102 protein-coding genes (2 of these 102 cut by a window edge) are annotated in these 113,999 nt (G+C 73.6%); 48 read left to right on the top strand and 54 right to left on the bottom strand.

Annotated elements, in window-relative coordinates; translation table 11 throughout:
- A protein-coding gene (locus tag D7147_RS16260; protein ID WP_120678448.1) for a hypothetical protein crosses the window boundary here: on the top strand, positions 1 to 169 show its 3' portion. Its footprint begins 38 nt before the window's first position; the window shows 169 of its 207 coding nt (coding positions 39-207); its start codon lies beyond the left edge, outside the window; its stop codon occupies positions 167 to 169.
- Positions 170 to 176: 7 nt separating this feature from the next.
- Here D7147_RS16260 and D7147_RS16255 read toward each other — a convergent pair whose 3' ends face one another.
- A complete protein-coding gene (locus D7147_RS16255) occupies positions 177 to 746 on the bottom strand; it encodes a TetR/AcrR family transcriptional regulator (RefSeq protein ID WP_120678446.1) in 570 nt (189 codons plus the stop codon).
- Positions 747 to 806: 60 nt separating this feature from the next.
- Between D7147_RS16255 and D7147_RS16250 the strand changes: the two genes are divergently transcribed.
- Positions 807 to 1,292: an FBP domain-containing protein gene (locus tag D7147_RS16250; protein WP_120678444.1), complete on the top strand. Its 486-nt coding sequence runs from the start codon at positions 807 to 809 to the stop codon at positions 1,290 to 1,292.
- Between the two features lie 109 nt (positions 1,293 to 1,401).
- On the opposite strand, the gene D7147_RS16245 is transcribed toward D7147_RS16250, so the two are convergent.
- Complete coding sequence (locus tag D7147_RS16245) at positions 1,402 to 1,893, bottom strand: NUDIX hydrolase (RefSeq protein WP_120678442.1); 492 nt, start codon at positions 1,891 to 1,893, stop codon at positions 1,402 to 1,404.
- A 196-nt stretch (positions 1,894 to 2,089) separates the two neighbouring features.
- On the opposite strand from D7147_RS16245, the gene D7147_RS16240 reads away from it, so the two are divergent.
- The 4 genes from D7147_RS16240 (at position 2,090) to npdG (ending at position 5,618) form a co-directional block, all read left to right on the top strand.
- Entirely contained in the window at positions 2,090 to 2,293 is a 204-nt protein-coding gene (locus tag D7147_RS16240) for a hypothetical protein (protein WP_120678932.1), read from the top strand.
- Positions 2,294 to 2,375: 82 nt separating this feature from the next.
- Entirely contained in the window at positions 2,376 to 3,125 is a 750-nt protein-coding gene (locus tag D7147_RS16235) for a histone (protein ID WP_199734188.1), read from the top strand.
- 269 nt (positions 3,126 to 3,394) lie between these two features.
- A complete protein-coding gene (locus D7147_RS16230) occupies positions 3,395 to 4,825 on the top strand; it encodes an RNB domain-containing ribonuclease (protein WP_120678440.1) in 1,431 nt (476 codons plus the stop codon).
- A 94-nt stretch (positions 4,826 to 4,919) separates the two neighbouring features.
- Positions 4,920 to 5,618 carry an NADPH-dependent F420 reductase gene (gene npdG, locus D7147_RS16225; protein WP_120678438.1) on the top strand — a complete coding sequence of 233 codons (699 nt, stop codon included), beginning with the start codon at positions 4,920 to 4,922 and terminating at the stop codon, positions 5,616 to 5,618.
- Between the two features lie 304 nt (positions 5,619 to 5,922).
- Here the strand turns inward: npdG and panB are convergent, their stop codons facing one another.
- Positions 5,923 to 6,768: a 3-methyl-2-oxobutanoate hydroxymethyltransferase gene (gene panB / locus D7147_RS16220; protein ID WP_120678436.1), complete on the bottom strand. Its 846-nt coding sequence runs from the start codon at positions 6,766 to 6,768 to the stop codon at positions 5,923 to 5,925.
- Positions 6,769 to 6,890: 122 nt separating this feature from the next.
- Positions 6,891 to 8,651 (bottom strand): NAD+ synthase, encoded by a 1,761-nt coding sequence (locus D7147_RS16215; protein ID WP_120678434.1) that lies wholly within the window; start codon positions 8,649 to 8,651, stop codon positions 6,891 to 6,893.
- 234 nt (positions 8,652 to 8,885) lie between these two features.
- On the opposite strand from D7147_RS16215, the gene glnA (D7147_RS16210) reads away from it, so the two are divergent.
- The 3 genes from glnA (D7147_RS16210) (at position 8,886) to D7147_RS16200 (ending at position 11,543) form a co-directional block, all read left to right on the top strand.
- Entirely contained in the window at positions 8,886 to 10,235 is a 1,350-nt protein-coding gene (gene glnA / locus D7147_RS16210; protein WP_120678432.1) for a type I glutamate--ammonia ligase, read from the top strand.
- Between the two features lie 66 nt (positions 10,236 to 10,301).
- The gene (locus D7147_RS16205; RefSeq protein ID WP_120678430.1) at positions 10,302 to 10,994 is read left to right on the top strand and encodes a helix-turn-helix transcriptional regulator; all 693 of its coding nucleotides are present in this window, start codon (positions 10,302 to 10,304) and stop codon (positions 10,992 to 10,994) included.
- A gap of 168 nt (positions 10,995 to 11,162) precedes the next feature.
- Positions 11,163 to 11,543 carry a VOC family protein gene (locus D7147_RS16200; RefSeq protein WP_120678429.1) on the top strand — a complete coding sequence of 127 codons (381 nt, stop codon included), beginning with the start codon at positions 11,163 to 11,165 and terminating at the stop codon, positions 11,541 to 11,543.
- 207 nt (positions 11,544 to 11,750) lie between these two features.
- Here the strand turns inward: D7147_RS16200 and D7147_RS16195 are convergent, their stop codons facing one another.
- Positions 11,751 to 12,248 (bottom strand): hypothetical protein, encoded by a 498-nt coding sequence (locus D7147_RS16195; protein WP_120678427.1) that lies wholly within the window; start codon positions 12,246 to 12,248, stop codon positions 11,751 to 11,753.
- A gap of 208 nt (positions 12,249 to 12,456) precedes the next feature.
- Here D7147_RS16195 and D7147_RS16190 point away from each other — a divergent pair, with 208 nt between their 5' ends.
- Positions 12,457 to 13,347, top strand: coding sequence for a Vgb family protein (locus D7147_RS16190; RefSeq protein WP_120678930.1), 891 nt, complete (start codon positions 12,457 to 12,459; stop codon positions 13,345 to 13,347).
- A gap of 69 nt (positions 13,348 to 13,416) precedes the next feature.
- Here D7147_RS16190 and D7147_RS16185 read toward each other — a convergent pair whose 3' ends face one another.
- Positions 13,417 to 14,292 carry a S66 peptidase family protein gene (locus D7147_RS16185; RefSeq protein WP_120678928.1) on the bottom strand — a complete coding sequence of 292 codons (876 nt, stop codon included), beginning with the start codon at positions 14,290 to 14,292 and terminating at the stop codon, positions 13,417 to 13,419.
- A 207-nt stretch (positions 14,293 to 14,499) separates the two neighbouring features.
- Here D7147_RS16185 and D7147_RS16180 point away from each other — a divergent pair, with 207 nt between their 5' ends.
- From D7147_RS16180 to mptB (D7147_RS16160), 5 genes are read left to right on the top strand one after another with little or no spacing between them, the layout of a single operon-like run.
- Positions 14,500 to 15,270 carry a type 1 glutamine amidotransferase gene (locus D7147_RS16180; protein ID WP_120678425.1) on the top strand — a complete coding sequence of 257 codons (771 nt, stop codon included), beginning with the start codon at positions 14,500 to 14,502 and terminating at the stop codon, positions 15,268 to 15,270.
- Positions 15,270 to 18,449 (top strand): bifunctional [glutamine synthetase] adenylyltransferase/[glutamine synthetase]-adenylyl-L-tyrosine phosphorylase, encoded by a 3,180-nt coding sequence (locus tag D7147_RS16175; RefSeq protein ID WP_120678423.1) that lies wholly within the window; start codon positions 15,270 to 15,272, stop codon positions 18,447 to 18,449. The genes D7147_RS16180 and D7147_RS16175 overlap by 1 nt, the downstream gene beginning before the upstream one ends.
- Positions 18,450 to 18,480: 31 nt before the next feature.
- Complete coding sequence (locus D7147_RS16170; RefSeq protein WP_120678421.1) at positions 18,481 to 20,010, top strand: hypothetical protein; 1,530 nt, start codon at positions 18,481 to 18,483, stop codon at positions 20,008 to 20,010.
- A 52-nt stretch (positions 20,011 to 20,062) separates the two neighbouring features.
- A complete protein-coding gene (mptB, locus tag D7147_RS16165) occupies positions 20,063 to 21,478 on the top strand; it encodes a polyprenol phosphomannose-dependent alpha 1,6 mannosyltransferase MptB (RefSeq protein ID WP_120678419.1) in 1,416 nt (471 codons plus the stop codon).
- A 13-nt stretch (positions 21,479 to 21,491) separates the two neighbouring features.
- On the top strand, positions 21,492 to 23,003 hold the full coding sequence (gene mptB / locus D7147_RS16160) for a polyprenol phosphomannose-dependent alpha 1,6 mannosyltransferase MptB (RefSeq protein ID WP_407663352.1): 1,512 nt from the start codon (positions 21,492 to 21,494) through the stop codon (positions 23,001 to 23,003).
- Between the two features lie 99 nt (positions 23,004 to 23,102).
- Here mptB (D7147_RS16160) and D7147_RS16155 read toward each other — a convergent pair whose 3' ends face one another.
- The 3 genes from D7147_RS16155 to glnA (D7147_RS16145) all read right to left on the bottom strand — a co-directional run bounded on the left by D7147_RS16155 (position 23,103) and on the right by glnA (D7147_RS16145) (position 25,954).
- Entirely contained in the window at positions 23,103 to 24,068 is a 966-nt protein-coding gene (locus tag D7147_RS16155; protein WP_120678417.1) for a serine/threonine-protein kinase, read from the bottom strand.
- Entirely contained in the window at positions 24,065 to 24,430 is a 366-nt protein-coding gene (locus tag D7147_RS16150) for a PadR family transcriptional regulator (RefSeq protein WP_120678414.1), read from the bottom strand. The genes D7147_RS16155 and D7147_RS16150 overlap by 4 nt, the downstream gene beginning before the upstream one ends.
- A 99-nt stretch (positions 24,431 to 24,529) precedes the next feature.
- Positions 24,530 to 25,954, bottom strand: coding sequence for a type I glutamate--ammonia ligase (gene glnA, locus D7147_RS16145; RefSeq protein WP_120678412.1), 1,425 nt, complete (start codon positions 25,952 to 25,954; stop codon positions 24,530 to 24,532).
- 254 nt (positions 25,955 to 26,208) lie between these two features.
- Here glnA (D7147_RS16145) and D7147_RS16140 point away from each other — a divergent pair, with 254 nt between their 5' ends.
- Positions 26,209 to 26,613, top strand: coding sequence for an RDD family protein (locus tag D7147_RS16140; protein ID WP_407663351.1), 405 nt, complete (start codon positions 26,209 to 26,211; stop codon positions 26,611 to 26,613).
- A 102-nt stretch (positions 26,614 to 26,715) separates the two neighbouring features.
- Here the strand turns inward: D7147_RS16140 and D7147_RS16135 are convergent, their stop codons facing one another.
- The 3 genes from D7147_RS16135 to lipA all read right to left on the bottom strand — a co-directional run bounded on the left by D7147_RS16135 (position 26,716) and on the right by lipA (position 30,242).
- On the bottom strand, positions 26,716 to 27,405 hold the full coding sequence (locus D7147_RS16135) for a DUF4191 domain-containing protein (RefSeq protein ID WP_120678408.1): 690 nt from the start codon (positions 27,403 to 27,405) through the stop codon (positions 26,716 to 26,718).
- Between the two features lie 65 nt (positions 27,406 to 27,470).
- Positions 27,471 to 29,141 (bottom strand): hypothetical protein, encoded by a 1,671-nt coding sequence (locus D7147_RS16130; RefSeq protein WP_120678406.1) that lies wholly within the window; start codon positions 29,139 to 29,141, stop codon positions 27,471 to 27,473.
- Positions 29,142 to 29,189: 48 nt separating this feature from the next.
- A complete protein-coding gene (gene lipA / locus D7147_RS16125; protein WP_120678404.1) occupies positions 29,190 to 30,242 on the bottom strand; it encodes a lipoyl synthase in 1,053 nt (350 codons plus the stop codon).
- A gap of 364 nt (positions 30,243 to 30,606) precedes the next feature.
- Here lipA and aspS point away from each other — a divergent pair, with 364 nt between their 5' ends.
- The 3 genes from aspS (at position 30,607) to D7147_RS16110 (ending at position 33,360) form a co-directional block, all read left to right on the top strand.
- The gene (gene aspS, locus D7147_RS16120; protein ID WP_120678402.1) at positions 30,607 to 31,893 is read left to right on the top strand and encodes an aspartate--tRNA(Asn) ligase; all 1,287 of its coding nucleotides are present in this window, start codon (positions 30,607 to 30,609) and stop codon (positions 31,891 to 31,893) included.
- Positions 31,894 to 31,975: 82 nt separating this feature from the next.
- Complete coding sequence (locus tag D7147_RS16115; RefSeq protein WP_120678400.1) at positions 31,976 to 32,491, top strand: SigE family RNA polymerase sigma factor; 516 nt, start codon at positions 31,976 to 31,978, stop codon at positions 32,489 to 32,491.
- On the top strand, positions 32,488 to 33,360 hold the full coding sequence (locus D7147_RS16110) for an RAD23 family protein (protein WP_120678398.1): 873 nt from the start codon (positions 32,488 to 32,490) through the stop codon (positions 33,358 to 33,360). Before D7147_RS16115 ends, D7147_RS16110 begins: the two co-directional genes overlap by 4 nt.
- A gap of 87 nt (positions 33,361 to 33,447) precedes the next feature.
- On the opposite strand, the gene nadE is transcribed toward D7147_RS16110, so the two are convergent.
- The 4 genes from nadE to D7147_RS16090 all read right to left on the bottom strand — a co-directional run bounded on the left by nadE (position 33,448) and on the right by D7147_RS16090 (position 37,359).
- Positions 33,448 to 34,332, bottom strand: a complete 885-nt coding sequence (gene nadE / locus D7147_RS16105; protein ID WP_407663362.1) for an ammonia-dependent NAD(+) synthetase — start codon at positions 34,330 to 34,332, stop codon at positions 33,448 to 33,450.
- A gap of 25 nt (positions 34,333 to 34,357) precedes the next feature.
- A complete protein-coding gene (locus tag D7147_RS16100) occupies positions 34,358 to 34,750 on the bottom strand; it encodes a VOC family protein (protein WP_120678394.1) in 393 nt (130 codons plus the stop codon).
- 5 nt (positions 34,751 to 34,755) lie between these two features.
- Entirely contained in the window at positions 34,756 to 35,394 is a 639-nt protein-coding gene (gene lipB / locus D7147_RS16095) for a lipoyl(octanoyl) transferase LipB (RefSeq protein ID WP_370461786.1), read from the bottom strand.
- 141 nt (positions 35,395 to 35,535) lie between these two features.
- Positions 35,536 to 37,359, bottom strand: a complete 1,824-nt coding sequence (locus D7147_RS16090; protein ID WP_120678390.1) for a DUF2079 domain-containing protein — start codon at positions 37,357 to 37,359, stop codon at positions 35,536 to 35,538.
- A gap of 241 nt (positions 37,360 to 37,600) precedes the next feature.
- Between D7147_RS16090 and D7147_RS16085 the strand changes: the two genes are divergently transcribed.
- Positions 37,601 to 38,806: an extracellular catalytic domain type 1 short-chain-length polyhydroxyalkanoate depolymerase gene (locus D7147_RS16085; protein WP_120678388.1), complete on the top strand. Its 1,206-nt coding sequence runs from the start codon at positions 37,601 to 37,603 to the stop codon at positions 38,804 to 38,806.
- Between the two features lie 96 nt (positions 38,807 to 38,902).
- Here D7147_RS16085 and D7147_RS16080 read toward each other — a convergent pair whose 3' ends face one another.
- The 4 genes from D7147_RS16080 to D7147_RS16065 form a co-directional block, all read right to left on the bottom strand.
- Entirely contained in the window at positions 38,903 to 39,802 is a 900-nt protein-coding gene (locus D7147_RS16080) for a TIGR01777 family oxidoreductase (RefSeq protein ID WP_120678386.1), read from the bottom strand.
- A gap of 57 nt (positions 39,803 to 39,859) precedes the next feature.
- Positions 39,860 to 40,858, bottom strand: coding sequence for an aldo/keto reductase (locus D7147_RS16075; protein ID WP_120678384.1), 999 nt, complete (start codon positions 40,856 to 40,858; stop codon positions 39,860 to 39,862).
- A gap of 187 nt (positions 40,859 to 41,045) precedes the next feature.
- Complete coding sequence (locus D7147_RS16070; RefSeq protein WP_120678382.1) at positions 41,046 to 42,530, bottom strand: hypothetical protein; 1,485 nt, start codon at positions 42,528 to 42,530, stop codon at positions 41,046 to 41,048.
- 20 nt (positions 42,531 to 42,550) lie between these two features.
- A complete protein-coding gene (locus D7147_RS16065) occupies positions 42,551 to 42,910 on the bottom strand; it encodes a hypothetical protein (RefSeq protein ID WP_120678380.1) in 360 nt (119 codons plus the stop codon).
- A gap of 36 nt (positions 42,911 to 42,946) precedes the next feature.
- On the opposite strand from D7147_RS16065, the gene D7147_RS32440 reads away from it, so the two are divergent.
- Positions 42,947 to 43,090, top strand: a complete 144-nt coding sequence (locus D7147_RS32440) for a hypothetical protein (protein WP_158609360.1) — start codon at positions 42,947 to 42,949, stop codon at positions 43,088 to 43,090.
- A gap of 14 nt (positions 43,091 to 43,104) precedes the next feature.
- On the opposite strand, the gene D7147_RS16060 is transcribed toward D7147_RS32440, so the two are convergent.
- The 4 genes from D7147_RS16060 to lpdA all read right to left on the bottom strand — a co-directional run bounded on the left by D7147_RS16060 (position 43,105) and on the right by lpdA (position 48,863).
- On the bottom strand, positions 43,105 to 44,028 hold the full coding sequence (locus D7147_RS16060; RefSeq protein WP_120678378.1) for a TIGR03621 family F420-dependent LLM class oxidoreductase: 924 nt from the start codon (positions 44,026 to 44,028) through the stop codon (positions 43,105 to 43,107).
- Positions 44,029 to 44,084: 56 nt separating this feature from the next.
- On the bottom strand, positions 44,085 to 45,455 hold the full coding sequence (locus tag D7147_RS16055) for a low temperature requirement protein A (RefSeq protein ID WP_120678376.1): 1,371 nt from the start codon (positions 45,453 to 45,455) through the stop codon (positions 44,085 to 44,087).
- A 133-nt stretch (positions 45,456 to 45,588) separates the two neighbouring features.
- A complete protein-coding gene (sucB, locus tag D7147_RS16050; protein ID WP_120678374.1) occupies positions 45,589 to 47,400 on the bottom strand; it encodes a 2-oxoglutarate dehydrogenase, E2 component, dihydrolipoamide succinyltransferase in 1,812 nt (603 codons plus the stop codon).
- A 71-nt stretch (positions 47,401 to 47,471) separates the two neighbouring features.
- Positions 47,472 to 48,863, bottom strand: coding sequence for a dihydrolipoyl dehydrogenase (gene lpdA / locus D7147_RS16045; RefSeq protein ID WP_120678372.1), 1,392 nt, complete (start codon positions 48,861 to 48,863; stop codon positions 47,472 to 47,474).
- Positions 48,864 to 49,042: 179 nt separating this feature from the next.
- Between lpdA and D7147_RS16040 the strand changes: the two genes are divergently transcribed.
- Positions 49,043 to 49,372 (top strand): hypothetical protein, encoded by a 330-nt coding sequence (locus D7147_RS16040; RefSeq protein WP_120678370.1) that lies wholly within the window; start codon positions 49,043 to 49,045, stop codon positions 49,370 to 49,372.
- Between the two features lie 115 nt (positions 49,373 to 49,487).
- On the opposite strand, the gene D7147_RS16035 is transcribed toward D7147_RS16040, so the two are convergent.
- Complete coding sequence (locus D7147_RS16035) at positions 49,488 to 51,059, bottom strand: leucyl aminopeptidase (RefSeq protein ID WP_120678368.1); 1,572 nt, start codon at positions 51,057 to 51,059, stop codon at positions 49,488 to 49,490.
- Between the two features lie 163 nt (positions 51,060 to 51,222).
- On the opposite strand from D7147_RS16035, the gene gcvT reads away from it, so the two are divergent.
- Entirely contained in the window at positions 51,223 to 52,362 is a 1,140-nt protein-coding gene (gcvT, locus tag D7147_RS16030; protein ID WP_120678366.1) for a glycine cleavage system aminomethyltransferase GcvT, read from the top strand.
- Positions 52,363 to 52,509: 147 nt separating this feature from the next.
- Here the strand turns inward: gcvT and D7147_RS16025 are convergent, their stop codons facing one another.
- From D7147_RS16025 to D7147_RS33690, 4 genes are all read right to left on the bottom strand, one after another.
- Entirely contained in the window at positions 52,510 to 53,799 is a 1,290-nt protein-coding gene (locus D7147_RS16025) for a DUF2314 domain-containing protein (RefSeq protein WP_120678364.1), read from the bottom strand.
- 65 nt (positions 53,800 to 53,864) lie between these two features.
- The gene (cobS, locus tag D7147_RS16020) at positions 53,865 to 54,638 is read right to left on the bottom strand and encodes an adenosylcobinamide-GDP ribazoletransferase (RefSeq protein ID WP_120678362.1); all 774 of its coding nucleotides are present in this window, start codon (positions 54,636 to 54,638) and stop codon (positions 53,865 to 53,867) included.
- Complete coding sequence (locus D7147_RS16015; protein ID WP_120678360.1) at positions 54,628 to 56,493, bottom strand: bifunctional adenosylcobinamide kinase/adenosylcobinamide-phosphate guanylyltransferase; 1,866 nt, start codon at positions 56,491 to 56,493, stop codon at positions 54,628 to 54,630. Before D7147_RS16015 ends, cobS begins: the two co-directional genes overlap by 11 nt.
- A 48-nt stretch (positions 56,494 to 56,541) precedes the next feature.
- Positions 56,542 to 58,791, bottom strand: coding sequence for a serine/threonine-protein kinase (locus tag D7147_RS33690; protein WP_407663350.1), 2,250 nt, complete (start codon positions 58,789 to 58,791; stop codon positions 56,542 to 56,544).
- A 147-nt stretch (positions 58,792 to 58,938) separates the two neighbouring features.
- Between D7147_RS33690 and D7147_RS16005 the strand changes: the two genes are divergently transcribed.
- Both D7147_RS16005 and D7147_RS16000 read left to right on the top strand, forming a co-directional pair.
- Positions 58,939 to 59,139, top strand: a complete 201-nt coding sequence (locus D7147_RS16005) for a hypothetical protein (protein WP_120678357.1) — start codon at positions 58,939 to 58,941, stop codon at positions 59,137 to 59,139.
- Positions 59,139 to 59,933, top strand: coding sequence for a site-2 protease family protein (locus D7147_RS16000; protein ID WP_120678355.1), 795 nt, complete (start codon positions 59,139 to 59,141; stop codon positions 59,931 to 59,933). Before D7147_RS16005 ends, D7147_RS16000 begins: the two co-directional genes overlap by 1 nt.
- Positions 59,934 to 60,032: 99 nt before the next feature.
- On the opposite strand, the gene D7147_RS15995 is transcribed toward D7147_RS16000, so the two are convergent.
- Both D7147_RS15995 and D7147_RS15990 read right to left on the bottom strand, forming a co-directional pair.
- Entirely contained in the window at positions 60,033 to 61,031 is a 999-nt protein-coding gene (locus D7147_RS15995; protein WP_120678353.1) for an aldo/keto reductase family protein, read from the bottom strand.
- Between the two features lie 69 nt (positions 61,032 to 61,100).
- Entirely contained in the window at positions 61,101 to 62,684 is a 1,584-nt protein-coding gene (locus D7147_RS15990; RefSeq protein ID WP_233563165.1) for a WG repeat-containing protein, read from the bottom strand.
- Positions 62,685 to 67,020: 4,336 nt separating this feature from the next.
- Between D7147_RS15990 and D7147_RS15975 the strand changes: the two genes are divergently transcribed.
- The 3 genes from D7147_RS15975 to D7147_RS15965 are packed head-to-tail and all read left to right on the top strand — an operon-like array spanning position 67,021 to position 69,730.
- Positions 67,021 to 67,872: an ABC transporter permease gene (locus D7147_RS15975; RefSeq protein WP_120678347.1), complete on the top strand. Its 852-nt coding sequence runs from the start codon at positions 67,021 to 67,023 to the stop codon at positions 67,870 to 67,872.
- Positions 67,865 to 68,680: an ABC transporter permease gene (locus D7147_RS15970; protein WP_120678345.1), complete on the top strand. Its 816-nt coding sequence runs from the start codon at positions 67,865 to 67,867 to the stop codon at positions 68,678 to 68,680. The genes D7147_RS15975 and D7147_RS15970 overlap by 8 nt, the downstream gene beginning before the upstream one ends.
- Positions 68,681 to 68,716: 36 nt before the next feature.
- A complete protein-coding gene (locus D7147_RS15965; protein WP_233563164.1) occupies positions 68,717 to 69,730 on the top strand; it encodes an ABC transporter ATP-binding protein in 1,014 nt (337 codons plus the stop codon).
- Positions 69,731 to 69,738: 8 nt separating this feature from the next.
- Here D7147_RS15965 and D7147_RS15960 read toward each other — a convergent pair whose 3' ends face one another.
- The 4 genes from D7147_RS15960 to nadA form a co-directional block, all read right to left on the bottom strand.
- The gene (locus D7147_RS15960) at positions 69,739 to 70,290 is read right to left on the bottom strand and encodes a helix-turn-helix domain-containing protein (protein WP_120678343.1); all 552 of its coding nucleotides are present in this window, start codon (positions 70,288 to 70,290) and stop codon (positions 69,739 to 69,741) included.
- A 124-nt stretch (positions 70,291 to 70,414) separates the two neighbouring features.
- Positions 70,415 to 71,017, bottom strand: coding sequence for a DUF3043 domain-containing protein (locus tag D7147_RS15955; protein WP_120678342.1), 603 nt, complete (start codon positions 71,015 to 71,017; stop codon positions 70,415 to 70,417).
- A 75-nt stretch (positions 71,018 to 71,092) separates the two neighbouring features.
- Positions 71,093 to 72,448, bottom strand: a complete 1,356-nt coding sequence (gene murA, locus D7147_RS15950) for a UDP-N-acetylglucosamine 1-carboxyvinyltransferase (protein WP_120678340.1) — start codon at positions 72,446 to 72,448, stop codon at positions 71,093 to 71,095.
- Positions 72,449 to 72,657: 209 nt separating this feature from the next.
- Positions 72,658 to 73,857 carry a quinolinate synthase NadA gene (gene nadA / locus D7147_RS15945; protein WP_120678919.1) on the bottom strand — a complete coding sequence of 400 codons (1,200 nt, stop codon included), beginning with the start codon at positions 73,855 to 73,857 and terminating at the stop codon, positions 72,658 to 72,660.
- Between the two features lie 68 nt (positions 73,858 to 73,925).
- Between nadA and D7147_RS15940 the strand changes: the two genes are divergently transcribed.
- The 3 genes from D7147_RS15940 to D7147_RS15930 all read left to right on the top strand — a co-directional run bounded on the left by D7147_RS15940 (position 73,926) and on the right by D7147_RS15930 (position 76,729).
- A complete protein-coding gene (locus D7147_RS15940; RefSeq protein WP_120678339.1) occupies positions 73,926 to 75,071 on the top strand; it encodes a glycerate kinase family protein in 1,146 nt (381 codons plus the stop codon).
- A 155-nt stretch (positions 75,072 to 75,226) separates the two neighbouring features.
- Positions 75,227 to 75,595 carry an iron-sulfur cluster insertion protein ErpA gene (gene erpA / locus D7147_RS15935; protein WP_120678917.1) on the top strand — a complete coding sequence of 123 codons (369 nt, stop codon included), beginning with the start codon at positions 75,227 to 75,229 and terminating at the stop codon, positions 75,593 to 75,595.
- Between the two features lie 156 nt (positions 75,596 to 75,751).
- Entirely contained in the window at positions 75,752 to 76,729 is a 978-nt protein-coding gene (locus D7147_RS15930) for a carbohydrate kinase family protein (RefSeq protein ID WP_120678337.1), read from the top strand.
- A 36-nt stretch (positions 76,730 to 76,765) separates the two neighbouring features.
- Here D7147_RS15930 and D7147_RS15925 read toward each other — a convergent pair whose 3' ends face one another.
- Together D7147_RS15925 and D7147_RS15920 are read right to left on the bottom strand one after the other, a co-directional pair.
- Positions 76,766 to 76,999: a sulfurtransferase TusA family protein gene (locus D7147_RS15925; RefSeq protein WP_120678335.1), complete on the bottom strand. Its 234-nt coding sequence runs from the start codon at positions 76,997 to 76,999 to the stop codon at positions 76,766 to 76,768.
- The gene (locus D7147_RS15920; RefSeq protein ID WP_120678333.1) at positions 76,996 to 78,147 is read right to left on the bottom strand and encodes a cysteine desulfurase family protein; all 1,152 of its coding nucleotides are present in this window, start codon (positions 78,145 to 78,147) and stop codon (positions 76,996 to 76,998) included. Before D7147_RS15920 ends, D7147_RS15925 begins: the two co-directional genes overlap by 4 nt.
- Before the next feature lie 198 nt (positions 78,148 to 78,345).
- On the opposite strand from D7147_RS15920, the gene ctaC reads away from it, so the two are divergent.
- On the top strand, positions 78,346 to 79,311 hold the full coding sequence (gene ctaC / locus D7147_RS15915) for an aa3-type cytochrome oxidase subunit II (protein WP_120678331.1): 966 nt from the start codon (positions 78,346 to 78,348) through the stop codon (positions 79,309 to 79,311).
- Positions 79,312 to 79,321: 10 nt separating this feature from the next.
- A complete protein-coding gene (locus tag D7147_RS15910) occupies positions 79,322 to 79,750 on the top strand; it encodes a cytochrome c oxidase subunit 4 (RefSeq protein WP_120678329.1) in 429 nt (142 codons plus the stop codon).
- 108 nt (positions 79,751 to 79,858) lie between these two features.
- Here the strand turns inward: D7147_RS15910 and D7147_RS15905 are convergent, their stop codons facing one another.
- The 4 genes from D7147_RS15905 to D7147_RS15885 all read right to left on the bottom strand — a co-directional run bounded on the left by D7147_RS15905 (position 79,859) and on the right by D7147_RS15885 (position 83,084).
- The gene (locus tag D7147_RS15905) at positions 79,859 to 80,065 is read right to left on the bottom strand and encodes a hypothetical protein (RefSeq protein WP_120678327.1); all 207 of its coding nucleotides are present in this window, start codon (positions 80,063 to 80,065) and stop codon (positions 79,859 to 79,861) included.
- 393 nt (positions 80,066 to 80,458) lie between these two features.
- The gene (gene trpD, locus D7147_RS15895; RefSeq protein ID WP_120678326.1) at positions 80,459 to 81,505 is read right to left on the bottom strand and encodes an anthranilate phosphoribosyltransferase; all 1,047 of its coding nucleotides are present in this window, start codon (positions 81,503 to 81,505) and stop codon (positions 80,459 to 80,461) included.
- 84 nt (positions 81,506 to 81,589) lie between these two features.
- Positions 81,590 to 81,985 carry a response regulator gene (locus D7147_RS15890; protein WP_120678324.1) on the bottom strand — a complete coding sequence of 132 codons (396 nt, stop codon included), beginning with the start codon at positions 81,983 to 81,985 and terminating at the stop codon, positions 81,590 to 81,592.
- 115 nt (positions 81,986 to 82,100) lie between these two features.
- Positions 82,101 to 83,084, bottom strand: a complete 984-nt coding sequence (locus D7147_RS15885; protein WP_120678322.1) for a cytochrome c oxidase assembly protein — start codon at positions 83,082 to 83,084, stop codon at positions 82,101 to 82,103.
- A gap of 108 nt (positions 83,085 to 83,192) precedes the next feature.
- Here D7147_RS15885 and ctaE point away from each other — a divergent pair, with 108 nt between their 5' ends.
- From ctaE to D7147_RS15860, 5 genes are all read left to right on the top strand, one after another.
- Positions 83,193 to 83,792, top strand: a complete 600-nt coding sequence (gene ctaE, locus D7147_RS15880; RefSeq protein ID WP_120678320.1) for an aa3-type cytochrome oxidase subunit III — start codon at positions 83,193 to 83,195, stop codon at positions 83,790 to 83,792.
- Between the two features lie 70 nt (positions 83,793 to 83,862).
- Positions 83,863 to 84,699: a cytochrome bc1 complex diheme cytochrome c subunit gene (gene qcrC / locus D7147_RS15875; protein WP_120678318.1), complete on the top strand. Its 837-nt coding sequence runs from the start codon at positions 83,863 to 83,865 to the stop codon at positions 84,697 to 84,699.
- 67 nt (positions 84,700 to 84,766) lie between these two features.
- Entirely contained in the window at positions 84,767 to 85,855 is a 1,089-nt protein-coding gene (qcrA, locus tag D7147_RS15870; protein ID WP_120678317.1) for a cytochrome bc1 complex Rieske iron-sulfur subunit, read from the top strand.
- Positions 85,852 to 87,480 carry a cytochrome bc1 complex cytochrome b subunit gene (qcrB, locus tag D7147_RS15865; RefSeq protein WP_120678315.1) on the top strand — a complete coding sequence of 543 codons (1,629 nt, stop codon included), beginning with the start codon at positions 85,852 to 85,854 and terminating at the stop codon, positions 87,478 to 87,480. Before qcrA ends, qcrB begins: the two co-directional genes overlap by 4 nt.
- 214 nt (positions 87,481 to 87,694) lie before the next feature.
- Positions 87,695 to 88,384: a DUF4142 domain-containing protein gene (locus D7147_RS15860; protein WP_120678313.1), complete on the top strand. Its 690-nt coding sequence runs from the start codon at positions 87,695 to 87,697 to the stop codon at positions 88,382 to 88,384.
- 115 nt (positions 88,385 to 88,499) lie between these two features.
- Here D7147_RS15860 and D7147_RS15855 read toward each other — a convergent pair whose 3' ends face one another.
- From D7147_RS15855 to D7147_RS15835, 5 genes are all read right to left on the bottom strand, one after another.
- A complete protein-coding gene (locus D7147_RS15855; protein WP_120678915.1) occupies positions 88,500 to 88,787 on the bottom strand; it encodes an Lrp/AsnC family transcriptional regulator in 288 nt (95 codons plus the stop codon).
- A gap of 99 nt (positions 88,788 to 88,886) precedes the next feature.
- On the bottom strand, positions 88,887 to 89,759 hold the full coding sequence (locus tag D7147_RS15850) for a nucleotidyltransferase family protein (RefSeq protein ID WP_120678311.1): 873 nt from the start codon (positions 89,757 to 89,759) through the stop codon (positions 88,887 to 88,889).
- 2 nt (positions 89,760 to 89,761) lie between these two features.
- The gene (locus D7147_RS15845) at positions 89,762 to 90,304 is read right to left on the bottom strand and encodes an NUDIX hydrolase (RefSeq protein ID WP_120678309.1); all 543 of its coding nucleotides are present in this window, start codon (positions 90,302 to 90,304) and stop codon (positions 89,762 to 89,764) included.
- A 52-nt stretch (positions 90,305 to 90,356) separates the two neighbouring features.
- Positions 90,357 to 92,144 carry a RelA/SpoT family protein gene (locus D7147_RS15840; RefSeq protein ID WP_120678307.1) on the bottom strand — a complete coding sequence of 596 codons (1,788 nt, stop codon included), beginning with the start codon at positions 92,142 to 92,144 and terminating at the stop codon, positions 90,357 to 90,359.
- Between the two features lie 130 nt (positions 92,145 to 92,274).
- Positions 92,275 to 94,026 (bottom strand): DEDD exonuclease domain-containing protein, encoded by a 1,752-nt coding sequence (locus D7147_RS15835; protein ID WP_120678305.1) that lies wholly within the window; start codon positions 94,024 to 94,026, stop codon positions 92,275 to 92,277.
- 127 nt (positions 94,027 to 94,153) lie between these two features.
- Between D7147_RS15835 and D7147_RS15830 the strand changes: the two genes are divergently transcribed.
- The 4 genes from D7147_RS15830 to D7147_RS15815 all read left to right on the top strand — a co-directional run bounded on the left by D7147_RS15830 (position 94,154) and on the right by D7147_RS15815 (position 99,479).
- Positions 94,154 to 95,746 (top strand): NYN domain-containing protein, encoded by a 1,593-nt coding sequence (locus D7147_RS15830; RefSeq protein WP_120678303.1) that lies wholly within the window; start codon positions 94,154 to 94,156, stop codon positions 95,744 to 95,746.
- A 282-nt stretch (positions 95,747 to 96,028) separates the two neighbouring features.
- Positions 96,029 to 96,250 carry a hypothetical protein gene (locus D7147_RS15825; protein WP_120678301.1) on the top strand — a complete coding sequence of 74 codons (222 nt, stop codon included), beginning with the start codon at positions 96,029 to 96,031 and terminating at the stop codon, positions 96,248 to 96,250.
- Between the two features lie 848 nt (positions 96,251 to 97,098).
- Positions 97,099 to 98,358, top strand: a complete 1,260-nt coding sequence (locus D7147_RS15820; protein WP_120678299.1) for a M48 family metallopeptidase — start codon at positions 97,099 to 97,101, stop codon at positions 98,356 to 98,358.
- Positions 98,355 to 99,479, top strand: a complete 1,125-nt coding sequence (locus D7147_RS15815; protein ID WP_120678297.1) for a glycosyltransferase family 4 protein — start codon at positions 98,355 to 98,357, stop codon at positions 99,477 to 99,479. Before D7147_RS15820 ends, D7147_RS15815 begins: the two co-directional genes overlap by 4 nt.
- Before the next feature lie 265 nt (positions 99,480 to 99,744).
- Here the strand turns inward: D7147_RS15815 and D7147_RS15810 are convergent, their stop codons facing one another.
- The 7 genes from D7147_RS15810 to D7147_RS15780 form a co-directional block, all read right to left on the bottom strand.
- Positions 99,745 to 100,416 (bottom strand): lysophospholipid acyltransferase family protein, encoded by a 672-nt coding sequence (locus tag D7147_RS15810; protein ID WP_120678295.1) that lies wholly within the window; start codon positions 100,414 to 100,416, stop codon positions 99,745 to 99,747.
- A gap of 11 nt (positions 100,417 to 100,427) precedes the next feature.
- Positions 100,428 to 101,027 carry a TetR/AcrR family transcriptional regulator gene (locus tag D7147_RS15805; protein WP_120678293.1) on the bottom strand — a complete coding sequence of 200 codons (600 nt, stop codon included), beginning with the start codon at positions 101,025 to 101,027 and terminating at the stop codon, positions 100,428 to 100,430.
- Between the two features lie 43 nt (positions 101,028 to 101,070).
- The gene (locus tag D7147_RS15800) at positions 101,071 to 102,831 is read right to left on the bottom strand and encodes a putative bifunctional diguanylate cyclase/phosphodiesterase (protein WP_120678291.1); all 1,761 of its coding nucleotides are present in this window, start codon (positions 102,829 to 102,831) and stop codon (positions 101,071 to 101,073) included.
- A complete protein-coding gene (locus D7147_RS15795; RefSeq protein WP_120678288.1) occupies positions 102,824 to 103,633 on the bottom strand; it encodes an SAM-dependent methyltransferase in 810 nt (269 codons plus the stop codon). The genes D7147_RS15800 and D7147_RS15795 overlap by 8 nt, the downstream gene beginning before the upstream one ends.
- A 217-nt stretch (positions 103,634 to 103,850) precedes the next feature.
- A complete protein-coding gene (locus D7147_RS15790) occupies positions 103,851 to 104,519 on the bottom strand; it encodes a response regulator transcription factor (RefSeq protein WP_007072219.1) in 669 nt (222 codons plus the stop codon).
- Positions 104,520 to 104,526: 7 nt separating this feature from the next.
- Positions 104,527 to 106,212, bottom strand: coding sequence for a GAF domain-containing sensor histidine kinase (locus D7147_RS15785; RefSeq protein WP_120678286.1), 1,686 nt, complete (start codon positions 106,210 to 106,212; stop codon positions 104,527 to 104,529).
- Between the two features lie 14 nt (positions 106,213 to 106,226).
- Positions 106,227 to 108,035 carry an AMP-dependent synthetase/ligase gene (locus D7147_RS15780; protein ID WP_120678284.1) on the bottom strand — a complete coding sequence of 603 codons (1,809 nt, stop codon included), beginning with the start codon at positions 108,033 to 108,035 and terminating at the stop codon, positions 106,227 to 106,229.
- A gap of 169 nt (positions 108,036 to 108,204) precedes the next feature.
- Here D7147_RS15780 and D7147_RS15775 point away from each other — a divergent pair, with 169 nt between their 5' ends.
- The 6 genes from D7147_RS15775 (at position 108,205) to D7147_RS15750 (ending at position 113,565) form a co-directional block, all read left to right on the top strand.
- Positions 108,205 to 108,660: an SRPBCC family protein gene (locus D7147_RS15775; RefSeq protein WP_120678282.1), complete on the top strand. Its 456-nt coding sequence runs from the start codon at positions 108,205 to 108,207 to the stop codon at positions 108,658 to 108,660.
- A gap of 40 nt (positions 108,661 to 108,700) precedes the next feature.
- Complete coding sequence (locus D7147_RS15770; RefSeq protein WP_120678913.1) at positions 108,701 to 109,348, top strand: hypothetical protein; 648 nt, start codon at positions 108,701 to 108,703, stop codon at positions 109,346 to 109,348.
- 70 nt (positions 109,349 to 109,418) lie between these two features.
- A complete protein-coding gene (locus D7147_RS15765; RefSeq protein WP_120678281.1) occupies positions 109,419 to 110,366 on the top strand; it encodes an ROK family glucokinase in 948 nt (315 codons plus the stop codon).
- A 14-nt stretch (positions 110,367 to 110,380) separates the two neighbouring features.
- Positions 110,381 to 111,088 carry an endonuclease/exonuclease/phosphatase family protein gene (locus D7147_RS15760; RefSeq protein ID WP_120678279.1) on the top strand — a complete coding sequence of 236 codons (708 nt, stop codon included), beginning with the start codon at positions 110,381 to 110,383 and terminating at the stop codon, positions 111,086 to 111,088.
- A 145-nt stretch (positions 111,089 to 111,233) separates the two neighbouring features.
- Positions 111,234 to 112,634 carry a flavin-containing monooxygenase gene (locus D7147_RS15755; protein ID WP_120678277.1) on the top strand — a complete coding sequence of 467 codons (1,401 nt, stop codon included), beginning with the start codon at positions 111,234 to 111,236 and terminating at the stop codon, positions 112,632 to 112,634.
- A 118-nt stretch (positions 112,635 to 112,752) separates the two neighbouring features.
- Entirely contained in the window at positions 112,753 to 113,565 is an 813-nt protein-coding gene (locus tag D7147_RS15750) for an alpha/beta hydrolase (protein ID WP_120678275.1), read from the top strand.
- A 4-nt stretch (positions 113,566 to 113,569) separates the two neighbouring features.
- Here D7147_RS15750 and D7147_RS15745 read toward each other — a convergent pair whose 3' ends face one another.
- On the bottom strand, positions 113,570 to 113,999 hold the final stretch of the coding sequence (locus tag D7147_RS15745; RefSeq protein ID WP_120678912.1) for an alpha,alpha-trehalose-phosphate synthase (UDP-forming). It continues 1,061 nt past the right edge of the window; 430 of the gene's 1,491 nt are visible here — the last part of the coding sequence; its start codon lies beyond the right edge, outside the window; the stop codon is at positions 113,570 to 113,572.

Genomic DNA, 113,999 nt, shown 5'->3' with positions numbered 1-113,999 from the left:
GTTGGTCGCGGCGTTCGTCTTCGTCGGCTGGCGGGACCGTAAGCGACTCTCCGGGGCCGAGGACACGGCCGCCGCCCGTGATGCCGCGTCGATCCAGGAGCAGCATGCCGCCGAACGGCACGGTGTGCAGGGTGAGGTGTGGCGGCGCGGTCAGGCCGGCAACGGCTGACCGTCGGTCACTGCGGGGGCCAGTTCCTGAGGACGGAGTCGAGGGCGTCCAGCGACCTGGCCCACGACGCGTCCACCTCACGCGGGGTGTGGCGGAAGCCGCCGGAGCGTTCCAGGCTCACGTACCCGTGGAAGGTGCTGTGCATCATCCGTACGGCGTCGGTCTGGTCGGGTTCGGAGAGCTGGTAGCCGCGCAGGATCGCCCGCGTCATCTCGGCATGCCGGGGGCCGGCGCTCGCCGCCGCCGTCTGCGGATCCAGGTCGATCTGCATCGCGGCGTACCGGCCCGGATGTTCCTTCGCGTACGCCCGGTAGGCGTTGGCGAAGGCCACCAGCGCGTCCTTGCCGGCGCGGCCGGCGAGCGCGGCGGCGACCCGGTCGGCCAGCTCCGACAGGGCCAGCAGCGCCACCCGGACCCGGAGGTCCTGCGCGTTCCTGATGTGCGAGTAGAGGCTCGCGTCCTTGACGCCGAACCGGCGCGCGACCGCCGAGACCGTCACGTTCTCGTAGCCGATCTCGTCGGCCAGCTCCGCCGCCGCCACGGTCAGGCGCTCGGCTGTCAGTCCCGCACGCGTCATGGGCAGCACTCTACACCTAGAGATCTTAATGGTTTGCCTAATGGTGTTAGGCTAGTTCCTATGACACCCCTCACCGAGCCTGCCATCCGCGCCGCCTTCGTGAACTGCACGAAGGGCGAGGTCACGCGCCTGGCGGTGCCGAACGACCTGGCCGAGCGCCAGTGGTCCGACCTCGACTTCCTCGGCTGGCGAGATCCCGGGGCCCCGGAGCGGGCCTACCTGGTCGCCGAGTCCGCAGGCGAACTCGTCGGCGTGGCGCTGCGGGTGGCTTCCCAGACCGGGCGGGTGCGGCGCAGCATGTGCTCGCTCTGCCTGACCACGCACACCGGCGACGGCGTATCGCTGATGACCGCGCGCAAGGCCGGACGGGAGGGGCGGCAGGGCAACTCCGTCGGGGCGTACATCTGCACCGACCTGGCCTGCTCGCTCTACCTACGCGGCAAGCGGAACGCCGGACGGCGGATCGACGAGTCCATCACGTTGACCGAGAAGGTCGAGCGCACCACGAGCCACCTCGCCGCCTTCCTGGCCAAGGTTGTCGGCTGACCCGTCGGCTGCACCGGTGATCGACTCGGTTTCTTGTATGTCGGGGTGTCCTGTCATGGGGATGCCCCGACTTCATTGAGGTCGGGTCGGCGCTACACCGATCGTCGGACTAGTTGTCGTCCCAGTCGGTGCCGGCGGGCAGGTAGAAGGTCTGCTCCGCGCCGGCCAACGCCTGCGCGACGACCAGCCGGGCGTGCGCGTCGAGCTTCGGCAGCCGGTCGGGCGCGAACCACTCCACGGCCTCGGACTCGTCGTCGTTGACTCGGGCCGTGCCGCCGAGCAGCCGGCACTCGAAGCCGAGGTTCAGGTACTCGCAGCGGTCACCGTTCGGATAGGTGTGCGGGTGGGAGACCACGCTGGTGAGCCGGATCGGCTCGACGGCCAGGCCGGTCTCCTCGCGTACCTCCCGGACGACTGCGGAGGCCGGTTGTTCCCCCGGCTCGACGATGCCGCTCACCACCGACCACCGGCCGTCATCGGCGCGCTTGCCCAGCAGCAGTTCGTCGGCGTCGTTGCGGACCACCGCACTGACGCTCGGCAGCCAGAGCAGGTCGTGGCCGATGCGCTTACGCATCCGCAGGATGTAGTCCGGTACGCCCACCCGGCGACCCTACCCCCGCCGATCGCGCCGGCCCGCCCCGGCGACGAGTGCCCGGGATCGCCGGGGGACCACACCGCGAGTAGTCTTTTTGTCGGATTCCGTCCCGAATCGGCTGATCCGTCTCTACTGTGGATACGGTCGGTGACTTGTGGTGTTCCGGTGGCGGCCGGGTGGTTCGCGGTGCACAGTGAGCCTCATGAGCGACAGCGGACTTGGTACGCACTACTACTGGTGCGTCCGACACCACCGGGTCGAGACCGATGCCGACGTGTGTCCGGCGAGGCACGTTCTCGGCCCGTACACCTCGGCCACCGAGGCGGAGAACGCGCTGCAGCGGGTGCAGGAGCGTAACGAAGCGTGGGAGGCCGAGGACGCCCGCTGGGCCGGGGAGGACAGGTAGACGGCGCGGGACGGCCCGCGTCGAGGTACTCCGTGCTCCGCGAGGAGACACGCGAGAGCACGTCCCCAAGGAGGGAACCGAGATGGCCGTAACACCGAAGGCCACCCGACCGGCCGCGAAACGTACCACCGCGAAGAAGACCGCCGCGGCGGAGCGGAACACGACCGCCAGCCGCACCACCCCCGCACGCCGGACCACCGCGACGGCCGCCAAGGCGCCGGCCAAGAAGGCGGCCGGCGGGGCGGGCCGCGCTCCGGCGAAGAAGACCACCGCCGCCAAGGCCCCCGCCAAGAAGGCCGCGGCGAAGGCCTCCACGACCACCCGGAAGGCCACCGGCACGGCGAAGAAGGCACCCGCCAAGGCCTCGACGGCCGCCAAGAAGACCGCCGGCGCGGCGAAGAAGACCACGGGCGCGGCCAAGCGCACCACCACGGCAGCGGCGAAGAAGACGACGGCGGCCGCCCGCAAGTCCACGACCGCGGCCCGCAAGAGCGCCACGAGCACCGCCCGGAAGACCACGAGCACCGCGAAGAGGACCACGGGCGCGGCGAAGAAGACCGCCGCGAAGAAGGCCCCCGCCAAGAAGGCTCCCGCGAAGAAGGCCCCGGCCAAGCGGACTACCGCCACCACCCGCCCCACGGCCGCGCGCAGCACCGCCGCGAAGAAGGCTCCGGCCCGCAAGGCGACCGTCAGCACCGCGGGCGTCGCGCGGAAGGCCGCGGCCAAGAAGGCTCCGGCCCGGACGGCGGCGCCCCGCAAGGCCACCCCGACCACCACCCGCGCCACCACCGCGCGCGGTACCACCGTCGCGGCCCGCAAGTCCGCCCGCTGACCTGCCGCGCCGCCGGTAAGACCGGGGTAGCTCACCCGGATCCCGCCGTCGGCACCCGTACACCGGGGTAGCGGGCCGGCCGGCTCCCGGCCGGCCGGCCCGCCCCGCAGCTCGGCCGGCACGGACCTCGGCCGGCCCGTTGGTCCCGCCGATGCCGATGCCGATGCCGATGCCGATGCCGACGCCGACACCGACACCGCGCCGGTCCACGGTGCGTGCCCGGCTGCCCGGGGCGGGCGCAACGCCGCCCGCACTGTCAGGATGGGCGCGTGGTCATCCGACGCGTCCTCGCGCCCCGCATCGACTTCGCCGCGCTGCGCCGCGAGCTGGGACTCCCCGAGGAGTTCCCGGCGGCGGCCCGGCAGGAGGCGGACGCCGCAGCCGCCGACCCGCCCCGACCCGGCGTCGACCGGACCGATGTTCCGTTCCTGACGGTGGATCCGGCCGGCTCCCGTGATCTCGACCAGGCGATGCACCTCAGCCGCCGCCCCGGCGGCGGCTACCGGGTGCGGTACGCGATCGCCGACGTGGCAGCGCGCGTCCGTCCCGGCGGTGCGTTGGACGAGGAGACCTGGCGTCGAGGTCAGACCGTCTACCTGCCGGACGGCACCGTGCCGCTGCACCCGAAGTCCCTCAGCGAGGGCGCCGCGAGCCTGCTCCCCGACGTCGACCGCCCCGCCGTCGTCTGGACCATCGACCTGGACGCCGACGGCGCGACGGTCGCGGTCGAACTGGAACGCGCCCTCGTTCGCAGCCGCGCCCAGCTGAACTACGCCGGGGTGCAGGCCGGGGCCGACGAAGGCCGGCTGCCCGAACCCATCGCCCTGCTTCCGGAGCTCGGCGTACGGCTGACCGAGCGCGGACTGCGCCGCGGGGCGATCAACCTGCCGCTGCCCGAGCAGGAGGTCGAGGCCGACGGTGACGGCTGGCGGCTGGTGCTGCGCGGGCCGGTGCCGATGGAGGAGCACAACGCCCAGATCTCCCTGCTCACCGGGATGGCGGCGGCCGACATCATGCTCGCCGGGCGGATCGGGCTGCTGCGTACGATGCCGGCGCCGAAGCCGGAGGCGGTGGAGCGGTTGCGTACCGCCGCCGCGCCGCTGGGCGTGCACTGGCCCGAGGGGGCCAGCCCCGGCGAGGTCATCGCCGGCCTCGACCCCGCGCAGCCCCGGGCGGCGGCCTTCATCGACCAGGCGGCCGAGCTGATGCGCGGGGCCGCGTACACCGCCTTCGACGGCGAACTGCCGCAACAGCCGGAGCACGGCGGGGTCGCGGCCGCGTACGCCCACGTCACGGCCCCGCTGCGACGGCTCGCCGACCGGTACGCCACCGAGGTCTGCCTGGCCCTGCACGAGGACCGCCCGGTGCCGGACTGGGCGCGCGCGGCGCTGCCCCGGCTGCCGGAGGTGATGGCGACGACGGATCGGGCGGCCTCCGCCGCCGCCCGCGGCGCGGTGGAGCTCACCGAGGCGGTGCTGCTGGCGGAGCGGGTGGGGGAGGTCTTCGACGCGGCGGTCCTCGACGTCGACGCGCCGCCGAACGGCCGTTCCCGCCCCCGGCCGCCCGGTGGGACGGTGGCCCTGGACGATCCGCCGGTACGCTCCCGCTGCCTCGGTGACCTGCCCCTCGGCGAACGGATCCGGGCCCGCCTCGTCAGCGCCGACCCGGCCGGCCGGACCGTGCTCTTCGAACGCGCCTGACCGGCGTCCGCCGTCGCGCCCGGCGCGGGAGCGGCCCGCCCGTGCCGGGTGCCTGCCTCTCGGCGGGTGGCCGGGGGTTTGCGAGGATGAGCCCATGGGATACGACGCGAGCACGCTGCCCGACGTGACCGGGCTGACCGTCGGCATCATCGGCGGCACCGGTGACCAGGGGCGAGGCCTCGCCTACCGGTTCGCCCGGGCCGGGCAGACGGTGCTGATCGGATCGCGCTCCGCCGAGCGGGCCGCCGCCTCGGCGCAGGAGATCGCGGCGTTGCCGGGCGTGCCGGCCGGGGCGAGCATCGCGGGCGCGGACAACGAGGAGGTGGCCCGGGACAGCGACGTGGTCATCATCGCGGTCCCGTGGGACGGGCACGCGGCCGTCGTCGCCGCCCTCGCCGAGCCGCTCGCCGGCAAGATCGTCGTTGACTGCGTCAACCCGCTCGGCTTCGACAAGCAGGGTCCGTACCCGCTGAAGGTGGAGGAGGGCAGCGCGGTGCAGCAGGCCGCTGCACTGCTGCCCGACTCCCGGGTCTGCGCGGCGTTCAACCACGTCAGCGCGCCGCTGCTGGCCGACCCGGAGGTCGACCGGATCGAGCTGGACGTGCTGATCTGCACCGAGGACCGGGACGTCGTGGGCGTCGTCGCCGCCCTCGCCGCGCGGATCCCCGGCATGCGCGGGATCTACGCCGGCCGGCTGCGCAACGCCCACCAGATCGAGGCTTTCACCGCCAACCTGATCGCCATCAACAAGCGCTACAAGGCGCACTCCGGCATCCGCGTCACCGATCTCTGACGGTCACCCCGCCGGCGTTCGGCGGCGGGCGGCGAGGTGCCCGGCAGGACCGTGACCCGGCCGACGCCGGTCGACCTCGCCCCACGGGGCCGGGGGGCCGGACGCCGGCGCGCTGCCCGGCGTCCGGCCAGACTCGCCGCGAGGGTCTGTTTCATAAGACCGTGCCCGGCTGCGCCGGCCCCAGGCGACGACCGGCCGCGTTGGAGGTTCGTCCGGATACCACACCGGTATCCGCACGAACCTCCGCCTTGCCGGACCGCCGCCTGGGCCTCGGCTCGCTCGGGCGAGCCTTATGAAACAGACCCTAGAAGGTGTGCTCGGCGGTGGGGAACTGGCCGCCGCGTACCTCGTCGGCGAAGCGCTGGGTGGCGTCGGCGAGGGCGCCGGCCAGGTCGGCGTACCGCTTGACGAAGCGGGGCGCCCGGCCGGTGCGCAGCCCGGCCATGTCCTGCCAGACCAGCACCTGGGCGTCGGTGTCCGGACCGGCGCCGATGCCCACGGTCGGGATGCTCAGCTCGGTGGTGATCCGCTTCGCGACGTCGCCCGGCACCATCTCCAGGACGACGGCGAACGCGCCCGCCTCGGCCACCGCCCGGGCGTCGGCGAGCACCTCCTCGGCGGCGTCGCCGCGACCCTGCACCCGGTAGCCACCGATGGCGTGCTCGCTCTGCGGGGTGAAGCCGATGTGCGCCATCACCGGAATGCCGGCGCCGGTGATCGCGGCGATCTGCTCGGCGCAGCGCCGGCCACCCTCCAGCTTCACCGCGTGGCAGCCGCCCTCCTTCATGAACCGGACGGCGGTGCGCAGCGCCTGCGCCGGACCCTCCTCGTACGAGCCGAACGGCAGGTCGCCGACGATCAGCGCCTGGCGGGTGGCCCGGACCACCGCGCGTACCAGCGGCAGCAGCTCCTCGGCGGTGACCGGGATCGTCGTCTCGTAGCCGAAGACGTTGTTCGCCGCCGAGTCGCCGACCAGCAGCACCGGAATGCCGGCCTGGTCGAAGATCGACGCGGTGTACTGGTCGTACGACGTGAGCATCGGCCACCGTTCGCCGCGCTCCTTGGCGGCGATCAGGTCACGGGTGCGTACCCGCCGGGTCGCCGGCCCGCCGTAGAGGGCGGTCACCTCGGTCGGGGTGGACTCCACCATGGCTCTCTCCTTCCTCGAGGCCGCGTGCGCGGTCCCCGGGTTCCGCCGCGATCGTCGCACCGGACGACCCGGCGGCGGCAGGGCGCAGTGGAGGATTTCACTCCGACACCGACCGGGGTACGTCAGCCGTCCTCCCGCCAGCGGTTGGTGATCGGGAGCCGCCGGTCCCGACCGAAGGCCTTCATCGAGATCTTCGGGCCGGGCGCTGCCTGCCGGCGCTTGTACTCGGCGGTATCCACCATCCGCAGCACCTTGTCGACCACCGCCGGGTCGTGCCCCGCCCCGACCAGCCCGTCGCGACCGAGATCGCCGTCGACGTAGCCGATCAGGATCGGGTCGAGTACGTCGTAGTCGGGCAGCGTGTCGCTGTCGAGCTGGCCCGGGCTCAGCTCCGCGCTCGGCGGCTTGCCGATGGAGCTCTCCGGGATCGGCGGGGTCTCGCCGCGTCGTACGGCGTCGGCGTTGCGCCACTTGGCCAGCCGCCAGACGAGCGTCTTCCAGACGTCCTTCACCGGGTTGAAGCCGCCCACCGAGTCGCCGTAGAGCGTCGAGTAGCCGACCGCCAGTTCGCTCTTGTTGCCGGTGGTCAGGACCAGGTGGCCCTCCTGGTTCGACAGTGCCATCAGGATCACCCCGCGTACCCGGGCCTGGAGGTTCTCCACCGTCACGCCGGAGAGCGACAGGTTGGCGAGGAAGGCGTCCACCATCGGCTGGATCGGCTCGATCCGGTAGTCCAGCCCGGTGCGCTTGGCGAGGTCCGCCGCGTCCTCCCGGGAGTGCTCGGAGGAGTGCTGGCTGGGCAGGGAGACCGCGACCACCCGCTGCGGGCCGAGCGCGTCGACGGCCAGCGTGGCCACCACGGCCGAGTCGATGCCGCCGGAGAGGCCCAGCACCACCGACGGGAAACGGTTCTTGTTGACGTAGTCGCGCAGGCCGAGCACCAACGCGTGCCAGACCTCGGCCTCGTCGGCGACCGGCTCGATCGTCCCGCCGACCGCGGGTGGACCCACGGGGGCCGGCAGCTCCTCGCTGACGGTCGTCCGGAGCACCCGTAGCCCGTCGGCGAGCCGTTCGCCCGTATCGACCGGCTCCCCGGCGGCGGGCAGCTCCAGGTCGTGCACGAGCAGGTGCTCCACGAACTGGGGGGCGCGGGTGAGCAGCTCACCGTCGGCCGAGACGATCATCGAGTCCCCCTCGAAGACCAACTCGTCCTGCCCGCCGACCATGTTGACGTACGCGATGGCGGCGTCGGCCTCCGCGGCCCGGCGGCGGACCAGCGGCAGCCGGATGTCGTCCTTGTTCAGCTCGTACGGCGAGCCGTTGATGTTGACCACCAGGCCCACCCCGGCCTGGCGGGCCGCGGCGAACGGGCCGCCCGCCTGCCACAGGTCCTCGCAGACGGTCACCGCCACGTCCACCCCGCCGATCCGCACGACGGTGAGCATGTCGCCGGGCAGGAAGTACCGGTCCTCGTCGAAGACCCCGTAGTTCGGCAGGTGGTGCTTGAAGTAGGTGGTCGCCACCACGCCGCGGTGCAGCACGGCGGCGGCGTTGCGCGCGCCCCGGCCCGGCTCGGCGTCGCCGGAGACCTGCGGCGGCCCGTCGGCGTCCAGGTAGCCGACGACCACCGGCAGCTCGCCCAGCCCGTCCGCGGCGAGGTCGGCGGCGAGCCGGTCCAGCGCCGCCTTCGACGCCGCCACGAACGACCGCCGGAAGACCAGGTCCTCCACCGGGTACCCGGTCAGCATCATCTCGGGGAACGCGACGAGTTGGGCTCCCGCGTCGGCGGCCCGGCGCACCCAGACGCGGACCAGGCGCGCGTTGCCGGCGAGGTCGCCAACGGTCGGGTTGACCTGGGACAAGGCGATACGCAGGGTGGGCATGGCCCCATCTTTCCCCAGAGCGTCGGGCCGACACCACGGGCGTGGGAGACGCCGGAGTGCCCCGACACGGGGGCCAACCGGCCGGCGGCGCGGCCCGCCGGCCTGCCTGCCGACGCACGACGGGACGGGTGCCGGCCCGTCGCGTAACGTCGGCGTAACCAGGCCCGTGGAGACTGGTCGGTCAGGCCGCGCCGGCCCAGTCGGCGGTAACGAAGAGCGTCACGAGGGGTGGAAGTGGACCGTCAGCAGGAGTTCGTCCTCCGTACGCTGGAAGAGCGGGACATCCGGTTCGTCCGGCTGTGGTTCACCGACGTGCTCGGCACGCTCAAGAGCGTCTCGGTCGCCCCCGCCGAGCTGGAGGCCGCGTTCGAGGAGGGCATCGGCTTCGACGGCTCCTCCATCGAGGGCTTCGCCCGGGTCTTCGAATCGGACATGGTGGCCATGCCCGACCCGACCACCTTCCAGGTCTTCCCGTTCGAGGGTGGCGTCAGCGGCGAGAGCGCCCGGATGTTCTGCGACATCCTGCTTCCCGACGGCAGCCCGTCCTGGGCCGACCCGCGGCACGTGCTGCGCCGGGCGCTCTCCCGGGCCGCCGACAAGGGCTTCACCTTCTACATCCATCCGGAGATCGAGTTCTTCCTGCTCGAGGACGGCCCGCAGGACGGCTCGCTGCCCACCCCCGTCGACACCGGCGGCTACTTCGAGCACACCACCCACGCCGTGGCGCGGGACTTCCGCCGCCAGGCGGTGCTCTCCCTGGAGCGGATCGGCATCTCGGTGGAGTTCAGCCACCACGAGGTGGCGCCCGGGCAGCAGGAGATCGACCTGCGGTACGCCGACGCGCTCACCACCGCCGACAACATCATGACCTTCCGGCACGTCGTCAAGGAGGTGGCGCTCTCCACCGGCGTGCAGGCGAGCTTCATGCCGAAGCCCTTCACCGACCAGCCGGGCAGCGGCATGCACCTCCATCTGTCGCTCTTCGAGGGGGAGCGCAACGCGTTCCACGACGGCGGCGACCCGATGAAGCTCTCCAAGGTCGCGAAGTCCTTCATCGCCGGCCAGCTGGTGCACGCCCGCGAGTACACGGCGGTCACCAACCAGTGGGTCAACTCGTACAAGCGGCTCTTCCCGCAGCACCTGCCGGACCGGATCACGGAGAGCCCCGCGTACGTCTGCTGGGGTCACCTCAACCGCTCGGCGCTGGTGCGGGTGCCCGCGTACGGGAAGCCGAACTCGGCCCGGGTCGAGGTGCGCTCGCCAGACTCGGCGGCGAACCCGTACCTCGCCTTCGCGGTGCTGCTCGGCGCCGGCCTGAAGGGGATCGAGGAGGGCTACGAGCTGCCGCCGGGCGCCGAGGACGACGTCTGGTCGCTGACCAGCGCGGAGCGGCGCGCGATGGGGTACGAGGCGCTGCCGGAGAACCTCGCCGAGGCGATCGACGTGATGGCCGGGTCGGAACTCGTCGCCGAGGTGCTCGGTGAGCACGTCTTCGACTTCTTCCTGCGGAACAAGCGCACCGAGTGGGAGCAGTACCGCCGCGAGGTCACCCCGTACGAGCGGCAGCGTTACCTGTCGCTCTGACCGGTTCCACCGCCGGCGGCGTACGGGTCGCGCGGGTTCGTCGTACCCCCGGCCTAGCCTGACGCGGTGAACCGCACCGACCGCCTCTACGCCCTGGTCGAGGAGCTGCGGGCGGTGTCACCGCGGCCGCGCAGCGCCCGCTGGCTGGCCGCGCGCTTCGAGGTGAGCAGCCGCACCATCGAACGTGACATCGGCGCGCTCCAGCAGTCCGGGGTGCCGATCTGGGCCGAGCCGGGCCGCACCGGCGGCTACGTGCTGGACCGTGCCCGCACCCTGCCGCCGGTCAACCTGACCGCGGCTGAGGCCGTGGCGATGGCGATGGCGCTGCACCGGCTGCGCGGCACGCCCTTCGTCGCGGCCGCCGCCACCGCGCTGCGCAAGCTCGTCGCCGTGATGCCGGCGGCGGACGTCGCCGAGGCGCACCGGCTCGCGGGCCGGGTGCACCTGATCGGCGACGGGCCGGTGACGCCCGTCCCGGCCGCGGTCGCCGACGCGGTCCTCGCACGGCGGGTGCTTCGCATCCGGTACGCCGACCGCAGCGGCGCCGACTCGCTGCGCGCGGTGGAGCCGTTGGGTTACCTGGGCAACCCGCGGCACTGGTATCTGCTCGCCTGGTGCCGGCTGCGCGCCGGAGTCCGCGCCTTCCGCACCGACCGGATCGTGTCCGTGCAGCCGCTCTCCGAGGTGGTCACCCGGGAACTGAGCCTCGATGACCTCGACATCCCCCACGAGCGGGTGCGCCCGCTCAGTCTGGTCTGAGCGCGGCCGGCCACACCCTCGCCGCCGCGGTGGGAGCCGGCGCGGCGCCGGTGCGGAAGTTCGTGGACCTGCCCGGGAAACACCGACAGCACGGTGTCGCGAGCGAGGCCGAGGCTGGTTTCTGACAGCGCCGGCCGGGTGGCCGGCGCGTGGAACGGGAGGCCACAGATGACCATCGACAACGCCGTCACCTGGTTCGAGATCGGCACCGAACGGCCCGACGAGGCGCAGCGGTTCTACGGCGACCTCTTCGGCTGGAGCTTCACCGAGCAGGGGAGCGGGGAGGCGTCGTACCGGACGACCGAGGGCGGCGAGGGCGGGATCGGCGGCGCGATCCGTGGCACCGCCGGGACCGGGCCGAACTACGCGATCTTCTACGTGCAGGTGACCGACGTGGCGGAGACCTGTCGGCGGGCCGAGGCGGCGGGCGGCAAGGTGCTGGTGCCGACGAAGCGGAACGACAACGGGCTCACCTTCGCCCACATCCTCGATCCGGCCGGCAACCACGTCGGCGTCTTCACGCCGCCGCCGGGGCCGGCCGGCGCCTGACCGGTCGGCGGCGCGGACGATGCTCCGCTGCCGCACCCCGGGTCGGCGGCGTGGCGGTGTCCCGTTCGACACCCCACGCCGCCGAACCCCGGGTCGGTCCGCGCGGCCCTGTTCGCCGCTCGCCGCTCGCCGTCCGCCGGGCCCGTGCGGGTCCCGGGTTCGGCGGCCGGCCGCATCCCGTACGTCGGCGGGCGAGGCCGTGGGCCGTCAGCTGCCGGTCGTGCCCTCGGGCGTGCCGCTGTCGCCGCGGTGACCGCCCCAACCACCCCAACCGCCGTGGCGGCCGTGACCGCCCGGGCCGCCGGGGAAGACGCCGGCCTCGACGGCCTTGACGATCGCGTCGGCCTGCTCCTGGGTGAGCTTGCCGTCCTTTACCGCCCGGTCCAGGCGCTCCTTCAGCCGCGCCTGCCGATCCTCGGCGGACGGGCGCTGCGGCCGGTCGGCCTTGTGCTCGTCACGCAGCTTCTTCAGGGCGTCGGTCACCTTCTCCGCGGGCACGCCCAGCTCCTTGGCGAGCTCCTCGGCGAACTTCCCCTGGTGGTCGGCCGCCTTCTGCTGGTCGCCGTCGGTGGTGGTGCTGGCGCTCGGCGTCGGGGTGCCGCCGTCGGCGGCGAACGCCATGGTCGGCGCGGCGATGCCCACCCCGAGTACGCCCGCCGTGGCCAGACCGGCCAGCAGGTGCTTCTTCCTGATGCCGCGGGACATGGGTCCTCCAATTTCCTCGTCCTGATGCCCTGACTTCACCGACAGTGACCAGGGCGGCTTGGCGGCAGCCGTGGTGAGGCTGTCAGTCGGCTGGGAGTCTCGCCGGGGACCCGGACAAACGGGTTGCGTCGGTGCCGGAGCGTCGGCAGGGTTGGCCGGCGGACCGGGTGGCACCGTCGAGGCCCGGCCGGAGCCCGAGGAGCACAGCGTGACCGACACCCCCATCCGGGAGTTCCCGGTGAGCGAGGCGGAAGCCGGCCCGTACGGCATCACCACCGGCCCGGACGGCGCGCTCTGGCTGACGCTGGTCCACGCCGCGGGTGTCGCCCGGGTGGGCGCGGACGGCGACGTCCGGACCTGGTCGTTGGGCGCGCCGGAGAGCCGACCGCTGATCATCGCGCCCGGCCCGGACGGCGCCCTCTGGTTCACCCGCTCCGGCGACGACCGGATCGGCCGGATCACCACGGCGGGCGAGCTCAGCGCGGTCACCCTGCCGCCCGGCACCGGCCCGTGCGGCATCGTCACCGGCCCGGACGGCGCGCTCTGGTACGCCGGAATGAACTCCGACACCGTCGGCCGGGTGACCACCGACGGCACGGTGACCACGGTCCCGCTGCCGCTGACCGGGGCGTTCGCGTCGATGGTCGCCGCCGGGCCGGACGAGGCGGTCTGGTGCACGCTCAACCAGGCGAACGCGCTCGCCCGCGTCGACCTGGACGGCGGTGTCACCGTTCATCCGCTGCCGACGCCGAACGCGGGGCCGGTCGGGATCAGCGGGGACACCGACGGGCTCTGGTTCGTGGAGATCGCCGCCGGCCAGCTCGGTCGGGTCGAGCCGGACGGCCGGATCCGGGAGTACGCGCTGCCGGACCGCTCCGCCCGGCCGCACGCGATCGTCGGGGACGGCGCCGGTGGGGCGTGGTACACCGAGTGGGGCGGCAACCGGATCGGTCACGTCGACGTGGCCGGCCGGATCGAGAGCTACCCGCTGCCCACCCCGAACTCGGAGCCGCACGGCCTCACGATCGCCTCCGACGCCACCGTCTGGGCCGCCCTCGAAACCGGCCACCTGGCCCACCTCACCCCACGCTCGGCGTGATCAGGAGGTTGGCGGGGCCGAACCGGTCGACTCACCCCGCCAACCTCATGATCAACGGGGTGCGGTCGCTCAGCGGACGGCCGGGGTGACCGTGAGCGTGCCGGTGGTGGTGTCCAGGGTGGCCTCGGTGCCGACCGGCACGGTGAGCTGGCCGACGCCGTGGCCGATCGGCAGACCACCGAGCACCGGCACGCCGAGGTCACCGAGGCGCTCGGCGAGCACGTCCGCGACGGTCACCGGCCAGCCGTCCGCGCAGTTGGTGAACTGCCCGACCGCCACCGCGGCCAGGCCGTCGAGCGCACCGGCCCGGCGCAGCTGGGTGAGCATCCGGTCGACCTTGTACGGCGGCTCCTGCACGTCCTCGACGAGCAGCACGGCCCCGGTCAGGTCGGGCATGTCCGGGGTGCCGAGCGAAGCCGTGATCATGCACAGGTTGCCGCCGAGCAGCGGGCCGGTCGCGCGGCCGGGCACCCGCACCGCGAAGGTCTCCTCCTCGGCGACCGCGGCCACCGTCACCGGCTCGGTCGTCATCAGCGCGGCGTGCAGCGACTCGGCGGAGCGCAGCGGCGTCCGCTCGTCCGTCCACGCCGCCCCCGGCCCGTGGACGCCGGCCAGCCGAGCGCCCCGCCACAACGCGAGCTGGAGCGCGGTGACGTCGGAGAAGCCGGCCACCACCTTCGGATCCCGCCGTACGGCGTCCATGTCGATGGCGTCCACCACCCGCTGCGCGCCGTAGCCGCCGCGGGTGCAGATGACGCCGCGTACCCGGGGGTCGGCGAACGCCTCGTTCAGGTCGGCCGCCCGCAGCTCGTCCGCGCCGGCCAGGTAGCCCTGCCGGTCGTAGACGTGCGGCGCCAGCACGGGGCGCAGTCCCCAGCCGGTGAGCAGCTCGACGCCGCGCGCCACCCGCTCGGGGCGGGTCGGCCCGGACGGGGACACCAGCATCACCGTGTCGCCGGGGCGGAGCACGGGCGGGCGGAGGACCGTGAGGGCAGCGCTGGTCACAGCGGCAGAGCCTATCCCGCGCCTCCCACCGGCCCGCCTCCCGTCGCCGGGCAGGTACCTCGACGGGGGCCCTGCGGGCCGCCACGTCGATGCCACCGGCCGGACGAGGGTGCGGGGCTCGGGGGCGCACCGGATAGCCTCGACTGCGTGGCAACCGCGTTGGTGATCGAGAACGACCCGAGCGACGAACTGGGCCGGCTGGGCGAGTGGCTGACCGAAACCGGCCTCGAGCTGTGGGTGGTGCGTCCGCACGCCGGCGACGAACTCCCCGCCGACCTGGAGGGCTACGCCGCGCTGGTGGTGCTCGGTGGGGCACAGCAGGCGTACCCCCTGCCGGACGGCTCGCCCGGCGCACCCTGGTTCCCGGCGCTGGAGGGCCTGCTGCGCAAGGCGGTACGGCACCGGGTGCCCACGTTGGCCATCTGCCTCGGTGCGCAGCTGCTCGCCGCCGCGCACGCCGGGCAGGTCGAGCGCAGCCCCTCCGGCCCGGAGATCGGGCCCGCGGTGGTGGGCCGGCGGGACGCGGCCGAGCAGGACCCGCTCTTCCGGTACGTGCCGCTCATCCCGGACGTCCTCCAGTGGCACGCCGACGAGATCACCGAGCTGCCGCACGGCGCGACCCTGCTGGCCGCCTCCACCCGCTACCCGCACCAGGCGTTCCGGCTCGGCGACCGGGCCTGGGGGCTGCAGTTCCACATCGAGTGCGACGCCGCCCAGATCGCCCGGTGGGCGGCCGACTCGACAGCTCTCGCGGAGCTGGGCTACGACCCGGAGCTGGTGGTGGCGGCCTGCGAGGCGGTGCTTGTCGACATCGAGGAGGTCTGGCAGCCGTTCGCCGCGCGGTTCGCGGCGCTGGCCCTCGGCGAGCTGGACGACGGCAGCGCCGCGCGTCGCAGCCTGCCCCTGCTCGGGCAGTGATGAGCCGGTCGACCAGCGCTCCCGGACGGCTCGCCCGGTACGGCTTCGGCACGGCTGAGGCCGACGGCGGCGTCCGCGCCGCGGACCTGCTCGGACCGGACGGCCTGGGCCTGTGGCGACCGGCCGGCCAGGAGCCCGTCGACGAGCGTGCGGCGGAGCTGCTCGCCGCGCTCTCCCGGGCGGCCGAGCCGGACCTGGCCCTGCGTCAGCTGCACCGCCTGGTGGAGGCCGAGCAGCGGGCGGCCGGGAACGCCGCGTCGACCCGGCCGGCCGCCACCACCGGCGCAAGCCAGGCCGCCACCGACGCGAGATCAGCCACCGCCGACGCGGCGGGTGGGGCCGCCGGCGACGGGAGGTCGGCCACCACCGCCGAGGGGAACGCGGCAGCCGGCGACGGGGCGGCCGGCATCGGGGCCGGTTCGACGCTGCTGGCGGCGCTGGCCGCCGACGCGGGACTGCGCCGGCGACTGATCGCCGTGCTCGGCGCCTCGTCCGCGCTCGGCGACCACCTGGTGGCGAACCCGGAGCACTGGACCGTGCTCCGGACCAGTCCCGACGGGTCGGCCCCGACCGCCGAGGGCCGGCTGGAGCCGATCGTCGGCGGCAACCCGATCGCCGCGCTGCGGCAGGCGTACCGGCTGGCGTTGTTGCGCATCGCGGCGGCGGACCTGACCGGCGGCCAGGAGCTGGAGCAGACCATGGCCGCGCTCTCCGCGCTGGCCGACGTCACCCTCCGGGCGGCGTACGGGTTCGCCGTCGGGGAGCTGCCGGAGGGCACACCCCCGCCGAGCCTGGCCGTGGTGGCGATGGGCAAGTGCGGCGGGGACGAGCTGAACTACGTCTCCGACGTGGACGTCATCTTCGTGGCCGCCTCCGACGACGACCTGGCCGCGGCCACCACGATCGCCACCCGGCTGATCCACATCTGTGGGCTGGTCGCCTGGCCCGTCGATGCCGCACTGCGCCCCGAGGGCAGCCGGGGACCGTTGGTGCGCACCCTCGCCAGCCACCTCGCCTACTACCGGCGGTGGGCCCGGACCTGGGAGTTCCAGGCGCTGCTCAAAGCCCGCCCGGCCGCCGGCGACCTGACGCTGGGGCAGGAGTGGATCGACCAGCTCGCCCCGCTGGTGTGGCGGGCCGCCGAGCGGCCGGAAGCGGTCGAGGACGTCCGCGCCATGCGCCGGAAGATCATCGACAACGTTCCGCCGAAGGAGCTGGAGCGCGAGATCAAGCGCGGCCCGGGCGGGCTGCGCGACATCGAGTTCGCCGTCCAGCTGCTGCAGCTGGTGCACGGCCGGATCGACGAGTCGCTGCGCGAACCGGGCACCATCCCGGCGCTGCGCGCGCTGGTCGCCGGAGGCTACGTGGGCCGCGCCGACGGTGAGGCGCTGCTGCGCGGCTACCGCTTCCTGCGCGGCGTCGAGCACCGGCTCCAGCTGCAGGGCCTGCGCCGCACCCACACCGTGCCGACCGACCCGGGCGCGCTGCGCTGGCTCGCCGCCGCGCTGGGCTACACGGCCACCCCGGGCCGCAGTGCCGTCGAGGCGTTCCGCGCCGAGTGGGTCACTCACTCCGCCGAGGTACGCCGGCTGCACGCCAAGCTGCTCTACCGCCCGCTGCTGGAGGCGGTCGCCCGGGTGCCCGCCGACGGTTTGCGGCTCACCCCGGAGGCGGCCCGGCACCGTCTGGAGATCCTCGGCTTCGCCGACCCGGCCGGGGCGCTCCGGCACCTCCAGGCCCTCACCGGCGGGCTGAGCCGCACGGCGGCCATCCAGCGCACCCTGCTGCCCGTGCTGCTCAGTGAGTTCGCCGACGCGCCGGAACCGGATCGGGGGCTGCTCAACTACCGGCAGGTCTCCGACAAGCTCGGCAGCACCCCCTGGTACCTGCGGCTGCTGCGCGACGAGGGCCCCGTCGCCCGCCGGCTGGCCCGCGTGCTCTCGTCCTCCCGGTACGCCGCCGACCTGCTGGCCCGGGAGCCGGAGGCGCTGCGGCTGCTCGCCGAGGAGACCGAGCTGACCCCGCGCCCCCGTACGGTGCTCTGCGAGGGCTTCGCCGCCGCGGCCGCCCGGCACAGCGACCCGGTCGAGGCGACCCGGGCGGTACGGGCGCTGCGCCGCCGCGAACTGGTCCGGATCGCCTGCGCCGACGTGCTGAGCCGGGCCGGCTCGCTGACCCCCGCCCCGCCCCGCGCGGACGGCGACGGGCGGGTCGCGGCGACGTTGACCGACGTCACGAGGGTCGGGGCCGCGCTGTCCGACGTCACCGACGCCACCCTGGCCGCCGCGCTGCGGATCGCTCGGGCCGCCCAGCCGACCCCGCCCGGGCTGCGTCTCGCGGTGATCGGCATGGGCCGGCTCGGCGGGTACGAGTCGAACTACCTCTCCGACGCCGATGTGCTCTTCGTCTACGACCCGCCGCCGGGGACGGACGAGAGCGCCGCCAGCGCCGCCGCGCAGGCCGTCGCCGAGGAGCTGCGCCGGCTGCTCGGCATGCCCGCCCCCGACCCGCCGCTCGGCGTCGACGCCGACCTGCGCCCGGAGGGGCGGCAGGGGCCGCTGGTGCGCAGCCTCGCCGCCTACGCGCAGTACTACGCCCGCTGGTCCCGGGTGTGGGAGGCGCAGGCGCTGCTGCGCGCCCGGTTCGTCTGCGGCGACGCCGACCTGGCCGCCGAGTTCGAGGCGCTCGTCGACCCGGTCCGCTACCCGGCCGACGGGCTGACCCGCGAGCAGGTGGTGGAGATCCGTCGGATCAAGGCGCGGGTGGAGCACGAACGGCTGCCCCGGGGCGCCGACCCGACCACCCACACCAAGCTGGGCCGGGGCGGGCTCGCCGACGTCGAGTGGGCGGTGCAGCTGCTCCAGCTGCGCCACGGCGGGTCGCTGCCCGCGCTGCGCGGCACGCGTACCCTCGACGCGCTCGCCGCCGCCCGGGACGCGGGCCTGGTCGATCCGGCGGACGCCGCGGCGATGGCGGCCGGCTGGACGCTCGCCGCGCAGGTCCGCAACGCGCTCATGCTGGTCCGGGGCCGGGCCGGTGACCAGCTGCCCCGGCACGGCGTGGAGTTGGCCGGCGTGGTACGACTGCTCGGTGCCGACGACCCAGGCCAGTTCCTCGACGACTACCTCCGCACCGCCCGCCGCTCGCGGGCGGCGATGGAGCGGGTCCTCGACGCCTGAGCCCCGGCGCACCCTGCTCGGCACGCTCGTCGTGGCTCTGCTGCTCGCCGGCGCCTTCCTGCTCGCCCCGCCGATGGGCACCGACCTCTCCGCGCAGGTGGCCCGCGCCGTCTTCGCCGAGCGCCACGGGCCCGCCCCGGTGGACTTCTCGTGGTACGGCGGCGACGGCCAGTTCGGGTACAGCCTCTTCACCCAGTTCCTCGGTGCGGCGGTCGGCGTGCGGCTGGTCGGCGCGGTCGCGGCCGTGGTCTCGGCGGTGGCGCTGGCCTGGCTGCTCCTGCGCGGGCGGGCCCGCCGGCCGCTGCTCGGCGGGTTGCTCGGCGCGGCGGTGCTGGTCGGAAACCTGGCCAGCGGGCGGATCACGTTCGCGGTCGGCCTGACCTTCGGGCTCCTCGCGCTCTGCGCCGTGCACGCCACCCGGCCGCCCCGGTGGGTGCGCCTGCTGCTGGGGGCGGCGCTCGCGGCGCTCGCCACCTGGGGCAGCCCGGTGGCCGGCCTCTTCCTCGGCCTGGCCGGGGGAGCGCTGCTGCTCACCGACGCCTGGCGGGGCGGCCGGCCGCCCCGGCGCCCGAGGGCGGAGAATCTGCTGTTCTGTCTGGTGCCGGTGCTGGCCGTGGTGCCGATGGCGCTGCTCTTCGGCAACGGCGGGCGGCAGCCGTTCACCGCCGAGTCCATGCGGATCAACGTCGCGCTCGCCGTGGTGGTGCTCGCGCTCGTCCCGGTCCGGGTGCTGCGTGTCGGCGCGGCGCTGGCCGCGCTGCTGCTGGTCGCGGCGTACCAGGTGCCGAGCCCGATCGGCTCGAACGCGCTGCGCCTGCCGATGCTCTTCGCGCTGCCGATCGTCGCGGCGTTCGTGCCGTTCGGCGCACGCTGGCTCGCCGCCCTGCTGGCGGCGCTGGTGTGGTGGCAGTCACCGGTGATGACCAGTGATCTCACCCGGATGGGCTCCGCGCCCGCGTATGCGGCGTTCCACCAGCCGCTCCTCGACGAGCTGGGCCGCCGGGCGCCGGTCGGCCGGGTCGAGGTGGTACCGCTGCGCGACCACTGGGAGAGCGCGTACGTGGCGGCGGCCGTGCCGCTGGCCCGGGGCTGGGAGCGGCAGGTGGACGTGGAGCGAAACGCGCTCTTCTACGGCTCCGCGCTGGACCCCGCCGAGTACGGCGACTGGCTGCGGCGTAACGCGGTCAGCTTCGTGGCGGTCGCGCCGGACACCGCCCCCGACCGGTACGCGCAGGCCGAGGCGGCCCTGGTGCTCGCCGGCCAGCCGTACCTGCGGGAGGTCGCCCGGCCGGGGCGGTGGCGGCTCTACCAGGTGACCGACCCGGCGCCCCTCGTCTCCCCGCCGGCCACGCTGGTCGGCTCCACGCCGGCCGGGGTCCGGTTCAGCACCGACGCCCCCGGCGACGTCCTGATCCGGGTGCGCTGGAACCGTTGGCTCTCCCTCGACGGCGGCGCGGGCTGCCTGGCCCCCGGCCCCGACGGGTGGACCACCGTCCGGGCGGGCACCCCCGGCACGTTTGCGCTGACCAGCAGCCTGTCACCGGACGGACGCTGCCCGTAGCGGCCACCGGCCCACCTGGGGGCCGGAAACCCGGGACTGGCAGCATGTCCGGGTGCCTTCCCACCTCGCGCGCTGGACCGGCCTGGCCGGCTCGACGCTGCTCGCCGTCGTCGCCTTCCTCGGCGGCGCGATGCCGCACGGTGATCTGCGCCCGACCCCGCTCAGCATCTGGCAGGGGTCGTACGGGCCGGTGATCCTGATCGGCTGGGCCGTCGGCACCGCCGTGCTGGCGTATGCCTGGTGGTCGCTGCGCGACGGGGTGCCGTCGACCCGCTGGGCGCTGGTCACCGTCGGGCTCTGGCTGCTGCCGCTGCTCGTCACCCCGCCGCTGGGCAGCCGGGACGTCTACGCGTACGCCTGCCAGGGCGCCAGCTACGCCGCCGGCATCAACCCCTACGAGCAGGGCGTCTCCACCCTGCCCTGCCCGTGGCTGGACAGCATCTCCTACATCTGGCGGGACACCCCGGCGCCGTACGGGCCGCTCTTCGTGATGATCGCCGGTGCGGTGGTGAAGGCGACCGGCTCGCTCGTCGGCGCCATCGTGCTGTTCCGGCTGCTCGCGGTGGCCGGCATCGTGCTGACCGCGGCCAGCCTGCCGGCGCTCGCCCGCCGCTGCGGCGTACCGGCCGGCCGGGCCGTCTGGCTGGCGCTGGGCAGCCCGCTGATCGGCGTGCAGCTGCTCTCCGGGGCGCACAACGACGCCGCGATGGTGGGGCTGCTCATCGCCGGGCTCGCGGTGGTCGCCGCGCGTCCGGGCCGCCCCGGCATGCTGCTCGCCGGGGGCGTACTGCTCGGGCTGGCCGGCGGGATCAAGGCGACCGCGCTGGTCGTGGTGCCGTTCGCGGCGCTGGCGGCGATCGCCGGCGGGTTCTCCGTCCGGGCGCTGATCCGCGACGGCGGTTGGGTGGTGGGTGGCGCGGTCGCGACAGTGGTCGGGGCCACCTTCGCCGCCGGTCTCGACTTCGGCTGGATCAGCGGCCTGGAGCAGGGCGGCCTCGTGGTCGCCTGGACCTCGCCGCCCACCGCGCTCGGGCAGACCGTCGCCTACCTGGGGCTGCCGTTCGGCTGGCACGGCGATCCGCTGCCGGTCACCCGGGGCATCGGGATGGGCGCGCTGGCGGTCCTGCTGGTGTGGCTCTGGTTCCGGGCCCGCGACCGGGACCCGCTCTGGCACGCCGCGCTGGCGCTCACCGCCACGGTCGCGCTCGCCCCGCTCTTCCACCCGTGGTACTGGACGTGGCCCCTGGCGGTGCTCGCGGCCACGTCGCGGCAGCGCATCGGCTGGTTCGCCGTGGTCGCCCTCGTCTCGGCGTTCCTGGTGCTGCCGGACGGCACCGGGCTGCCCCGCTACACCAAGACGGTCGGTGCTCCGCTGATGACGCTGTTGGTGATCGTGGTGGTGGTCCGCTTGGTACGTTCGGCTCGGGCGACCCGTCAGCCGGTCGCCGCCACCGTCGGCACGGACTGAGGAGGCCACGCCGGTGACCGGACCCGGCGTGCCGCCGCCCGGGTCCGACCGTCGGGACGAGCCTCGCCCGGCCGCCGCGACTCGTGCCCGGTACGCCGGACTGGCCGGCGCGGTGCTGCTCGCGATCGCCGGATACCTCGGCGGTGCGCTGCCGACCGTGCGGTCGGGCGTCACCCCGGTGACCATCTGGCAGGGCCCGCACGGGCCGCTGATCCTCGGCGCGTGGCTCGTCGGCACCGCGCTGCTGGTGGGCGCGTGGTGGTCGCTGCGCCGGGGCGTGCCGTCGACCGGCTGGGCGTACCGCAGCGCCGGGCTCTGGGCGCTGCCGCTGCTGGTCACCGCGCCGCTGGGCAGCCGGGACGTCTACTCGTACGCCTGCCAGGGCTGGGCGTACGCGCACGGCGTCGACCCGTACGTCACGGGGGTCGCCGACGCGGGCTGTCCCTGGGTGGAGAGCGTCGCGCCGATCTGGCGGGACACTCCCGCCCCGTACGGCCCGGTCTTCGTGCTGCTGGCCGCGCTCTCCGTGGTGCTGGGCGGCGGCCTGACCGGCACGATCGTGCTGCTGCGGCTCTTCGCGCTGGCCGGGGTGCTGCTGGTCGCGCTCTGCCTGCCGGGTCTGGCCCGGGCCGCCGGGGTGCCCGCCCGCCAGGCGGTGTGGCTGCTGCTCGCCTGCCCACTGGTCGGCGTGCAGCTGCTGGCCGGGGCACACAACGACGCGGTGATGCTGGGCCTGCTCCTACCCGGCCTGCTGGTGCTGCTCCGCCGGCCGGGCCGCCCCGCCGCGCTGCTGTTCGCCGGGGCGCTGCTCGGGCTGGCCGTGGCGGTGAAGGTGACCGCGGTGGTGGTGCTCCCGTACGCGGCCTTGGCGGCCGTGCCCGGCCGGCTCACCGTACGCGCCCTGCTGCGCGACGGCGGCTGGCTGGCCGGCGGGGCGCTCGCGGCGCTGGCCGGCTGCTCGCTCCTCTCCGGCCTCGGGCTCGGCTGGGTCGGCGGGTTGAGTCGCAGCGGTGACTCGGAGCAGTGGACCTCGTTGCCGACGGCGGTGGGCTTCGTCGTCGACTACGTCGGGGCGCTCGCCGGCCGGGATCCGGACGCCGTGCCGGTGGCGCGGGCGGTGGGCGTGCTGCTGCTGGCCGGGGTGTTGCTGCTGCTCTGGTGGCGGGCCTGGACGGCGCTTCGCCGGTCGGAGGGCGTCCGGCAGTGGGAGGCCCAGCCGCTTGTCGCCCGCCCCCGGGTGGCGCTGTACGCGGCCGGGCTGGCGCTGGCCGCCACGGTGGTGCTGGCCCCGGTGTTCCACCCCTGGTACGCCACCTGGCCGCTGGCGTTGCTGGCGGTCGCCGCGACCCGGACGATCTGGTTCGTGCTGCCCAGCGCGTTCGTCGCGTTCCTCACCCTGCCCGACGGCACCAACCTGGCCCGCTTCACCAAAGCCCCCGGCGCGATAGCGATGACCGCCCTCGCTCTGGCTCTCCTCACCCTCCTGACCCTGTCCCGGACCCGCCGCCGACGGTCCCCGCGTTGATCAAGAGGTTTGCGGCGTTTTCGATCTCCAATAGCGCCGCAAACCTCTTGATCAACAGGGCGAATGGGGGGAGGGGAGGAGGGGGGAGCGGGGGTGGGGTCAGCGGGGGGTGGGGTGGGGTGAACGGGGCGGGCGGCGGAGGGCGAGTGCCAGCGGCAGCAGCGCGGGGCCGACCACCCCGATCACGACGGCCGTCGCGGCGAGCTCGGACCAGACCGCGACGGTCCTGCCCACCCCGTCAATCGCTCCGGCCAGCGGCTGCAGCGCGAGCAGGCCGACGGGGGTGAGCAGGATCAGCGCCGCCCAGACGCCCCGCTGGTCGGCGCGCACGATGAGGCCGGCCGCGAGCAGCAGCGCCACCGCGAGCAGCGCGACGGCGGCAACCGGCAGCACCGGCACGACCGTCCCGACGTAGTAGCTCGCACCGAATCTCTGCGGAGACAGCAGATGCAGGTTGGTCCCCGCCAGGGCGACGACGCCCACGGCGATCGGTGGCGCCGCCCGCAGCGCCGTCGGCAGCGCGTCCGGTAGGCCGAGCGCGACCAGGCCCAACGCGATCTGCGGCAGCAGGACGAAGAGCGGCGGGCGGGGCAGGCCGACCAGCGGGGCGGCGGGAACGAGGCCGAGGGTGAGGAGCAGGGCGAGCACGACGGCACGGCGGGCCCACCGACCGGGCGCCAGCGCGTACACCACCGCGGCGAGCAGCCAGGCGACCCACGCCCCGATGCCGAGCGAGACGAACGGCCCCGCGGCGGGCAGGCTGGGATCGGCCGGGGGCGGCCGCAGCTCCAGCAACGACCAGGTCGCCGCGAGGGTGGTGGCGGTGAGGAGGGCGAGGACCGCCGCGAGGCGTACGCCGGGAGTCAGGTCGGCGGCCCCGGCGGCCCGTACCCGCTGGCGCAGGCCACCCCGCAGCAGATCGGCGGCGTCGGCGGCGGACGGCCAGCGCTGGTCGGGACGGGCGAGGTCGAGGTAAGTGCCGACGATCTCGGCGCCGCGGGAGCGGCGGTAGTCGGCGGGGTAGGCGCGCAGCAGGCGCAGGTAACGGCGCTCCAGGTCGCTCATGCCGGCCCTCCCGCGAGCCGGGGGGTGGCGGCCCGGGGAGCGGCGGCGCGGGAACGCAGCCGGGCGGTGGCCGCCTCGACGTTGCGGCGCAGCCGGTCGGTCTCGGCGCTCAACGTGGCCTCGCCGCGTGGGGCGAGGCGGTAGTAGCGACGTAGCCGGCCGTCGACGATCTCCTCCCGGTCGACGTCGACCAGGCCGGCGTCGACCAGCCGGTCGAGTGCGCCGTAGAGGGTGCCGGGGCGTAGCGAGACACGGCCGTCGGAGAGGGCGGCGACCTCGCCGATCAGGCCGTAGCCGTGCATCGGGGCGGCGGCCAGCGCGGTGAGGATCAGGAAGGTGGGTTCGCGTAGCGGAGTGTCCACGCCGCCAATATATCGGACCCGAAGGTATGCCGGAAGGCGATACAAGACCGGGCCGGCTCCGCAGCGATGCGGAACCGGCCCGGCCGGAGGAGGTTCGAGTCAGCAGTCGAAGTACATGGCGAACTCGTGCGGGGTCGGGCGCAGCCGCACCGGGTCGACCTCGTTGGTCCGCTTCCACTCGATCCAGGTGGAGATCAGGTCGGGGGTGAAGACGCCACCCTCGAGCAGGTAGTCGTGGTCGGCCTCGAGCCGGTCGAGCACCTCCGACAGCGAACCCGGCACCTGCTTGACGTCGCCCCACTCCTCCGGCGGCAGGTCGTACAGGTCCTTGTCGATCGGCGCCGGTGGCTCGATCTTGTTCTTGATGCCGTCCAGGCCGGCCATCAGCATGGCGGCGAAGGCCAGGTAGACGTTGGCCGACGGGTCCGGCACGCGGAACTCGACGCGCTTCGCCTTCGGGTTGCTGCCGGTCACCGGGATGCGGGTGCAGGCGGAGCGGTTGCGCTGCGAGTAGACCAGGTTGACCGGTGCCTCGAAGCCCGGCACCAGGCGGCGGTACGAGTTGACCGTCGGGTTGGTGAAGGCGAGCAGCGACGGCGCGTGGTGCAGCAGACCGCCGATGTACCAGCGGGCGGTGTCCGACAGGCCGGCGTAGCCGGTCTCGTCGTAGAAGAGCGGCTCACCGTTGAGCCAGAGGCTCTGGTGGGTGTGCATGCCGGAGCCGTTGTCGCCGAAGAGCGGCTTCGGCATGAAGGTGGCGGTCTTGCCGTTCGCCCAGGTCTCGTTCTTCACGATGTACTTGAAGAGCTGGAGCTGGTCGGCGGCGTGCAGCAGCGTCGAGAACTTGTAGTTGATCTCGGACTGGCCGGCGGTGCCCACCTCGTGGTGCGAGCGCTCCACCGTGAAGCCGCCGTCGACGAGCCGGCGCACGATCTTGTCGCGCAGGTCGGCGTAGTGGTCGACCGGGGGCACCGGGAAGTAGCCGCCCTTGTAGGGGGTCTTGTAACCGCGGTTGCCGCCCTCCTCCTCGCGGCCGGTGTTCCAGGCGCCCTCGATCGAGTCGATGTAGTAGAACGACTGGTGCGCGGAGGTCTCGTGGCGGATCGAGTCGAAGATGTAGAACTCCGCCTCGGCCCCGAAGTACGCGGTGTCGGCGATGCCGCTGGCCGCCAGGTACGCCTCGGCCTTCTTCGCCACGTTGCGCGGGTCGCGGCTGTAGGCCTCGCGGGTGAACGGGTCGTGGATGAAGAAGTTCAGCGCGAGGGTCTTCTGCGCGCGGAACGGGTCGATGAAGGCGGTCGCCACGTCCGGGAGCAGGAGCATGTCCGACTCGTGGATCGCCTGGAAGCCGCGGATCGACGAGCCGTCGAACGCGAGGCCCTCGGTGAAGATCTGGTCGTCGACGGACTCGACCGGCAGGTTGAAGTGCTGCATCACACCCGGCAGGTCACAGAAGCGTACGTCGACGAACTTCACGTCCTCGTTCTTGAGGTAGCGCAGAAGTTCCTCGGGGTTGGCGAACACACTTCCTCCTGGCACGTCCACTGGTGGCTTAGGCTTCTGGCGACGTTATGGCGGGGGGGTTGCCCGGCCGTGTCTTCAGTGTTTCTGCCGTGTTACGTCCCTCGCGGAGCGTCATCGGTGCTGGTGGAAACGCTCGATCGCTCCGATCGTGGCGGCGTTTTGCGGCAATCCTAAACACTGGCACCTCGATTGTCCGAATTGGCGGGTAGGTCGTGCTGGTCCGCTCCGGCCGGTGGCGGACCCGCTGGTTACCCTTGACCGCTGTGACCAACCCGCGTGACCCGCATCCGGTGCCCCCCGCCGTCGACCCCTCGTTCACCCCGCCCACGCTGGGCCGGCGGTTCGGCGCACTGATCATCGACTGGGTGCTCTGCCTGCTCGTGGCGGGGATCTTCGCCGACCCGGTCAGCGACGGGTGGGCCCCCGTCCTCGTGCTCGTCCTCGAGTACGGCTTCTTCCTCGGCCTCTTCGCCCAGACCCCGGGCATGTACATCACCCGGATCCGCTGCGTCTCCTGGTCCGACGGCGGCCGGATCGGGGTGTTCCGTGGGCTGCTGCGGGGCCTGCTCCTCGCGCTGGTCGTACCCGCCCTGATCATGGATTCGCACCGCCGTGGCCTGCACGACCGGGCGAGCGGCTCGGTCGTCACCTCCGTTTGAGAGACTGTCGGGAAACCCTGCCACAGGGCTTCCCGACAGTCTCTGAGACAGCGAAAAGAGCCGGACCCGTACGGGTCCGGCTCTTCGGCGGTACGACCGGAGTCAGCGGCCCCGGGTCTGGCGGAACGCGCCCCGCGGCGGTCGCATGTTCTTCGGGATCGCCCCCTTGGGCAGCTGCGGCCGCGCGCTCAGCGCCTTGAGCCGCTTGTCGAGCGCGTTGACGTCCTTGCCGCTGAGGTTGCGCGGCAGCCGCATCAGCGTGGTCCGCAGCTTGCGGATGGGCAGCTCGTCCTCGCCCTGGCCGATCACGTAGTCGTGCAGCGGCGCCGAGCCGATGACCTTGGCCAGGCGGCGCTTCTCCTGGCCGAGCAGGCCGCGCACCCGCTGCGGGTTCCCCTCGGCCAGCAGGATCACGCCCGGCCGGCCGATCACCAGGTGGATCATGTCCATCTGGGTGGTGGAGCTGACCGCCGGGGTCACCCGCCAGTCGCCGCGCATGCTCTCCATGATCTGCGCCGCCGCTCCGGGTTGCCCCTCGGCGGCATTCATCATCGCGCTGTTCGAGCGCAGGTTGAGCACGATCAGCACCGCGAGCAGCGTGAACAGGATGCCCAGCGGGATGAAGATCCAACCCCAGAGGATCGTGGCGACCACGGTCAGCGCGATCGGGATCAGCACCGCCGCGGCGACCAGCGGGGCGAACCACCGGTCCTGCTTGGCGGTGAACTGGAACACCATCCCGATCTGCTTCAGCCGCTGGCCGAACGAGACCTTCTCCTGGGGCTTTGCCATGCCGCAGAGTCTAGTGGTCTCGCCGGGTGCGGGTGATCCGCGTCCTGGGTCAGCGCCCGCAGCCGTCAGGAGCGCGCGAGGTAGATGCGGTAGCCGTCGATGGTGATCAGGTCGAGGCTCCCCGGTGCGGCGCGCAGGCGCTCGTCCAGCCGGGCCGCGAGCGGGGAGCCGGTCGGCGCGATCCAGGCCGGCGCCGCCGACGCCGCCACCGCCCGGCGGTACGGGGCGTACCGGTCGTGGCCGGGGCGCAGCTCGTCGTCGACCACCGCGCAGACCACCTCCTCGCCGCTGGCGAAGGTGAGCCGGTTGCAGGTCCAGTAGCCGCCGTAGACGTGCCGGACGCCCAGCTCACGCAGCGTGCCGACCAGTTCGGTGTGCCGGGCCTCGGCGGCTCGGGCGGCGGAGGCGGTGCCGGCCGCGCGGTACGTCGCGTAGCCCGTACCGGCCACGGTCGCCACCAGCACGGCGGCCGCCAGGATCCCGACGACGCGTCGACCGGGACCCCGTGACCGGTTTTCGGCCAGCCGGCGGGCGGCGCGCCACAGCGGCCAGAGCAGCGCGGGCAGGGAGACGAGCAGGCAGGAGAGGTAACGGGAACTCTCCACGGGAGTCCGGCCCGCCGAACCGCTCAGCGTGTACGCGACCAGCGTGGCCGTGCCCGCCGCGACGAGCGCGAGCCGCAGGGCCGCCCCGACGCGGCCGTTCGCCGGCGCGTCGCCGGCAGCTCCTGGACGTGCGGCACCGCCGTCCCCGACGTGATCGGCGCGGCCCGTTCGCAGCGCGCGACCGGCGGACACCGCCCCTACGACGAGCAGCACCGGCAGGGCGAGTGCCCACCAGAGCTGCCCGGTCGCGCAGTTGCCGGGGGAGCAGAAGCCCATGCCCAGCGACGGGCCGAGCAGCAGGCCACCGTGCAGCCGGTCCGCCCAGCCGGCCGGCGCGTCGGCGCCACCCCCCGCCGCGGCGAGTACGGCGGCGAGCGGGTTCCGGCCGGTCGCCAGGCTGTGCCCGAGCAGGGGCGCGGCACCGACCAGGACGGCGATCCCGAGCACCGCCCCGGCCCGCGCCCGCAGTTCCCGCCGGCGGAACGCCACGAGCACCGCGCCGACGCCGAGCACGTACGGCAGCACGAGCGGATCCACCCAGAGCATCAGCCCGGCGAGGAGACCCCACGCCGTCCACCGGGGCAGCCGGCGGCCCGGCCGGCCGGCGCAGAGGTCGTACGCGAGCAGCGCCAGCGCGGCGGCGGCCGGGCTCATCTCGGGGTAGCCGCCACCGGCGATGAGCTGGTTCTTGACGATCCGGTCCGAGCCGAGCGCGAGCAGCGCCACCACCAGCAGCGCGAACCACCGGTCACCGGTCAGCCGCAGCGTCAACCGCCAGGCGAGCAGCGCGAAGGCTGCGTAGAGCGCCACCGTGACCAGGCGCAGGCCGAAGAGCGACGGCCCGGTCAGCGCGAGCACGGGCGCGGCCAGGTACGCCTCCAGCGTCCCCATGTAGGACTGCCCGTAGAACCACACCGGGAAGTCCTGCCCGCGGGCGATGTGCAGCGCGGCCAACCCCATGGTGGCCTCGTCGCTGTTGGTCGCCGGAGCGTCGAAGGCGAGCAGGGCCAGCCGGTAGCCGACCCCGGCGAGCAGCGCCACCACGGTGAGCAGCACGGGCAGCCGGACTCGGCCGGCGGCCGGTAGCCCGCCACGCGCGTCGTGGGTCTCCTGGCGTACGCCGGCCGTCATGACCTGATCATGGCACCCGCCGGCCGGAAGGACCGGCAGCGGCGCGGATCAGCCGGCGGTGACGACCGGGCTGGCGTCGCGGGCGGCGAGCGCCTGCTGGTAGAGCCGGCCCGCCCGGTACGACGAGCGCACCAGCGGCCCACTCATGACGCCCGCGAAGCCGATCTCCTCGGCCTCCGCGCTCAGCTCCACGAACTCCTCGGGCTTGACCCACCGCTCGACCGGGTGGTGCCGGGGGCTGGGGCGAAGGTACTGGGTGATGGTGATCAGCTCGCACCCGGCCTCGTGGAGGTCACGCAGCGCCTGGGACACCTCGGCCCGCTCCTCGCCCATGCCGAGGATCAGGTTGCTCTTGGTCACCAGCCCGTCCGCGCGGGCCTGCCGGATCACGTCCAGCGACCGCTCGTAGCGGAACGCCGGCCGGATCCGCTTGAAGATCCGCGGAACGGTCTCGACGTTGTGGGCCAGCACCTCGGGGCGGGAACCGAACACCTCGGCGAGCTGCTCGGGGACCGCGTTGAAGTCGGGGATCAGCAGCTCCACGCCGCAGCCGGGCTGCAACGCGTGGATCTGGCGGACGGTCTCGGCGTAGAGCCAGGCGCCGCCGTCGGGCAGGTCGTCGCGGGCCACGCCGGTGACCGTGGCGTAGCGCAGGCCCATCGACACCACGGACTCGGCGACCCGGCGCGGCTCGTCCGCGTCGAACTCGGCCGGCTTGCCGGTGTCGATCTGGCAGAAGTCGCAGCGGCGGGTGCACTGGTCGCCGCCGATGAGGAAGGTGGCCTCCCGGTCCTCCCAACATTCGTAGATGTTGGGACAGCCGGCCTCCTGGCAGACGGTGTGCAGCCCCTCGCGCGAGACGAGCCCGCGCAGCTGGGTGTACTCCGGCCCCATCTTGGCCTTGACCTTGATCCACGGTGGTTTGCGCTCGATCGGCGTCTCGGCATTGCGGGCCTCGATCCGCAGCATGCGCCGCCCCTCTGGGGCGGGCGTCGCGGTACGCGCGGCCTGGCCGGTCGTCGGCGCGGAGTGCTCGATCGTCACGAAACCGAGCCTACGCCCGACGGCGGCTGTCGATGTAGCGCGGGCGACCGGCGTCACGTCCCCAGGCCTTGTGACGCCGAACACCGGCCCCGCCGAAAACGTTGTCACATCTCGCGATGATCGGTGTTAGTGTCCTCGGCAATTGCGACGACGGAGCCGAGTAGCGGCCCGCCCGCCAGTGCAGAGAGCCGCCGAAGTGCTGGAAGGCGGTCTGGCGACGGGCTCGTGAAGACCCTCCCGAGCAGCGGGAAGAACGGCGCGCCACGAAACGGCGACGTCCAGTAGAGCCCGCCGGCTGGCCCACGTCACGGGCGACGAACGAGGCTCCCGCCCAGGCGGGGGCGAAGGTGTGGTGGCACCGCGAGGACCCGCTCGCCCGCACCTCCCGGGATCGCGTTGCGATTCGACGAGGAGGTACACCGTGCAACGCATCCTCTCCACCCAGCTCTCCGCCCACATCGGTGCGACCGTCCGGACAGCCGGCTGGGTGCACCGTCGCCGGCTGCTCAAGTCGGTGGCGTTCCTGATCGTCCGGGACGCCGCCGGGCTGTCGCAGGTGGTGGTGACCGACCCGGCGACCCGCGCCCAGATCGAGGCGCTGACCGAGGAGACCGTCGTCGAGGTCACCGCCACGGTGGTGGCGAACACGACGGCGCCCGTCGGGGTCGAGCTGACCGACCCGGTGGTACGTCCGCTCGGCCCGCCCGCCGTACCGCCACCGTTCGACCTGTACCGCCCGGTGCTGACCGCGAGCCTGCCCACCCAGCTCGACCACGCGCCCACCGCCCTGCGTCATCCCCTGCGCTCGGCGGCGCTGCGCGTGTCGGCGGCGAGCGTGGCCGGCTTCCGGGCCGCGCTGGACTGCCGCGACTTCGTGGAGATCCACACGCCGAAGGTGGTGAGCTCCTCCACCGAGTCCGGCGCGAACGTCTTCGAGCTGGACTGGTTCGGCCGTCCCGCGTACCTGGCCCAGTCGCCGCAGTTCTACAAGCAGCTGATGGTCGGTGTCTTCGAGAAGGTGTACGAGGTGGGCCCGGTCTTCCGCGCCGAGCCGCACGACACCGTCCGGCACCTGGCCCAGTACACCTCGCTCGACGTCGAGCTGGGCTTCGTCGCCGACCACCGGGACGTGATGCGGGTGCTGCGCGACGTCCTCGCCGGCATGCTCGGCAGCGTGGCGCAGCGGGCCGTGGGAGCGGTGGCCACCCTCGGGATCGCGCTGCCGGCCGTGCCGGAGGAGATCCCGGCGGTGCACTTCACCGAGGCGCTGAAGATCGCGGGCGCGCCCGCCGACGAGCCGGACCTCGCCCCGGCGCACGAGCGGGCGCTGGGGGAGTGGGCCCGCCGCGAGCACGGGTCGGACTTCCTCTTCGTCACCGGGTACCCGATGGCGAAGCGACCGTTCTACACCCACCCCGACCCCGCCCGGCCGAGCCACAGCAACGGCTTCGACCTGCTCTTCCGGGGGATGGAGCTGGTCACCGGCGGGCAGCGGCTGCACCGGCACGCCGACTACCTGGTGGCGCTGGCCGCGCGGGGTGAACCGGTCGAGCCGTACGCCGGCTACCTGGACGCCTTCCGGCACGGGATGCCGCCGCACGGTGGGTTCGCGATCGGCCTGGAGCGCTTCGTCGCCCGGCTGACCGGCGCGGCGAACGTCCGCGAGGTCACCGCCTTCCCCCGCGACCTGCACCGCCTGACCCCCTAGTACGCAGAATTCGTCGAGGGCGCGGGTAAACCTGCCCGCGCCCTCCGCCCGTGTATGACGCGAGGGAGAGGACGCGCAGCCGATGCACGGGGATGACGAGCAGCAGTTCACCAACTGGGTCGACGCGCGGGCGTCCGCGTTGCGGCGCACGGCGTTCCTGATCTGCGGCGACTGGCACGCGGCCGACGACGCCGCGCAGGCCACCCTGACGAAGCTCTACCTGGCGTGGCCTCGGCTCACCCGGCGGGACGACATCGACGGGTACGCCTGGCGGGTGTTGACCCGCTCCCTGACCGACGAGTGGCGCAGGCCGTGGCGACGGCGGGAACACCCCGTCGAGTTGGTGCCGGACCGGGCCGCGGACGACCACACCGGGCAGGTGGATCAGCAGCGGCTGGTGCTCGACGCCCTGGCCGGGCTGCCCGGGCGGCAACGCGCCGCGTTGGTGCTGCGGTTCTGGCAGGACCTGTCGGTCGAAGAGACCGCCGCCGCGCTGGGGTGCAGCCCCGGGGCGGTGAAGAGCCACACCTTCCGGGGCCTGCAGGCGCTGCGTGTGCGTCTCGGAGACGGGTTCCTGATCGAGCAGAAGGGAGCGTGAACGACATGGAGGAACGCGACGTCCGGCGGTTGCTGTCGACCGCGCTGGGCACCGAACCGCCGAGCCCGTTCGACACCGCGGGGGTGGTGACGCGCGGGCGTCGGACCCGCAGCCGTCGCCGGCTCGCCGCGTCGAGTGGGGCCGTCCTGGCCGTGGTCGCGGTGACGCTACCGCTGGTCGTGGGCCTTCAGCCGTCGGCCACGACCGTCGCGGGCGGCCGGGAATCAGCTCCGGCGATGCGCTCGGCTGGCCCCACCGTCTCGCCGTCGCCGAGCCGGACCGCCGTGCCTTCACCCGGCGGTGCGGTCGTGCCTTCGACCACCACCACGCCGTCGGACATGCCGACGGGGCGGGTCGTGCTCACGGCGGGCTGCGCCACCGCCGATCCGAGCGCGGCGGCCGACGATGAGCACGGTCTGCCCGCCAACCAGCCGAAGCTCATGGATCTGTACGACCGGGTGGAACCGGTGGTGAAGCGGAGGTTCCCGCAGGTGTACGCGGGCGGGCGGCTGGCCAACCCACGGGACCGGATCGAGTTGTTCCGCAAGCCGTCGGGCGCGTTCGACGAGTACGTGCTCCGCGAGTTCGCCCGCGACTGCGTCGCGCTGTTCGACGCGCGGTACTCGGCGAGGGAGAGCAAGGCCCGCGCGGACCAGATCATGGCCGACCGGCCGTACTGGGCGGCGCGGAACATCACCGTCGCGCAGGTGAGCTTCGACAACACCGGGCAGGTGCTGCCCGTCGGGGTGAAAGGCGACGTCGCTCGCGCCCGTGCCGAGTTCCCCGACCGGTACCGCACGGGCGTGCCCGTCGAGGTCAGCGAAGCCGAGGACTTTGTCCAGCTCCCGGGATTTGTTCAGTTCCGGTAGGTCAAGGATCTACCCCCATGCCCGGCTGCTGGCGGTGACGCTTCGATCGACCTGGCGGGGTGAGCGGTCGAGCCGTGCGTACGCCGGTTACCGGGACCCGTGGCTGCGGACGCGGTCGTCACCGGTGGCGGGAGCCGCAGCGCTGACCCCCTCCTCGGGCGGCGCGATCGGGAGGTGGCGCTTGTGCTCGGTGGCCCGGTAGCGGGCGACCAGCGCCTCCTCCACCTCCGCGGGCACGGGCTGCCCCTCCAGGTACGCGTCGATGTGCTCGTACGCCAGCCCCAGCGCGTCCTCGTCCAGCTTGCCGGGGGTGAGGCTCTCCAGGTCGGCGGTGGGCGCCTTGCCGACCAGTTCGGCGGGGGCGCCGAGCGCTGCGGCGATCGCCCGTACCCGCCGCTTGGTCAGCCCGGTGAGCGGTACGACGTCCGCCGCCCCGTCGCCGTGCTTGGTGAAGAAGCCGGTGACCGCCTCGGCGGCGTGGTCGGTGCCGACAACCAACCCAGCCATCGCGCCGGCCACCGCGTACTGGGCGATCATGCGCTGCCGGGCCTTGACGTTGCCGTGCACGAAGTCCTGCTGGGCGACGTCGCGGAAGGTCAGCCCGCCCGCCAGCAGCGTCTCCAGCGCGGCGTCGCTGGCCGGCTTGACGTCGACGGTGAGCACCCGGTCGGGCCGGATGAACTCCAGGGCTGTCTGGGCGTGGTGCTCGTCGGCCTGCACGCCGTACGGCAGGCGCATGGCGACGAAGGTCGCCGGGTGGCCGGCCTCCCGGGCCCGTTCGACCGCGAGCTGGCAGAGCCGCCCCGCCGTGGTGGAGTCCACCCCGCCGCTGATGCCGAGCACGAGCGTCGACAGTCCGGTCTCGACCAGCCGGTCGGCGAGGAAGACGATCCGGCGTTCGATCTCCGCCGGGGCGTCGAAGGTCGACGGCACCTGGAGGTCGGTGGCGATCTGCTGCTGCGTCGACAGCACGTCGGTCAACGGGACTCCTTCGCGGTCAGGCGGGGCCGAGCAGGTCCCAGCGGTTGCCGGCGAGGTCGCGGAAGACGGCCACCCGGCCGTACGGCTCGGTGCGCGGCGGTCGGACGAACTCCACCTTCGCGTCGACCATTCGCCGGTACGTGGCGTCGAAGTCGTCGACCTGCAGGAAGAAACCTACTCGACCCGCTACCTGGTTGCCGATCGCGGCGGCCTGCTCGTCTCCGTCGGCGCGGGCGAGGAGCAGACCGGTCCCGCCGCCGGGCGGCCGTACGACCACCCAGCGTTTCGGGCGGCCGTCGTTGGTCAGCGACGGCGAGTCCTCGGCGAGCTCGAAGCCGAGCACCTCGGTGAAGAAGGTGATCGCCGGGTCGTACTCGGCGACCACGACGGTGACGAGGTCGACCCGCATCCCGGTCAGGACTCGACGGCGACGATGGTGCCCAGGTGGCGCTCCACCACCGGCAGCACGTCGGCGACGGTGATCTCACGGCCCAGCTCGGCGGTGAGCGACGTGGTCCCCGCGTCCCGGATGCCGCAGGCCACGATCCGGTCGTAGTAGCTCAGGTCGCAGTCACAGTTGATGGCGAAGCCGTGCAGGGTCACCCCACGGGCCACCCGGATGCCGATCGCGGCGACCTTGCGGGCGGGCCCGCGGTCGTCCTCCGGCACCCAGACGCCGCTGCGCCCCTCGACCCGGCCGGCCGTGAGCCCGAACTCGGCGCAGACGTCGATCAGCATCTGCTCGGTACGCCGCACGTAGGCCACCACGTCCACCGGGTCGGGCAGCCGCACGATCGGGTAGCCGACGAGCTGGCCCGGACCGTGCCAGGTGATCTTGCCGCCGCGGTCCACGTCGATGACCGGGGTGCCGTCCGTGGGCCGGTCCCACGGCTCGGTGCGCTTGCCCGCCGTGTAGACGCTCTGGTGCTCCAGCAGCAGGACCGTGTCGCCCTGCTCGCCCGCCACCACCGCTTCGTGCAGCCGCCGCTGCTCGTCCCAGGCGGCCTGGTAGTCGAGGAGGCCGGCGCGGACGGCCGTCAGGCCGGAGGTCATCGTGCTCACGCCGTTCAGCGTAGTCCGGTAACCGGCCGGTGGCGCTGGTGAGCCGCCTCACCGCCGCCGCACCGCCGCCGCACCGCCGCCGCACGCCGGCTCGGCGCGCCGGCGACCCGGGCAGCCGACCCCGCCGCCGGATCAGTCCTGCGGAACCCGCCAGAGCCAGACGTCGTCCACCCGCTGCGGCTCGCCGAGCAGGGCGGTCGCGGTGCGCCGGACCGCGTCCTGGTCCACCTCGAACTTCGCCCCGTGCACCTGGTCGGGGAGCACCACCGCCTCGACCCGCCAGTACGCCAGGTCGGCGCGGACCTCGCGCAGCGTGCCGTCGGTGACGATCGGCACCAGGCCGGTCCGGGCGGCCTGGTCCATCAGCGCGCTGAACGGTCGCGGCACGGGGCCGATCCGGCCCCGGCCGTCCGGGCCGCCGGGGCCGAGGAAGAAGCCGGCCGGGATGCGGAACTCGCCCTGCCGGTGGGAGAGGGCGTACGCCTGCCAGCGCTGCCCGTCCGGGTAGATGTCCACGGCCGTCGGCACGGGGGTGAGCACCCCACCCGGGGAGACGTAATCGCGCCAGGTCCCGGCGGTGATGAACCGCGGGATCGGCTCGCGCTCGTCGGTCAGCAGCGGGGTGGGCAGCAGCGGGAGCAGCGCGACCACGAAGCCGATCGACCAGGCCACCTCGGTCGAACGTCGACGCCGCGCCGACCGGAGCTGGTCGAGGGTGTACGCCAGCAGCAGCCCGATCACCGGCGCCACCACCAGCGCGAGCCGGGCGGGCAGCGCGGCGTTCACCACCGGCAGCTGTCCGAGCACGTCGAACGGCATGGGCACGTCGGTGCGGTCGCCGTCGAACTTCGCGACCGGCCCCCAGGAGAGCACGCCGAAGACGACGGCCACCGCGGCCAGCGCCCAGAGCGTTGCGCGGCGGGCCGGGTCGGCGCGCCGCCAGAGCGCCACGAAGCACACCACGGTGAGCAGCAACAGCGGGATCCCGAAGAACGAGTTCTCCTCGGTCGGGTTGGGGGCCAGTGAGGTGCCCAACCCGGCCTCGCCGGCGATGGAGCGCCGCGGGTACGCGCCGAACGCCGCGATGTCCTCGGAGTGGGTCACCGGGTCGAAGCCGGTGCCGTGGAACCGTTGCGGGCCGGCGAAGTGCAGCCAGAGCGGGTACGCCAGCAGCGCGCCGGCGACCACGGCGGTGACCGCGAGGCCACGGAGGAAGTTCGGCAGCGCCGCCCTCGCCTCGGCGCGCCGGGCCGGGTGCAGCGACCAGACGATGACGAAGAGGCCGAGCGCGAGGGCCGTGAAGAAGAGCCCCTCGGCGGCGATGGAGAACGCGATCGCCACGAGCACGCCGAGGATGACGCCGTCGCGCAGCCAGTGCCCGGGTCGGCGCAGCGCGAACGCGCGCCAGATCAGCAGCGGCACCAGCCAGCCGGCCGTCCAGTTCAGGTGGGCGTTGGCGTGCGAGACCATGCCGGGGGAGTAGGCGATGAAGAGGGCGCCGACCGCGGCGGCGAGCCGGCTGCGGACCAGTTGCCGGGAGAAGAGCACGTACCAGGCGATCGCGGTGGCGGCCAGGTTCAGGGTGAGGATCACCAGGAACGTGACGGGTGGACCGACCAGGTAGGTCAGCGGCGCGAAGACCACCGCGTACACGGTGATCGAGGTGTTGACCGCGAGGTTCACCCCGTCCGGCACGTTGATCAGGTGGGTGAAGAGCGGGTTCTCGCCGTGCGTGAGCGTGTGCCCGCCGAACGCCAGCAGCCACTCGAAGAGCGCCTGGTCGCTGGAGTTGACGGTGATCGTCCGTACGTTCGGGTCGCGCCACAGCCCACTGGTCACCCAGACGGCGAGAGCGAGCGCGGCCAGCACCACGATCAGGTCGATCCCGCGCCCCCGGACGGTGCGCGGCGGCGAGGCGGGCGCGGGCCCGGTGGTCACGGACGGGGAGGTCGGCACGCAGCGGACGTTACCAATCGGAACTGGACGTGCCGGTCATACATGCAAGGAGCGTCCCCTTCTTGTCGTCTCCGCCGGGCGCGGCCCGGTTCACCCCCGGCGAATCGCGAGCGCCGCTCGCGGCGAACACAGCGGTGGTTGTGAATGTGTGCCGGTCACCCATGTCGCAGCTCTGTCATTTCGTCGTAACGTCGCGGCAATTCGCAGGTGACCCAGTTCACACCTTCCTCTGGAGGCCGCCGTGCGCCGCCCCTCATCCCTCCTCGCCCGGCTGGCCGCGGTGGCCGCCGGGCTCGTCCTCGCCGCCGCGGGCGCCGTCACCCTCGCCGCGCCCGCCCAGGCGGCCACCCTCACCCAGGTGTCGAGCTTCGGCTCGAACCCCGGCAACCTCACCATGTACGCCTACCGGCCGGACAACCTGCCGGCGAACTCCCCGGCCGTCGTGCTGCTGCACGGCTGCACGCAGAACGCCTCCGGCTACTTCACCAACTCCGGCTGGCGCAAGTACGCCGACCAGTGGGGCTTCGCGCTCATCGTGGCCGAGCAGAAGTCCGCGAACAACGCCACCAGCTGCTTCAACTGGTTCGAGACCGGGGACACCGCCCGTGGCCAGGGCGAGGCGCTCTCCATCAAGCAGATGGTCGACCACGCCAAGGCGAACTTCGGCATCGACAGCGGCCGGGTCTTCGTGAGCGGCCTCTCCGCCGGCGCCGCGATGAGCGCCGTCATGCTCGCCACCTACCCCGACGTCTTCGCCGCCGGGTCGATCGTCGCCGGTATCCCGTACCGCTGCGCCACCAGCATGATCAACGCGTTCGGCTGCATGAACCCGGGCACCGACAAGAGCCCGGCCGCCTGGGGTGACCTCGTCCGCAACGCGTACCCCGGCTACAGCGGACCCCGGCCCCGGGTGGCCATCTGGCACGGCACCTCGGACACCACCGTCGCCCCGCTCAACGCCGCTGAGGCCCGCGACCAGTGGACGAACGTGCGCGGCGTCGCGCAGACCCCGACCAGCACCTCGTCGCTGCCCGGCGGCACCAGCCTCGAGGTGTACGGCAACGACGTCGTCCGGCTCTACCGGGTCTCCGGCATGGGCCACGGCACCCCGGTCGACCCGGGCAGCGGAGCGGAGCAGTGCGGCAACGCGGCCGCCTACTTCCTGGACACCATCTGCTCGGCGTACCGGGACGCGGCCTTCTTCGGTCTGAACGGGGGTGGCGGCGACCCGACCGACCCGCCGCCCACCGACCCGCCGCCGACGGATCCGCCCACGCCGGTCTGCACGACCGCCAGCAACTACGCGCACGTCGCCGCCGGTCGGGCGTACCACTCGGGCGGGTACGCCTACGCGAACGGCTCCAACCAGCGGATGGGCCTCTACAACACCTTCTACACGACCACCCTCAAGCAGACCGCCCCCAACCACTGGGTGATCGGCTGCTGACCCCCCACCCCCCTTTGGGCACCTGGTTGATCAAGAGGTTTGCGTTAAGTTCCGGCCCCGGCGTGACGCAAACCTCTTGATCAACGGGGCTGGGGGTCAGTCGGTTAGGGCGCTTTGGAGGGCGGAACGTAGGTCGGGGTGGCGGTAGGTGAAGCCGGCGCGGGTGAGGGCGCCGGGCAGCACCCGGGAGCTGGAGAGCGCCTCGACCGAGAACCCGCCCAGCACGATCTTCAGCGCCAGCGCGGGAATCGGCATGATCGCGGGCCGGTGCAGCTGTCGGGCGAGCTCCTTGGTGAACTCCGCGTTGGTCACCGGCGCCGGACCGACCACGTTGACCGGTCCGGCCACCTCCTCACGGTCCAGCAGGAACGTCACCGCGCTCAGGAAGTCGGCCAACGACAGGCACGGCCACCACTGCCGGCCCCCGCCCAGCTTGCCGGAGATGCCCAGCCGCATCGGCAGCAGCTGCGGCTTGAGCATTCCGCCGTCACGGTGCAACGGCAGGCCGGTGCGCAGGCGGACCACCCGTACGCCGGCGTCCTCGGCCGGCCGGGTGGCCGCCTCCCACACCCGGCACAGGTCGGAGAGGAAGCCCTCGCCGGCCGGCGCGTCCTCCTCCACGGCCCGGTCGCCGGTGTCGCCGTACCAGCCCACCGCCGACGAGTTGAGCAGCACCTTCGGCCGGTCCTCGGCGGGCAGGCCGGCGATGGTGATGGCCAGCGTGGTGGTCGAGTCGACCCGACTGCTGCGCAGCAGCCGCCGGTACTCGTCGTTCCACCGCCGGTCGCCCACCCCCGCGCCGGCCAGGTTGATCACCGCGTCGGCGTCGGCGACCACGGCCGGGTCGAGCTGCGCGGCGGACGGCTGCCACTGGCGTTCGTCGGGGGTCCGCGCCGGGCGGCGGACCAACCGGGTGACCTGGTGCCCGTCGGCGGTGAACCGGTCGATCAGCCGGGTGCCGAGGAAGCCGGACGCGCCGGCCATGAGGATCCGCATGCCCCTATCTTCGGGTACGCGGGGCCGACCTGGCACGTCGAGCCGATTACGACCGGCTCACACCACCGGGGTCGGCCGCAGGTCGGCGAGGAGCCGCTCCACCTCGGCGTACGCCTGCGCGGGCAGCGGACCGAGCGTCAGCGTCGCGAAGTTCTCCTCCGCCTGCGCCACCGTCCGGGCCCCGGGAATCGGGATCGTGCGCGGGCTGCGGGCCAGCAGCCAGCCCAGCGCGCCCTGCGCGAGCGTACGGCCGTCGGCGGTCAGCGCCGCGCGGATCTGCTCGACCCGGGCCGCCCACTCGGGTGTCGGACGGCCGTCGGTGAACCAGACCAGCCACTCCGGCGCCACCCCGCGCACGTCGTCCCGGCCGGCTGTCCGCTGTGCGCCGGTGAGCAGCCCCATCGCCAGCGGGCCCCGGTTCAGGGCGGCCAGGTCGTGCGCCTCGCAGACCGCCAGCATCGCGGCGTTGTCCGCGAGCACCGACTGGTCGTGCTGGATCGCGGTGCAGTGCGGTCCCGCCTTCGCGAACGCCTCGGCCGAGTCGGGATGGTCGGTGCTCCACCCGTACGCCCGGATCTTCCCCTCGGTAACGAGCCCCTCGAGCGTGTCGACCAGGTCGAGCGCGACGGGCACCGGGAGGTCGTTGAGGTGCAGCTGGAACAGGTCGACGTGGTCCGTGCCGAGCCGACGCAGCGACTCATCGAGGCTGCGCACCGCGTACGCCGGGGCCGGGTCGGTGCCGATCCAGCGCCGGGTGGCCTCGTCGGAGCGGTTGCCGAACTTGGTGGCGAGCACCACGCGGTCGCGGCGGCCGGCGAGCGCCCGGCCGAGGATCCGCTCGCTGTGCCCGGCGCCGTAGTTGCTGGCCGTGTCGAAGAGGGTCACCCCTGCGTCGATGGCGGCGTGGATGGTGCGGACCGACTCGTCGTCGTCGACCTCACCCCAGCCGAACGGCTGCCCACCGTCACCCCACAGTGGCCCGCCGATGGCCCAGCAACCCATGCCGATCGCGCTGACCTCGATGCCGCTGCGGCCCAGTTTCCGTGTCGTCGTCATGCGCACAGCCTCCAGCTTCGAGTGCGCGCGAAGTCAAGCGGGGCGCGCGTGCCAACGCGGCTGGACCGACAGCCGATGCGGGAAGTCGGGGTGTCTGGCCGAGCGGGACACCCCGACTTCGCGGAGGTCGGGTGGACCAAGTCGCGCCGGCCGCCGACGGTGCGCGCCGGCGGCGGCGTACGCCTGGTCAGGCGACCGCGCCCGCGGGGCCGGCGGCGGCCCGGCGGACCTCGACGACGACCGGCCGGGCGCCCAGGCACTGCGGGGCGAAGTGGGCCACCACGTAGTCCCAGGTCGCCTTCGCCTCGCCGTAACCGAACGTCGGCTCGCCCTGGAGGTAGATGTTCAGCACCCCGCGCGGGATCGCCCAGCCGCGCCACCAACTGTTCGTCTTCGGCGAGTACATGATCCGGTCCACCCCGTCGGTGTGGCACAGACCGAAGTAGTGGCCCAGCTCGTGGATCGGTACGTACTTCCAGAGCTGGTCCGGGGTGTTGTCGATGAAGGTGACGCCGGAGGTGCTCTTGCCGTCGAGTCCGCAGGCGCTGTCGTGCAGGTTGTTCGCGATGCCGCGCAGGCCGTCCGTGTAGCGGAAGACGCCGGCGGCGACCGGGTGGCAGAGATCGGCGGTGGCGCCGTCCGGTTCGGTGTCCTTGTTCCGGCGGTCGAGCACGTCGGTCAGGAAGTCGGTCACCGCGGAGTGGGTGTTCGGCCGGTCATAGCCCGGGTGGACGATGTGCGCCGCCTCGGTGACCTCCCGGTTCTCCCGGTCGAAGTCCAGCATGAGCGCCAGTTCGCGCCCCTTCTCGCTGGCGGTCGAGAGCTTCGTGTCCAGCGCGCCGTCGCGCATCGGCAGCACGATGAACGGCGGGCCGTCGGCGCCCCGTGATGTCAGGTACGTCTCCAGGTCGTCCGCGGAGATCGGGTTGTCGAACTCGCCGCCGCCACCGCCGCCGAGCACCGTCTCCTTCTTGAGCGTCTTGTAGCGCTTGCGGTTCCAGAAGCCCTCGTCGAACTCGAAGCCACAGAGCGCCCGGAGGTTGATGGCACCCTGCTCGTGCAGCACGACCAGGTTCGGCACCTCCGGTTCGCGTGGCGAGGGCGTCTCCGAGTCGAGCACCGTCCGGTACGCGGTGCCGTGCAGGCGCAGCCCGAACGCGCCGTGGTCGAGGCGGATGGCCGCCTTGATCTGGCTCAGCGTGTCGCCGGAGTACTTCGCCTCCAGCAGACCGCGCACGTACCGGCGCAGCCGCTCCTTGTTGATCTCCTCGATGATGTAGTCGATCGTGTCCCCGAGCAGGAGGATGCGGCCGAGCCGGATGATTCCCAGCACCGCGCCGAGGCCGATCCGCAGCAACCCGTCGAGGATGCGGCGCCAGTCGAGCGTCACGATGCCGACGATCACGTCCCAGAGCCCGCCGACGATCTGGACGACCGCCTCGACGACCACTCCGACGAGCTTGCAGACCGTACGGGTCACCCACTTGCCGACGATGACGACGACCCACCGGACCACCTTCACGAGGATCGTGACGAACCAGCAGACCCAGCCCCGCGGGTCGTACCAGGGGTAGTCCTTGCAGCGCTTCTCCTGCCGCTCCTCCCACTCCTCGACCGGCTTGGAGACCTCCTCCTCGATCCATTCGGTGATTTCGGTGCAGACCAGTGCCATGAGAGATCGCCCCTTCGGTGTCAGGAGGCGGATCGCAGGGCACGTAGCCGGGCGAGCAGGCGCTGGCGACTCCACGCCAGGCCGAGGAGCTTGCCGGCGACGGCCGCCGCGAGACAGCTGAGGGCGGCCACCGCGTACGCCGCGCCGCCGCTCGGTCGGGCCAGGACGGCCGCCGGCACCGCGACGACGAACGCCAGCGCCGCCCAGGCGCAGCCGCAGTCGTTGAACAGGTGGCGGATGGTCCTGGCGGCTCGTTCACGCTCTGTGGTGTCGAGCCCGGGCATGGTGATGGTGACCCGGTCGAGATGGGGGCGCTTCAGCCACGAGACCAGCGTCTCCACCCGATCGAGATCAGCCACGCGAGCGATCTCGATGTTCACGGTAGGTCACCTCTCCACGACATCTCCAATCTCGGCGTGGCGGCTGACGACGTCAAGGCAGTGTTCGGCTACCCGACTCTCGTCGCGGCCGGCGGCCATGCGTGGCGGGACGTGGACGCCGCCGGCCCGCGGGTGGCGGGACGGCGGCAGGTGGGCGTCGTGCGGCTCGGCCCCGGCTGACGGGCGCTGACGGGTCAGGCGAGCGCGGCGGCGCGCGGCAGCACGGGGGCGAGGGCGTCGAGGGCGTCCGCGCGGACGACGTAGCGGGTGACGCCCCAGCGGCGACGGTGAGCGGCGACCGAGGCGACGATCTCGTCCTCGGTACCGATCAGGACGAACGGGGTGGCGAGCAGCTCGGCGACGGTCAGGCCGGTCTCCTCGGCGGTCTCCGCGGCGGCGGCCTCCGCGTCGTCGGTCACCACGACCCGCTGGACGAGCGCCTCCAGCTCGGGCGGCTCGGCGCGGCCCTCGGCGCCGGCCGCCACCCGGGCGAGCTGCGCCTCGATCTCCGCCGCCCGCCAGCGCACCTCGTGGCTGTGGCCGTCGGCCAGCGTACGGCCGAAACCGGCGAGCCCGACGACGTCGGCGTGCGCGCCGGCCCAGCGCAGCAGCGCCGAGTTCGCGGTGCCGACGGTGAGCGGGATCCGCCGCTGGACCGGGCGGGGTCGCTCCAGCCGGGCACCGTGGACGGCCAGGTCGGCGGTCTCCACCGTGACCTCGTCGCCGTCGAGCAGGGCGCGGGTCGCCTCGATGACGGCCACCGCGCGGCGGACCCGACCCGCCACGTCCGGTCGCTCCCGGCCGACGGCCCGCCACTCGGCCGGGGTGTGCCCGGCGCCGATGCCGAGCCGCGCCCGCCCGCCGGAGAGCAGGTCGAGGGTCGCCACGTCGGCGGCGAGCAGCATCGGTTCCCGGACCCCGGCGTTCGAGACGTACGACCCGAGACCGATCGAGCTGGTCGCCGTCGCGGCGGCGGCCAGCGCGACGAAGGGAGCGGCCACCGCACCCGGATGGTCGGCGGCGAGCAGGGCGTCGTACCCGGCGGCCTCGGCGCGCCGGGCCAGCTCGATCCAGCCCGCGGCGTCGGAGGGGCTGGCCTGGAGGGAGAAGGTGACCATGTCGCCCAGCCTGCCGGGCCGAACCCCGCCGCAGCCAGCCGAAACCCGCGATTCTGCTACCGGCAGAGGGGACCACGCCCGCGCCCGGCGTCACCGCGTCGGGCGCCACCGCCCCCCTCGGGCTCGTGCCAGGCCGCACGGTAGGCGACCTCGTGCGCCTCGTGACTCGTCCGTTCCTGGAAGACGTACGAGCGCAGGGCCTTGCGGGCGTCGGCCATGACCACCACCTCGACCGCTACGAGGCCCACGCAGATCACGGTCAGCAGGGCGAGGGTGGCGAGCGCCGGCAGCTGCGCGCCGGCCGGAATGGCGGCGGCGAGCACGACCACCACCCCCACCCGGGTCCAGGAGAGGGTGTGCAGGGTGCGGGCCTGGAACAGCATGTTGCCGCAGAAGTAGCCGATGACCCCGCCGAAGAGCAGCGGCACCCCCGGCCCGTGCGCCGGTGCGGCCAGGCTGACGTGCGGATCGCTGATCTGGCGTACGACCTCCTCGGCGCCGAGGGCGAAGGTGATGATCCCGGCGATCATCACGAGGTAGAGGTAGGCGTACGCGTCGCGGGCCAGGGCCACCCGGGGACGGCCCAGCGCCTCGTGCTGGGCGATCCGTGCCGCCGGACCGATGACGTCGTAGTGCGCCCACCAGAGCGCCGCCGTGAAGACGATGCCGCACGAGGCGGCCGCGACCGTCGCGGCGGTGACCGGCTGACCGAGCAGGTTGCCGCCGACGCCGACGGAGATGATCGACTCACCGAGCGCGATGATGAGGATCAGGTCGTACCGCTCGGTCCAGTGCTCCGCCGAGGTCACCGTCCAACCCCACGCGCCGGCGACCAGGCCGCTGCCGTACTGCAACAGCACCGTGGCGACCCAGAGCGCGTCACGCAGCATCGCCGCCCGGCCCATGTCGTCGACGTACGGCGGGACCAGCGCGGCGGCGAGCAGCAGCAGGGTGCTGACGACCACCTCCGGGGAGTACTTGAGCAGCAGCCGGCGTTCGCCCGATTTCTCCTTGGCGATGTGCCAGTAGAGGAGCAGGTGCACGGCACGGATCACGAGGTAGCTGACGGCCACCACCATCGGTCCGGCGGCGGTCCGCCGAGGGTCGCCGAACGCCTGCGGCAGGGAGAGCGCGAAGCAGAACAGGGCGGCCATCCCGACGACCATGAGCACCGGGACGAAGCCCTCCCCGAGCCGTACCCGGGCGGCGACCACGCTGTGGATCACCCAGCACCACCAGAGCACGGCGAGCACGAGCAGGCCGTGCAGCAGGCTGCGTCCGCTGATCTCCATGGCGGTGGTCCGGACGATGATGAAGAAGGAGAAGACGAAGACGAGGTCGAAGAAGATCTCGAACTTGTCGACCCGGGCGCCCGGTGCGATCGCGACGGCCGGCCCGAGCCGCCCACGCCACCGAGAACCACCCACCGGACGAGTCTGTCAGCGGCCGGGCCGGACCCGGGCCGGAATCAGATCAACAGGTGCCGCGGCGCCGCGGGCCGTGACGGCGAAGGGCGCCCCGGGTGACCGGAGCGCCCTTCGCGGTGGCTGGATCAGCAGGTCAGAGACCCAACTCCGCCTCGAAGTTGCCGGCCTCCAGCCGCTCCTTGACCGCGACCAGGAAACGGGCCGCGTCGGCGCCGTCGATCAGCCGGTGGTCGTACGAGAGGGCCAGGTAGACCATCGACCGAACGGCGACGACCTCGCCCAGCTCCGGGTCGTTGACCACGACCGGGCGCTTGACGACGGCACCCGTGCCGAGCATCGCCGACTGCGGCGACGGCACGATCGGGGTGTCGAAGAGCGCGCCCCGGCTGCCGGTGTTCGTCAGCGTGAAGGTCGCGCCGGCGATCTCGTCCGGGCTGATCTTGTTGGTCCGGGTCCGCTCGGCCAGGTCCGCGATCCGCTTGGCGATGCCGCCCAGGTTCAGGTCACCCGCGTTGTGGATGACCGGCACCAGCAGGCCGCGCTCGGTGTCGACGGCGATGCCGAGGTGCTCCGCCTCCGGGTAGGTGATCGTCCCGCCGGCCAGGTCCATCCGGGCGTTGACGATCGGGTACGTCTGCAGCGCCTCGATCGCCGCGAGGGCGAAGAACGGCAGGAACGACAGCTTCACGCCGTGCCGCTGCTGGAACGAGTCCTTGGCCTGCGACCGCAGCTTCGCGACCCGGGTGACGTCCACCTCGATCACCGTGGTGAGCTGCGCCATCTCGTGCAGCGACTCCTGCATCCGCTTGGCGATGGCGGTACGGATCCGGGTCAGCTTCTCCGTGGTGCCGCGCTTCGCGCTCGGCTGCGGCTTCGCGGCCGGCTTCGCCGCGGCGGCCGGCGCGGCAGCGGCCGGGGCGGCAGCCGGAGCGGCCTGGGCGGCCTTGGCCCGCTCCGCCGCCTCCAGCACGTCCTGCTTGCGGACGCGCCCCCCGACACCGGTGCCCTTGACCGAGGCCAGGTCGACACCGTGCTCGGCGGCCAGCTTGCGGACCAGCGGAGTCACGTAACCGGCCGCCTCGGCACCCTGGGCGGGAGCCGCCGGAGCCTGCGCGGTCGGGGCCGGCGCCGGCGGCACCGCCCGCTGCTCGGCCTGGACCGGCTGCTTGGCGACCTCGGCCTCCGCGGCGGGCTCGTTGTACGAGACCCCCGGGGTGGCGGCGGGAGCCGGAGCGGGCTTCGTCTCGGCCTGCGGAGCGGGCTTCGCCTCGGGCTGCGGGGCCGGCTTCGCCTCGGGCTGGGCGGCCGGGGCGGCACCGGCGGCACCGATCACGGCCAGCTCCGCGCCGACCGCGGCGGTCTCGTCCTCGGCGACCTTGATCTCCAGGAGGGTGCCGCCGACCGGCGACGGAATCTCGGTGTCCACCTTGTCGGTGGAGACCTCCAGCAGCGGCTCGTCCGCCTCGACTGTCTCGCCGACCTGCTTGAGCCAGCGGGTGACCGTACCCTCGGTGACGCTCTCGCCGAGGGCCGGCATGGTGACCGGGGTGCCCTCGCCTGACGGCGCGGGAGCGGCGGCCGGGGCCGGCGCGGCCTGCGGCGCCGGCTCGGGCTGGGTGCCCTCGGCGGCGGCCGTCGGCTGCGGGGCCGGAGCGGCCTGCTCGGCCGGGGCCTGCTGCTGCGGCGCGGCGGCGCCGGCCTGCTCACCCTCGCCGCCGATGACGGCCAGCTCGCTGCCGACCTCGGCGGTCTCGTCCTCGCCGACCACGATCCGGGTCAGCACGCCCGCCGCCGGCGACGGGATCTCGGTGTCCACCTTGTCGGTGGAGACCTCGAGCAGGGGCTCGTCGACCTCGACGGTGTCACCCTCCTGCTTGAGCCAGCGGGTGACGGTGCCCTCGGTGACGCTCTCGCCGAGCCGAGGCATGGTGACCGATACCGGCATGTTCTCCAGACTCCTTCATTCCCCTGGTGGGATCATCGCCCGTCGCCGGACGCCGCAAAATACGTTCTCGATCAGGCGTGTACGTGCAGCGGCTTGCCCGCCAGGGCCATGTGCGCCTCACCCAGGGCCTCGGTCTGCGAGGGGTGGGCGTGCACGAGCTGCGCCACCTCGGCCGGGTAGGCCTCCCAGTTGTAGATGAGCTGCGCCTCGCCGATCAACTCGCCGACCCGGGCGCCGATCATGTGCACGCCGACCACCGGGCCGTCCTCGACCCGGACCAGCTTGACGTGACCGGCGGTCTTGAGGATCTGGCTCCGACCGTTGCCGCCGAGGTTGTAGTTGAAGGTCTTGACCTTGTCGGCGCCGTACTGCTCCTTGGCCTTCGCCTCGGTGAGACCGACCGAGGCGACCTCCGGGTCGCAGTAGGTGATCCGCGGGATGCCCGCCTCGTCGATCACGGCCGGGTTCTGGCCGGCGATCTCCTCGGCGACGAAGATGCCCTGCTGGAAGCCGCGGTGCGCGAGCTGGAGGCCCGGCACGATGTCGCCGACGGCGTAGACGTTCGGCACGCTGGTGCGCAGCCGCTCGTCGGTCAGCACGTAGCCGCGGTCCATCTTGACGCCCTGCTCCTCGTAGCCGAGGTTGGCGGTGGTCGGCCCCCGGCCGACGGCGACCAGCAGCAGCTCGGCCTCGACGGTCTCGCCGCCCGCGATGGTCACCTTGACACCGTCGGTGGTCTTCTCGACCTTCTCGAACGGCTTGCCGACCTTGAAGTTGATCTTCCGCTTGCGGAAGGCCCGCTCCAGCGCCTTCGACGACTCCTCGTCCTCGGCGGCGACCAGTCGGGGCAGGGCCTCGATGATGGTCACGTCCACGCCGAAGGACTTCCAGACGCTGGCGAACTCGACACCGATCACGCCGCCGCCCAGCACGATCGCCGAGGACGGAACCCGGTCCAGGGTCAGCGCGTGGTCGCTGGTGATGACCCGCTCGCCGTCGATCTCCAGGCCGGGCAGGCTCTTGGCGTACGAGCCGGAGGCCAGCACGATGTTGCGGCCGGTGTAGCGCTTGCCGTCGACCTCGACGGCGTTCGGGGCGACGAGGCGACCGGCCCCGGCCACCACGGTGATGTTCTTGGAGCTGCCCAGCAGGCCCTGCAGGCCCTTGTAGAGCCGGCCGATCACGCCGTCCTTGTACGAGTGCACCGCCGCGATGTCGATGCCGACGAGGTCGGCCTTCACGCCGAACTGCTCCGACTCGCGGGTCTGGTCGGCGACCTCGGCCGCGTGCAGCAGCGCCTTCGTCGGGATGCAGCCGTTGTGCAGGCAGGTGCCGCCGAGCTTGCCCTTCTCGATCAGCGCGACCGAGAGGTTCAGCTGGGCGGCGCGCAGCGCGGTCGCGTAGCCGCCGCTGCCACCTCCGAGGATGACGATGTCGAAGGTTGCGTCGTTCGGCTCGCTCACGTCCAACTCCCAGGTAGCGACAGTGCATCGGGGGTCATGGCGGGACGCCTCTTGGGCAGACCCCACCTCGGTCATCTTGTCACCACCGGCCACAGAGCGCGTAGCGAGGTGCCCAACGACACGTCTCCGACACGTACGCTTGGCCCCGTCGTCGATGACGGATTGTGGGGGAGAGGTCCGTGGGATTGTTCCGGCGCCGCAAGCCGACGCGCGCGGTGAGCCAGGATCGGGCGGTCGACCGTGCCGATCTGGAGCATCTTGAGAACTTCGTCCGCACCCGGCGCGGCGTCGAGGCGTACATCGAGCCCCGGACGACAGTCACCGAGACCACGGTGATCCTGATCGCCGACGACGGGGAGTGGACCCGCCGACGCATCGACGGCCCCGACGGGGCGCGTCGCTTCGCCCACCGTTTGGGGATCCCCGTCTACGACGTGCGCCTCATGGGCTACCCGCAGCGCATGCGCGACTTCAACGAACGTCGCAAACGCCGCCCCGACCTCTACTGACCCCCCCACCCGCCCCCTCCGTGGGGCCTCGTACACGGAAAGAGTGGCTGTTCCGCGCGGAACAGCCACTCTTTCCGTGAATCTGCGCAGCGCCCCTGGCCGGGGCGGGCGGGGATCAGCCGTTGGCGGCGACGTCCTCGACCAGGTGCAGGAGGGTGCGGACCGGCACACCGGTGCCGCCCTTGGTCCAGTAGCCGGTCGGCTCACCCGAGTGGTAGCCCGGCCCGGCGATGTCGATGTGCGCCCACGCCACGTCCTCGGTGACGAACTCGCGCAGGAACACGCCGCCCTGCAGCATGTGCCCGGCCCGGTCCATCCCGGCGTTGACCTGGGAGATGTCGGCCACGTCGGAGTCCATGCCCTTGCGCACGTCGTCCGGCAGCGGCATCGGCCACGCCGGCTCGCCGGTCGCCTCGCCGGCGACCTTCACCCGCTCGCAGAGCTCCGGCGTACCCATCACACCGGCGATCCGCTTGCCCAGCGAGATCACCTGGCCACCGGTGAGGGTGGAGGTCTCGAAGAGGTAGTCGGTGCCGTCCTCGCAGGCGCGGGCGATTGCGTCGGCCAGGATCATCCGGCCCTCGGCGTCGGTGTTCAACACCTCGACCTTCTTGCCGCTGTACATGCTGATCACGTCACCCGGCCGGTACGACGTCCCCGACGGCATGTTCTCGGCCATCGGCAGGTAGCCGGTCACCGCGACGGACGGCTTGAGCGCCGCCACCGCCAGCATGGCCGCGCCGACCGCCGCCGCGCCCGCCATGTCGGACTTCATCTCCCACATGCCCTGCGCCGGCTTGATCGAGATACCGCCGGTGTCGAAGGTGATGCCCTTGCCCACCAGCGCCACCCGCTTGCCGTTGCCGCCACCCTGCGGCGTGTAGGTGAGCTTCACCAGCCGCGGCGGGGCCTCGGAGCCCTGACCGACGGCGATGATGCCGCCGTAGCCGCCGTCGCGCAGTGCCGCCTCGTCGAGCACCTCGACGCCGAGCCCGGCCTCGCGGGCGGCATCGGCGACCGCGTCGGCGAAGGCCGGCGGGCGCAGCTCGTTCGGCGCGGTGTTGACCCAGTCGCGGCTGGTCAGAACCGCCCCGACCACCGCCGCGGCGCGGGCCACCTCGGTCTGCGCGGTGCCCTCCGTGGCGTCCGGCACGGCCACCAGCACCTCGGCGACCGGCTCCCGCCGGGCCGGCTGCGGCCGAGTCTTGTAGCCCGCGAAGCGGTACCCGCCGAGCAGCGCGCCCTCCGCGACCGCGCGCAGTGCGGCCGGGGCGTCGGCGTCGTCCGGCAGCGGCAGGGCCACCGCCACCCGGGACGCGCCGGCGAGGGCGCGTACCGCCGAACCGGCGGCCCGGCGCAGGACCTCCGGCTTCGGCGCGGCGCCGGTCGGCTCGGGGCCGAGGCCGACCGCGGCGACCACCGGAGCCGTGATCGTGCCCAGCGTCGCCAGCTTGATCACCTCGCCCGGGCCGCCGGTCGCGCCGAGCAGCGCCAGCGTCTCGGTGAGCTTCCCGTCGAAGGCGGCGGCGATGCTCTCGGCGCCGCTGGCGAGCAGCAGGGTGCCGGCGAGGCCGCTGGTGGCGGCCTGCTCACCGGTCTGACTGTGCACGCCGATCACGATGGCGTCGACGGCGAGCTCGGCTGGGTCGGTGTCGACCAGGCTGAGGGTGGTGCGGGGCGATGTCACTGAGCTACTCCGGGCGGGCCGGGCCGGCCGCGACGACGCGTACCGGCGGTGAAGGTCTCCGGCGGCGAACCTACCCGCCGGACGTGTGGGTTGTCCCGCCGAGACGAATCGGCGGGTCCCGCCGATGCTAACCAGCGCGTCCGGCCCCGGTAAGTTGCCACCCATGACCGACGTGACCACCGACGTAGCCGAGACCCGGCTGCGTCGTTCCCCGCTGCACGAGCGGCACACCGCTGCCGGCGCCAAGTTCGCTCCCTTCGGCGGTTGGGAGATGCCGCTGGAGTACGCCGGCGGCGGCGTGCTCCGGGAGCACACGGCGGTACGCACGGGGGTGGGTGTCTTCGACGTGTCCCACCTCGGCAAGGCGCGGGTGACCGGGCCGGGCGCCGCGGACTTCGTCAACGCCTGCCTCAGCAACGACCTGGGCCGGATCGGCCCCGGCCGGGCGCAGTACACGCTCTGCTGCGACGACGCCACCGGCGGTGTCGTGGACGACATCATCGCCTACCTGCACGCCGACGACCACGTCTTCCTGATCCCGAACGCCGCGAACACGGCCGAGGTGGTGCGCCGGCTGCGCGCCGCCGCGCCGGAGACGATCACGATCACCGACGAGCACGAGGCGTACGCGGTGCTCGCCGTGCAGGGGCCGCGCTCGGCCGAGCTGCTCGACTCGCTGGGCCTGCCGACCGCACACGACTACATGAGCTTCTCCGCCGCCACCCTGGACAGCGGCGTACCGGTCGAGCTGACCGTCTGCCGGACGGGGTACACCGGTGAGCTGGGCTTCGAGCTGGTCGTGCCGGCCGAGCACGCCGTCGCGGTCTGGGACGCCCTCTTCGCCGCCGACGAGTCGTACGACGTGCGCCCCTGCGGGCTCGCCGCCCGCGACACACTGCGCACCGAGATGGGGTACCCGCTGCACGGGCAGGACCTGTCGTTGGAGATCACTCCGGTGCAGGCCCGCTCCGGCTGGGCCGTCGGCTGGGACAAGCCGGCGTTCTGGGGCCGGGACGTGCTGCGCGCGGAGAAGGCGGCCGGTGCCCGGCGTACGCTGCGCGGCCTGGAGGCCGTCGACCGGGCGATTCCGCGCCCCGGCATGACCGTGTACTCCGGTGCGGCGACTGTGGGCACGATCACCAGTGGCACGTTCTCCCCGACGTTGAAGCAGGGCATCGCGCTGGCGCTGCTGGACACGGCGGCGAACCTGGCCGATGGTGACCTGGTCGAGGTGGACGTCCGCGGTCGCCGCGCCCAGATGCGCGTCACCCGCCCCCCCTTCGTCCAGCCCCACGTCAAGTAACCCCCACCCCCACCCCTCTCCCTCCCCTCTCCCCCCACGACGCCAAGGCCGGTGATCAAGAGGTTTGCGTCACGGATCGCGCCGATCCTGACGCAAACCTCTTGATCACCGAGGTCAGGGGGGAGGCGGGCGGGGGCGGGGGCGGGGTTAGGGGGTGGGGCGTTCGCCGGCGTCCAGGACGGCCTGCGTCCAGCCGCCCTCGATGACGCCGGTGCCGTCCAACACCGCCCAGTCGACCACGTCCGAGGCCTCCACCACGACCGGGGCGCCGATCCGTACCGTCGGGTCGGAGTTGGCGTCGCTGGCGCTCACCCCGACGATCCGCTCCGGGGTGTCCCACGTCGTGACGCCGGCCCAGACGAACTCGGGGCCGTCCTCACCGGGCAGGCCGTACTTGACCACGAGCTGCGACTCGCGCGGCAACCGCCCGTCGACGAAGCGGGCCCGTACGTCGACCAGCCCCGCCCGGGCGGTGGCGATCGCCTTGCTCATGGCGTCCCCGGGCCGGGCGTAGCGCACGTCCGGCTGGATGCCGGCGAAGAGCGTGGCGCAGGCCGCCGCGAAGTACCGGCCGTCGGGGCCGGAGTGTCCCTCGGGCGGGCGCAGGCTGAGGAACGAGTCCGCGTCCGGGTCGGTCGCCGGGTCCAGTTCGATCCGGAGCAGCACCGGGGCGGTCGCGCCGTGCTGCTCCGGATTGCCGTACGCCACCGCGATGTCGTGCCCGGTCACCGTGGCGAGCACCGGCAGCTGCACGAACGCCGGCACCTCCTCGCCGGAGAGCCCGTCGGTCCAGTCGCGCAGCAGCCGACGCGCCGCGCCGGTCATCACCGCTCCCCAGGCCCGGGTCAGGTGGTCCGGCACGCCCTGCGTCTGCAACTCCAGCAGGCCGAACCGGCGCAGCCCCTTCGTGGTGAACCAGAGCCCCTCGTCGTCGGAGGAGTAGGGCACCAACACCCAGTCGACGAGCCGGATGCGGCCCGTCTCGTCGGGGAGTGACCGCAGCGCCGCCGCCGGGTCCAGGAACTGCAACCCGAAGACGTCGACCACGTCACCGCCGACCGAGTCGGCCACCGCCGCCGCCACCGCCCGGGCCGCCCACTCGTGCGCCGGCGGCCAGCCGGGCCGGTACTCGGCCTGCACCACCACGAGATGGGTGGCCGCGGCGAGCCGGTCCAGCTGCGCCTCGCTGGCGCCGAACGCGGTGAGCAGGTCCGGCGGCAACTCGGGGAACTCGCCGATCGGCCGGGTGTCCACGCTCATCAGCGGACTGTCCAGCATCTGCTTCGCCAGCCCGTACACCGGTTCGGCGATCCGGCCGGCGAGCGCCGCCACAGCGCTCTTGGTGCTGACCTGCGGCAACCCCTCGACGGGCACCAGGTAGGTCGCGCTGAGCGACTCCGGCACCGGTACGGGCAGGAAGTCGTCGGTGATGAGCATTCTCGTCCCCCGTTGGCGGCGCCACTGCTGTCGAGCCGAACGCTACCCGGCACGCCGAGTCGGGTTCAGCCGGACAGCACCAGTCCGAGGTAGACGAGCGTGGTGACCACCTCGACGGTCGCTCCCAGCACGTCGCCGGTGACCCCGCCGAGGCGGCGCACCACGTGGGCCAGCAGCGCCACCGCGACGGCGAGGGCCACCCCGACGGCGAGCGGCCCCTGCCACGGGCGGCCCGGCACCGCGGCGGCGGCCACCAAGGCGACGGCGACCGCGCCCAGCGCCACGGCCGGCGGACCGACCGTGCCGGCGACCAGCGCGCCCAGGCCCTCCGGACGGGCGGCCGGCACGCCCCGCCGGCAGGCCAGCGTGACGCCGAGCCGGCCGGCCGCCGTCGCGGCGACCACGGCCGCGAGGCACGCCGGCCACGACCGTCCGGCCAGCTCGGCGAGCGCCGCGGCCTGCACGAGGAGTACGACCACCAGGGCGACCACCCCGAACGGGCCGACGTCCGGCTTCTTCATGATCTCCAGGGCGGCCGCCCCACGCCGGTACGAGCCGAGCGCGTCGACGGTGTCGGCCAGCCCGTCCAGGTGCAGACCCCGGGTGAGCAGCGCGCCGACGCCGACGGTCACCCCGGCGGCCACGAGCGGCGCGGTGAGCGCGGCGAGGAGCAGCAGCACGCCGGCCAGCACCGTGCCGAGCAGTGCGCCGACCGCCGGAGCGAGCGACATCGCGGTACCCGCCACGGCCCGGTCGATCCGGCCCGCGCGCACCGGCAGCGTGGTGAAGGTGGTGAGCGCCAGCCGCGCCCCGGCGACGAACCGCCCGTCAGCCGGCACGGCCCGACGGGTCGACCCGCTCCTCGTCCGGCTCGGTGCTCGTCGGGCCGGGCCCGGCCGGCTCCGGCTCGGCGAACTCGGGCTCCGCCTCCTCGACGTCCTCGTCGGCTTCGTCCCCGGCGGTCAGCGACGGGTGCGTGGGCAGTGCGGCGGCCAGCGCCAGCACCGAGCGCAGCATCGGCAGCGCGACCAGGGCGTTGGCGCCCTCGCCGAGCCCCAGCCGCAGGTCGAGCAGCGGGGTGAGCCCGAGCACGTCGGCGGCGAGCTTCACCGCCGGATCGCCGCCGTGGTCGGCGAGCAGGCACCAGTGCCGGGCCTGCCCGGCCAGGTCCCGGCTGACCAGGCCGGCGGCGAGCCCGACCGGGCCGTCGAGCATCACCGGGATGCGCCGCGCCGTCGCGCCGAGCAGCACGCCGGTGGCGATCGCCAGGTCGCCGCCGCCGAGTTCGGCGAGCACGTCCTTGGCCGCCCGCGAGGAGAGCCGGCTGCGGTGCATCGCGTCACGTACCGCCGCGCAGCGGCGCATCCAGGCCGCGTCGTCGATCTCGCCGGTGTCGGTGACCACCCGGCCGAGGACGGCCGCGGGCTCGGCGCCGGCGGTGGCCGCGAGCACGGCGGCGGCGGCCGCCTCGGTGCCGGCCCCGGATGCGGCCAGCACCAGCAGCTGTACGCCCGCCTCGGCGGCCTGCTCGGCCAGCTGCCAGCCGTAGCGCAGGGCCGACTCGACCTGCTCGCCGGTGAGCGCCGGCTCGTCCTCCATGGCGGCGGCGCTCGGCGCGTCCACCACCTGGAGGCCGGCGCCCGCCTCGGCGGCCAACCGGGCCAGCGCGCCCCGGCCGGCACGCGCCTGCCCGGCGCGGCGCGCCGACTCACCGGGCCGGTTGCCGGCGGACGCCCCGCCGGCGTGGTCGCCGTTGATCAGCAGCACGCGTACGGAGGTCCAGGCGGCCGGGGTGGGGGTGCCCTGGGTGGCGGCGGCGAAGCCGACCAGCTGCGTCAGCACGCCCAGTCCCGCGCCGGGCACGTCCAGGGTGGCGAGCCGCTCGATCGCCTGCGGGCCGGCGTACTCGTCGGGCATCGGCAGCTCCATGCCGGGCTGAATGACGAGCCCGGTGGAGACCATCGGCAGTGCCATGGTCGGCGTGGACCACGCGGTGCCGTTCTCGGTCGGCGGCATCGGCGGCGGAGGTGTGGGGTTCGCCACGTCCGAGAGGTCGACGAGGTCGGGCATCGGCGCCACGGCCGCGCCGTTCGCCCCGGCGACCCGCGGGGTCTCCGCGCCGGCAGCGGCTCCGGCGGGGCGCACCGTCGCGCCCTTGAGCCAGGTGGGCTGCCCGGCGATCACCAGTACGACCCCGTCGCAGGCGTCGGCGACGGCGCGGTTGGTCGCGCCCAGCGCGTCGGTGAAGGCCCGGCCGACGGGGGTGGTCGGCACCAGGGAGAGCCCGACCTCGGGGCTGACCAGCACCACCCGCGCGGTGCAGTGGCGGATCGCCTCGGCCAGCTCGGCGATCGTCCCGGTGTCGTCGGAGGGCTGGTGCGCCGGATCCAGCAGCACCGCCACCCACCCGCCGAGGTCGTCGACGAGCAGGGTCTCGTTCGGCTCCGCCGCGGCGAGCACGTCGGCGAGCCGACGTGGGTCGCTCGCGGTCTCCTCGGTGGTCCAGCTGCCCGGCCGGCGGGCGCGGTGTGCCGCGAGGCGAGCCGCCCACTCGGTGTCCTGCGGGTCCCCCTCGGGCGAGGTGGCCACGTATCGGACCACCGGCGCGTCACCGACCAGGGACTCGGCGAACTCGGACTTGCCGGACCGGATGCCGCCGAGCACCAGGACCGTGTTCCACCCGTCAACCGACATGCCCGTACCTTAAGGCCGTCGGTGGGGTGGTTGCCGCCCGGCCCGGACTCAGTCGCAGTGTTCGAAGGGGCTGGCGTAGCTTGCGCCTCCGGTCGACCCGCCCCACTTCACGCACTTCCCGGGGGCGGTGGCCGTTACCGGCCCCGCGTAGTAGTCGAACGAGCCGCTCTCGGTCGTGCGGTCCTGCCCCTTCACCTCGAGGTACGCGGAGACCGTCGTCTTCGTGCCGACGGCGGTGTCCTTCAGGGTGACGACGCAGTTGTTGCCGTTGCCCGTGTTGTAGAGCAGGTAGACGCGCCCCCGGCGGCGTCCGTCCCCGCCGGTCAGCGTCGCCGAGTCGATCACCTGGTAGCCGGGACCGCAGGCCTGGTTCGCCGTGTACGGGTTCGGCTTCTCGGGCTTGCTGCTCGTCGGCTTCGAGGTCGGGGACGGCGCGTCCCCGTCGCCGCCCGCCGGCTCGGTGCTCTCTTCGCCGCCGGGTGCGGCGGTCCGGACGGCCGAGCCGCCGGCGCTCGCCGTGGGGCTCGCCGAACCGGTGCCGCGCGGAGTCGCGGTGGGCCGGCTGTCGGGGGTGGCGCCGGCGGAGTCCGGCACGGGCTCCTGCCCCTGCTCCTGCGCCGCTGCCGATTCGGCGGCCAGCGCGGGCGGCCGGTCGCCGTCGTCGGCCTCGCCACCGGTGCGCAGCGTGATCACGCCGATCGTCGCGACCAGGGCCACGAGGGCGGCCGCGGCGGCGCCGATGAGCCCGACCCGGCGGCGGGACGACCCGGAGCCGACCGGGTTCTCCAGGGTGTCGGCCTCGGGCCCCGGTATCGGCGGAAGGCTGTTCGGCCACTCGCTGGGACCGGGCTGACCGATCGGGGTCGCACCGGCGAATCCGCCCGGGAATCCGGCGGGGCCGCCGGCGGGTGGGGTGGGGAATCCGGCCGGGCCGTGGGCCGGTGGGTTCGGGAATCCGGCCGGGCCGTGGGCCGGTGGGTTCGGGCCGCCGGCCGGGCCGTGGGCCGGTGGGTTCGGGCCGTGGGCCGGTGGGTTCGGGCCGCCGGCCGGGCCGTGGGCCGGTGGGTTCGGGCCGCCGGCCGGTGGGTTCGGGCCGCCGGCCGGCGGAAGACCGGGCGACGTGGGGAACGCGGGCGGGGGCGGCACAGCGACGGCCGGTTGCCCGCCGGCCGGGGTGGCGGGCGGCGACGGGTGGGGCGCGGGGTACCCGTTCGACGGGGTGGTGGAGTCGGGCGCACCGGGAACCGCGGGTCCGGCCGAGCCGGCGGGAGCGGCGGGGACGGCGCCGTCGGCGGGGTGCGCGGGCCCCGGCCCGAAGTAGGTGAGGTCCTCCGGCACCGGGGGCGGGGGCGGCACCGGCGTGGCCGGCGGGTGCACACCCCCGGGAGCGACCGGCGGTGCCGGCGGCTGGGCGGGCCCACCGGCTGCCGCCCACGGCGGTGGGACGGGGTGCGCGCTGCCGGCCAGGATGCCGCGCCGCGCCTCGGCGGCCGCCCGGGCCAGCTCGGCGGCGCTGCCGTACCGGTCGGCCGGGCGCTTCGCCATGGCCCGCGCCACCAGCTCGACCACCGCCGGCGGGGTGCCCGGCGGCAGCGGGGCCGGCTCGTCCTGCTGGTGGCGCAGCGCCACCTCGAGCGGGTTCTCACCCACGAACGGGGGCTGCCCGGCGAGACAGAGGTACGTCACGGCGCCCAGCGCGTACACGTCGCTGGCGGCCGAGACCGGCTGCCCGGTGGCCTGCTCGGGCGACATGAAGGAGGCGGTGCCGAGCACGATGTTGGCCGCGGTGAGCCCGGAGAGGGCCCGCGAGCGGGCGATGCCGAAGTCGACCAGCACCACCCGCCCGTCCGACTTCACCAGCAGGTTGCCCGGCTTCACGTCGCGGTGGACGATCCCGGCGACGTGCGCGGCGTGCAGCGCCTCCGCCGCCTGCGCCACGACCGACATGGTCGACCCGGCGTCCAGGCGGCCGGCGCGACCGATCCAGTGGGTCAGCGGCTCGCCCTCGACGTACTCCATCACCAGGTAGTCGACCAGGCTGTCGTCGCCGAGGACGGCCTGGCCGACGTCGTGCACCGCGACGACGCCCGGGTGCCGCAGCGCGGCCAGCATCCGCGCCTCCGCCCGGAACCGGGTGGTGAACTCGGCGTCGGCGACCAGCGTCGGTAGCAGCACCTTGACCGCCACCTCGCGTTCCAGCAGCAGATCCGTGCACCGCCAGACCGCGCCCATTCCGCCGGTCGCCACACGTTCGCTCAGCCGGTAACGCTCGCTGAGCACCACTCCCCGAGTCAGCACCGAGCCACCGTACCGGCCGGTGCGGAGACCGTCATCGACGCCCGTAGGACCGCGCGGGGGGCGAGGGCGCGGCCGGCGCGCGCCGGGGCGACTACGCTTGCGGGGGTTCGTCCCATGGGGACCACAGCGACGAGGGGAGACGCGGGCATGGCGTGGAGCTGGCGGTACGAGGGCACGGACGGCCAGCCGGCGACGGGTCCGGCGGAGTCGTTCGGCAGCCAGGCCGACGCCGAGTCCTGGATCGGTCAGGTCTGGCGCGAGCTCGCGTCGTCCGGCGTCACCTCGGTCGCGCTCGTCGAGGACGACCGCGTCGAGTACCGGATGAGCCTGCTGCCCACGGCCGAGTGATGGCGTACGACCGCCCGGGTGGGAACCTGGTGCTCGGCGTACCGCGGGCGGCGTTCCGGCCGAGCCCCGTCTTCGTCGCCCTGGTGGCGCTCTTCGCGACCACCGGGGCGCTCGCCTGGAACGAGGTCGGCAACGTCCGGCTGGACGTCTTCGGATTCGTGGTCTCCGGCTGGCTGGTCTCGCTCTGCCTGCACGAGTACGCCCACGCGATCGTCGCCTTCCGGGCCGGTGACCGCAGCGTCGCGCACCGTGGCTACCTGACGCTCAATCCGCTGAAGTACAGCCACCCGCTGCTCTCCATCGCCCTGCCGGTGCTCGTGGTGCTGCTCGGCGGCATCGGGTTGCCCGGCGGCGCGGTCTGGGTGGACCGGCACGCCATCCCGGGCCGGCTGCGGCACACCCTGGTCAGCCTCGCCGGGCCGGCCACCAACGTGCTCTTCACCCTCGTGCTCGTGCTGGTGCTGAGGGTCGGCAGCGGCACCGGCGGGTCGATCGAGTTCTGGGCCGGTGTGGCGTTGCTGACGTTCCTCCAGCTCACCGCGAGCGCCCTGAACCTGCTCCCGGTGCCGGGACTGGACGGCGGCAACATGATCCAGCCCTGGCTGAACCCGCAGTGGCGCAAGATGTACGACCTCTTCGCCCCGTACGGCTTCATCCTGCTCTTCGCGCTGCTGTGGAACCCGCGGATCAGCGGCTGGTTCTTCGACGTGGTCTTCAGCGTCGGCGAGCTGCTCGGCCTGCCGTCCTGGCTCTACGCCGCCGGGCTCGACCTGATCCGCTTCTGGCAGGGCTGACGGGCCCCGTCGCGGGGCGACGGCGCGGCCGGTCGCTCGGGCGTCCGGCGACCCGTCCGGTCCGGCCGGGCAGAACGCGCCGGCCGGACCGGGTGGGTGTCACGGGCGCTGCGCCGGGCTCTCGGTCTTGGCCGGGTCGCGCTCGGTGATCGGGTTGACGATCTCGTCGATCGCCTTGAGCAGGTCGGCGTCGAGCTTCACGCCGGCCGCCTTCACGTTGTCGTGCACCTGCTCGGGGCGGGACGCGCCGATGATGGCCGACGACACGTTCGGGTTCTGCAGCACCCAGGCGATGGCGAGCTGGGCCATGCTGAGCTCGGCCTGCTCGGCCAGCGGCCGGAGCTGCTGCACCCGGGTCAGCACCGCGTCGTTGAGGAACCGGGCGATGGTGTTCGCGCCCGACTTCTCGTCCGTCGCGCGCGAGCCGGCGGGCGGCGGCTGACCCGGCTGGTACTTGCCGGTGAGCACGCCCTGGGCCATCGGCGACCAGACGATCTGGCCGACGCCCAGCTCCTCGCTGGTGGGTACGACCTCGCCCTCGATGACCCGCCACAGCATCGAGTACTGCGGCTGGTTCGAGATCAGCGAGATGTTCAGCTCGCGGGCGAGCTTGTGCGCCTCGCGGATCTGGGACGCCTTCCACTCGGAGACGCCGATGTAGTGCGCCTTGCCGGAGTGCACGACGTCGGCGAAGGCCTCCATCGTCTCCTCCAGCGGCGTGCTGTAGTCGTACCGGTGGGCCTGGTAGAGGTCCACGTAGTCGGTCTGCAGCCGGCGCAGCGAGCCGTTGATCGACTCCATGATGTGCTTGCGGGACAGGCCCCGGTCGTTGCGACCCGGGCCGGTCGGCCAGTACACCTTGGTGAAGAGTTCGATGCCCTCACGCCGCTCACCCTTCAGGGCGCGGCCGAGCACCTCCTCGGCCCTCGTGCCGGCGTACACGTCGGCGGTGTCGAAGGTGGTGATGCCGGCGTCGAGAGCGGCCCGGACACAGGCGAGGGCGGCGTCCTCCTCGACCTGCGAACCGTGGGTGATCCAGTTGCCGTACGAGATCTCGCTGACCATCAGGCCGGAACGGCCAAGGTGACGGAATTCCATGACCTCGACCCTAACCCCGATCTTCGGCGGGCCTCGCCTCGCCGTCCCCCGGCGTGTACCGGCTGTGGGCTAGAGCACCGGATTGGTGTCGGCGAGCAGCCGCTCGATCTCTTCGAGCACCTCCTCCTGGGTGCGGTGCGCCGGGTCGATCAGCGGGTTGCCGCGCCGGTCGAGCGCGCCCCACCGTCCGGCGCCCGTACCCACCAGGAACGCGACCGGATGCACGACCAACGCCGGATGCACCGGCGGCACGAGCACCGCGCCGGTGTGATCCACCACGCCGTGCCGGCCGCCCAGCTCGATCACGGCGAGCCCCTCGTCGGTGAAGCCGTCGACGTACCGCCCGTCGGCGAGCGCCGTGCGGAAGCTGTGGTACCGCGTCGGCACCACGATCTGGCCGGTCCGGTCGACCGCGCCCCAGCCCTCGCGGCGGACCGCGGCCACGCCCCGGCGGAACGGCCGTACGTCGGCGAAGCCGGGCGGAATCACCACGTCCCCTGTCGGGTCGACGGCGAGCCAGCCCTCGGCGGCGTTGCGGACCACCCAGGCCAGCCCGTCGGAGAAGGGCCGGACCGCGAGGTACGACGGCTCGATCACCGTGGTGCCGGTGAGCGCGATCAGTGACCAGCGGTCGGTCTCCGGACGGCGTACCCAGGCCAACCCCTCGCGGAACTGCTGGGTCTCCGCGTACCGGGCGGGGACGACCAGCTCGCCCTCCGGGTCGGTGTAACCCCAGAGCGCGCCGTCGCGGGCCGGCACCGGGGGTTGGATCCGCTCCAGCACCTCGTCCCGGCTGCGGGGGTACGGCCCGAGGCCCTCCGCCGCACGCTCGGCGATCGCGTCGAGCGCCGTCCGGACGCGGTCCAGCAGGTCGGCGTCCCCGGCGCCGCGCAGGTCGAGCGCCCGCTCGAAGTGCAGGCACGCCTCCATGAACCGGCCCTGGTCGACGCAGGAGCGCCCGGCGTGCTCGTGCAGCGCGGCGCGCAGCCGGTCCGGCAACTCGGGCGAGGTGGCCCGGGCGAAGAGCTGGTCGGCCTCCACGAACTCTCCCCGCCAGCGGAGCACCTGACCCAGCCGGGCCTGGGCGAGCGCGATCCGGCGCAGCTCACCGGTCGCCTCCGCGTACGTGAGGGCGAGGCGCGCGTCGGCGAGGGCGTCGTCCAGCTCCCCGAGGACGCGGGACACCACGGCCCGGAGGCTCAGCAGCCGGGCGCGGGCCCGGTTGTCGACGGCCGTACCCAACTTTTCGGTGAGCCGTCGCCGGACGATCTGCAACTCGTCGGGATCGTCCACGATCTCCCGCAGCGTCTCCGGATCGATCCGCCACCGGTACCCCGCCAGCACCTGCTCGGGATCGCCCTGCTCGGCAGGGTTCGGCGCGGAGACCGGTGCGGCGGGGGCGGTCGCCGCCGGTGGCGCGGAGACGGGGGCGGACGCGGTCGTCGCGGGCGGTGCGGAGACCGGTGCGGCGGGGGCGGTAGCCGCCGGCGGCGCGGAGACGGGGGCGGACGCGGTCGCTGCCGGTGGCGCGGAGACGGGGGCGGTCGCTGCGGGCGGTGCGGAGATCGGTCGGGCGGGCGCGGTCGCCGCGGGTGGTGCGGAGACCGGCGCGGCCGTGACCGTGGTGTCGGGGGCGGTGGGCGGCGCGGTCACCGCTGCCGTGGGTGGCGCGGGAGTCGCGCCGGAGGGTGGCGCGGAGACCGGCTCGTCCGGTCGACCGGGTTCCGGCTCGGACGCGACAGTGGCCGCGGGTGACGGCGACGCGAACCCGGCTCCGGGCCCCCCACCGTCGGACGGCGCGGAGATCGGCGGTGTCGGTGGTGCGGAGACCGGAGCCGGCGGTGCGGAGACCGGCGTGGCGGCGGTGGCGGGCTGCGGCGGCGACGCGGGGCCGGGCGTGGTCGTCGGTGCCGACCCCGGGACGGGAGCGACGGCGGGCTGCGGCGGGGATGCGGGCTCCGGGGCGGACCCCGGAGCCGTGCCCGGCTGCGGCATCCGGCCGGAACCCTCCGCGCCGGGCCCCGTCGTCGCGTCTACCGGCGCCGAATCGTCCGGCCGTGCCGTCGCGTCGGGCCGCGCCGAATCGTCCGGCCGTGCCGTCGCGTCGGGCCGCGCCGAGCCGTCGGGCCGCGCCGAGCCGTCGGACCGGGCCGTCGCGTCGGGCCGTGCGGTCGTGTCGACCGGCCTCGGCGAAGCGTCGGTCGGGGTGGCGCTCCGCGCGCCAGTGACCCGTGCGTCCGAGGATGTCGGGTCCGGCCCGTCGGACGGTCCCGGCGGCCCGGACTCCGGCGGCGTGCTTACCGAGGCAGCCGGTGCCGGAGGGAGCGGGGGAGCGGGCGGTGCGGAGGTCGGGCGCGCTGCCATGGCCGGCTCCGCCGCCGGCCGTCCGCCGAGGTCGGTCGTGGCAGGCGGGGTGAGTTCGGGCTCCGGCAGCGGCCGGGTCGGCTGCCCGGAGGCTTTGGTGGCGGGCGGCGTGGAAGCCCCGGGCAGCGGCTCAGTGAGCCCCGGCTCCGCTGCTGTGGGCCGAGCGGCGGGCGGTGCGGACACCGCGGTCGCGGTGGCGGCGACGAGGGTGTCGGAACCGGTGGGCTGGATGGGCCAATCCGGTCCTCCCGCGTCGGGCGTGGACGGTCCCGGGACCGGGCCCGCGGTGCCGGCCGCGTCGGGGTCGTCGGCGCTCTCCGGACCGGGCGTCGCCGGACCGGCCGGCCGGGTGCCCGGCGTTGGGATGTCGGACGTCTCCGTACCGGCCGTCCACGCGACGGACGGCTCCGGCGTGGCCGGACCGGGCGGGGAGTGCGCCGGGACGGGTCGCGCCGCTTCGGGCGGTGCGGAGACCGGTGCGGCGGGCGGTGCGGAGACCGGGGCGGCGGGCGGTGCGGAGACCGGGTGCGCCGGGCCGGGGACCGGTGCCGCGAGGTCAGCGGGGGGCGACGCCGGAACCTGCTCGGCCGGTACGGCCGCGACGTCAGTCGCCGGCACCGCACCGCTCGCCGGCACCGCGGGTACCGGCGGCGGGGTCGAAGTGGGTTCGGCACGGGTGGCCGCCGGGGCGATGGTGGCGGTCGGCACGGCGGGGTCATCGTCGCCGTGGTCCGGTGCCGGTACGTCCGGCAGCGGCGTACCGCCGTCCGCCGTGGAGTGCGACCGCTCGGCGGCGACCGGCGGGGCGGGATTCTCCGGCCCGGGAACCGGGTGCGGGCGGGCCGGAGCGACCGGCTGCGGGTCGGGCTCTCCCCGGTTCGCCGGTGCCCACGGGTTCGGCACGTCCGCTTCGGCCGCCGGGGACTGCCCCGGGTCCGAGCGGCCGGTCGCCGACGCGGGTGCCGGGGCGTCGACGGAGGCGGCGGCCGGTGCGGCCGCTTCGACCGGTTCGGGGACCGCAGACCGCGGCTCGTCGATCGTCTGCGCGGGCTGCGCGACGGAGGCGGTCGCCGGCGGTGACGCCGGGTCGGACGTCGGCCCCTCGACAGCTCCGGACGCCGACGGGGCGACCGAAGCGCCGGTCGGCGTCGGCGGCTCCGACGTGGCCTCGGCAGCCTGCTCCGCCGGGCCGGTGGCCGGCGCCGACTCGTCGGGCGTCGGACGGGCGGGACGGAACCAGGCCTCCGCACCGCCGCTGGGCTGAGGTTCCGGTCGGTACGCGGGAGCGGGCGGATCCGATGGCGGTGGCGGGACGTAGACCCGGGGAACGCCGGGTGCCGGGGAGAGCGGCGGCGTCGCCGCGCCGTGCGGACCGGGCGCGACGTCGCCATCCGTGCCACGTCCGGCGTCGGTCGCCCGTTGGCCCGCGAGCGGGTGGCCGTCGGGGCGTTCGACGCCGGGACGGGTCAGGTCCGTCGGCCGCTCGCGGGCCACGTCAGGCCGCCCGTCACGCGGAGGTGGTGCCTCGTCCTGCGGCCGCCGGACCGGCGCACGCGTCTCGGGCGGTGCGGGCGAGACGGGTGCGGGTGGGCCGGGCCGGGCGGGCGGTCCGGTGACGGGGCTCGCCGAAGCAGGCGACACCGGTGCCGCTGAGACGGGTCGGGCCGGTGCGGGCGAGATCGGTCGGTCGGGTCCGCCGGGCCGCGGGGCAGTGGGGTGCGCCGGTGGGGTGGCGTGCGTCGGCGACACCGGTGCCGCTGAGACGGGTCGGGCCGGGGCGGGCGAGATCGGTCGGTCGGGCCCGCCGGGCCGCGGGGCGGCGGGATGCGGCGGCGGGGCAGTGTGGTGCGTCGGCGGGACCGGCGCGGGTGAGACGGGCCGGGCTGGTGCGGGCGAGATCGGTCGGTCGGGCCCGCCGGGCCGCGGGGCGGCGGGATGCGGCGGCGGGGCAGTGTGGTGCGTCGGCGGGACCGGCGCGGGTGAGACGGGCCGGGCTGGTGCGGGCGAGATCGGTCGGTCGGGTCCGCCGGGCCGCGGGGCAGTGGGGTGCGCCGGCGGGGTGCCGTGCGTCGGCGGAATCGGCGCCGGGTACGGCCTGCCGGCGGTGGGCGTCGCCGGTCGGCCGCCGGGAGGCGACGCGGACGGGCCGGACGGCGGCACGTCCCGGGCCGGTGCGGCGGCGGCCGGTGGGTAGGGCCGCCCGGGCGCCCGGCGCGCGTCGTCGTGCCACGGTGGAGGTTCCTGCCGGCCGGCGCCACGGGGCGGCAGGTCGGGCTCGACCGGTCGGCGCTGGTCCGGTCGCGGTTCGCCACGCAGCCCAGGGTCCCGGCCGGGGCGCGCCGCTCCCGCCTCGTGCTCCGGGCGTGGGCGGGCCTCCCGGTACGACTCCGGCCGGACCTCCTCGCGCGGACGGCGCTCGGCGTACGGATCGGCGTAACCGGCCGCCTCGCGGGGCTGGCCGCGCCGGTCGTCCTCGTGGCGCGAAGGCCCACCGCGGTCGTACGCCCGGTCGTCCTCGTAACGCGGCTGGCTCTGGCGCTCGTGGTCGGGGCGGCGGAACTGCTCGTCGTCATTGCGGGGCCGCCCGGCGGGGCGCTGCGGCCGCTCCTCGTAGTGCCGACGGTCGTCATAACGCGGCCCGCGTACGTCGTCGGGGTGGCGGCCGTGCTCCGGGTGCCGTGCCGGGTCGTGGCGGAGGTCGTCCGGACGCCGATCCCGTTCGGGTGCGTGACCCCACGGGTAGCGCTGTCGGCCGCCGGCCGGCAACCGCCCCTCGGGAGCGCCCGGCCATCCGCCGTCGTGGCGGCGCGGTGTCGACTCCTCGTCCGGCTCGGGCATCCAGCCCGGCTGGGGGGAGCGGGGGGCGGGGGAGACCGGCGGGTACCCGGGGTGCCGTTCGTCCCGGCGCGGGCGGGAGTCGGGTGTCGTTCCCCGGTCCCAGCCGTTCTCGCGAGCGCCGCGCTCCTCACCGCGGGCGCGGCGGTCGGTCCACTCGGTCCGGCCGTCCGGGTCGGGGCGGCGCGTCGGCGGCCGCTCGTCGGGCCAACCCGGTTCGCCGTGTGGACCGCGGTACGGCTCGTCGTCGTGCCAGCGCCCGTCGACGCGGCCCGACCGGCGCTCCCGGCCGTGCGCCTCCTCTTCGGGCGTCGGATCGTCGGTCCACGAGCGGCCCACGTACGTGCCGTCGGGCCGGGTGGGGGCGAGCGGGGGCACCTCGGCGCGGCTGACCACCGTGGCTCGGCCGCGCGGTGGTGGGGTGTACTGCGCGCCGATGTCGCCGGGGTAGCGCTGACCGGGGAACTGGGGGTGCCACTCGTGGGTGGGTTCGACCATCCAGGATGGTTCGGCCGGGTCCTGCCACCGATCCGCGTACCGGCTGCTCATCCGGCGTGCCTGTCGCCTCGCCCGGGGCACGTGCCGGCGGATGCCCGCCCCCGTCCGGCCGTGACCGCGACACGGTGACTGCCGGACGCCGGACCGTTCTGGACCGCGTTCAGGTGGCCGGCTCGCGTCCGCTCGGTCACGGCGTTGTCACCTCGTTGCCAATTGTCGCGCTGGGGCCCCGACCTGCCGGTAAAGTCGCGGGTTCCCGGGCAGGGCGTGGCTGCGGATGGAGGGTAACGGCGTGGGCTCGGTCAACGCCACTGTGGCACCGTTCACCACGTCAAACGTTATCCTATGGTTCCGGACATTTTGGGCGATAGCCGCATCCGGTTTCCGACGATACTCCACCTACCGTCAGGCCGCCCTGGCCGGGATCGTCACCAACACCGTCTTCGGATTCCTCCGCTGCTACGTGCTGCTCGCGGTGGCCGGCGCCGCCGGCTCCGCGGCCGGGTACGACCGGCGGCAGCTCACCACGTTCGTCTGGGTCGGACAGGGTCTGCTCACCGTCGTCCAGCTCTGGGGCTGGACGGAGCTGGCCGACCGGATCCGCACCGGGGACGTCGTCGGGGACCTGCTCCGTCCGGTGCACCCGGTGACCGCGTACCTCGCCACCGACACGGGTCGCGCCGGCTACGCCGCGGTGGTGCGGCTCCTGCCCCCGGTGCTGGTGGCCCCGCTCTTCTTCGAGCTGTACCTGCCGGCCCGCTGGCCGACCGTGCCGCTCTTCGTCGGCTCGGTCGTCGCCGCCGTGGTGCTCTCCTTCGCCTGCCGGTACCTGGTCAACACCACCGCCTACTGGCTGGCGGACGTGCGCGGCCCGCTGGTCCTCTGGACCCTCGGCTCGGGTGTGCTCAGCGGGCTCTACTTCCCGCTGCGTTTCCTCCCCGAGTGGGTGTACCAGCCACTGTGGATCGTCACGCCGTTTCCCAGCCTCCTGCAGACCCCACTCGACGTGCTCGTCGAGCGGGACCCCACGCCGGTGCAGGTGACCCTGGTCGTCGTGCAGATCTGCTGGGCCGCGCTCCTGCTGGCCGCCTGCCGGCTCGTGCAGCGCCGGGCCGAACGTCGGCTGGTGGTCCAGGGTGGCTGACCGGCCGGGCGGGACGCTCACCGCGTACCGGGCGCTGCTCGGCGCGCAGGCGCGTTCGCAGACGGCGTACCGGGCCTCGTTCGTGGTGGACCTGGTCGGCAACGTCGGGGCCACCGTGTTCGACGTGCTCACCGTCCTCGTGCTCTTCGGCGTCACCCGGGAACTGGGCGGCTTCACGCTGCGCGAGACGATGGTGATCGTCGGCCTCTCCGCGTTCGCGTTCGCCACCGCCGACCTGCTGGTCGGCAACATCGAGCGGATCCCCCGGTACGTACGCACCGGCCTGCTCGACGCGGTGCTGCTGCGACCACTCGGGGCGCTCCCGCAGCTGCTGCTGATGGACCTACCGCTGCGCAAGGTGTCCCGGGCGCTCTTCGGGCTCGCCGTCTGGGTCACCGCGGTCGCGGCCGCCGACATCGACTGGACGCCCGCGCGGGCAGTGCTGGCCGTGGCCGCCCCCGCCGCCGGGGTGGTCTTCTTCGGCTCCGTCTTCGTCGCCACCGCCACCGTCTCGTTCTTCTGGATCGAGTCGGGCGAGTTGGCCAACTCGTTGACCTACGGCGGGCGTGACTTCACCTCGTACCCCGTCACCGTCTACGGCGGCTGGTTCCGCGCGCTCTTCGCGTACGGCCTCGGGTTCGCGTTCGTCAGCTACCACCCGGCGCTGGCGCTGCTCGGCCGCGCCGACCCGCTCGGCCTCCCGCAGTGGGTGAGCTGGGCGGCACCCGGGGTCGCGGTGGTGGCCGCCGCGCTCGCCGCCGGGGCCTGGCGTTTCGGGATCCGCCACTACCGGAGTACGGGCTCGTGACGGGGTCGACCATCAGGGCGAGGGCGAGGGGTGAGCGTGGCAGCGTCGCAGTCACGAACTGAGATAATTCAGGCGCGCGGGCTCCGCAAGGAGTTCACGGTACGCGTCAAGGCCGGTCGCCTGCGGCGCCACAAGCAGATCCGGGCCGCGGTCGACGGGCTCGACCTGCGGGTGGAGCGGGGCGAGACGGTCGGCTACATCGGGCCGAACGGAGCCGGCAAGTCCACCACCTTGAAGATGCTCACCGGCGTGCTCACGCCGAGCGCGGGCGAGGTACGGGTCTGCGGGCTGCGCCCGGTCGCCCAGCGCACCCGCCTCGCGCTGCGCATCGGGGTGGTCTTCGGACAGCGCTCCCAACTGTGGTGGGACCTGCCCCTGCGCGACTCGTTCGACCTGCTCCGGCACGTCTACCGGGTACCCGCGGCCGAGCACGCCGCGCGGCTGCGCCACTGCCGCGCCCTGCTCGACCTGGACGATTTCCTGGACGTTCCCGTCCGGCAGCTCTCCCTCGGCCAGCGGATGCGCGGCGAGCTGACCGCCGCGCTGCTGCACGGGCCGGAGGTGCTCTTCCTCGACGAGCCGACCATCGGCCTGGACGTGGTGAGCCGGCAGGCGGTCCGGGGCTTCCTCGACGAGCTGGGCCGCACCGGTGACACCACGTTGATGCTGACCACCCACGACCTCGCCGACATCGAGCGGCTCTGCCCCCGGCTGGTGGTGATCGACCACGGGCGGGTGGTGCACGACGGCTCGATCGCCGACCTGCACGAGCGGTACGGGTCGCGCCGGCTCGTCGTCGCCGAACTGGACGCGCCGCTGCCGCACCCGCCGACCCTGCCCGGCGCCCTGCTGCGGGAGGTGGCGGCGGACGGCCGCCGCCTGGTGTACGCGCTGGAGTCCGCCGGGGTGGCGCAGGTGGTCTCCGGCCTCGCCGGCCTGGCCAGCCTGCGGGACCTGTCGGTCGTCGAGCCGGACATCGAGGAGGTCGTGACGCGGCTCTACCGGACACCGCCGGAGACGACGGCCCCGGCGGTGGCCGGGACCGGCTGAGCACGACCTCAGGGGTGCTCCAGCACCAGTACCGCCATGGTGTTGCGCGCCAGCGCCTCGTACCGGTGCGGGGTGTCCGCGGGGAACGCCGCGTAGTCGCCGGGGCCCAGCTCCACCAACTCGGACTCGGGGCCGACCCGCAGCCGCCCGGTCGCCACCACGATGTGTTCGACACTGCGCGGGGTGTGCGCCTCCGCGTTGCCCACCGCGCCGGGTTCGAGCCGGATGAGGTAGATGTCGCGGCGCACCTCCGCCGAGCCGGCGCTGAGCAGCGCCCCGGCGAAGTCCGCGTGCTCGGAGCGGATCCGTGGACCCTCACCGGCCGGGATCATCCGTACCTCGCGCGGCTGCCCCTCGAACAGCCGCGCGATGGGTATGCCGAGCGCGTCGGCGAGCGCCCAGAGCGACCCCACGCTCGGATCGCCGTCGGCGCTCTCGAACCGGGCGAGAACGGACTCGGCGAGCCCGGCCCGGTGTGCCAGGTCAGCCCGCGTCAGCCCGGCCCGCTCGCGTTCCCGGCGCAGCGCGGCGGCGATGTCGGCCAGCGGGGGAGCGGGCATCGGTCACTCCGTTGCTCTCGGTGGCGCGTTCCGCATGGTTGACCATGCGTACGCTACCGCGAACCGAGGGTGACCGGACGGTGCTCGCTCGCCTCGCCACCGCACCCCGCGACGTGGCTTCGGCTCAGACCGAGTCGCCGATCTCGACGCGCGGCTGCGGGGTCCGCATGCGTCGGAAGGTGATCGACCGCATGATCGCGTAGAGGTAGAGCGAGCCCATGCGCTGGCCGGTGGTGGGGTAGCGCTCGCGGACCAGCTTGCCGATCTTCCGCGAGATCAGGATCGAGTCGACCACCACACCGAGCGCCAGCACGCCCCAGAGCAGGTTGGAGATCAGCCGGACCAGCGGCGGCATCGCGCCGTTCGACCCGAGCAGCACGATCAACGCGCCGCCGAAGAACCAGGTGCCGACGTTGCGCCGGGAATCGACCACGTTCCGGGCCAGCAGCCGCTCCTCGCCCCGGTCGCGGGGGCCACCTTCGCGACGGAACTCGGCGGCCGACTCGGCACGCATCCGCCGGCGGTGCTCCCGGGCCTCCTCCTTGGTGAGGGGCTTGGTGGGGGCGCCGCCCGGGCGCCGGCCGACACTCGGCCGCTTCGGGGTCTCGCGCCCCTTGGCGGGCGTGTAGCCGCGGGGGCGGGCGGACTCGGACTCCTCGCTGGGCGTCACCGGGGTGACGGCCTCGTCGGCGAGGTCGGTGGGCTTACGGCGAAACAGCGACGGCACGCGGAAAGGGTAGCCAAACGACGGCGCCCGGTGCACATCGCGGTGCACCGGGCGCGAACTCGAAGGGGTGAAACGCTACGGCCGCTCGGCGTGGGCGCCCAGGTCGGCGAGCTTCGCTTCGAAGTCCTCGTAGCCGCGGTTGATCAGATCCACGCCGTACACCCGGGAGGTGCCCTCGGCGGCGAGCGCCGCGATCAGGTGGCTGAATCCGGCCCGCAGATCCGGGATGACCAGGTCGGCCGCGTGCAGCTTGCTCGGCCCGGCGATGACCGCCGAGTGCTTGAAGTTGCGCCGGCCGAAGCGGCACGGGGTGCCGCCGAGGCAGTCGCGGTAGACCTGGATGTTGGCGCCCATCGAGTTCAGCGCCTCGGTGTAGCCCAGCCGCTGCTCGTAGACCGTCTCGTGGACGATCGACAGGCCGCGGGCCTGGGTGAGCGCCACCACCAGCGGCTGCTGCCAGTCGGTCATGAAGCCGGGGTGCACGTCGGTCTCCAGCGCCACCGACTTCAGCTCGCCGCCCGGGTGCCAGAACCGGATGCCGCCCTCCTGGCCCGGCTGGCCGTTACGCGGCGGCCGCAGGTCGGTCACCTCGTACTCGCCGCCGACCGACCGGAAGATGTTCAGGAAGGTCATCATGTCGGCCTGCTGCGCACCGAGCACCTCGACGTGCCCGCGGGTGGCCAGCGCGGCGGCGGCCCAGCTGGCGGCCTCGATCCGGTCCGGGATCGGCCGGTGGGTGTAGCCGTGCAGCTTCGGCACGCCCTGGATCTCGATCACCCGGTCGGTGTGGACCTTGATGATCGCGCCCATCTTCTGCAGCACGCAGATCAGGTCGAGGATCTCCGGCTCCACGGCGGCGTTGCGCAGCTCGGTGACGCCCTCGGCCATCACTGCGGTGAGCAGCACCTGCTCGGTGGCGCCGACGCTGGGGTACGGCAGCGAGAACTTCGTGCCGCGCAGGCCGTTCGGGGCGGAGAGGTGCAGCCCCTCCGGCCGCTTGTCGACCGTGGCGCCGAACTCGCGCAGCGCCTGGAGGTGGAAGTCGATGGGGCGTGGCCCGATGTGGCAACCGCCGAGGTCGGGAATGAACGCGTGCCCGAGCCGGTGCAGCAGCGGCCCGCAGAACAGGATCGGGATGCGGCTCGACCCGGCGTGCACGTTGATCTGGTCGGTGCTGGCGCTCTCGACGTTGGCCGGGTCGAAGACGAGTTCGCCGTCCTCCTCGCCGTCGGTCACCTTGACCCCGTGCAGCCCGAGCAGGCCTCGGACCACCTCGACGTCGCGGATCTTCGGCACGTCGAACAGCCGGCTCGGGCTGTCGCCGAGCAGGGCGGCGACCATCGCCTTGGAGACGAGGTTCTTCGCGCCGCGCACGCGGATCCGCCCTTCGAGCGGAGTGCCTCCGTGCACGACCAGGACGTCCTCGGTCAACGCAACCTCCAGCGCATCGGTGCTGCCGTGTTGATGTGGGGCGCGATGCCTACCGCTACCCCGGATGCGGTCGTATCGAAACGGACCGCCTGCGTCGTTGCTCCGGCAGCATAGTCCTCGGCGGCGAGAATGGAACCGGTCACACCACCCGGAGGGTGTTAAATCGGCGATCCCGCACTAATGGGTATCAACGACGCTACGGAACGTGATCAGTTGGCGGTCGGCACCGCGGCGTCGACGCCGGGAAGTGCCAGCATCTGGTCCAGGGCCGAACGAGCGTGCCGGGCGGTGTCCGGATCCACGGTGATCTGGTTCACCACCCGACCGGCCACCAGCTCCTCCAGCGCCCAGACCAGGTGCGGGAGGTCGATCCGGTTCATGGTCGAGCAGTAACAGACCGCCCGGTCCAGGAACATGATCTGTTTGTCCGGGTGGGCGATGGCGAGCCGGCGGACCAGGTTGAGCTCGGTGCCCACCGCCCACGCCGAGCCGGCCGGCGCCGCCTCGATGGTCTTGATGATGTACTCGGTCGAGCCGACGTGATCGGCCGCGGTCACCACCTCGTGCCGGCACTCCGGGTGGACCAGCACGTTCACCCCGGGCACCCGCTCGCGGACGTCGTTCACGCTCTCCAGGGTGAAGCGGCCGTGCACCGAGCAGTGCCCCCGCCAGAGGATCATCTTCGCGTCCCGCAGCTGCTCCGGCGTCAGCCCGCCGTTCGGCTTGTGCGGGTCGAAGAGCACGCAGTCGTCGAGCGAGTAGCCCATCTCCAGCACCGCCGTGTTGCGGCCCAGGTGCTGGTCGGGCAGGAAGAGCACCTTCGAACCCTGCTCGAACGCCCAGTCCAGCGCCCGCTTGGCGTTCGACGAGGTGCAGACCACCCCGCCGTGCCGGCCGACGAAGCCCTTGATGTCGGCGGAGGAGTTCATGTAGGTCACCGGGACGGTCTCTTCGGCGACGCCCAGCTCGGTCAGTACGTCCCAGGCGGCCTCGACCTGCCCGAGGACGGCCATGTCCGCCATCGAGCAGCCGGCGGCCAGGTCCGGCAGGACCACCTTCTGGCTGTCGGTGGTGAGGATGTCGGCGCTCTCGGCCATGAAGTGCACGCCGCAGAAGACGATGTACTCCGCGTCCGGCCGGGCCGCCGCCTCCCGGGCCAGCTTGAACGAGTCGCCGGTGACGTCGGCGAACTGGATCACCTCGTCGCGCTGGTAGTGGTGCCCCAGCACGAACACCCTGCTCCCCAGCGCGGCCTTCGCGGCCGCGGCCCGGGCCACCAGGTCGGGGTCGCTGGGCGCCGGAAGATCGCCCGGACACTCCACTCCGCGCTCCGTCGCCGGGTCGCTTCCCCGCCCGAGCAGCAGCAGGGCCGTGGCCGTGTTGGAGGGTTCTACCCAGGTGGAAGTCACGTCCCCCATGGTCCCACAGCGCGAACGGTGTGCAGCTTCCGCCGGTGTGTGCTGCCACACTGCTCGGCATGCGCGTGCTGCTCTGCCCGGACAAGTTCGCCGGCACCCTGACCGCACCGGCGGTGGCCGCCGCGATCGCGGCGGGTTGGCGTACGGTCGCCAACCGTGACGATCTGCTGATCCGGCCGCTCGCCGACGGCGGGCCCGGCTTCGTCGACGTGCTCGCCGACGCGTCGGACGGCCACCGGAGAACGGTGCCGACGGTCGATCCACTCGGCCGTCCCGTCACCGGTGAGATCCTGCTCACCGCCGACGGCACCGGCTACGTCGAGAGCGCTCAGGCGTGCGGTCTGCACCTGCTCGCCGACGCCGAGCGGGATCCGAAGATCACCAGCTCCTTCGGCCTCGGCCTGCTGGTCGCCGCGGCGGTCGAGGGGGGCGCCCGGCGCGTGGTGATCGGGCTCGGCGGCTCGGGCACCAACGACGCGGGGGCGGGAATGCTCGCCGCGCTGGGCGTCACCCCGCTCGACGAGGCGGGCCTGGCCCTGCCGTACGGGGGCGCGGCGCTTGCCGCCGTCGCCGGGCTCGACGGGGCGCCCCGGCTGCGCGGCGTCGACCTGGTGGCCGCCACCGACGTCGACAATCCGCTGCTCGGACTGCACGGCGCGAGCAACGTCTTCGGCCCGCAGAAGGGTGCGGACCGGGCAGACGTGCTCCTGCTGGACGCCGCGCTGGAACGCTTCGCGGCGGTGCTGGAACGGGATCTGCCCGGTTGTCCGGCGTCCCTCGGCGCGCTGGCCGGAGCCGGGGCCGCCGGCGGGATCGGCGCGGCGGTCCTCGCCCTCGGTGGGCGCTGCGAGTCGGGCATCGGCCTGGTCACCCGGGCCATCGGCCTCGACGAGGCGCTGGACGAGGTCGACCTGGTGATCACCGGCGAGGGCTCCTTCGACCATCAGTCGCTGCGCGGAAAGGTGGTCGCCGGGGTGGCCGGGGCGGCTCGGGACCGGGGGCTTCCCTGCCTGGTCCTGGCCGGTCAGGTGAGCACCGGCCGGCGGGAGGCGGCCGCCGCGGGGGTCACCGACGCGTACAGCCTGGTGGAGCACTTCGGGGGCGACGAGCGGGGCCTGGCGGAGGCGCTCAGCCGGCCCGCCGACGGGCTGCGCGAGCTCGGCGCCCGGCTGGCCGGGCAGTGGAGCCGCCCCCGGCAGGTGTGACCCGCGCCGCCCGGGGCAATCCCGAGCTCACGTCCAGGGGTCAGTGCGGCCCGGACCGGCCTACAATCAAAAATTGGACCACAGTGGGAATCGCCGACGGACGGGTGACGTTGGTCGGGGACGAACACACCACGAGCGCGCAGGGAGAATTCCACGTGACCACGCCAGCGCAGACCGAGTCGACCGAGGCCCAGGCCGCCACCACCGTCGTCCTCACCGACGTCGCGGCGCAGAAGGTCAAGGCCCTGATCGAGCAGGAGGGCCGTGACGACCTGCGGCTCCGGGTCGCGGTGCAGCCGGGCGGCTGCTCCGGCCTGCGGTACCAGCTCTTCTTCGACGAGCGCTCCCTCGACGGTGACGTCGTCAGCGGCTACGACGGCGTCGAGGTCGTCGTGGACCGGATGAGCGCCCCCTACCTGGCCGGCGCCACCATCGACTTCGCCGACCGGATCGACGCCCAGGGCTTCACCATCGACAACCCCAACGCGGGCAGCTCCTGCGCCTGCGGTGACTCCTTCAGCTGAATCGACCTCAACGAGGACGGGGCCGCCCATCTGGGCGGCCCCGTCCTCGTTGCGGCCCGGTTTCCGGCGGGTGACCGCCGTCCTACCGACCGGACACCGCGGGATTACCGGCCCGGTAGGCTGGCCGCGCCCCGCTCCCGAACCATGAGGGTTGACATGAAGATCGCGGTGACCGGTTCGATCGCCACGGACCACCTGATGAGCTTCCCCGGTCGCTTCGCCGACCAGCTCATCGCCGACCAGCTGCACAAGGTGTCGCTCTCCTTCCTGGTGGACGATCTGGTGCTGCGCCGCGGCGGAGTGGCGGCGAACATCGCCTTCGGCATGGGGCAGCTCGGCCTGCACCCGGTGCTCGTCGGGGCGGTCGGCGCGGACTTCGCCGACTACCGCTCCTGGCTGGAGCGGCACGGCGTGGACTGCGACTCGGTGCACGTCAGCGAGGTGGCCCACACCGCCCGCTTCGTCTGCACCACCGACCTCGACATGTGCCAGATCGCCTCCTTCTACGCGGGGGCGATGAGCGAGGCACGAAACATCGAACTCGCCCCGGTCGCCGATCGTCTCAGCGGCCTCGACCTGGTCCTGGTCGGCGCGAACGACCCGGAGGCGATGCTGCGGCACTCCGCCGAGTGCCGCGAGCGCGGCTACCCCTTCGCGGCCGACCCCTCCCAGCAGCTGGCCCGGATGGCCGGCGAGGACGTGGTCGCGCTGATCGAGGGCGCCGAGTACCTGATGACCAACGACTACGAGAAGTCGCTCCTGCAGAGCAAGGCCGGGCTCAGCGACGAGCAGCTGCTCGACCTTGTGAAGGTCCGGGTCACCACGCTCGGCAAGGACGGCGTGGAGATCGCCGGACGCGACTTCGACCCGATCCACGTGCCCATCGCCCGGGAGATCCGGGCGGTCGACCCGACCGGTGTCGGGGACGGTTTCCGCGCCGGCTTCTTCACCGCGCTCTCCTGGGGCGTCGGCCTGGAGCGGGCCGCCCAGGTGGGCTCGCTGCTGGCGACCCTGGTGCTGGAGACCGTCGGTACGCAGGAGTACCAGGTACGCCGGGACCTCTTCATCAAGCGCCTCGGCGAGTCGTACGGCGACGTGGCCGCCGACGAGGTCCGCCCGCACCTGGTGGCCTGAGCCGCTATTCGGGCGGAACGGCCGGCGCGGGTGTGATCAGTGCACGCGGCGGACGTCGTAGGCGGGCCCGTCGGGTCCGGTGACCCGGGCGACGAACTCCTGTCCCCGCATCCGGCACCAGGCGGGGAGGTCCACCGCCGCCGCCGGGTCGTCGGCGAGCACGCGTACGACCGTGCCCACCGGCAGCTCCGGCAGGCGGCGGGCCACCGCGATCACCGGCAACGGGCAGCGCTGGCCCCGGCAGTCGAGCACCTCGTCCGGCATCGTCACAGCCCCACCACCCCCGCCTCGGCCCGCAGGTGGGCGACGATCCCGGGCAGCTCGGCGAGGAAGCGCTCGACATCGTCCGCCGAGGTCTCCCGGTGCAGCGACACGCGGACGTTGCCGTGCGAGAGCACTCCCATCGCCTCCAGCACGTGTGACGGCCGCAGCGTCGAGGAGGTGCACGACGAGCCGGAGGAGACCGCGAAGCCCCGCCGGTCCAGCGCGTGCAGCAACGCCTCGCCGTCGACGTAGAGGCAGGAGAAGGTGACCAGGTGCGGCAGCCGGTGCTCCGGGTCGCCGACGACCTCGACGTCCGGCACCTCCGTCGCCACCCGGGCCCGGATCCGGTCGACGAGCGGCGTCAGCCGGGCCGCCTCCGCCTCGGCCTCCGCCGCCACCGCGCGCAGGCTGGCCGCCGCGGCCACCACCGCGGGCAGGTTCAACGCCCCCGGCGTACGACCCGACTCGCGCTCGTCGGCCGGGTAGGGCGACTCCCAGCGGACGCCCTTGCGCACCACCAGCAGGCCGACGCCGGCCGGGCCGCCCCACTTGTGCGCGCTCGCGGTCAGCACCGACCAGCCCGCCGGCACCGGCATCCGCCCGACCGCCTGGGCCGCGTCGACGTAGAGCGGTACCCCGGCCTCGGCGCACGTGGCGGCCGCCCCGGCCACCGGTTGGAGGGTGCCCACCTCGTGGCTGGCCGCGATCAGCGCGGCCAGCGCCACGCCCGGCTCGCGCACCTCGGCCGACCAGGCGTCGAGATCGAGCCGCCCGAGCCGGTCCACCGGCACGGCGACGGCGTCGCCGCCGCCGGACACGTGCCGCTCGGCCGCGTGCAGCACCGCCGAGTGCTCGATGGCGGAGTGCACCAGCCTGCGGCCGGTCCGCCGTCGACCGGCCAGTCCGCCGAGCACGGCGGCGTGCGCGGCGGCCGTGCCGCTGGCGGTGAAGGAGAGCTCGTCGGGGCGTACGCCCAGGGTCTCGGCGGCCGCGCCCCGGGCCGCGTCGAGCAGCTGGCGGGCCCGACGGGCCTGCGTGTAGAGCTTGCCCGGGTCGGCCCAGCCGTCCTCGAGGGCGGCGGACAGCGCCTGCCGCGCCACCGGGTGCAGCGGCGTCGCCGTGGCGGCGTCCAGGTATACCGGGGAGGCGCTCACGACTCATTACGCTATCTCGCCGATCGAGCCAAGATCCCCCGTTGGGGGTCGGAGAGTGACCCCAACACGGTCCAGCCGGTCATGGTCGAGTAATCTGCGACCGTCGGTGACGCCTTTGCCGCAGGTGCTGTCGCTCCGGGAGCCGGAGATCGACAGGACAAGGACAGACACCGCGGCGCGCTAGGGAGGCAGGACCAGGTGGTCGCAAGGAGTTCGGAGGTACGGCCGTCGGCCGTACGGCACAACGCGGGAGCCGGCGGGCGCCGGCGGCGTGGTGCTGGTCGGCTCGCCGGGCTCGGTCTCGGCGGCGCGGCGCTGCTGTTCCTGCTCACGGGCTGTGACGTCGGCAAGACGTTCCACGGCTTCGGTTGGCCGCAGGGCGGTATCACGCCGCAGTCGCACCGGATGTACGACCTCTGGATCGCATCCTGCATCGCGGCGCTCGCAGTCGGCGTCTTCGTGTGGTTCCTCATCTTCTGGTGCGTGATCCGCTACCGGAAGCGGGGCAACGACCTGCCGGTGCAGACCCGCTACAACATGCCGATGGAGTTCCTCTACACCATCGCGCCGATCCTCGTGGTGTCCGTGCTCTTCTACTACACGGCGATCGTGCAGACCGACGTGAACAAGCTGAGCAAGAACCCGGACGTCACCGTCGAGGTGGTGGCGTTCAAGTGGAACTGGCAGTTCAACTACCGCGACGGCCAGGGCGTGGACGCCAACACGGTCGCCTCGACGCTCGGCACCAGCGAGGTCATTCCGATCCTCGTGCTGCCGACCGGTCGGTCCATCCGTTTCGAGGAGACCAGCCGGGACGTCATCCACTCGTTCTGGGTGCCGGAGCTGCTGTTCAAGCGCGACGTGATGCCCGGCAAGATCCGCAACGTGTTCGAGGTCTCCAGCCTGGACAGTGAGGGCGCCTACGTCGGACGCTGCGCGGAGCTCTGCGGCACCTACCACGCGTTCATGAACTTCGAGCTGCGGGTCGTCTCGCCGGAGGAGTACGACCAGTTCCTCGCGGCCAAGCGGGACGGCAAGACCACCCAGGAGGCCCTGACCGCGATCGGCGAGGACCCGTACGCGCAGACCACGGCGCCGTTCGAGACGCGGCGTACGGAGCACAACTTCAACCCGGACCCGGCCCCGGCCGGCGCGGGACGCTGAGGGAGCGGGCATGAAGACCGAGTGGCGTATCTTCCTGATCATCGCCGGCTTCCTCTTCGGCGCGACGATCCTCTACGGCGCCTGGACCGCCGGTGAGGCGGACGGCCGGGTCGAGTGGGTCGGCACCACCGCGCTGGCACTGTCGTTCTTCCTCTGCTCGATGTGCGGCGGCTTCTTCTGGTTCGTCTCCCGCCGGATCGACCTGCGTCCGGAGGACCGTCCGGACGCGGAGATCGCCGACGGCGCGGGCGAGGTCGGCTTCTTCAGCCCCGGCAGCTACTGGCCGTTCGGGCTGGCGCTCGCCGCCGCCGTCGCCGGCCTCGGCCTGGTCTTCTGGCAGTTCTGGCTGGTCGGCGCCGGCCTGGTGGCGGTCATCTTCGCCGTGTGCGGGCTGCTCTTCGAGTACTACTCGGGCACCCGGCGCACCGCGGAGCACTGAGCCCGCCGCAACCGGACCAACCACGAAAGCCCGCCTCCTCGGAGGCGGGCTTTCGGGTGTCCGGGGCCGGTGCGGCGTGGTGAGTGCGGGGCCGTGGCGCGGGTGCCGTCAGGCGGCCCGGCGTCGGGCGGGGGACTGCCCGCGGGCTTGGCCGAGGCGAGGCGCGCGGAAGGTGAACGTGGCGATCAACACGGCGCCGCCGCAGCGGGTGCAGACGAGTTCGGGGCAGTCGGCGCCGTGCCCGTCGACGCAGGGTGGCGTCTCGAACTGCTGAACGCCCTGGCAGCTGTCGCAGTAGAGCTCTCGCTCCGACACGGGCGTCTCCTCTCGCTGTGGGCCGCCGGAGTGACGCCGTGCCGCTCGGGGGAGCGGGGCCGGTCGTGGGCGTCGGCCCGACGGAGGTCGAATCACTCCGTTGTAGTTTGGCACGCCGCTCCGACATGAACGGTCGCGCCCGCGTGCGCTCGATCGACTCGACTTCAAGGAAGTCGGGCCATCGCGGTCGCTGGGACACCCCGACTTCAGCGAAGTCGAGTCGATCAAGACGATCCAGGCGGCGACCACCGCGACCTCGGCCGCGGCGGCCGTGACCACCGCGACCTCGGCCGCGGCGGCCGTGACCACCGCGACCTCGGCCGCGGCGGCCGTGACCACCGCGACCTCGGCCGCGGCGGCCGTGACCACCGCGACCTCGGCCGAGGCGAGGCCTCAGAGCCCCTTGGCGACCTCGACCCAACGCTCCAGGGTGGCCGCCGCGGCGCCGGAGTCGATCGACTCGGCGGCGCGGGCCAGCCCGCCCCGCAGCGCCTCGACGAGATCGCCGTCCAGCGGGCCCTGGGTGGCCAGCGCCGCCGCCGCGTTGACCAGGACGGCGTCGCGTACCGGCCCGGGCTCGCCGGCCAGCAGGCGAAGCGCCACGGCGGCGTTGTAGGGCGCGTCACCGCCGCGCAGGTCGGCGAGGGTGGACCGGGGTACCCCGAGGTCGACCGCGTCCAGCAGCGTCTCGCGTACGGTGCCGCCCTGGGCCACCCAGACCCGGGTCGGCGCGGCGGTGCTGAACTCGTCCAGCCCGTCCTCGCCCCGCATCACCAGCACCGAGTCGCCCCGGGCGGCGAAGACGCCGGCCATCACCGGCGCCATCCGGGAGTCGAAGCAGCCGACCGCGCCGGCGCGGGGGCGTGCCGGGTTGCTCAGCGGGCCGAGGAAGTTGAACACGGTGGGCACGCCCAGTTCGCGCCGGACCGGGCCGGTGTGCCGCATACCCGGGTGGAAGCGGGCCGCGAAGCAGAACGCGATGCCGGCCTCCGCCACGCACCGGGCCACGGCCTCCGGGCCGAGATCCAGCGGTACGCCCAGGAACTCGAGCAGATCCGCGGTGCCGCAGAGCGAGGAGGCGGCGCGGTTGCCGTGCTTGACCACCCGTACGCCGGCGCCGGCCACCACGAGCGCGGCCATGGTGGAGATGTTGACCGTGTGAGCGAGATCGCCCCCGGTGCCGACCACGTCCAGGGCGGTGGCCCGCTGCTCGTCGCTGAGCTGCACCGGGACCGCCCGGGTGAGCATCGCCTCGACCAACCCGGCCAGCTCGGCCGACGTCTCACCCTTGGCGCGCAGCCCGACCGCGAACCCGGCGACCTGCGCGGCGGTGGCGGCGCCGCTCATGATCTCGCCCATCGCCCAGGCCGTGTCGGCGGTGGAGAGCTCTTCGCCGCGCAGCAGCGCGTTGAGCAGGTGCGGCCAGGTCCGATCGCCCATCGCGGGCCTCCCGAGCATGCGGATGCGGGTGGGTGAACCGGCGCCGGTCGGTCCGGCGCCGTGGTCGGTGCCGGAGCGGGGACGTCAGGCGGGTGCGTGCGTCCGCAGCAGCTCGGCCACCGTGTTGCCGGTGGTCACCGGGTCGAGCGGGTGCACCAGAGTGGCGTCGACCTCGGCGTAGGCGGCGAGCCATCGGTCCGCCGTGCGGGCGATCACCACGCAGGTCGGCGGCGCGTCGGCCCGGTCGTCCTTGATCTGGCGGGCGATTCCGATGCCACCGCCGGGCGTCGCCTCGCCGTCGAGCAGCAGGAGGTCGATCTCGTAGTCGTCGACCAGCCGGACGACCTCGGCGTAGGTGGCGGCCTCGACGAACTCGATCAGGAGACCGGGCGCGGGCCGGGTGCCGACGGCGAGCCGCATCCGGTCACGGACCTGCGGGTCGTCGCTGTAGAGCAGGACGGTGCACTCACGATCGCTCATGCCGACACTCCGCTTCGCTATCCCACCTCGTAGCTGCCCGCCGATCGTACCGGTCGACGTGACACAGCCGACATCCCGCCCGGCGCCGCTCCTCGGCGACGTACCCCGGCGCAGCTCAGGCCGCTGACTCGGCGGCGCGCTCGCGGGCCTCCTGCCGGTCGAGCTCGCGGTCGACGCGGCGTGCCTCCCGCTCCGACTGTTTGATCCACTGGATCACCAGCACGGCGAGCATGGTCACGCTGACGAACTCGCCGCCCGCCCAGAGGATGCCGCCGGCGAGCACCTGATCGTCGAACGGGTCGGCCCAGTCGAGACCGAGGGAGGGGTACCAGTCGCCACCGAAGAGCGTGGTGCTCTGCATGACGGTGAGCCCGAGCACGGTGTGGAACGGCACGGAGAGCACCATCAGCAGCGCCCGCGCCGGGTAGGGCCAGCGTCCGGGGAGTGGATCCAGGCCGAGCAGCGGCCAGAAGAACACGCAGCCGGTCATGATGAAGTGCGCGTGCACCAGCTCGTGCGCCCAGGCGTGCTCCAGCGTGAACCGGTACAGGTCAGTGAAGTAGAGCACGAACGGATTGACCACGAAGATGGCGAACGCCACCAGCGGGAAGCTGTAGACCCGGGCGATCCGGCTGTGCACGATCGCGAGCAGCCGCTTGCGGGGTCGCTGCGGAAGCGTCCGGAGGGCGAGCGTCATCGGCGCGCCCAGCGCCAGGAAGATCGGCGCCACCATCGACAGCATCATGTGCTGCACCATGTGCACGCTCAGCAGCGCCGTGTCGTAGGCGTGCAGCCCACTCACCGTGACCAGCGCGATCCCCCCGAGGCCGGGCCCGAGGAAGAAGACGGTCCGGGCCACCGGCCAGTGGTCGCCACGCACCCGCAGCCGGTGTACGCCGTAGAGGTAGATCCCGGCGGCGAGCACCAGGCCGACCGCGAGCCAGCTGTCCAGCCGGGTCTCGGTCAGTACGGCGCCGATGGTGAACGGCGGCGGGAGCGCCTCCCCGCCGGCCGCGCTCGACGGCAGGGCAGAGACGCCGCCGGCGGCGTACACCGAGGCGGTCGAGGTGGCGGCGAAGATCGGATCGACGTGCAGCACGCTTTTCAGGCTAGGCCAGGCGAACCGGACGACCACGATCGGGCCACCCTGACCACCGGTTTGGCCCCCCGCTGATCGTGGATGCCGGTCAGGGGCAATAATGACCGCGTGACTGCGGCCCCAGCCATTGACAAGAGCCGGATCCACTCTCTGACCCGACCGAACATGGTCAGCGTCGGGACGATCGTGTGGCTCTCCAGCGAACTCATGTTCTTCGCGGCGCTGTTCGCGATGTACTTCTCCATCCGCGCCGCGGCGCCGGAGCAGTGGGCGAAGCACACCGAGCACCTCAACATCCCGTACGCGACCACCTTCACGGTGATCCTGGTGTTGTCCTCGGTGACCTGCCAGCTCGGTGTCTTCGCGGCGGAACGGGGTGACGTGCACGCGCTGCGGCGCTGGTTCACGATCACCTTCGTGATGGGCCTGATCTTCGTACTCGGGCAGCTCAACGAGTACCGCACGCTGGTGCACGAGGGCGTGAAGATCAACGAAGACGGCTACGGGTCGATGTTCTACCTGACCACCGGCTTCCACGGTCTGCACGTGACCGGCGGTCTGGTCGCCTTCATCATCTTCATGATCCGCACCACCATGGGCCGGTTCACGCCGGCGCAGGCCACCTCGGCGATCGTCGTGTCGTACTACTGGCACTTCGTCGACGTGGTGTGGATCGCGCTGTACGCCATGATCTACTGGCTTCAGTGATCTTGGCGCATCACGAACTGCGCCGTTGCTCCGTCCCCTGAGAAGGTCCAACCGGTTAAGGACACAGGTCATGACTTCTGACAACGACCGCCGACGCGGTCTGCTCGCGCGGCTGCGCGGGCGGCCCGCGGCGCGCAGCAGGGGCCGCCGCCGGCTGGGCGCCGCGGTCCGGCTGCTCGCCGCGCTGACGCTCGCCGGCGGCGCCTACACCGTCTTCGCCCCTGGTGCGCAGGCCCAGGACGCTCCGCCGCTGAGCAGCGCCGCTGCCGAGGGCAAGGCGCTGTTCGACGTTAGCTGCGTGACCTGCCACGGTCGCAACGCGCAGGGTGTCGAGGGACGCGGCCCGAGCCTGATCGGCGTCGGCGCGGCCTCGGTCGAGTTCCAGGTGAGCAGCGGGCGGATGCCGGCGACGCGCCAGGAGGCCCAGGCGCACCGCAAGCCGCCGCTCTTCACCGACGAGCAGACCCGCCAGCTCGCCCAGTACATCCAGGAGCTCGGCGGCGGCCCGGAGCTGCCGCAGGGCACCAACCTGCGCGAGGGCGGCGACATCGCGACCGGCGGTGAGCTGTTCCGGATCAACTGCTCGCAGTGCCACGCCTTCGGCGCCGGTGGTGGCGCGCTCTCCTCGGGCAAGTTCGCCCCGAGCCTGCGCCCGGCGAGCGACCGGCAGATCTACGCCGCGATGCTCAGCGGTCCGCAGAACATGCCGGTGTTCGGCGACAACCAGCTTCGGCCGGACCAGAAGGCCGACATCATCGCCTACATCCAGGAGACCCTGAAGCACGACCAGGACCCGGGTGGTTTCAACCTGGGCCGGTACGGCCCCTCCACCGAGGGTCTGGCGATCTTCCTGGTCGGCATCGTCGCGCTCGTCTTCGCCACCCTGTGGATTGCGGGCAAGTCGTGACCGAGCGGACTTTTCGATCCAGTGCTGTGGTGCCGTCGCGCGGCACCGCCGGTAACGAGGTGACGGCATGAGCACGCACACCGAGCACCAGACCCAGCAGGGTCGGGAGCCGCTCGACGTGAACACCCCCGGGCTTACCCGCTTCGACATCGTCCGCGAGGGCGCCCGCCGGGACGACATCGAGATCGTCCACTACGAGCCGCAGGTCGCGCCGGGCACGAAGGCCGAGCGTCGACTCGTCCGCCTGGTCGCCTGGTTCTTCCTGCTCGCCGGCCTGGTGGGGACTGCCTTCCTGGTCATCTACATCTGGTGGCCGTGGGAGTACGCTCCGGGTCGCGGCAGCGACAAGTGGTACACCCCGCTGCTCGGGGTGACCCTGGGCCTCTCCCTGCTCGGCGTCGGCTTCGGCATCCTGACCTGGGGCAAGAAGCTGCTGCCCAAGGAGGTCTCGATCCAGGACCGGCACGAGGGCGCGGTCTCCGAGGACAACCGCACCATCACCGGCCAGACGATTGTCTACATGGCGGACGAGTTCGGCGTGAAGCGTCGCCCGCTGCTCGGCATCTCGCTGCTGGCGGGTCTCGTGCCGATCGGTGCGGTCGCTGCCGCGCCGCTGGTGGGTGGGCTGATCTCCAACCCGCACAAGAACAACCAGATGTTCACCACCGGTTTCGCCCCGGCGGAGGGTGGGCAGCGGATCCGGCTGGTCCGTGAGGACGGCCGCCCGATCCGCCCCGCAGACGTCAGCGCCGGCGGCCAGCTGACCGTCTTCCCCGGCATCGAGCACGGCATCAGCAACCAGCACGCGGACTCGCCGACGCTGCTGATCCACCTCCGGGACGAGGACGCGCAGGAGTCGCGGCGGGCCAACGAGCGAGTGGGCCACGGCGACTACATGTGGGGCAACTACGCGGCGTTCTCCAAGATCTGCACGCACGCGGGCTGCCCGGCCAGCCTCTACGAGCAGCAGACGAACCGGCTGCTCTGCCCGTGCCACCAGTCGCAGTTCCTGATCACCGACAACGCCCGGCCTGTTTTCGGCCCCGCCAGTCGACGGCTGCCGCAGCTGCCCATCGAGGTAGACTCTGAGGGCTTCTTCGTGGCGAAGTCCGACTACACCGAGACCATCGGGCCCGACTTCTGGGAGCGGCCGTGAAGCGTCGTAAGTTCGACCTGGCGGCGACGCCGGGCAAGGCTGCGGTGGGGATCGACGACCGCTTCAAGGTGGCGACTCCGCTGCGCGGCCTGCTGAACAAGGTCTTCCCGGACCACTGGTCGTTCCTGCTCGGTGAGATCGCGCTCTTCTCGTTCATCGTGCTGCTGCTCACCGGCACCTTCCTGACGTTCTTCTTCGAGCCGTCGATGACCGAGGTGGTCTACAACGGCAGCTACGCGCCGCTGCGCGGCACGCCGATGTCCGCCGCGTACGCCTCCAGCCTGGACCTCTCCTTCGAGGTCCGGGGTGGTCTGGTCATGCGGCAGATGCACCACTGGGCGGCCCTGCTGTTCATGGCCGCGATCGTCGTGCACATGCTGCGGATCTTCTTCACCGGCGCGTTCCGCAAGCCGCGTGAGGCGAACTGGATCATCGGTTCGCTGCTCTTCTGGATCGGCTTCCTGGCCGGCTTCACCGGCTACTCGCTGCCGGACGACGGGCTCTCCGGCACCGGCCTGCGGATCGCCTCGGGCATCATGCTGTCGATCCCGGTGATCGGCTCCTGGCTCACCTCGTCGATCTTCGGCGGGGAGTTCCCGGGCACCATCATCATCAGCCGGTTCTTCATCGCGCACGTGCTGCTCATCCCGGCCCTGCTGCTCGCGCTGATCACCGTCCACCTGGGCCTGGTCTTCACGCAGAAGCACACCCAGTGGCCCGGCCCCGGCCGGACCAACGGCAACGTGGTCGGCGAGCGGTTCTTCCCGCGGTACGCGCTGAAGCAGGGCGGCTTCTTCATGATCGTCTTCGGCGTGATCGCGCTGATGGGCGGTCTGTTCCAGATCAACCCGATCTGGCTCTTCGGCCCGTACGAGGCCTGGGTCGTCTCCGCCGCCAGCCAGCCGGACTGGTACGTCATGTTCCTGGACGGCTCGACCCGGCTCATGCCGGCCTGGCAGATCGACATTCCACTCGGCGACGGCTACGTGATCCCGCCGTTGTTCTGGCCGACGGTGGTGCTACCCGGCATCCTGGTCGGGCTCTCCACGCTCTACCCGTTCGTGGAGGCCCGGCACCTCAAGGACTACCGGACCCACCACCTGCTCCAGCGTCCTCGTGACGTGCCGGCCCGCACTGCGGTGGGCGCCATGGCGGTCGCCTTCTACCTGGTGCTGACCCTCTCCGGGGCCAACGACGTCATCGCCGACAAGTTCCAGATCAGCTTGAACGCGATGACCTGGGCCGGCCGGGTCGGCCTGCTCATCCTGCCGCCGCTGGCGTACTTCGTCACCTACCGCATCTGCCTCGGTCTGCAGCAGCACGACCGCGAGGTGCTGGCGCACGGCGTGGAGACCGGCATCATCCGGCGCCTGCCGGACGGCAAGTTCGTCGAGGTCCACCAGCCGCTGAGCGCGCAGGACCACGACGGCCACGGGGCGCTGGAGTACACCGGCTGGGTGGTGCCGAAGAAGATGAACCGGCTCGGTGCCCTCGGCCCGGCCATCCGGGGCTTCTTCTACCCGATCGAGAAGCCGGTCGACGCGCCGGTCTCGCCGGGACACCCGCCGGTCGAGCCCCGACCGGAGCGTGCGGAGATCAGCAGCGGCTCCGAGTCGCGTCACTGACCTCGACCCACCTGAACGTGGCGTCCACCGGATCCTCCGGTGGGCGCCACGTCCCGTTTCCGCCCCGGTCCGCCCCGACCAGGCGGGAAGCCGGTTGAGTCGGCGCAGAGCGGACGACGGGCCCGAGCGGGCCGTCCCCTCGCGCACGGGGATCGCAGGAATAACCCCGGTGAGCCGGGTAACCGTGCGGTCCAACGTCTCACGGGGAGGAAGCATGTTGGGAATCAAACGGCTCGGCCTGCTGGCCGCGCTGGTGCTGGTCGGTGTCGCGCCGGCCGCCGCGGCGCAGGCCAAGGCACAACCGTCGGAGCAGGACACCCAGTACCTGCAGGCGATCCACCAGGTCAACCTGTTCGAGATCACCACGGGTGAGCTGGCCCAGCAGAAGGGCCAGAACCAGCGGGTCAAGGACCTGGGCAAGATGTTCGTGACCGACCACACGCAGCTGGACCAGACGGTGCAGCAGACCGCGTCACAGCTCAACGTGCAACTGCCCAACGGGCCCACCGCCGACCAACAGGCGGTGATCGACCGGTTGAACAACGCCAGCGGCAAGAACTTCGACCGGGAGTGGGTGACCGCGCAGCTCGCCGGCCACCTGCAGGCCATCCAGGCCACCCAGACGGAGATCTCGCAGGGCTCCGAACAGTCGGTGATCCAGCTGGCGCAGACCGCGCTACCGGCGCTCCAGACGCACTATGACGAGCTGGTCCAGCTGGCTCAGCAGCTGGGCATCCCGGTCCCGCAGGCCAGCGCCACCGGTACGCCGAGCCCCGGCGCGACCACCGAGTCGCCGGCTCCCGGCGGCACGGAGACCGAGTCGCCGGCTCCGGGCGGTACCGAGACCGAGTCGCCGGCTCCGGGCGGCGGTACCACCGAGACCCCGGCTCCTGGCGTGAGCTGACCTCGGTGAGCACGAACGGCCGGCCCATCACACGGTGGGCCGGCCGTTGCTCGTCCGTCGGTGACCGGCGGCCCCGTCGTGGACCGGCGGGCCGTGGCGTACGAGGGGGCGGCGATCAGTCGGCGTTGGCCAGGCCGATCGCGAACGCCTCCTCCAGGTCGTGCTGGGAGTACGCCCGGAACGCGATGTGCGACTCGGTGTTGTTCACCCCGGGCACCTTCGAGATGCGCCCGGCGATCACCTCGGCGATCTGGTCGAACTCCCGGACGCGGACGATGGCGATCAGATCGACGTGCCCGGCGACCGAGTAGACCTCGCTGACGCCGGGAAGATTGGCCAGGGTCTCGGCCACCTCGGGAATCGAGTCGGTGGCGCAGTCGATCAGAACGATCGCGGTGATCACGGGCAGGTTCTCCGTTTCGTCGACGTCGTCGCCCACTCTAGGCCTGTTCCAGGACACCACGCCCGGCTGTCCCGGACCCGGGCGATGGCCGGGCGGCGCCTAGCCTCCGGCCGGTCCCCGACCCGCCGGCACGGTCAGCCCGTCAGCGGCCCGGACGACCTCGTGCAGCCGCTCCCCGGCCCGCACCGTCGCGCCGGGCCAGACCACCGACCGGATCACCTCACCGTGCACCACGGCGCCTGCCCCCACCACCGACTCCCGGCACCGCCCGGTGACCGTGGCGGCCGGATCGACGAGAACGTCACCGCCGGCGGCGTGCAGGTTCGCCGCCAGGTAGTCGGCCGGGGTGCCGGTGTCGTAGAAGGTGCCCCGGTAGGGCACCACCCGCAGCGCGCCCGCCGCCTCGGCCGGTCGCCACACCGCGCGTACCAGGTCGCCGAACTCGACCGGCAGGTCGCGCACCGCCCGCCAGGGCAGCAGCGAGAACCCGGTGAAGACGTGCCCGCGGAAGGTTCCGGGCGCTCCCGGATCGGCGGCCGGCTGGCCCAGCAGGCGCACCTCGGTCCCGTCCCAGCCGTCGAGCATCGCGGCGAGGTCCGGGCCGGGTCCAGCGGTCGGGTCGGCGAGGTACGCGTCCGCGTTGCCGACCAGCACCGGCCGCCCGGCGATCCACTCCTTCAGCTTCGCCACCCCGCCCGCCGTGCCGAGCGGATCGCCCGGCTCGACCGAGAGGTGGGCGCGGCCGCCGACGTGCTCGACCACCTGGCCGGCCAGGTAGCAGGCGTTCACCGCGACCCGGGCCGGCCCGGAGAGGCCGAGGCCTGCGAGCCGGGCGAGCGCCCGGTCCAGCAGCGGCACGTTCCCGACCGGGCAGAGCGCCTTCGGCAGCCGTTCGGTGAGCGGCCGTAGCCGGGTGCCCTCGCCGGCGGCGAGCACCACCGCGCAGAGGTCCGGCACGCCGACCGCCGGCACGCTCACTCCGCCGTGTCCGGCAGGGGCGGCGGGAACTGCCCCACCAGGGGCCCGATGCCGTAGTACGCCAGCAGGCGCGCCGTCGCCCAGCTGAGCCGGGGCAGGTCGTCCAGCGGATGCCAGGCGGCCTCGAAGACCTCGGCGCCGTCGACCTTCAACTCCGTGGTGGACGCCGGCACCTCCGCGGTGAAGACGACATCCACCCAGCCCTTGGCGTGCACGATCGCGTTCGGCACGGCCGGAACGAGCCGGGCGGGGGAGAGCCGGATGCCGGACTCCTCGTACAGCTCACGGGCCGCGCCCACCGCCGGGTTCTCACCCCGTTGCAGCAGCCCGGCCGGGAGCGTCCAGCCACGGCCGGGCGGCTGACGGAGCAGGAGCAGCCGTCCCGCCCCCTCGGCCTCGGAGTCCCGGACCAGGGTGACCGCGCCGACGATGTACTTCGGCACGGCCATCCGGACCAGGCGGCGGCGTACCGGCAGCGGCAGCCGGTAGAAGACCTGGTAGCCGATGGCCCGACCGGTGGCGCGCGAGCGAGGGATCATGACACCAGGCTAATGGCCACGAATGGGGTTGGTGCCCGGCGGGGGCCGGTCATCACTGCCGATGGTCGACGAGGTCGATGAGCTGCCGCACCACGGTGTCCGGTTCGACCACCCGGTCGAAGACCGCGACCAGCAGAGTCTCCAGGTCGGGGTAGCCGAGCTCCTCGGCGAGACGCAGCAGTGGAAGCTCGCTCGCCAGCCCCCGGTTGTGCCGGCGGAGGGTGAGCCCGATGGTGGCCCGGCCGAGCCGGACCTTGTCGTTGATCGAGATGCCCGGCTCGGTGTGCTCGGCGAACCAGCGGTTGATCTGCATCTGGGCGTGCGGGGACTTCACGAAGCCGAGCCACTCCCGGCGGGGGCCTCGCGGCGCGGCCTCCGCCTCGAAGCCGTTCTCGGCGTCGTTCTCGGTGAAGATCTCCACCACGTCGCCCTCCTCCAGCTCGGAGGAGAGCGGGGCGAGCCGGCCGTTGATCCGCGCCGCGAGGCAGTGGTCACCGCGCTCGGTGCCCAGCTCGTACGCGAGGTCGACCGGGGTGGCGCCGGCCGGCAGTACGATCTGCCGCCCGTCCGCGAAGACCTCGACCTGCGCCTCGGCCAGGTCGCAGCGCAGCGACTCGAGGAACTGGGCCGGGTCGGCGGCGTTCTGCTCCCAGTCCAGCACCCGGTGCAGCCAGGCCAACTGTTCGGCGCCGCCCGCGCCGCCACCGGTCTGCGGGAAGCGGTAGTCGGCGGCGATGCCGTACTCGGCCGAGCGGTGCATCTCCTGGGTGCGGATGAGCACCTCGACGGTGCGGTCCTTCGGCCCGCAGACGGTGGTGTGCAGGGAGCGGTAGAGGTTGTTCTTGGGCGAGGCGATGTAGTCCTTGAACCGGCCCGGCATCGGGCGCCAGAGCCCGTGGATCGCGCCGAGCGCCGCGTAGCAGTCGGTCGCTGGGCCGTCCACCACCACGGCGATCCGGGGCAGGTCGTACGGGGCGCTATGGCTGCCGGCGACCGTGTCCTTCCAGATCGAGTAGAGGTGCCGCGGACGGGGAGCCACCTCGGCGTCGACCCGGTCGCGGCGCAGCGCCACCTTCGCCTGGGCGACCACCTGTGCGAGGTACGCGTCCCAACCGGGCCGGTCGTGCACGTGCCGCGCGATCCGGGCGTGCTCCTCCGGGTGCAGGTGCTGCAGCACCACGTCGTCCAGCTCGCGCTTGAGCGTCTGGATGCCCAGCCGGTCGCAGAGCGGGATGAGCACCTCTTCGGTCTTGCGGGCGATCCGTTCCCGGGACGCGGCCGACCGGACCCCGAGGGTGCGCATGTTGTGCAGCCGGTCGGCCAGCTTGATGATCAGGACCCGGACGTCGCGGCCTGCCGCGATGATCATCTTCCGGATCGTCTCGGCCTCCGCGGCCTTGCCGTAGAAGGCCTTGTCGAACTTGGTGACCCCGTCGACCAGGTGGGCCACCTTCGGCCCGAAGTCGTCGGCGAGCGCCTGGAGCGTGTAGCGGGTGTCCTCGACCGTGTCGTGCAGCAGCGCGGCCACCAGCGTGGTGGTGTCCATCCCGAGGCCGGCGCAGATCTGGGCGACCGCGAGCGGATGCGTGATGTAGGGCTCGCCGCTCTTGCGGAACTGCCCGCGGTGCATGGTCTCGGCGATCGAGTACGCCCGGCGCAGCACCGCGGGGTCGGCGCCGGAGTGGATGACCCGGTGGGCGCGGGCCAGCTGCCCGACCGGGTCGGACTCGGCGGCCGGCCAGTTGAGCAGTGACCGGAGCCGGCGGGTCAGTGGCAGCTCACCAGGTTGAGTGGGAAGCGCGCCCCCCAGGGCGGCGCCGTGTCCGGCGTCGACGTCCACGAGGGACACCTCCTCACCCCGGCCCCGCGGCCACCGGAGGACCGGCAACCGGGAGCAGGCCCACGAAACGGGCAGGAATGCACTTCTCTAACAGAGTAAGGGAGTCGACGTAGTCCGATCGGTCAGTTGGTCATGGGCGTTCGGTCGAGAGTTGGTGGGCCGCGGCGGCTTCGGCCTTGACCAGGAGGTCCCGGAAACGTGCCGCGCCACGCACCGGGGACGACCATCCGGAGGACATCTCGACCAGCCGGGTCTCCGGCCGCTCCAACCAGGACAGGATCCGCTCGGACTCCTCGGCCGTCGCACGGGGGACCGGCCCGTGACCCGGCGCGACGGTCTCCGCGGTGGCGCGGATGGCGGCCAGCGTCGGTCGCGGATGGACGCCCGGTGGGGACACGCCGGCGCCCGCCAGCCGGCCGTGCCGGACCAGCGCCAGCTCCCAGCCACCCCGGGCGGCCGGCCGGGCCGCGGCCAGCTCGGCGATGCCGGCGAGCGCGGCCAGCCGCTGCATCCGCACCGCGGCACGCAGCAGCGCCGTCAGCCGACTCCGGACCACCGCCGCCTCCTCGTAACGCTGGTCCGCCGAGAGCGTCTCGATCCGGTGCAGCAGCGCGTCGACCACCACCTGCGGGTCGTCGGCCGTCGCGGCCCGGAACGGGGCGGCCGCGCGCTCGTCGTACGCCTCGGGGCTGATCCGGTGCTCGCAGGGCGCCGGACAGCGGCCGAGCTCGGCCAGCGCGCAGGCCGGGGTGACGGTCCGCAGCGAGAGCCGGTGGGTGCACTGGCGCAGCGGCACCGCGTCGTAGAAGCCGGCGGCGGCCAGCTCGGCGGCCCGCCGGGAGGTGAACGGCCCGAGGTAGGCCTGGTCGGTTGGGGAGATCTCACGGACCACCGAGAGCCGCGGATAGTGCTCGTCGGTGAGCTTGAGCCAGAGCATCCGCTCCGGATACTTCGACCGGCGGTTGTAGGGCGGGGCGTGCGCGGCGATCAGCCGTAGCTCCCGAACCTCCGCCTCCAGCGAGTGCGCGCACTCGACCGCCTCGACCCGTTCGGCGGCGGCGAGCATCTCCGAGATCCGGGCCCGCTTCTCCGCCGCCGTGAAGTAGCTGCGTACCCGGGTGGCGATGTCACCGGAGGTGCCGACGTAGAGCGGCCGGTCGTCGGCGGCGCGGAAGATGTACACCCCGGGCGCCTTCGGCAACCCCTCGGCCAGGTGCCGCTTACGGCGCTGGGTGGGCGTGACCGCCTTGGCGAACTCGATCGCGTCGCCGACGGTCTCCACCCGGTGCCCGCCGAGGCGGCCGATCAGCGCGTGCAACACGTCGACGGTGGCCCTGGCGTCGTCCAGGGCGCGGTGGTTCGGCTGGGTGGCGGCCCGGAAGTAAGCGGCGAGGGTGCCGAGCTTGCGGTTGGGCACCTCGTCGCGGGTCAGCACGCGGCGGGCCAGCGCGGCCGTGTCCAGCACCCGGGGGTTGGGCCAGCGGTAGCCGTGCCGGGCGCAGGCGGCCTTCAGGAAACCGACGTCGTACGGCGCGTTGTGGGCGACCAGCACGGCGTCGGCGATGAACTCCAGGAAGCTCGGCAACACCTGTTCGATCGGCGGCGCCGGCACCACCATGGCCTGGGTGATGCCGGTCAGCACGGTGATGAACGGCGGGATCGGCTCCCCCGGGTTGACCAGGGTGCCGAGCACGCCCAGCTCCTCGCCGCCGCGCACCTTGACCGCGCCGATCTCGGTGATTCCGCCCCCGTCGGGGGAACCGCCGGTGGTCTCCAGGTCGACCACCACGAACGTGGTCGCGTACAGCGGTAGCGCCGGGTCGACCCCCGTGGTGGGGTCGAGGCCGGCCAGCGCCTGCTGGACGTACTCCGCCTGAGCCATCCGCGGCACGCTAGCGTCCCGGTCCGACACTCCTGTCTCAGCCGCCTCACCAGTCGACACCAGGCTAGGATGAGAGATCGGCTCACTCACCGGGCGGTGGGCCCGGCTGCGGTGGGAGACTTGCCACATGCCCCTCACCGAGCCGTACGACGACCACCTCCCGCCGGAGGAGCAGGTCGCCGCCGCGCGCGACACCGGTGAGGTCGACCGGTCGGCCGGGTCGGAGGTGGCCTCGCCCCCTGTCGACACCGAGGCCGGCGTCGAGGCGATCACGGACGCTGCCGGCGGTGTTGCCGACCCGGACGCTGTCGGCGGTGTTGCCGACCTGGCTGCTGCCCGCGGCGCTGCCGACCTGGCTGCGGCCGGCGTTGTTGCCGACCCGGCTGGGGCCGGCGGGGACGACGACGGCGCTCCGGAGCCCGAGCCCGTCCTGCCCGAGCCGGTACGCCAGCGGATCGTGACCCTCACCGCCGCGGTGCTGCCCGTTCTCCCCGCCGACGAGGTGCCGGTGCCGCTGCGCCGGGTCGCCAAGTTCGCCCCCAACCGCCGCGCCCGGCTCGGCGCGCCGGCGATCGCCACCCAGCTCACCGCCGACCCGCTCTTCCGGCAGCGGGTCAGCGCCCGGGTGCTGACCGACGCCGGCGATCTCGGCGCCGCGGTGGTCGAAGGCACCGCCCCGGCCGCCGCCGACCCGGTCGAGGTGGCCGCCCTGGCCTACCTGGCCCGGCCGTCCGGCTGGCGGGAACTCATCGAGGCGAGCGGCGCGGCGGTACGCGCCGAGGCGGACAGCGCGGTCGTCGCCGAGCTGGTACGCGAGGCCGAGCAGCGGGCCACCCGGGCCGAGCACGACCGGGCGGTGGCCCGGGTCGAGGCGGAGAAGCTCCGCGACGAGCTGGCCCGGGTCCGCGAGGAGCTCGGCCAGCAGCGCGAGGAGGCCCGGCAGCTGGCCCGTACCCTCCGCGAGACGCAGGCCCGGGAGCGGCGGGCCACCGAGCTGCTCGCCACGGAACGCGGCCGGGCGGCCCGGGCGGGCGCGGACGCCGACGCGGAGCTGCGTCGGGCCCGGGCCCGACTGGCCGAGGCCGAAGCCGCCGCCGGGGCGGCCCGGACCAGCGCCAAGGAGGCCCGCTCGGTCGACGACGCCCGGCTCTGGCTGCTCCTGGAGACGATCGGGCAGGCCGCGGTCGGGTTGCGCCGCGAGCTCGCACTCGACCCGGTCGACGCGCTCCCGGCCGACTTCGTGGCCGACGCGTTCGCCGACCAGCCCGGCGTCGCGACCGGCGCCGCGACCCGCGCCCGGGACACCGACGACCCGGCCCGGCTGGACCAGCTGCTCGCCCTGCCCCGGGCCCACCTGGTGGTGGACGGTTACAACGTCACCAAGCGGGGCTTCGGCGAGATGTCGCTGGAGCAGCAGCGCAAGCGCCTGATCACCGGGCTGGGTGGGATCGCCGCGCAGACCGGCGACGAGGTCACAGTGGTCTTCGACGGCGCCGAACGCATCCCCGGACTGCCGCCCACCCCGCGCGGCGTGCGGGTGCTCTTCTCCCGCAAGGGGGAGACCGCCGACGAGTTGATCCGGCGCCTGGTCCGCGCCGAGCCGTCCGGCCGGCCGGTCGTGGTGATCTCCTCCGACCGCGAGGTCGCCGACGGGGTACGCCGGCACGGCGCGTACCCGCTGGGTGCGGACTCGCTGCTGCGCCGCCTGGCCCGCTCCTGACCCGCTCCGATCGAACCGACCTCGGGTTGATCCACTCGGGTCGGGTGACCCGTTCGGCTCAGGTTGACCCGCCTGGATCGGGTTGATCCACTCGACATCCATGAAGTCGGGCGATAACCCGCCGTTGATACCCCGACTTCAATGAAGTCGAGTTGATCAGCGCCGGTTCGATGCTCGTTGTCCGGTTCTGTCGTACCCGGGGCCTAGCGTGGGCGTGACCGACGGTGGTCGGGTGGCGACGATCCGGTCGTCCAGGCCGCCGCAGCCCGTCAGGAGGCGTTGATGCTGATCGACTGCGAGCGGTGCCGCATCCGAGGTGCCGGCTGCTCCGGCTGCCTGGTGACCGCACTGTTCGACGAGCATTCCCCCGTGGCCGACCTCGGCCCGGCCGAGCACCGGGCCATCGAGCTCTTCGTCCGGGCGGGGTTCGAGGTGGAGGTACTGCCCCCACCGCGGCCGCCGGCCGCGCGGCCCCGGCCGCTGCGCCGCCGCCGGATCGCCTGACCCGAGCGCCGGCCTTGCAGGCCCGCCCGGCCGACCTTGCCGGCCTGCCGTCGACCTTGCCGCCCGACGCAGACCTCGCCGACGCTGGCCGCTGCGTCGCCGCCGGATCGCCTGACGCGAGCGCCGACCTTGCCGGCTCCCGCCGCGCCGGCCCTGTCGCCGACCTCGCCGACGCTGGCCGCTGCGTCGCCGCCAGATCGCCTGACCCGAGCGCCGACCTCGCCGGCTCCCGCCGCCGACGTCTCCGGCCCTGCCGCCCGCCGCGCTGGCCTCCGCCGCGCCGATCTCGCCCAATCCGCCGCGTGGTCACTCCGGGCGCAATCGCGTGTCGCGTGCGTGGCGCTTGCGCTACCGCGCGCTCGCTCGCCTCACGGCGGCCGCTACCGGCGCGCCGAGGGGGTGCCGCTGGAGGACGTGCAGGGCAACGCGGCGGTGAACTGCCACGGCACCACCTCGACACCGGGCCGCTGCGCGCCGCGCACGCCGACGCCGAGGCGCACCCGCCGACGCTGGTCCGTTACGACCCGTGGAGGGCGTCCTGGCGTAGCGCGGTCGGCCGGTGCTTCCGGCGTGTGGTCGCGCCACGGTACGGAGGTCGCCGAAGCGATCACCGGAAGCTACCCGGCCGCCTCGTCGCGTGGCGGCCGCTTCGGCGCGGCGGGGCGGGGCGCGCATCGCCGGCACGGGGGCGCACTCATCGCGTCCCGGCAGCCGTTCGGCGCGGGCGGGCGGGCACCGTCGGTGCGACACGGTAGGGGAGCCCTAGGATTGGCGGTCACGGCGAGAGGAGCGTGGATGACGCGGGTATCGCGGGGCGGGGACGGGCGCCCGCGCGGCGGGGTGCCGCGATGAGCCCGCGCGGCTGGGCCCTGGTGGCGCTGGCCGGGCTCGCTCTCGCGCTGGTGGTCGCCGCCGCGTTGCTGATCCCCTGGAACCGCCCGCCGGCGCCCCGCGCCGACCAGCTCGCCGCGTTGGGTGACCTTCCGCCGGACCAGGTGACCCATTCGCGTGAGTTCCGGGCCGCGCTGCGCCCGGGTGGCTACGCGAGCCTCGTGATCGGCCTGCTGATCGCCCTCGCGCTCGGGCTGACCCCGCTGGGCAGCCGGCTCGTCGAGCTGGCCGGGCGCCCCTTCGGCGGGCACTGGGTGGCCCAGGCCGTGCTCGGCGGTCTCGCCGTCGTGCTCGTCGCCGACCTGGTCACCCTTCCGTTCTCCGCCTGGCGGCAGGCAGTACTCACCCGCTACGGGCTGAGCACCAACGGCTGGGCCGGCTGGCTGGTCGACCTGCTCAAGTCGTACGCGGTGAGCGCGGTGATCGGCGCGGTGGCGCTGCTCGGCTTCTACGCGGTCATCCGGCTCGCGCCGCGCTGGTGGTGGGCGTTCGGGGCGGCCGGCGCGGCGGGGCTGGTGGTGCTGCTCTCCTTCGTGCTGCCCGTGCTGGTGGAGCCGGTCTTCAACCGGTTCACCCCGATGGAGCAGGGCCCGCTGCGCACCGAGCTGATGGCGATGGCGGCGCGGGACGGGGTACCGGTGCGCGACGTCCTGGTGGCCGACGCGTCACGTCGGACGCGGGCGGTCAACGCGTACGTCTCGGGGATCGGGCCGACCCGGCGCGTGGTCGTCTACGACACCCTGCTGCGGGAGGCCCCGCCGGCGGAGGTGACCGCCGTGGTCGCGCACGAGTTGGGACACGCCCGGGACCGGGACGTCACGGTGGGTACGCTGACCGGCGCGCTCGGCGCCGCGGCGGCGGTGGTCGCGCTCTACCTGATCGGCTCGTGGGCACCCCTGTTACGGCTGGCCGGCGTCGACTCGGTGGCCGAACCACGCGCGTTCCCGCTGCTGGTGGCGCTGGTGACGGTCGTCGGTCTGGTCGCCGCACCGGTCCAGGCGCTGATCTCCCGGCGGGTCGAGGCGCGGGCCGACGCGCACGCGCTCGCGCTCACCGGCGACCCGTCCGCCTTCGAGTCGATGCAACGGCGGCTGGCCACCATCAACCTGGCCGACCCCGATCCACCACGCTGGGAGTACCTGTACTCCGCGACCCACCCGTCCACGGTCGAGCGGATGGCAGCCGCCCGCGCCTACGCCAGAGAGGCCGGTAGATGACCCGGACGCTGCTGATCACGAACGACTTCCCGCCCCGCCCAGGTGGGATCCAGTCCTTCGTGCACAACCTCGCGGTGCACCAGCCGACCGGCTCCGTGGTGGTCTACGCGTCGACCTGGCCCGGGGCGGAGAAGTTCGACGCCGACCAGCCGTACGAGGTGATCCGGGAACGCACCCGGATGCTGCTGCCCACCCCGCTGGTGGCGCGGCGGGCCGCGCGGCTCGCCCGCGAATACGACTGCGACACGGTGTGGTTCGGCGCGGCCGCCCCGCTCGGGCTGCTCGCCGGCGGGCTGCGGCGGCGGGCAGGCATCCGCCGGTTCGTGGCGCAGACGCACGGGCACGAGATCGGCTGGGCCGCGCTGCCCGGCGCGCGCGCCGCGCTGCGGCACATCGCGCGCGGCGTCGACGTGACCACCTACCTCGGTGAGTACACGCGGGTGCGGTTGGCGCGGGCGTTGGACGGGCTGACCGAGCTGCAACGGCTCGCGCCCGGCGTGGACGTCGACACGTACCACCCGGACGTGGACGGCGAGCCGGTGCGGGCCCGGCTCGGGCTCTCCGACCGACCGGTGGTGGTCTGCGTGTCCCGGCTCGTTCCGCGTAAGGGCCAGGACATGCTCATCCGGGCCATGCCCGAGATCATCCGCCGGGTTCCCGACGCCGCACTGCTCGTGGTCGGGGACGGGCCCTACCGGGCCGCGCTCGAGAAGCTCGCCCGGCAGACCGGGGTGGACCGGGACGTGGTCTTCACCGGGTCGGTGCCCGCCGCCGAGTTGCCTGCGCACTACGCCGCCGGTGACGTCTACGCGATGCCGTGCCGCACCCGCAATCGGGGGCTGGACGTGGAGGGCCTCGGCATCGTCTACCTGGAGGCGTCCGCGGCGGGCCTGCCGGTGGTCGCCGGGGACTCCGGTGGCGCGCCGGACGCGGTCCGTGCGGGGGAGACCGGTTACGTGGTGAACGGCCGGGACGTGGCCCAGCTCGCCGACCGGGTGTCGCTGCTGCTCACCGACCGGGACCTGGCGCGCCAGTTCGGCGCCGCCGGGCGGGCCTGGGTGGAGCGGGAGTGGCGCTGGGAGACCCAGGCGCAGCGGATGGCCGCACTGCTCGCCGGCTGACCCGGCGGACAGCAGCGCCGACGGCCCCCCGGCGCGCCGCTCACGCGGCCACCGGCCCACGCCGCTCAGGCGGCCAGCGGCCCGCACTGCTCAGGCGGCCAGCGGCCCGCACTGCTCAGGCGGCCAGCGGCCCGCACTGCTCAGGCGGCCAGCGGCCCGCACTGCTCAGGCGGCCAGCGGCCCGCACTGCTCAGGCGGCCAGCGGCCCGCGCTGTTCAGGCGGCCAGCGGCCCGCGCTGTTCAGGCGGCCAGCGGCCCGCGCTGTTCAGGCGGCCAGCGACTCCCGCCTCGGGGCGTACCGGGGCACGTACTCCTGGCCGGTCAGCTGCTGGATCGCCGCCATCACCTCGTCGGTGAGGAGCCGGATGTCACGCGGCCCGTGGATGCGTCCGGCCACCGGGATCGGCGCACCGAACCGCAGCGTCACCGGATGCCGGCGGGGCAGGCGCGCGTCGATCGGCAGCACCTCCGCGGTGCCGAGCACACCGACCGGAATGATCGGCACCTCGGCGTCCCGGGCCAGCCGGACCACGCCGGTGCGGCCGCGGTGCAGCCGGCCGTCGGGGGAGCGGGTGCCCTCCGGGTAGACGGCCACGAGGCCGCCGGCGCGCAGCACCGGCACGGCGGCGTCGAACGCGGTGAGGACGGCCCGGCCGCCGGCGCGCTCGACGGGGATGGCACCCATGCCGCTGACGATGCGACGGCTGAGCCAGCCGCGCGCACCCCCGCCGGAGAAGTACTCCGACTTGGCCCAGAAGGCGATCCGGCGCGGCGTGACCGAGGCCAGGAAGAGCTCGTCGGCGACCGAGAGGTGGTTGCCGGCGAGGATGGCGCCGCCGTGTGGGGGCAGGTGGGCCAGTCCCTCCACCCGTGGGCGCCAGCCGAGCCGTAGCGCGGTGCCGACGGTCAGCTTGCCGAGGTCGTACAGCAGGGGCACAGCTCCTCCGATCAGGTACGGGGTTGTCCGGCGCGGGCGGGGCCGAGGTGCGCGTCGAGCGCGGCCCGGAGCAGGGCGTCGTCGTCGGTGGCGCCGGTCGCGAGTTGCAGGCTTCCCCAGGCCCAGAGCTGCGCGAGGCCGTGCAGGTTCGCCCAGAGCGCGCCGGCGAGGACGGTGGCCGGAGCGTCGGTCGGCCGCCGTAGCTGCGCGACGAGGTCGGCCAGCAGGGTGAAGAGTGGCAGGCTGGTGTCGCGCAGCCCGAGCCGGCCGCTGTTGAGCAGGTCGTGCCGGAACATCAGCTCGAACATCCCCCGCTGCGCGGCGGCGTAGTCGAGGTAGGCCCGGCCGAGGGCGAGGAGCCGCTCGCGCGGGTCGGGTCCGGCGTCGCGTACGACCGCGGCGATCCGGACGCCGAGGTCGGCGTACCCCTGCCGGGCGATCGCCGAGAGCAGGTCGAGATGGGTGGGGAAGTGGCGCCTCGGTGCGCCGTGCGAGACACCGGCCCGGCGGGCGATGTCCCGCAGGGAGACCGCCGCGTGCCCTTCGCTGTGCACCAGCTCCACCCCGGCGGTGATCAGCCGAGTGCGGATGTCCGGCTCCGAGTCCTGCATAGACAGTGTCTACCAGGTGGGCGTAGACATTGTCTACGCCTGCTCAGCCGACGCGCTCCAGGATCCGGTCGGCGGGTGCCGGGCGGCCGAAGTGCCACCCCTGGCCGGCGTCGCAGCCGATCGCCCGCAGCCGTTCGGCCTGGCCGGCGGTCTCCACCCCCTCGGCGGTCACCGTGAGACCGAGCGCGTGCGCCAGCGACACGAGTGAGGCGAGGATCCGCTCGTCGGTGCGGCTGCCCGGATCCGCCGCCGGCGCGCGCAGGCCGGCCACGAACTCGCCGGCCACCTTCAGCTCCGTCACCGGCAGGTCCCGCAGGTACGCGAGGTTGCTGTAGCCGGTGCCGAAGTCGTCGATGGCGATCCGTACGCCCAGGTCGGCGAGGCCGCGCAGGGCCCGTACCGGCTCCTCGGTGGTGCTCATCATGGTGCTCTCGGTGATCTCCAACTGGAGCCGGTCCGGCGGCAACCCGGTCCGCTCCAGCAGCCCGTGCACCTCCTGCACCAGGCCCGGCCGGTGCACCTGACGTACGGCAAGGTTGACGCTGACGAACGGCGTCCGGCCGCCCCGCGCCGACCAGCCCTCCGCCTCCCGGCACGCCTCGGCCAGCACCCAGCCGCCGAGCGGCACGATGAGGCCCGTCTCCTCCGCCAACCCGATGAAGCTGCCCGGTCGTAGCACGCCGAGCTCCGGGTGACGCCAGCGCACCAGCGCCTCCACCCCGAGCAGGCTGCCGTCGCGCAGCGACGTCAGCGGCTGGTAGTCGAGGTAGAACTCACCTCGCTCCAGCGCGGGGGGAATGGCCGCGGAGAGCGCGTAGCGGGCCAGTTCCCGCCGGTTGCGTTCGGCGTCGAAGATCTCCCATCGGGCGCCGCCGGCCGCCTTGGCCCAGTGCAGGGTGCTGTCGGCGGCGCGCATCAGGTCGCTCGGGGTGGTGCCGGCCACCTGCCGTTCCGCGATGCCGATGCTCGCCGTCACCACCAGCTCGTGACCGTCCACCAAGGCCGGTTCACGCACCGCCGCGAGCGCCGCCTCGGCCACCGCGACGACGTCGTCGGTGCCGCCGGTCCGCTCCACCAGGATGACGAACTCGTCCCCGCCGAGCCGGGCCACCAGGTGCCCGTCGAGGGCCCGGCGCAGCCGGTCGGCGACCGTGATGAGCAGCCGGTCACCGACCTGGTGGCCGAGCGAGTCGTTCACCACTTTGAACCGGTCGAGGTCGACGAAGCACAGCCCGATCCGCTGCGCCCCCCGGCCGGGCTCGTTGAGCGCGTCGGTGAGCCGCTCGGTGAAGAGCGCCCGGTTGGGCAGCTCGGTGAGCGAGTCGTGGGTGGCCTGGCGGCGGAACCGGGCCTCGCTCTCCCGCAACGCGCGCTCCGCCTGGGTGCGAGCCATCATCACGGCCCGCCGGATCGACTCCTGCTCGTCGAGGGTGCGGTCGCGCAACGCCCGGGCGTAACCGGTGGCCACCGCGGCGAGCAGCCGAGCCATCCGGTCCTCGACGTCGTCGCCCACCAGGCCCAGGTCGCGGAGCAGCCGGAGCTGGACGACCTCGACGGTGCGGCCCAGCCCTTCCGCGGAGGCGATGTGGTTGGCGACCAGTTCGGCGCCCACCCGGTGACCGGGGCGCAGGTCGAAGGGCTCGGCCAGCAGCGCGGCGGCCAGCTGGTCGGCGAGGCGTTGCAGCAGCGCCTCCAGCTGCGCATGGGTGAGCGGCAGGAAACTGGTGCCGCCGACCGCCTTGGCCCAGGCTCGGGCGAACGTCCCGGGACGCGAGGGTGAACGCAGCGCCGCCGACTCAGCCACCGAGTCGCCCGACGCCGCCCAGGAAGACGGCCCGCTCCGCGTCCTCGGCGTTCTCCGGCGCCTCCGGACGCCACTGCGGCACCCACACCACGCCCGGCTCGACCAGTTCGAAGCCGTCGAAGAAGGCGGTCAGCTCGGCCCGGCTGCGGATCCAGAGCGGGTTGTCGGTACGCCGGTAGACACGCTGCGCCTCACCCCGCTCCTCGACGTCGCGCCCCTCGTCGCTGGCCTGCGAGATCACCAGGTGGCTGCCGGGCGCGAGCGCGTCCCGCAGGTTGCCGAGGATCTCCGCCGGCCGGTCGTCGTCGGAGATGAAGTGCAGCACCGCGACGACCAGCACGGCGACGGGCTCGTCGAGGTCGAGCAGCCCGCGTACGTCCGGGTGGGCGAGGATCCGCTCCGGGTGGCGCAGGTCCTCCTGGACCACGACGGAGTGGTCGTCGCCGGCGAGGATCTCCCGGCTGTGCGCCACCGCCACCGGGTCGACGTCGACGTAGACGACGCGGGAGCCCGGTGCCGTGCGGCGGGCGATCTCGTGCACGTTGCCCACGGTCGGGATGCCCGAGCCGATGTCCAGGAACTGGCGGACGCCGGCCTCGGTGAGGAACTGCACCGCCCGGCGGAGGAACGCCCGGTTGGCCTGGGCCATGAGCGGCGCCTCCGGCACCGCGGCCACCATCGCCTGGGCGGCGGCCCGGTCGGCGGCGAAGTTGTGCGAGCCGCCGAGGTAGTAGTCGTACATGCGGGCCACGCTCGGGCGTTCGATGTCGATCGTCTCGGGTGCCCAGTCCGGCCGCTGCATGCTCCACCCCTCGCCCTCGGCGCACGGGCGTCGTTGCCCGCCGCACCGCGGGTATTCTGCCCCTCCGAGTGCCCGGGTGACCATAGTCGGCCACCACTTCGGCAGCCGACGCCGGTCGATACGCGAGATCCGCGCCGGCCGTCGCGGCCGACGCGGATCCGGGGCGCGTCCGCGAGAGACCCGCCCTACGCCGTGCCGCCGGAGGGCGGCGAAGCGGTCAGAACTTGGGGGCGTCCGGAGCCTCGAGCAGGCCCAGCCGCAGCGCGGTCATCAGCGCCTGCGCCCGGTTGGCCGCGCCCAGCTTCTCGTAGAGCTTCGAGATGTGGGTCTTCGCGGTGGACTCGCTGACGAAGAGCTGCTTGGCGATGCCCGCCACGCTCATGCCGTCGGCGAGCAGCCGCAGGACCTGGCCCTCACGGGGGGAGAGCTGCGGCCCGGACGGCGCCAGCCGGCGCTTCATCGCCTCGGCCAGGTCGGCCGCGGTGAACGCGCTGGGGGAGGAGGCGGCGTGCCGGGCGGCGGCCACGACCTCGTCGGCGGGCGCGGTCTTCGGCACGAAGGCGCTCGCGCCGGCCTCCAGGGCGCCGAAGAGCTGGTCGTCGCCGGCGTACATGGTCAGCACCACGATGCCCATCGAGGCGCTGGACTTGCGAAGTGCCCGGGTGGCCTCGAGGCCGCTGCCGTCGGGCAGCCGGAGATCCATGATCACCACGTCCGGCTGCAGAGCCCCGGCCTGGCGGACCCCTTCCGCCGCGGTGGCGGCCTCACCGACGACCTCGAACTGCCGGTCCCGCTCGAAGGCGTGCCGCAGGCCCTTCCGAATCAGGTCATGATCGTCGACCAGGAGGACCTTGGTACGGGTGGCCGGTGTCGGGCTTGTGGTCATCCTCGGGTTACTCCCCTTCTGCTGCTGCGCTACCGCGCACGTTATCGCGCCGGGGCGAGGTGCCGAGAACCACCGCCACGGTCGTGCCGCTCGGTCGCCGGGGTCGAATCTCCAACCGGCCCCGGATACGTTCCGCCCTCTCGGCCATGATCGCAAGACCGTACCGCCCGTCGGGCCGCTGGTCAGCGATCCCCTGACCGTCATCCGACACTTCGATCTGCGCGTACGGCGGGTCGACCTCGCAGGTGACCCAGAGGTTGGACGCGCCGGCGTGCTTGCGGGCGTTCGTCACCGCCTCCTGTGCGATGCGGAGCAGCTCCGCCTCCGTGGCGGCGGGGAGCCGGGCGGTCGACTCGTCCAGCGACAGGTGCACCCGCAGGCCGGCGGACGCGCCGACGGTGCGGGCGTACTCGGCGATCGCGGCGGCCAGCCCGCCGTGCCGGTCCACCTCGCTGCGCAGCTCGAAGAGGCTCAGCCGCAGCTCCGTGATCACCCGGGTCACCTCGGCGCGCAGCGTGCGCAGCGCCTCGGCGGTCTCCTCGGTGTCGTCGTGCACGGTGGCCAGGGCGTTGTCGATGCCGTATCCGACCATCACCAGCTCCTGGGCGACCCCGTCGTGGATCTCCCGGGCCAGGCGCTGCCGCTCCTCGTTGGTGGCCAGCGAGCGGACCTCGTCGAAGAGCAGCGCCGCCTCCAGCCGCAGCGCGGCCGGGCCGGTCAGGGCGGTCACCCGCGACACCACCGGCGATGGGTAGGCGTGCCCGGCGTCGGCCTCCAGCACCACCAGGCCGACGGTGCGGACTCCGGCGACCAGCGGCACGATCAGCGCCGAGACGTCGCCGCCCGGGTGCGACCGGGCCTGCGACCGGGCCGCGGTCTGCGGCTGCTGGCTGGCCCAGGCGTCGGCGATCGCCGAGTCCGCGTCGAGCGTCGTCTCCCAGTCGACCCGGTCGACGCCCACCTGGGCGAGCACCACGAGCCGGCCACCGCCGCTGGCGGAGAGCACGGCGGCCCGGTTGCTCGGCGCCACGTTGCGCAGCTCCTCCAGCAGGTGCTCGGAGATGCCGCCGGGGTCGAGGGTCGCGCCGGGCAGCTGCCGGGCGACCGTACGCAGCTGGGTGAGCAGGCGGGTCGCCTCGGCGTACGGCTGCGGCTTGCCCTCGCCGCGCGCCTGCATCACGCGGTGCAGGGTGCGGGCGGCGTAGAGCCCGAGCACCGCGAGGATCAGCCACTGCGCGCAGACGGCCAGGTAGCCCGGCTGGGTGATCTGCCGGGCCCCGTCGACCTCGGTGAGCGCGCCGCTGACCAGCAGGGCGACGGCGGCCACCGCGAGCAGGCCGGCGCCCTCGCGGAACCGGCGGCGCAGCGCGGTGACGGTCACCGGCACCGCCAGGTACGGCAGCACCGCGGACGCGCCCAGGCCGTGGATCGACCCGCCGACCAGGGCCACCGCCGCCACATGGCTCGCCGCCAGCCCCAGCACCACCACCTCCGCCACCCGGCTGAGCGGGGCGATGATCCGGTGCTGCGGGGCGAGCAGGGCGGGCAGCCCGGCCACGGCGAGCAGCGCGATCCACCAGAGCTGGGCCAGCTCGCGGGTGGCGAAGAGGGTCAGGACGGCGACCAGCGCCAGCATCACCAGGCGCGCGGCGGCGGCGAGGGGGTGAGGTCGGGCGGTTGTCGAGGCGGGCACGTGACGGATGGTAGTCAGCCTTGGTAGATCTCGGCGATCTCCGCCGCGTACGTCTTGTGCACGACCTGGCGCTTGACCTTCAGCGACGGGGTCAGTTCACCGGTCGCCTCGGTGAAGTCCCGGGGGAGGATCCGGAACACCTTGATCGCCTCGGCCCGGGAGACGGCCGCGTTGGCCAGGTCCACGGCCTTCTGGATCTCGGCGCGCAGCCCCTCGTGCTGGCGCAGCTCGGCCGCGGGCGTGTCGGCGGGCAGCCCGACCGACTCCAGCCACCGAGGCAGCGCCTCCTCGTCGAGGGTGACGAGCGCCGCGATGAACGGCTTCTGGTCGCCGAGGACCAGGCACTGGCTGACCAGGGGGTGGGCCCGGACCTGGTCCTCCAGCACGGCCGGGGCGACGTTCTTGCCGCCGGCCGTCACGATGATCTCCTTCTTCCGGCCGGTGATGCTGAGGTAGCCGTCGTTGTCGAGCTGGCCCAGGTCGCCCGTGCGGAACCACCCGTCCTTCGTGAGCACCTCGGCGGTCGCGTCCTCGTTTCGCCAGTACCCGTCGAAGACCAGCTCGCCGGCGATGAGGATCTCGCCGTCGTCCTCGATGCGGATGGTCACGCCGGGCAGCGGCCGGCCGACCGTGCCGACGCGGGTCGCCGAGGGCAGGTTGACGGCGGCGGCCGGGGCGGTCTCGGTCAACCCGTACCCCTCGAACACGGGCACCCCGATGCCGCGGAAGAAGTGGCCGAGGCGCGCGCCGAGCGGGGCGCCGCCGGAGATCGCGTCCCGGCACCGGCCGCCGAGCGCGGCGCGCAGCTTGCGGTAGACCAGCCGGTCGAAGAGCGCGTGCTGGGCCCGCAGGCCGAAGCCCGGCCCGCCGGGGGACTCCAGCGCCTCGCTGTACGCGACGGCGACCTGCTCGGCGCGGGCGAAGATGCCGCCCTTGCCGTCGGCCTCGGCCTTCTGCTTGGCGGCGTTGTAGACCTTCTCGAAGACGCGGGGGACGGAGAGCACGAAGGTCGGGCGGAACTCCTGCAACTCCGCGACCAGGTTCCTCGGGTCGGCGCAGTGCCGCATGGTGGCGCGGGCGTACACCACGCCGACCTGGATGAGCCGGGCGAAGGCGTGCGCCAGCGGAAGGAAGAGCAGGGTGCTGGCGCCCGGGTTGAACAGGTTCGGCAGCACCGGCACCGCGTTGGCGATGTCGGCGTACATGTTCCGGTGCGTGATGACGCAGCCCTTGGGGCGGCCGGTGGTGCCGCTGGTGTAGATGATCGTGGCCAGGTCGGCGCTGCGCAGCGCCGCGCGACGCCTGTCGACCTCCGCCGGGTCGACCGACGCGCCCGCGGCGACGAGTTCGTCCACCGCGCCGAGGTCGATCTGCCAGACCTTCCCGAGGTCGGGAAGCTGGTCGCGTACGCCGGCCAGCAGGGTGGCGTGGGCGTTGGTCTCGACCACGCAGGCCACCGCGCCGGAGTCGGCGAGGATCCAGGCGGCCTGCTCGCCGCTGGAGGTCTCGTAGATCGGCACGGAGACCCCGCCCACGGCCCAGATGGCGTAGTCGATCAGGGTCCACTCGTAGCGGGTGTGGCTCATCAGCCCGACCCGGTCACCGGCCCGTACGCCGGCCGCGACGAGGCCCCGGGCCACGGCCGCCACCTCGTCACGGAACTGCAGGCAGGTGACGTCGGCCCAGGCCGGACCCTCGCTGGCGCCGGTGGGGCGGACGAACTGCACGGTGTCGGGCGCGGCTTCGGCGTTCTCCCAGACGGGGTCGGTGAGGTTGGCGGAGTCGCCGACGGTGACGATCGGTGGTACCGAGAACTCGCGCACCTACACTCCTCGTGCTCGCACTGGTCGATCGGCCGCGCCCACGGGCCGGCTCTGTCGAAACCTACCTGTCCGTCCGTCCGGGCGCTCCCGGTAGGTTGCCGCCCCGGGGTGTGGCGTGGCGTGGGGGCGGGACGGCCGGGCGTCACGCCGCGCCGGGTAGCCTCCCCCCATGGCGGACACCTCCACCCAGTCGATCGTCATCGACGCGCCACCGGAGCAGGTGGCGGCGGTCATCTGCGACTTCGCGCGCTACCCGGAATGGAGCGAGGCGATGCGGCGGGTGGAGGTGGTCGAGGAGTACGAGGACGGCTACGCCAGCCAGGTCCGGTTCGTCATCGACGCGGGCGTGCTGGCCGACGAGTACGTGCTCGCCTACGCCTACGCCGAGGATCTGAGCCGCATCGAGTGGCACCTCGTGGCGCCGTCGAAGATGCAGCGGTCGCAGCGGGGTTCGTACGACCTGGTCGGCGAGCCGGGCGGCACGACCACGGTGACCTACACGCTCGAGGTGGAGCTTTCGGTCGGGATGCTCGGTATGTTCCGTCGCAAGGCCGAGAAAATGATCATGGATACCGCGTTGAAGCAGCTCAAGCGCCGGGTAGAAGCACCCGGTGCGGCGCAGTGACGCGTCCGGCGGCCCGGCCGCCACGGTAGAGGAGTCGACCATGGTGGCAACGGATCCGGGCTCGGCCCGGGAGGAGGCGGAGCGACTCGTCGCCACGCTCCTGGCGACCGCGCGGCTGGCCGCCGCGAACCCCACAGCAGGGGCCTGGGGCCCGCTCGGCGGGATCGTGGCCAGTGTCCTCGGTCACAGCGGCCGGTCCACCGAGGAGTCGCACCCGGAATCCGGCGGTTTCGCCACCGGAACCGCCGAGTGCTGCATCTGCCCGGTATGTCGCGGTATGGCCGCTCTTCGTGATCCGAGTCCCGAATTCGCCGAGCGACTCGCCACCGGTGCGGGCGATCTGGCGGCCGGTGTGGCCAGTCTTATGCGCGCCTTCGCCTCCGCGAACCCGCCGCCGCGGCCCGCGTACCCTTCCGCCGAGGCGGGAGGTGGCGCGTCAGACAACGACCTCGTCTGGCGCGAGGCCACCCGTAGCGGGCATGATTCTCAGCCGGCGTCGGAGGAGGACGTGTGGTCCTCCGCGACCCGGGCGGACGACACGACCGCCCCGGCCGTTCCCGTGCCGCCCGTCGACGACGCCGGGCCGGCTGCGGCGACGGCCGACCGGGCGCCGGCCGACCGACCCGTGGTGCCCGCGTCGCGTGCCCCCGGCGACGTGGGCGCGGACGCACCAGGCGACGGCGCCTGACCAGGGACATCCCGCACTTGCCGGCAGGGCCGGCACGGGCGGGGCAGCACAGCAGAGGGGAGTGGCAGCGGTGACGCTGACCATCGGGATCGACGTCGGTGGCACGAAGGTCGCCGGCGGTGTCGTGGACGAGACCGGCAAGGTGCTCGTGCACGCCCGACGGGACACTCCCGCCGAGGACGTCGCCAAGACCCGGGACGTCATCACGGACCTGGTCAGCGAGCTGGCCGCCGACCGGTCGATCGAGGCGGTCGGCGTCGGCGCGGCGGGCTGGATCGACGCCACCCGCTCCACCGTGCTCTTCGCCCCGAACCTCGCCTGGCGTGACGAGCCGCTGCGCGACTACGTCAGTAAGAAGAGCGGCCTGCCGGTGGTCGTCGAGAACGACGGGAACGTGGCCGCCTGGGCCGAGTTCCGCCACGGCGCCGCCCGGCACGCCGACGACTCCATGGTCATGTTCACCATCGGCACCGGTGTGGGCGGCGGCATCGTGCTCGGCGGCGAGCTGGTCCGCGGCGCGCACGGCATCGCCGCCGAGCTGGGCCACATGCTGACCGTCCCGGACGGCCACCAGTGCGGCTGCGGACGGCTCGGCTGCATCGAGCAGTACGCCAGCGGCAGCGCGCTGGTCCGCTTCGCCCGCGCCGCCGCCCGGCAGGAGCCGCAGCGGGCCGCGGCGCTGCTGGAGCTGGCCGGGGGTGAGGCCGAGGCGATCACCGGGCCGATGGTCACCGCGGCGGCCAAGGGCGGCGACCCGGTCTCGACCGAGGCGTTCGCCCAGGTCGGCCGCTGGCTCGGCACCAGCCTCGCGGACATGGCCCAGATCCTGGACCCGCAGGTGCTCGTCGTCGGCGGTGGCGTGATCGACGCCGGTGACCTGCTGATGGGGCCGACCCGGCGCTCCTACATCGACTCGCTCGCCCAGCGCAGCCGGCTTCCGGTCGCCGAGATCCGCCCGGCCGAGCTGGGCAACCGCGCGGGCGTCATCGGCGCCGCCGACCTGGCCCGGCGGATGTAGGCGGGCGGGTCGCCGTGACGGGAAGCTCCGGGGTGCCGCTGCGTGTGCTGTCGTACAACATCCACGGTCAGCGAGACGACCGGGCCGCGCTGGTCGCGGTGATCCGCGACGCCGCCCCGGACGTGGTGATCGTGCAGGAGGGCCCACGGCGGTTCCGCTGGCGGCGCAAGTCGGCCGCGCTCGCCGAGTCGGTCAACCTGGTGGTCGCGGGCGGCGGGCTGCCCGCGCTGGGCAACCTGCTGCTGACCAGCCTGCGGGTCCGGGTGCTCGCCACCCGGTGCCAGCGGTTCCCGCTCACCCCCGGGCGGCACCTGCGCGGCGCCGCGTACGCCGACTGCGTGGTCGCCGGCGGCGCCCGGTTCACCCTGGCCGGCTCGCACCTCTCCACCGACCCGGCCGAGCGTCCCGCGCAGGCCGCCGTCCTCAAACGGGAGCTGGGGGCCGCGACCACGCCCCTGGTGGTCGGCGCGGACCTCAACGAGGGACCGGACGGGCCGGCCTGGTCCACCGTCGCCCACGGGCTGACCGACGCGGCGGTCGCCGCCGACCGGGCCGAGCGGCTCACCTACTCCTGCGCCGACCCCCGGTCGCGGATCGACGCGCTCTTCGTCGACCCGCGGATCACCGTGGTCGACTACGACGTGGTGGACACCCCGCAGACCCGCCGGGCCAGCGACCACTTCCCGGTCCTGGTCGACCTGTTGCTGCCGGTAGCCGGCTGAGCGCACCCGGGTCGCGCCGGCCGCCTCCGTGCCGGCACTCGGCCGCGCCCGCAACCCGGTACCCGCCAGGGCTGGACAACCGGCTCCGATGTGGGGAGGATTTCGCGGCGACCGGCACCCGTGCCGCACAAAAGGAGATGTTCCGGTGACCACCTCCACCGACCGGCCCGATCCCGAGGCGACCACGCTCGCCCTGAGCCGCGACGGCCGCCCGGTCTCCGACCGGGGCGACACGGTCTGCGTCATCGGCGCCGGGGCCAGTGGCCTGGCAGCGATGAAGAACCTCAAGGAACACGGCTTCGGTGTCGACTGCTACGAGCGGGAGACCGGCGTCGGCGGCGCGTGGAACTGGCGCCACGACCGCAGCCCGGTCTACGCCAGCACCCACCTGATCTCGTCCCGGCCGTTCACCCAGTTCCCCGACTTCCCGATGCCGGACTCCTGGCCGGACTACCCGCACCACAGCCAGCTGCTGGCCTACTTCGAGCGGTACGCCGACCACTTCGACCTGCGCTCGCACATCTGGTTCGGCACCGAGGTGATCCGGGTCGAGCCCGTCGAGGGAGACGGCTGGGACGTCACCACCCGCAGCACCGGCGGATACGGCCCGGAACGCACCTCCCGCTACGCGGCAGTGGTGGTCGCCAACGGGCACAACTGGTCGCCGAAGCTCCCCGGCTACCCGGGGCTGGAGGAGTTCCGCGGCGAGGTCATGCACGCGTCCTCGTACAAGGACCCGGCCCAGCTGCGGGGCAAGCGGGTCCTGGTGGTCGGTGCCGGCAACACCGGCTGCGACATCGCCGTCGAGGCCGCGCAGCAGGCGTCGCACTGCTGGCACTCCACCCGGCGCGGCTACTGGTACGCCCCGAAGTACGTCCTCGGGCGCCCCGCCGACCAGGTCAATGACACCTTGCTCGCGCTGCGGGTACCGCTGCGGATGCGGCAGTGGCTCTACCACTCGACGCTGCGCCTCACCGTCGGCGACCTGACCCGGTTCGGGCTGCCGGCGCCGGACCACCGGGTCTACGAGACCCATCCGATCGCGAACAGCCAGCTCGTCTACCACGTGGGGCACGGGGCGATCACGCCCGTGCCGGAGGTCGCCGGCTTCAACCCGTACGGGGTGCAGCTCACCGACGGCCGGCAGATCGAACCGGAGCTGGTCGTCTTCGCCACCGGCTATCTGCCGCGCTTCGACTTCCTCGATCCGAAGGTGCTCGGCGACGACTCCGGGACCGGCCGCCCCAACCTCTGGCTCAACGCGTTCGCGCCGGGACATCCCACGCTGGCCGTGGTCGGCCTGCTCCAGCCGGACTCGGGCCTGTTCCCGCTGGCGCACTGGCAGGCCGTGCTCTTCGCCCGGCTGCTGCAGGCACGCCGTACCCGCCCGGACCGGGCGGCGGCGTTCGCCGCGACCGCCCAGGCCCGGGCGGGGGAGCGCTACTCAGGACCGGTGAAGGAGAGCACCCGGCACTGGTTCGAGGTCGGGCACGTCGACTATCTGCGCGCCGTGCAGCGTGCCCTCGACTCCCTGGAGGGGAAGTGAGCGCGCGCCGCGGGCGAACCGTCGTCGAGGCCGCGTGCCGTCGCCCGGAGCGGGGCGGCAGCGCGAGTGAGCAGAGTGGGCCCGCGGGCCGGGCAGTCACGAGCGAAGGGCTGATTCCGTGAGCAGTGTCCGGGTCATCCGGGGGTCGGAGTGGGCGCGGCCGGTCCGGCCGGTCCGGCGTGAGGTGCTCAGCAACACCCCGGAGCTGGAGGAGGGGCGCTCGCCGCTGCTCTTCGTACCGGGCTTCGGGCACGGGGCGTGGGCGTTCGCCGAGCACTGGCTGGGGCATGCGGTGTCCCGCGGGTTCCCCGCGCACGCGGTGAGCCTGCGTGGCCACGGCGGCAGCGAGGCCGCGCCGAAGGCGTCGCTGCGGGCGTACGTCCACGACGTGGTCCAGGTGGCCGCGGGCCTGCCGCGCCAGGCGGTGCTGGTGGGACACGGCGCCGGGGCACTCGTGGTGGCGCACGCGCTGGCCCGCTACCCGGCCCGGGCGGCGGTGCTGGTCTCGCCGGTCTTCGGCGGTTGGGGGACGCTCGGCACCGCGCTCCGGCGCAACCCGGCGGGTACGCTGCCCGCCGCGTTCGGCGGGCGGTTGCGGCTGAGCCGCGCGCAGCTGTTCAGCCGTGAGCTGCCCGACTCGGAGGCCCGGCGGTACGTCTCGACGCTGGGCCGGGCGAGCCGGCGGGCCCAGTGGCAGCTGCTGACCCGCCCGGAGCTGGAGCCGCCGGTGGGCGACCCGCCGGTGCTGGTGCTGGGCAGCCCCGACGACCGGGTGGTGCCGGCCGCCGCGCTCAGCCGGGTGGCCCGCCGCTACGGTTCGGCGCCGCTGCTCTTCCCCGGGATGGGGCACGACCTGATGCTCGACGCCCGGTGGCGGGAGCCGATCGACGCGCTGCTGGACTGGCTCGAGAAGGAGCCGGCGGCGCACTGACCGGTCAGCCGCCCGACGGGTGCTCGACCCGGGTGGCGGAGCGGTCCGGCTGGCCGGGCACGGTGATCGAGGCGGCGTCCGTCCCGCTCACCAGCCGCCGCACCAGCGGGCCGGTTTCATCCAGGGCGCTGAGGTAGGAGCGCGCCCACGCCCGGATGTCGTGCTCGTGCAGGTGCGCCCGCATCGCCCGCATCCGCCGGCTGACGTCGGCCGGGGCGGCGTGCAGCGCGGCGAGCAGCCCCTCCTTCAGCCCTTCCAGGTCGTGCGGGTTCACCAGGTACGCCTGGGACAGCTCGGCGGCCGTCCCGGCGAACTCGCTGAGCAGCAGCGCGCCGGTGTCGTCGACGCGGGCGGCCACGTACTCCTTGGCCACGAGGTTCATCCCGTCTCGCAGCGGGGTCACCGCCATCACGTCGGCGACCCGGTAGAGGGCC

It is taken from the genome of Micromonospora musae (assembly GCF_003626545.1).
GTDB lineage: Bacteria > Actinomycetota > Actinomycetes > Mycobacteriales > Micromonosporaceae > Micromonospora > Micromonospora musae.
The sequence above is the reverse complement of the archived record's forward strand: the minus strand, read 5'-3'. Positions and strand labels throughout refer to the sequence as shown.

What these genes read in the sequence shown, in the direction of transcription:
- D7147_RS16255 (WP_120678446.1), bottom strand. Translation starts at nt 746, where the DNA reads ATGACGCGTGCGGGACTGACAGCCGAGCGCCTGACCGTGGCGGCGGCG.
- D7147_RS16250 (WP_120678444.1), top strand. Translation starts at nt 807, where the DNA reads ATGACACCCCTCACCGAGCCTGCCATCCGCGCCGCCTTCGTGAACTGC.
- D7147_RS16240 (WP_120678932.1), top strand. Translation starts at nt 2,090, where the DNA reads ATGAGCGACAGCGGACTTGGTACGCACTACTACTGGTGCGTCCGACAC.
- D7147_RS16235 (WP_199734188.1), top strand. Translation starts at nt 2,376, where the DNA reads ATGGCCGTAACACCGAAGGCCACCCGACCGGCCGCGAAACGTACCACC.
- npdG (WP_120678438.1), top strand. Translation starts at nt 4,920, where the DNA reads ATGGGATACGACGCGAGCACGCTGCCCGACGTGACCGGGCTGACCGTC.
- panB (WP_120678436.1), bottom strand. Translation starts at nt 6,768, where the DNA reads ATGGTGGAGTCCACCCCGACCGAGGTGACCGCCCTCTACGGCGGGCCG.
- D7147_RS16215 (WP_120678434.1), bottom strand. Translation starts at nt 8,651, where the DNA reads ATGCCCACCCTGCGTATCGCCTTGTCCCAGGTCAACCCGACCGTTGGC.
- D7147_RS16200 (WP_120678429.1), top strand. Translation starts at nt 11,163, where the DNA reads ATGACCATCGACAACGCCGTCACCTGGTTCGAGATCGGCACCGAACGG.
- D7147_RS16195 (WP_120678427.1), bottom strand. Translation starts at nt 12,248, where the DNA reads ATGTCCCGCGGCATCAGGAAGAAGCACCTGCTGGCCGGTCTGGCCACG.
- D7147_RS16185 (WP_120678928.1), bottom strand. Translation starts at nt 14,292, where the DNA reads ATGCTGGTGTCCCCGTCCGGGCCGACCCGCCCCGAGCGGGTGGCGCGC.
- D7147_RS16175 (WP_120678423.1), top strand. Translation starts at nt 15,270, where the DNA reads ATGAGCCGGTCGACCAGCGCTCCCGGACGGCTCGCCCGGTACGGCTTC.
- D7147_RS16155 (WP_120678417.1), bottom strand. Translation starts at nt 24,068, where the DNA reads ATGAGCGACCTGGAGCGCCGTTACCTGCGCCTGCTGCGCGCCTACCCC.
- D7147_RS16135 (WP_120678408.1), bottom strand. Translation starts at nt 27,405, where the DNA reads ATGGCAAAGCCCCAGGAGAAGGTCTCGTTCGGCCAGCGGCTGAAGCAG.
- D7147_RS16130 (WP_120678406.1), bottom strand. Translation starts at nt 29,141, where the DNA reads ATGACGGCCGGCGTACGCCAGGAGACCCACGACGCGCGTGGCGGGCTA.
- D7147_RS16115 (WP_120678400.1), top strand. Translation starts at nt 31,976, where the DNA reads ATGCACGGGGATGACGAGCAGCAGTTCACCAACTGGGTCGACGCGCGG.
- D7147_RS16100 (WP_120678394.1), bottom strand. Translation starts at nt 34,750, where the DNA reads ATGCGGGTCGACCTCGTCACCGTCGTGGTCGCCGAGTACGACCCGGCG.
- lipB (WP_370461786.1), bottom strand. Translation starts at nt 35,394, where the DNA reads ATGACCTCCGGCCTGACGGCCGTCCGCGCCGGCCTCCTCGACTACCAG.
- D7147_RS16080 (WP_120678386.1), bottom strand. Translation starts at nt 39,802, where the DNA reads ATGCGGATCCTCATGGCCGGCGCGTCCGGCTTCCTCGGCACCCGGCTG.
- D7147_RS16075 (WP_120678384.1), bottom strand. Translation starts at nt 40,858, where the DNA reads ATGACGACGACACGGAAACTGGGCCGCAGCGGCATCGAGGTCAGCGCG.
- D7147_RS16070 (WP_120678382.1), bottom strand. Translation starts at nt 42,530, where the DNA reads ATGGCACTGGTCTGCACCGAAATCACCGAATGGATCGAGGAGGAGGTC.
- D7147_RS16060 (WP_120678378.1), bottom strand. Translation starts at nt 44,028, where the DNA reads ATGGTCACCTTCTCCCTCCAGGCCAGCCCCTCCGACGCCGCGGGCTGG.
- sucB (WP_120678374.1), bottom strand. Translation starts at nt 47,400, where the DNA reads ATGCCGGTATCGGTCACCATGCCTCGGCTCGGCGAGAGCGTCACCGAG.
- gcvT (WP_120678366.1), top strand. Translation starts at nt 51,223, where the DNA reads ATGACCGACGTGACCACCGACGTAGCCGAGACCCGGCTGCGTCGTTCC.
- D7147_RS16025 (WP_120678364.1), bottom strand. Translation starts at nt 53,799, where the DNA reads ATGCTCATCACCGACGACTTCCTGCCCGTACCGGTGCCGGAGTCGCTC.
- D7147_RS16015 (WP_120678360.1), bottom strand. Translation starts at nt 56,493, where the DNA reads ATGTCGGTTGACGGGTGGAACACGGTCCTGGTGCTCGGCGGCATCCGG.
- D7147_RS16005 (WP_120678357.1), top strand. Translation starts at nt 58,939, where the DNA reads ATGGCGTGGAGCTGGCGGTACGAGGGCACGGACGGCCAGCCGGCGACG.
- D7147_RS16000 (WP_120678355.1), top strand. Translation starts at nt 59,139, where the DNA reads ATGGCGTACGACCGCCCGGGTGGGAACCTGGTGCTCGGCGTACCGCGG.
- D7147_RS15995 (WP_120678353.1), bottom strand. Translation starts at nt 61,031, where the DNA reads ATGGAATTCCGTCACCTTGGCCGTTCCGGCCTGATGGTCAGCGAGATC.
- D7147_RS15960 (WP_120678343.1), bottom strand. Translation starts at nt 70,290, where the DNA reads ATGCCCGCTCCCCCGCTGGCCGACATCGCCGCCGCGCTGCGCCGGGAA.
- D7147_RS15940 (WP_120678339.1), top strand. Translation starts at nt 73,926, where the DNA reads ATGCGCGTGCTGCTCTGCCCGGACAAGTTCGCCGGCACCCTGACCGCA.
- D7147_RS15930 (WP_120678337.1), top strand. Translation starts at nt 75,752, where the DNA reads ATGAAGATCGCGGTGACCGGTTCGATCGCCACGGACCACCTGATGAGC.
- D7147_RS15910 (WP_120678329.1), top strand. Translation starts at nt 79,322, where the DNA reads ATGAAGACCGAGTGGCGTATCTTCCTGATCATCGCCGGCTTCCTCTTC.
- trpD (WP_120678326.1), bottom strand. Translation starts at nt 81,505, where the DNA reads ATGGGCGATCGGACCTGGCCGCACCTGCTCAACGCGCTGCTGCGCGGC.
- D7147_RS15890 (WP_120678324.1), bottom strand. Translation starts at nt 81,985, where the DNA reads ATGAGCGATCGTGAGTGCACCGTCCTGCTCTACAGCGACGACCCGCAG.
- qcrC (WP_120678318.1), top strand. Translation starts at nt 83,863, where the DNA reads ATGACTTCTGACAACGACCGCCGACGCGGTCTGCTCGCGCGGCTGCGC.
- qcrA (WP_120678317.1), top strand. Translation starts at nt 84,767, where the DNA reads ATGAGCACGCACACCGAGCACCAGACCCAGCAGGGTCGGGAGCCGCTC.
- D7147_RS15860 (WP_120678313.1), top strand. Translation starts at nt 87,695, where the DNA reads ATGTTGGGAATCAAACGGCTCGGCCTGCTGGCCGCGCTGGTGCTGGTC.
- D7147_RS15845 (WP_120678309.1), bottom strand. Translation starts at nt 90,304, where the DNA reads ATGATCCCTCGCTCGCGCGCCACCGGTCGGGCCATCGGCTACCAGGTC.
- D7147_RS15835 (WP_120678305.1), bottom strand. Translation starts at nt 94,026, where the DNA reads ATGGCTCAGGCGGAGTACGTCCAGCAGGCGCTGGCCGGCCTCGACCCC.
- D7147_RS15830 (WP_120678303.1), top strand. Translation starts at nt 94,154, where the DNA reads ATGCCCCTCACCGAGCCGTACGACGACCACCTCCCGCCGGAGGAGCAG.
- D7147_RS15825 (WP_120678301.1), top strand. Translation starts at nt 96,029, where the DNA reads ATGCTGATCGACTGCGAGCGGTGCCGCATCCGAGGTGCCGGCTGCTCC.
- D7147_RS15820 (WP_120678299.1), top strand. Translation starts at nt 97,099, where the DNA reads ATGAGCCCGCGCGGCTGGGCCCTGGTGGCGCTGGCCGGGCTCGCTCTC.
- D7147_RS15815 (WP_120678297.1), top strand. Translation starts at nt 98,355, where the DNA reads ATGACCCGGACGCTGCTGATCACGAACGACTTCCCGCCCCGCCCAGGT.
- D7147_RS15805 (WP_120678293.1), bottom strand. Translation starts at nt 101,027, where the DNA reads ATGCAGGACTCGGAGCCGGACATCCGCACTCGGCTGATCACCGCCGGG.
- D7147_RS15795 (WP_120678288.1), bottom strand. Translation starts at nt 103,633, where the DNA reads ATGCAGCGGCCGGACTGGGCACCCGAGACGATCGACATCGAACGCCCG.
- D7147_RS15790 (WP_007072219.1), bottom strand. Translation starts at nt 104,519, where the DNA reads ATGACCACAAGCCCGACACCGGCCACCCGTACCAAGGTCCTCCTGGTC.
- D7147_RS15775 (WP_120678282.1), top strand. Translation starts at nt 108,205, where the DNA reads ATGGCGGACACCTCCACCCAGTCGATCGTCATCGACGCGCCACCGGAG.
- D7147_RS15770 (WP_120678913.1), top strand. Translation starts at nt 108,701, where the DNA reads ATGGTGGCAACGGATCCGGGCTCGGCCCGGGAGGAGGCGGAGCGACTC.